This is a genomic window from Reyranella sp., from assembly GCF_004297405.1.
Classification (GTDB): Bacteria; Pseudomonadota; Alphaproteobacteria; order Reyranellales; family Reyranellaceae; genus Reyranella.
On the sequence record NZ_SCVC01000035.1, the window covers coordinates 1 to 93,249 of the forward strand.

Annotated in this window: 74 protein-coding genes; 51 read left to right on the forward strand and 23 right to left on the reverse strand. The window is 63.6% G+C overall.

Features of this window, described 5'->3' with window-relative positions; all coding sequences use genetic code 11:
* The first annotated feature begins 141 nt into the window (after window positions 1-141).
* Window positions 142-1,776 (forward strand): ABC transporter ATP-binding protein, encoded by a 1,635-nt coding sequence (locus tag EPO50_RS22750; protein WP_296347784.1) that lies wholly within the window; start codon window positions 142-144, stop codon window positions 1,774-1,776.
* On the opposite strand, the gene EPO50_RS22755 is transcribed toward EPO50_RS22750, so the two are convergent.
* Together EPO50_RS22755 and EPO50_RS22760 are read right to left on the reverse strand one after the other, a co-directional pair.
* Window positions 1,773-2,435: an MIP/aquaporin family protein gene (locus tag EPO50_RS22755; protein ID WP_296347786.1), complete on the reverse strand. Its 663-nt coding sequence runs from the start codon at window positions 2,433-2,435 to the stop codon at window positions 1,773-1,775. The genes EPO50_RS22750 and EPO50_RS22755 overlap by 4 nt on opposite strands.
* Window positions 2,435-2,953 carry an arsenate reductase ArsC gene (locus tag EPO50_RS22760; RefSeq protein ID WP_296347788.1) on the reverse strand — a complete coding sequence of 173 codons (519 nt, stop codon included), beginning with the start codon at window positions 2,951-2,953 and terminating at the stop codon, window positions 2,435-2,437. The genes EPO50_RS22755 and EPO50_RS22760 overlap by 1 nt, the downstream gene beginning before the upstream one ends.
* A 96-nt stretch (window positions 2,954-3,049) precedes the next feature.
* Here EPO50_RS22760 and EPO50_RS22765 point away from each other — a divergent pair, with 96 nt between their 5' ends.
* From EPO50_RS22765 to EPO50_RS22775, 3 genes are read left to right on the forward strand one after another with little or no spacing between them, the layout of a single operon-like run.
* Window positions 3,050-3,376 carry a helix-turn-helix transcriptional regulator gene (locus tag EPO50_RS22765; RefSeq protein WP_296347790.1) on the forward strand — a complete coding sequence of 109 codons (327 nt, stop codon included), beginning with the start codon at window positions 3,050-3,052 and terminating at the stop codon, window positions 3,374-3,376.
* Window positions 3,377-3,396: 20 nt separating this feature from the next.
* Window positions 3,397-4,728 carry an NAD(P)-binding domain-containing protein gene (locus tag EPO50_RS22770; protein ID WP_296347792.1) on the forward strand — a complete coding sequence of 444 codons (1,332 nt, stop codon included), beginning with the start codon at window positions 3,397-3,399 and terminating at the stop codon, window positions 4,726-4,728.
* 4 nt (window positions 4,729-4,732) lie between these two features.
* Window positions 4,733-5,962, forward strand: coding sequence for an MFS transporter (locus EPO50_RS22775; RefSeq protein ID WP_296347795.1), 1,230 nt, complete (start codon window positions 4,733-4,735; stop codon window positions 5,960-5,962).
* Here the strand turns inward: EPO50_RS22775 and EPO50_RS22780 are convergent.
* Window positions 5,954-7,543 carry an NAD(P)/FAD-dependent oxidoreductase gene (locus EPO50_RS22780; protein ID WP_296347797.1) on the reverse strand — a complete coding sequence of 530 codons (1,590 nt, stop codon included), beginning with the start codon at window positions 7,541-7,543 and terminating at the stop codon, window positions 5,954-5,956. The two genes, EPO50_RS22775 and EPO50_RS22780, sit on opposite strands and share 9 nt — an antisense overlap.
* A 114-nt stretch (window positions 7,544-7,657) precedes the next feature.
* Between EPO50_RS22780 and EPO50_RS22785 the strand changes: the two genes are divergently transcribed.
* The 7 genes from EPO50_RS22785 (at window position 7,658) to EPO50_RS22815 (ending at window position 19,087) form a co-directional block, all read left to right on the forward strand.
* Entirely contained in the window at window positions 7,658-8,971 is a 1,314-nt protein-coding gene (locus EPO50_RS22785; protein WP_296347799.1) for an FAD-binding oxidoreductase, read from the forward strand.
* Entirely contained in the window at window positions 8,968-11,283 is a 2,316-nt protein-coding gene (locus EPO50_RS22790; protein WP_296347801.1) for a xanthine dehydrogenase family protein molybdopterin-binding subunit, read from the forward strand. Before EPO50_RS22785 ends, EPO50_RS22790 begins: the two co-directional genes overlap by 4 nt.
* The gene (locus EPO50_RS22795; protein ID WP_296347802.1) at window positions 11,280-11,873 is read left to right on the forward strand and encodes a DUF938 domain-containing protein; all 594 of its coding nucleotides are present in this window, start codon (window positions 11,280-11,282) and stop codon (window positions 11,871-11,873) included. Before EPO50_RS22790 ends, EPO50_RS22795 begins: the two co-directional genes overlap by 4 nt.
* 73 nt (window positions 11,874-11,946) lie before the next feature.
* Window positions 11,947-13,152 carry an efflux RND transporter periplasmic adaptor subunit gene (locus tag EPO50_RS22800; protein ID WP_296347803.1) on the forward strand — a complete coding sequence of 402 codons (1,206 nt, stop codon included), beginning with the start codon at window positions 11,947-11,949 and terminating at the stop codon, window positions 13,150-13,152.
* 19 nt (window positions 13,153-13,171) lie between these two features.
* On the forward strand, window positions 13,172-16,351 hold the full coding sequence (locus EPO50_RS22805) for an efflux RND transporter permease subunit (RefSeq protein ID WP_296347805.1): 3,180 nt from the start codon (window positions 13,172-13,174) through the stop codon (window positions 16,349-16,351).
* A 157-nt stretch (window positions 16,352-16,508) separates the two neighbouring features.
* Window positions 16,509-17,516: an SGNH/GDSL hydrolase family protein gene (locus EPO50_RS22810; protein WP_296347807.1), complete on the forward strand. Its 1,008-nt coding sequence runs from the start codon at window positions 16,509-16,511 to the stop codon at window positions 17,514-17,516.
* A 38-nt stretch (window positions 17,517-17,554) separates the two neighbouring features.
* Window positions 17,555-19,087 (forward strand): hypothetical protein, encoded by a 1,533-nt coding sequence (locus EPO50_RS22815; RefSeq protein ID WP_296347809.1) that lies wholly within the window; start codon window positions 17,555-17,557, stop codon window positions 19,085-19,087.
* Between the two features lie 10 nt (window positions 19,088-19,097).
* On the opposite strand, the gene EPO50_RS22820 is transcribed toward EPO50_RS22815, so the two are convergent.
* The 3 genes from EPO50_RS22820 to EPO50_RS22830 form a co-directional block, all read right to left on the reverse strand.
* A complete protein-coding gene (locus tag EPO50_RS22820; RefSeq protein ID WP_296347811.1) occupies window positions 19,098-19,367 on the reverse strand; it encodes a hypothetical protein in 270 nt (89 codons plus the stop codon).
* A gap of 26 nt (window positions 19,368-19,393) precedes the next feature.
* Window positions 19,394-19,948: a hypothetical protein gene (locus EPO50_RS22825; protein ID WP_296347812.1), complete on the reverse strand. Its 555-nt coding sequence runs from the start codon at window positions 19,946-19,948 to the stop codon at window positions 19,394-19,396.
* A 116-nt stretch (window positions 19,949-20,064) separates the two neighbouring features.
* Window positions 20,065-22,422, reverse strand: a complete 2,358-nt coding sequence (locus EPO50_RS22830; protein ID WP_296347814.1) for a serine/threonine-protein kinase — start codon at window positions 22,420-22,422, stop codon at window positions 20,065-20,067.
* 269 nt (window positions 22,423-22,691) lie between these two features.
* On the opposite strand from EPO50_RS22830, the gene tssH reads away from it, so the two are divergent.
* Both tssH and EPO50_RS22840 read left to right on the forward strand, forming a co-directional pair.
* Window positions 22,692-25,337, forward strand: a complete 2,646-nt coding sequence (tssH, locus tag EPO50_RS22835; RefSeq protein WP_296347816.1) for a type VI secretion system ATPase TssH — start codon at window positions 22,692-22,694, stop codon at window positions 25,335-25,337.
* Between the two features lie 70 nt (window positions 25,338-25,407).
* Complete coding sequence (locus EPO50_RS22840; RefSeq protein WP_296347818.1) at window positions 25,408-25,884, forward strand: type VI secretion system tube protein Hcp; 477 nt, start codon at window positions 25,408-25,410, stop codon at window positions 25,882-25,884.
* Between the two features lie 60 nt (window positions 25,885-25,944).
* Here EPO50_RS22840 and tssA read toward each other — a convergent pair whose 3' ends face one another.
* Window positions 25,945-27,045, reverse strand: a complete 1,101-nt coding sequence (tssA, locus tag EPO50_RS22845) for a type VI secretion system protein TssA (RefSeq protein ID WP_296347820.1) — start codon at window positions 27,043-27,045, stop codon at window positions 25,945-25,947.
* Window positions 27,046-27,305: 260 nt separating this feature from the next.
* Here tssA and tssB point away from each other — a divergent pair, with 260 nt between their 5' ends.
* The 11 genes from tssB (at window position 27,306) to EPO50_RS22900 (ending at window position 39,697) form a co-directional block, all read left to right on the forward strand.
* Window positions 27,306-27,815: a type VI secretion system contractile sheath small subunit gene (gene tssB, locus EPO50_RS22850; RefSeq protein WP_296347822.1), complete on the forward strand. Its 510-nt coding sequence runs from the start codon at window positions 27,306-27,308 to the stop codon at window positions 27,813-27,815.
* Window positions 27,816-27,818: 3 nt separating this feature from the next.
* Window positions 27,819-29,306, forward strand: a complete 1,488-nt coding sequence (gene tssC, locus EPO50_RS22855; RefSeq protein ID WP_296347824.1) for a type VI secretion system contractile sheath large subunit — start codon at window positions 27,819-27,821, stop codon at window positions 29,304-29,306.
* 57 nt (window positions 29,307-29,363) lie between these two features.
* The gene (gene tssC, locus EPO50_RS22860) at window positions 29,364-30,935 is read left to right on the forward strand and encodes a type VI secretion system contractile sheath large subunit (protein ID WP_296347826.1); all 1,572 of its coding nucleotides are present in this window, start codon (window positions 29,364-29,366) and stop codon (window positions 30,933-30,935) included.
* A gap of 36 nt (window positions 30,936-30,971) precedes the next feature.
* Window positions 30,972-31,814: a type VI secretion system accessory protein TagJ gene (locus EPO50_RS22865; protein ID WP_296347828.1), complete on the forward strand. Its 843-nt coding sequence runs from the start codon at window positions 30,972-30,974 to the stop codon at window positions 31,812-31,814.
* A complete protein-coding gene (gene tssE / locus EPO50_RS22870) occupies window positions 31,811-32,338 on the forward strand; it encodes a type VI secretion system baseplate subunit TssE (RefSeq protein WP_296347830.1) in 528 nt (175 codons plus the stop codon). Before EPO50_RS22865 ends, tssE begins: the two co-directional genes overlap by 4 nt.
* A 3-nt stretch (window positions 32,339-32,341) precedes the next feature.
* A complete protein-coding gene (gene tssF / locus EPO50_RS22875; protein ID WP_296347831.1) occupies window positions 32,342-34,177 on the forward strand; it encodes a type VI secretion system baseplate subunit TssF in 1,836 nt (611 codons plus the stop codon).
* Entirely contained in the window at window positions 34,174-35,256 is a 1,083-nt protein-coding gene (tssG, locus tag EPO50_RS22880) for a type VI secretion system baseplate subunit TssG (RefSeq protein WP_296347833.1), read from the forward strand. Before tssF ends, tssG begins: the two co-directional genes overlap by 4 nt.
* Window positions 35,253-36,761, forward strand: a complete 1,509-nt coding sequence (locus EPO50_RS22885; protein WP_296347835.1) for a class I SAM-dependent methyltransferase — start codon at window positions 35,253-35,255, stop codon at window positions 36,759-36,761. The genes tssG and EPO50_RS22885 overlap by 4 nt, the downstream gene beginning before the upstream one ends.
* A gap of 198 nt (window positions 36,762-36,959) precedes the next feature.
* Window positions 36,960-38,795, forward strand: a complete 1,836-nt coding sequence (locus tag EPO50_RS22890; RefSeq protein WP_296347837.1) for a type VI secretion system Vgr family protein — start codon at window positions 36,960-36,962, stop codon at window positions 38,793-38,795.
* A gap of 12 nt (window positions 38,796-38,807) precedes the next feature.
* The gene (locus EPO50_RS22895; RefSeq protein ID WP_296347839.1) at window positions 38,808-39,407 is read left to right on the forward strand and encodes a hypothetical protein; all 600 of its coding nucleotides are present in this window, start codon (window positions 38,808-38,810) and stop codon (window positions 39,405-39,407) included.
* On the forward strand, window positions 39,407-39,697 hold the full coding sequence (locus EPO50_RS22900) for a PAAR domain-containing protein (protein ID WP_296347841.1): 291 nt from the start codon (window positions 39,407-39,409) through the stop codon (window positions 39,695-39,697). The genes EPO50_RS22895 and EPO50_RS22900 overlap by 1 nt, the downstream gene beginning before the upstream one ends.
* Window positions 39,698-39,728: 31 nt before the next feature.
* Here the strand turns inward: EPO50_RS22900 and EPO50_RS22905 are convergent, their stop codons facing one another.
* Genes EPO50_RS22905 through tagH form a run of 7 tightly spaced genes read right to left on the reverse strand, consistent with a single transcriptional unit; the run spans window position 39,729 to window position 49,181 of the window.
* Window positions 39,729-40,553: a protein phosphatase 2C domain-containing protein gene (locus EPO50_RS22905; RefSeq protein WP_296347843.1), complete on the reverse strand. Its 825-nt coding sequence runs from the start codon at window positions 40,551-40,553 to the stop codon at window positions 39,729-39,731.
* Window positions 40,553-41,149: a type VI secretion system-associated protein TagF gene (tagF, locus tag EPO50_RS22910; protein ID WP_296347845.1), complete on the reverse strand. Its 597-nt coding sequence runs from the start codon at window positions 41,147-41,149 to the stop codon at window positions 40,553-40,555. The genes EPO50_RS22905 and tagF overlap by 1 nt, the downstream gene beginning before the upstream one ends.
* Window positions 41,150-41,156: 7 nt before the next feature.
* Window positions 41,157-44,708, reverse strand: a complete 3,552-nt coding sequence (gene tssM / locus EPO50_RS22915; protein WP_296347848.1) for a type VI secretion system membrane subunit TssM — start codon at window positions 44,706-44,708, stop codon at window positions 41,157-41,159.
* A gap of 2 nt (window positions 44,709-44,710) precedes the next feature.
* On the reverse strand, window positions 44,711-46,096 hold the full coding sequence (gene tssL / locus EPO50_RS22920) for a type VI secretion system protein TssL, long form (RefSeq protein ID WP_296347850.1): 1,386 nt from the start codon (window positions 46,094-46,096) through the stop codon (window positions 44,711-44,713).
* 21 nt (window positions 46,097-46,117) lie between these two features.
* Window positions 46,118-47,446: a type VI secretion system baseplate subunit TssK gene (gene tssK, locus EPO50_RS22925; protein WP_296347852.1), complete on the reverse strand. Its 1,329-nt coding sequence runs from the start codon at window positions 47,444-47,446 to the stop codon at window positions 46,118-46,120.
* Complete coding sequence (gene tssJ, locus EPO50_RS22930; RefSeq protein ID WP_296347853.1) at window positions 47,443-47,892, reverse strand: type VI secretion system lipoprotein TssJ; 450 nt, start codon at window positions 47,890-47,892, stop codon at window positions 47,443-47,445. The genes tssK and tssJ overlap by 4 nt, the downstream gene beginning before the upstream one ends.
* Window positions 47,892-49,181 carry a type VI secretion system-associated FHA domain protein TagH gene (tagH, locus tag EPO50_RS22935; protein ID WP_296347855.1) on the reverse strand — a complete coding sequence of 430 codons (1,290 nt, stop codon included), beginning with the start codon at window positions 49,179-49,181 and terminating at the stop codon, window positions 47,892-47,894. Before tagH ends, tssJ begins: the two co-directional genes overlap by 1 nt.
* 390 nt (window positions 49,182-49,571) lie before the next feature.
* Here tagH and EPO50_RS22940 point away from each other — a divergent pair, with 390 nt between their 5' ends.
* Together EPO50_RS22940 and EPO50_RS22945 are read left to right on the forward strand one after the other, a co-directional pair.
* Window positions 49,572-50,213: a glycoside hydrolase family 73 protein gene (locus EPO50_RS22940; RefSeq protein WP_296347857.1), complete on the forward strand. Its 642-nt coding sequence runs from the start codon at window positions 49,572-49,574 to the stop codon at window positions 50,211-50,213.
* A 158-nt stretch (window positions 50,214-50,371) separates the two neighbouring features.
* The gene (locus EPO50_RS22945; protein ID WP_296347859.1) at window positions 50,372-51,334 is read left to right on the forward strand and encodes an OmpA family protein; all 963 of its coding nucleotides are present in this window, start codon (window positions 50,372-50,374) and stop codon (window positions 51,332-51,334) included.
* A gap of 56 nt (window positions 51,335-51,390) precedes the next feature.
* Here EPO50_RS22945 and EPO50_RS22950 read toward each other — a convergent pair whose 3' ends face one another.
* Window positions 51,391-52,185: a hypothetical protein gene (locus EPO50_RS22950; protein WP_296347861.1), complete on the reverse strand. Its 795-nt coding sequence runs from the start codon at window positions 52,183-52,185 to the stop codon at window positions 51,391-51,393.
* 295 nt (window positions 52,186-52,480) lie between these two features.
* On the opposite strand from EPO50_RS22950, the gene EPO50_RS22955 reads away from it, so the two are divergent.
* From EPO50_RS22955 to EPO50_RS22985, 7 genes are all read left to right on the forward strand, one after another.
* Window positions 52,481-53,716, forward strand: a complete 1,236-nt coding sequence (locus EPO50_RS22955) for a nitrate/nitrite transporter (protein ID WP_296347863.1) — start codon at window positions 52,481-52,483, stop codon at window positions 53,714-53,716.
* 42 nt (window positions 53,717-53,758) lie between these two features.
* Complete coding sequence (locus EPO50_RS22960) at window positions 53,759-57,514, forward strand: nitrate reductase subunit alpha (protein ID WP_296347864.1); 3,756 nt, start codon at window positions 53,759-53,761, stop codon at window positions 57,512-57,514.
* Window positions 57,514-59,046: a nitrate reductase subunit beta gene (gene narH, locus EPO50_RS22965; RefSeq protein ID WP_296347866.1), complete on the forward strand. Its 1,533-nt coding sequence runs from the start codon at window positions 57,514-57,516 to the stop codon at window positions 59,044-59,046. The genes EPO50_RS22960 and narH overlap by 1 nt, the downstream gene beginning before the upstream one ends.
* 10 nt (window positions 59,047-59,056) lie before the next feature.
* Window positions 59,057-59,680 (forward strand): nitrate reductase molybdenum cofactor assembly chaperone, encoded by a 624-nt coding sequence (gene narJ, locus EPO50_RS22970; RefSeq protein WP_296347869.1) that lies wholly within the window; start codon window positions 59,057-59,059, stop codon window positions 59,678-59,680.
* 12 nt (window positions 59,681-59,692) lie between these two features.
* Window positions 59,693-60,409, forward strand: coding sequence for a respiratory nitrate reductase subunit gamma (gene narI, locus EPO50_RS22975; protein WP_296347871.1), 717 nt, complete (start codon window positions 59,693-59,695; stop codon window positions 60,407-60,409).
* A complete protein-coding gene (locus tag EPO50_RS22980) occupies window positions 60,406-61,122 on the forward strand; it encodes a peptidylprolyl isomerase (protein WP_296347873.1) in 717 nt (238 codons plus the stop codon). The genes narI and EPO50_RS22980 overlap by 4 nt, the downstream gene beginning before the upstream one ends.
* A gap of 454 nt (window positions 61,123-61,576) precedes the next feature.
* Window positions 61,577-61,897, forward strand: a complete 321-nt coding sequence (locus tag EPO50_RS22985; protein WP_296347874.1) for a hypothetical protein — start codon at window positions 61,577-61,579, stop codon at window positions 61,895-61,897.
* Between the two features lie 594 nt (window positions 61,898-62,491).
* On the opposite strand, the gene EPO50_RS22990 is transcribed toward EPO50_RS22985, so the two are convergent.
* The 4 genes from EPO50_RS22990 to EPO50_RS23005 all read right to left on the reverse strand — a co-directional run bounded on the left by EPO50_RS22990 (window position 62,492) and on the right by EPO50_RS23005 (window position 68,331).
* Window positions 62,492-64,024, reverse strand: coding sequence for an alpha/beta fold hydrolase (locus EPO50_RS22990; RefSeq protein ID WP_296347876.1), 1,533 nt, complete (start codon window positions 64,022-64,024; stop codon window positions 62,492-62,494).
* A 35-nt stretch (window positions 64,025-64,059) separates the two neighbouring features.
* Entirely contained in the window at window positions 64,060-65,208 is a 1,149-nt protein-coding gene (locus tag EPO50_RS22995; RefSeq protein ID WP_296347878.1) for a serine hydrolase, read from the reverse strand.
* A gap of 291 nt (window positions 65,209-65,499) precedes the next feature.
* Window positions 65,500-66,390 carry a CPBP family intramembrane glutamic endopeptidase gene (locus EPO50_RS23000; protein WP_296347880.1) on the reverse strand — a complete coding sequence of 297 codons (891 nt, stop codon included), beginning with the start codon at window positions 66,388-66,390 and terminating at the stop codon, window positions 65,500-65,502.
* A 177-nt stretch (window positions 66,391-66,567) separates the two neighbouring features.
* A complete protein-coding gene (locus tag EPO50_RS23005; RefSeq protein WP_296347881.1) occupies window positions 66,568-68,331 on the reverse strand; it encodes a ShlB/FhaC/HecB family hemolysin secretion/activation protein in 1,764 nt (587 codons plus the stop codon).
* A 248-nt stretch (window positions 68,332-68,579) separates the two neighbouring features.
* Between EPO50_RS23005 and EPO50_RS23010 the strand changes: the two genes are divergently transcribed.
* The 3 genes from EPO50_RS23010 (at window position 68,580) to EPO50_RS31565 (ending at window position 71,961) form a co-directional block, all read left to right on the forward strand.
* Entirely contained in the window at window positions 68,580-69,530 is a 951-nt protein-coding gene (locus EPO50_RS23010) for an AraC family transcriptional regulator (RefSeq protein WP_296347883.1), read from the forward strand.
* A gap of 688 nt (window positions 69,531-70,218) precedes the next feature.
* Complete coding sequence (locus EPO50_RS23015; protein WP_296347885.1) at window positions 70,219-71,040, forward strand: DUF6531 domain-containing protein; 822 nt, start codon at window positions 70,219-70,221, stop codon at window positions 71,038-71,040.
* A gap of 489 nt (window positions 71,041-71,529) precedes the next feature.
* Window positions 71,530-71,961: a sulfite exporter TauE/SafE family protein gene (locus EPO50_RS31565; protein ID WP_367268059.1), complete on the forward strand. Its 432-nt coding sequence runs from the start codon at window positions 71,530-71,532 to the stop codon at window positions 71,959-71,961.
* A gap of 10 nt (window positions 71,962-71,971) precedes the next feature.
* Here EPO50_RS31565 and senA read toward each other — a convergent pair whose 3' ends face one another.
* On the reverse strand, window positions 71,972-73,294 hold the full coding sequence (gene senA, locus EPO50_RS23020; RefSeq protein WP_296347887.1) for a selenoneine synthase SenA: 1,323 nt from the start codon (window positions 73,292-73,294) through the stop codon (window positions 71,972-71,974).
* On the opposite strand from senA, the gene senB reads away from it, so the two are divergent.
* A complete protein-coding gene (gene senB, locus EPO50_RS23025) occupies window positions 73,293-74,252 on the forward strand; it encodes a selenoneine biosynthesis selenosugar synthase SenB (protein WP_296347888.1) in 960 nt (319 codons plus the stop codon). The two genes, senA and senB, sit on opposite strands and share 2 nt — an antisense overlap.
* Window positions 74,249-74,866: a trans-aconitate 2-methyltransferase gene (locus EPO50_RS23030; protein ID WP_296347890.1), complete on the forward strand. Its 618-nt coding sequence runs from the start codon at window positions 74,249-74,251 to the stop codon at window positions 74,864-74,866. Before senB ends, EPO50_RS23030 begins: the two co-directional genes overlap by 4 nt.
* A gap of 390 nt (window positions 74,867-75,256) precedes the next feature.
* Here the strand turns inward: EPO50_RS23030 and arsB are convergent, their stop codons facing one another.
* The gene (gene arsB / locus EPO50_RS23035) at window positions 75,257-76,303 is read right to left on the reverse strand and encodes an ACR3 family arsenite efflux transporter (RefSeq protein ID WP_296347892.1); all 1,047 of its coding nucleotides are present in this window, start codon (window positions 76,301-76,303) and stop codon (window positions 75,257-75,259) included.
* Window positions 76,304-76,403: 100 nt separating this feature from the next.
* Here arsB and EPO50_RS23040 point away from each other — a divergent pair, with 100 nt between their 5' ends.
* The 9 genes from EPO50_RS23040 to EPO50_RS23080 all read left to right on the forward strand — a co-directional run bounded on the left by EPO50_RS23040 (window position 76,404) and on the right by EPO50_RS23080 (window position 85,423).
* Window positions 76,404-77,252 carry a metalloregulator ArsR/SmtB family transcription factor gene (locus tag EPO50_RS23040; protein ID WP_296347894.1) on the forward strand — a complete coding sequence of 283 codons (849 nt, stop codon included), beginning with the start codon at window positions 76,404-76,406 and terminating at the stop codon, window positions 77,250-77,252.
* An 11-nt stretch (window positions 77,253-77,263) separates the two neighbouring features.
* Window positions 77,264-78,307: an ArsJ-associated glyceraldehyde-3-phosphate dehydrogenase gene (locus EPO50_RS23045; RefSeq protein WP_296347896.1), complete on the forward strand. Its 1,044-nt coding sequence runs from the start codon at window positions 77,264-77,266 to the stop codon at window positions 78,305-78,307.
* A complete protein-coding gene (arsJ, locus tag EPO50_RS23050) occupies window positions 78,307-79,560 on the forward strand; it encodes an organoarsenical effux MFS transporter ArsJ (protein WP_296347915.1) in 1,254 nt (417 codons plus the stop codon). The genes EPO50_RS23045 and arsJ overlap by 1 nt, the downstream gene beginning before the upstream one ends.
* A gap of 42 nt (window positions 79,561-79,602) precedes the next feature.
* A complete protein-coding gene (locus tag EPO50_RS23055; protein ID WP_296347897.1) occupies window positions 79,603-79,923 on the forward strand; it encodes a helix-turn-helix transcriptional regulator in 321 nt (106 codons plus the stop codon).
* A gap of 51 nt (window positions 79,924-79,974) precedes the next feature.
* On the forward strand, window positions 79,975-81,327 hold the full coding sequence (locus tag EPO50_RS23060; protein ID WP_296347899.1) for an NAD(P)-binding domain-containing protein: 1,353 nt from the start codon (window positions 79,975-79,977) through the stop codon (window positions 81,325-81,327).
* A 5-nt stretch (window positions 81,328-81,332) separates the two neighbouring features.
* Window positions 81,333-82,409, forward strand: coding sequence for a TauD/TfdA family dioxygenase (locus EPO50_RS23065; protein ID WP_296347902.1), 1,077 nt, complete (start codon window positions 81,333-81,335; stop codon window positions 82,407-82,409).
* Window positions 82,409-83,584: an MFS transporter gene (locus tag EPO50_RS23070; protein WP_296347904.1), complete on the forward strand. Its 1,176-nt coding sequence runs from the start codon at window positions 82,409-82,411 to the stop codon at window positions 83,582-83,584. Before EPO50_RS23065 ends, EPO50_RS23070 begins: the two co-directional genes overlap by 1 nt.
* The gene (locus tag EPO50_RS23075; protein WP_296347906.1) at window positions 83,574-84,836 is read left to right on the forward strand and encodes an MFS transporter; all 1,263 of its coding nucleotides are present in this window, start codon (window positions 83,574-83,576) and stop codon (window positions 84,834-84,836) included. Before EPO50_RS23070 ends, EPO50_RS23075 begins: the two co-directional genes overlap by 11 nt.
* A gap of 362 nt (window positions 84,837-85,198) precedes the next feature.
* The gene (locus EPO50_RS23080; RefSeq protein WP_296347907.1) at window positions 85,199-85,423 is read left to right on the forward strand and encodes a hypothetical protein; all 225 of its coding nucleotides are present in this window, start codon (window positions 85,199-85,201) and stop codon (window positions 85,421-85,423) included.
* Here EPO50_RS23080 and EPO50_RS23085 read toward each other — a convergent pair.
* Window positions 85,410-86,246 (reverse strand): alpha/beta hydrolase, encoded by an 837-nt coding sequence (locus tag EPO50_RS23085; RefSeq protein WP_296347909.1) that lies wholly within the window; start codon window positions 86,244-86,246, stop codon window positions 85,410-85,412. The two genes, EPO50_RS23080 and EPO50_RS23085, sit on opposite strands and share 14 nt — an antisense overlap.
* A 934-nt stretch (window positions 86,247-87,180) precedes the next feature.
* Between EPO50_RS23085 and EPO50_RS23090 the strand changes: the two genes are divergently transcribed.
* The 4 genes from EPO50_RS23090 (at window position 87,181) to EPO50_RS23105 (ending at window position 92,045) form a co-directional block, all read left to right on the forward strand.
* Window positions 87,181-87,576: a PTS fructose transporter subunit IIA gene (locus tag EPO50_RS23090; protein WP_296347910.1), complete on the forward strand. Its 396-nt coding sequence runs from the start codon at window positions 87,181-87,183 to the stop codon at window positions 87,574-87,576.
* 47 nt (window positions 87,577-87,623) lie between these two features.
* The gene (locus EPO50_RS23095; RefSeq protein WP_296347912.1) at window positions 87,624-89,045 is read left to right on the forward strand and encodes a sodium:proton antiporter; all 1,422 of its coding nucleotides are present in this window, start codon (window positions 87,624-87,626) and stop codon (window positions 89,043-89,045) included.
* 206 nt (window positions 89,046-89,251) lie between these two features.
* Complete coding sequence (gene nhaA, locus EPO50_RS23100) at window positions 89,252-90,610, forward strand: Na+/H+ antiporter NhaA (RefSeq protein ID WP_296347916.1); 1,359 nt, start codon at window positions 89,252-89,254, stop codon at window positions 90,608-90,610.
* Between the two features lie 214 nt (window positions 90,611-90,824).
* Window positions 90,825-92,045 (forward strand): cytochrome P450, encoded by a 1,221-nt coding sequence (locus EPO50_RS23105; RefSeq protein WP_296347913.1) that lies wholly within the window; start codon window positions 90,825-90,827, stop codon window positions 92,043-92,045.
* Between the two features lie 231 nt (window positions 92,046-92,276).
* On the opposite strand, the gene EPO50_RS23110 is transcribed toward EPO50_RS23105, so the two are convergent.
* Window positions 92,277-92,711 (reverse strand): thermonuclease family protein, encoded by a 435-nt coding sequence (locus EPO50_RS23110; RefSeq protein ID WP_296347914.1) that lies wholly within the window; start codon window positions 92,709-92,711, stop codon window positions 92,277-92,279.
* Window positions 92,712-93,249: the final 538 nt, after the last annotated feature.

Sequence of the window (93,249 nt, forward strand, 5' to 3'; positions counted from 1 at the left end):
CGAGGGCCGCACGCTGTTCCGCGTGTTCCCGCACAACATCCTCTATCCCGGCATCTTCCTTGCCTTGACGGTGCTGGCCATCAACATCATGGGCGACGGTCTGCGCGACACGCTCGATCCGAAGATGAGCAAGAAAGTCTGATGTCGACAGCAGCGAAGAAGCCAGTCCTCGAAGTCCGCAACCTCAGCGTCGCCCTGCCGGCCGGTGGCGACCGCGTCCACGCCGTCGAGAAGGTGAACTTCACCGTCAATCCGGGCGAGATCGTCTGCCTCGTCGGCGAATCGGGCTCGGGCAAGTCGGTGATCGCCTTTACGGTGATGGGCCTGCTCGCCAAGGCGCTGAAACCCACTTCGGGCGAAATCCTGCTCGAAGGCGAGAACATCCTGACCGCCGACGAGACCCGGCTGCGCGAGCTGCGTTGCACGCGCATGTCGATGATCTTCCAGGAGCCGATGACGGCGCTCAACCCCGTCATGGCCTGCGGCGAACAGATCGACGAGGTGCTGCGCACGCACACCGAACTCGACGCCGCCCAGCGCAAGGCCAAGATCATCGCCATCCTGGCCCGCGTGAAGCTGCCGGAACCGGAGCGCATCTACGCCTCCTACCCGCACCAGCTCTCGGGCGGCCAGCGTCAGCGCATCATGATCGCCATGGCGCTGGTGCTCGATCCCGTCCTGCTGATCGCCGACGAGCCCACCACGGCACTCGACGTCACGACGCAGGCCGAGATCCTGAAGCTGATCGCCGAGTTGCAGGCAGGCCAGGGCACAGGCGTGCTGTTCATCACCCATGATTTCGGCGTCGTCGCCGAGATCGCCCATCGCGTCGCCGTGCTGCGCTGGGGCGAGCTCGTCGAAATGGGGCCGACCGAACAGATCCTGTCACGGCCCGTTCAGCCCTATACCAAGATGCTGATTTCCTCGGTGCCCTCGATCCGTCCGGTGCATCGCGGCGTACGCAAGGACAGCACCACGGTGCTGCGCACCGAGAAGCTCGGCAAGACCTACTCGGGCTCCGGCTTCTTCCAGAAGGCGCGCGTCGTTAAGGCGGCGGTCGATGTCGATCTCGACATTCGTCGCGGCGAAACGCTCGGCATCGTGGGCGAGTCGGGCTCGGGCAAATCGACCGTGGCACGTTGTATCGCTCGCCTGATCGATCCGACCGAAGGCAAGGTCTTCCTGGGCAACACCGAGATCGCCACCATCTCGGCTGGCAAGCTGCGTCCGCACCGCAGGCGCGTGCAAATCGTGTTCCAGGATCCCTATCGGTCGCTCAACCCGCGCATCACCGTGGGCGATTCGATCATCGAAGGCCCGATGAACTTCGGGCTGAGCCGCAGTGAGGCGATGGCGCGCGCGCGCAAGCTGATGGAGACCGTCCGTCTCGATCCCAATGCGCTCGACCGCTTCCCGCACCAGTTCTCGGGCGGTCAGCGCCAGCGCATCTGTATCGCGCGGGCGCTTGCCATGGAGCCGGAGCTGCTGATCGCCGACGAGGCGGTGTCGGCGCTCGACGTCTCGGTGCAGAAGCAGGTCCTGGAACTGCTCGACGAGATCCGCAAACGGCTGAACCTTGCCGTGCTGTTCATCACCCACGACCTGCGCGTCGCAGCCCAGATCTGCGACTATGTCGCCGTGATGAGCCAGGGTCGCGTCGTCGAGTACGGCGCCGCCGAGCAGGTCTTCGAGCAGCCCAAGCACGACTACACCAAATCCCTGTTCGCGGCCGCGCCCGGCCGCAACTGGGAATTCGGCAAGTTCGCCGCGGCTTAACTCCGGTCGAGCAGCGGCGCGATCGCGAAAGCCAGCATCGCGCCTACGATCTGGGCTGCGATGAAGGCCGGCGCATCGGTCGGTGCAATCCCCGCAAAGGTATCGGTGAGCGCACGGGCCACCGTGACGGCGGGATTGGCGAATGACGTCGACGCAGTGAACCAGTAAGCGCCGACGATGTAGACAGCGACCGCCGCCGGCAGAGCCTCGAGGCGCCGCCGCACGCCGATCAGGATCAGCAGCACCAGGCCGAAAGTCGCCGTCACCTCGGCAGTCCATTGGCCGATACCGGATCTGACCTTGGTCGAGGCCTGCAGGATCGGCAGATCGAACATCAAGTGGGCAAGCCATACGCCCAGGATCGCGCCCACGACCTGCACGGCGACGTACGGCAGGATAGCCGAGCGCGGACTATGGCCACGCAGGACAAGCGCCAACGTCACCGCCGGATTGAAGTGTGCTCCTGAAACGGGACCGAACATCACGATCAGGGCGAACAGGACGCCGCCCGTCGCGATCGCATTGGCCAGGAGAGCCAGGCCCACGTTCCCGCCGCAGAGCCTTTCGGCCATGATGCCCGAACCCACCACGCCCGCCAGCAAGAGTGCCGAGCCCAGCATCTCGGCAATCAGTGCTGGCCTCAAAGAGGCCGTGAGCATCAGGCAGCAGCAGCGGAAGGCGTCTGCTGGCCGATCGCGCGCAGGCGGTTCTGCAAGGTCATCCGGTCGAGACTGGCGAGCGGCAGGCTGAGGAAGAGCCGGATGCGGTTCTCCAGAACGGCATAGGCTTGTCGGAACGCCGCGCGTCGCTCGACCTCACTTCCCTCGACGGCGGCCGGATCGGGGATGCCCCAATGCGCCGTCATGGGCTGCCCTGGCCAGACAGGACAAGCCTCGCCGGCCGCGCTGTCGCATACGGTGAAAATGAAATCCATCTGCGGCGCGCCGGCGACCGCGTAGAGGTCCCAGCTCTTGGAGAAGAGCCCCTCGATGGGCAGACGCAATCCTGCAAGCAGGTCGAGCGTGTAGGGATGCACTTGCCCCTTGGGTTGGCTGCCGGCGCTGAAGCCTCTGAACCGGCCTTCGCCGAGGTGGTTGACGATGGCCTCGCCGAGCACGCTGCGCGCCGAGTTGCCGGTGCAAAGAAAGAGGACGTTGTAGGTTCGGTCGTTGCTCATCGTGGAGGCTCTTCCTGGTCGAAGCCGGTCTATACAGTATTTCTATATTTCTGGAAATATAGTTGACTCATGTGACCGAAGTATTACGTTGGGCCTATGAAGCTCGACGATGCTGCGGCCCGCCTCGAAGCGCTGGGCAATCCGACACGCCTCAAGATCTACCGGACGCTCGTGCGCGCGGGCCAGGAAGGCCTGCCTGTCGGCCGCCTCCAGGTGAAGCTCGACGCTGCGGCCTCGACCCTTTCGCATCACATCAAGACGCTGGTGATCGTCGGCCTGGTCACGCAAACGCGCGACGGCACGACCCTCGTTTGCCGCGCCAACTACGGCCTCATGCGCGAGCTGTTGGATTACATGGTCGAGGAATGCTGCGCCGACAGCGAGGGAAGCTGCGCGCCTGTCGCCGTGCCGCGAGTCGCGTGAAGCATCGGAGGGAAGAGACGATGTCGTCCACCAAGACTGTTGCCGTCCTAGGCGCTGGCCCTGTCGGTCTCGCCGCCGCTGCGCATTTGCTGGAACGCGGCCTGGAACCGATCGTGCTCGAAGCAGGGCCGACCGTCGGTTACGCCGTGCGTCAATGGAGCCACGTCCAGACCTTCTCGCCGTGGGAGTTCAATATCGACAAAGCGGCGGAACGGCTGCTCGCGGCGAGCGGCTGGAACCGGCCGCAGCCTGACCACTATCCGACCGGTACGGAGTTGCTGGAGCAGTATCTCGAACCGCTGGCGGCTCGTACGCCACTCAAGGATCGGATTCGCACGAACAGCAAAGTGACGGGCATCGGCCGTGTCGGCTTCGACAAGGTCAAAACGAAAGGCCGCGAAAGCGCGCCCTTCGAGATTCGCTACCAGAATGGCAAGGGGCCCAGAATGCTCCGCGCTGACGCGGTGATCGATGCGACCGGCACCTGGTTTTCGCCCAATCCGGCGGGAGCCAACGGCCTGCCGGCGGTCGGCGAACCAGAACTGCAGGACCGTATCGCCTATGGCATGCCCGACGTGCTGGGCCGTCACCGAAAGCGTTACGCCGACCGCACTGTCGCCGTGCTGGGCGGTGGCTATTCTGCCATCGGCACCCTGGTCGACCTCGCCCGTCTCAAGGACGAAGCCCCGGCCACGGAGATCATCTGGCTGCTGCGTGCCGACACACCCGAGAAGTCCTTCGGCGGCGGCGCCAGCGACCAGCTCGCCGCCCGCGGTGCCTTAGGCAGTGCCTTCGCCGCTCTCGTGGCCAGTGGCACGATCCGAAGCGAGACGGGCTTCCGTGTCGCCCATCTCAGCCATGACGGCGATCAACTGCGTATCGCCAGCGGGTCAGCCTGTTGCGCCCGCGCCGTCACGGCGAACGAACTCATCGTCGCGACCGGATTCCGGCCGAATCTCGATTTCCTGCGCGAACTCAGGATCTCGCTGGATCCGGCGCTGGAGTGCCCGCCGATCCTGGCGCCGCTGATCGATCCGAACCTGCATAGCTGCGGCACGGTACGCCCCCATGGCGCACGCGAACTCGGCCAGCCCGAACCCGGCTTCTACTTTGCCGGCATGAAGTCCTACGGCCGGGCGCCCACCTTTCTCATGCTGACGGGCTACGAGCAGGTCCGTTCGATCGCCGCCGAGATCGCGGGCGACCACGAAGCCGCGGCCAAGGTCGAGCTGGTGCTGCCTGAAACAGGCGTCTGCAGTGGGCCTCCCGCGTCTGTCGCGCCAGCCGCGTCGGGCTGCTGTGCGCCCAAGACCGCCAAGTCGGAAACGAAGACTTCGAGCTGCTGCGGCTGATCTGATGAACGCATTGTCGGGCGGCCGTCTGGTCGCCGTGGTTTGTGGCGCGCAGATCTTCGTACAGATCGGCGCCGGATTCTGGCCCGCACTGCTGCCGCAGATGATGCAACGCTGGTCGTTGTCCAACAGCGAAGCCGGCTGGATCACCGCGATCTTCTTCGGCGCCTACATGGTCTCGGTGCCGGTACTGGTCACCCTGACCGACAAGATCGACGCCAAGCGCGTCTATCTGTTCGGCGTCGGCTGCACGGTGGCCGGGCATCTGTTGTTCGGCCTGTTCGCCGACGGTTTCTGGTCGGCACTGGCGACACGCGCGCTGGCGGGCCTCGGCTGGGCCGGCACCTACATGACCGGCCTCAAACTTTTGGCCGACCAGGTGAACGCCAAGATGATGTCGCGTGCCGTGACGGGCCATGCCGCCAGCATCGGCATCTCCGGCGCGATCTCTTACCTCCTGGGCGATGTGTTGGCGGCGCAGTTCGGCTGGCGTGCCGCCTTCACGTTCTCCGCAGCGACTGCCGCTATCGCCTGGTTGACCATCGCGCTCGCCGTACCACGCCGGCCACCGCCGCCGCGCGTGGCGAGCCATGGCGCCTTGTTCGATTTCCGGCCGGTGATCCGCAACCGCTCGGCCTTCGCCTATTCCCTCGTCTACTGCGTGCATACGCTGGAGATGAGTGCGCTACGCGGCTGGGGGGTCGCCTTCCTCGCCTTCGTGGCGGCGCATGTCGGCCTGTCGGGTGAAGCGCTCTCGCCCGCCCTCGTCGTCACCTTGTTGGCGCTTCTCGGCACCTTCACCAGTGTGGTCGGCAACGAGGCTTCGATCCGCTTCGGCCGACGGCGACTGGTCGCCGCGGCGCTCATCCTGTCGGTCGTGGCAGCTGCAGCGGTGGGCTTTCTGGGGCCGATGCACTACTGGCTGGCCGTCGTTCTGCTGATCGTCTACGGCATGATCGTCTGGCTCGACTCGTCATCACTGACAGCAGGTGCCGCCGGCAACGCCGAACCCGCGCGACGCGGCGCCACGCTCGCCGTCCATTCGACGCTGGGCTACGCTGGCGGCTTCGTCGGGCCGTTGATCGTCGGCTGGACACTCGATCTCTCGGGCGGCATGTCGCCCCTGGCTTGGGGCATTGCCTTCCTGGTTATCGCCGCCCTGATACTGCTGGGACTAGGCTTCTTCCTCGCCCTGCGGCCACGCGAGCTGGAGGGCGAAGGGGGCTCACGCTAGCGCAAATCCTTCGTAGCCGTTCTTCACCACCGTCTCGCAGGCCTGAATGTAGGCCGGCAGACCACCGATGTATGGCATGAAGACTCGCGGCTTGCCGGGAATGTTGGCGCCGACATACCAGGAGCTACAGGTCGAACGCAGCGTGATGTTCGACACCTCGCCGACATGGCCGACCCAGGCTTCCTGCGCCTGCGGCTCGGGCTCGATCACGATCTTGCCCTTGGCGCGTACCGCCTCGAGGCAGTCGGCGATGAAATCGACATGCTGCTCGATGGACGGAAGCATGTTGGTCAGCACCGAGGGGCTGCCCGGTCCGGTGATCATGAAGAGGTTGGGGAAGCCAACGACCGTGAGCCCGAGATAGGTCTTCGGCCCTTCGTTCCACTTCTCCTTCAGGGTGACGCCACCACGGCCGCGGAAGTCGACCTTGAGCAGCGCGCCGGTCATGGCGTCGAAGCCCGTCGCCAGGACGAGGCAGTCGAACGCATAGTCCTGCCCCTTGGCGCGCAGTCCCGTGGCGGTGATGCGCTCCACCGGCTCGTCATTGATATCGACCAGGGTGACGTTGGGCCGGTTGAAGGTCGCCCAGTAGCCGGTGTCGACGCACAGCCGCTTGCAGCCGATAATGTTCTTCGGCACCAGCGCCTCGGCCGTCTTCGGATCCTTGACGACTTCGTGAACCTTGGCGCGCACGAAGTCCGCCGCCAGCTTGTTGGAATCGTCGTTCAGCAGCAGGTCGGAGAAGGACGCCATGAAGCCCAGCCCGCCATAGTCCCAGCGTGCCTGAAATTCGCGGTTGCGCTCGGCCTCGGGCGTCTCGACGGCAGAGCCGGGATTGATCGTGAAGTCGATACCGGCGGGCTTGGTCTTGGCGCGCTTGCGCATCTCCGGATAGCTCGCCTTGATCTCGCTCACATAGGTCGGATCAAGTGGTTTGTTGTGCGCCGGCACCGTGTAGTTGGCGGTACGCTGGAACACGGTGAGATGCTTGGCCTGTTCGGCCATGATCGGGATCGACTGGATTGCCGAGGAGCCCGTGCCGATCACCCCCACCGTCTTGCCGGTGAAGTCGACACCTTCGTGCGGCCAGTTGCCGGTGTGATAGGTCGGCCCCTTGAAGTCCTCGAGGCCCGGGATCTTGGGGGTGTTGGGCGAAGAGAGACAGCCCATGGCCGTGATGACGAAACGTGCCGCGACCTTGTCGCCCTTGTCCGTCTCGACGCGCCACAGGTTCGCCGCTTCGTCGAAAGCGGCCTTGGTGATGCGCGTCTCGAACTTCATGTCGCGACGCAGATCGAAGCGGTCGGCAACGTGATTGGCGTAGCGCAGGATCTCGGGCTGCGTGGCGTAACGCTCCGACCATTCCCACTCCTGCTCCAGCTCCGGCGAGAACTGGTAGGAGTACTGGACGCTTTCGACATCGCAGCGCGCACCGGGATAGCGGTTCCAGTACCAGGTGCCGCCGACGCCCTTGCCAGCCTCGAAGACGCGTGCCGCAAAGCCCTTCTGGCGCAGCCGATGCAACATATACATGCCGCCGAAACCCGCGCCGATGATCACCGCATCGAAATCGACCGACATACGTCCTCCGGAAACAAGGAAACCGATGACAACTTTAGTGCGACAGGGGACGTGACCGCGCAAGCCTTCCCGTGCGACGACTTCCACCGAGGAATTGAAGGGAGAAACTGGCCGATGGCCGAAAGCGCATATCCGGCAAGCTGGTATGCCGCCACGCGAGACGCGGCGCCCGATCGCGTGCCTCTCGCGGATCGGTGCGAGGCCGACGTCGCGATCGTGGGTGGTGGTTTCGCGGGGTTGCATACGGCGCGATTGCTCGCCCTTCAGGGCAAGCGCGTTGTGCTGGTCGAGCGCCGCCGCATCGGCTGGGGCGCTTCGGGACGCAACGGTGGCTTCGTCGGACCAGGCTATGCGGCCCGCTCGGGCGTTCTGATCGACAAGCTCGGGATCGACCATACACGGCGGCTGTATGCCCAGTCGCGGCGCGGCGTCGAAATTGTGCGCGAGGCAATCCAGGTCTTCGACCGACCTGACATTCTCATGGGCTCCCGCAAGCTCAGTGTCGCCCGCACCGATCAGGGACCCGATTTCGCCGACCGCACACGCCGCCTTGCCGATCAGCTCGGCGCGAGCTTCGAGCCCTGGAGCGTGGCCGAGGCGCGGGCAAAGCTCGATACCGCGCGCTACTACCAGGCGATCCACGACCCTACATCATTCCACATTCACCCGTTGAACTTCGCGCTGGCGCTCGCGGCAGACGTCGAACGACTTGGCAGCGTCCTCCACGAGGGCACGGAAGCGACCAGCCTCGAACGTAAAGGCGATCACTGGACGCTGAGCACAGCACACGGTTCGGTGACGGCGCGTCACGTCGTGCTGGCCGGCAATGCCGATCTCGGCCGCGTTCAGCCGAGCATCGCCCGCGCCGTGCTGCCGGTGGCCACCTATGTCGCGGTGACGGAGAAGATCGGGCCGAAGCTCGGCGAGGCGATCCGCTGGGCGGGCGCCATCTCCGACACGCGCCGCGCCGGCGACTACTACAGGGTCGTCGATGGCGACCGGCTGCTGTGGGGCGGACGCATCACCACCGACACACGCGAGCCGCCACGGCTGCGCGAAATGATGCGCGGCGACATTCTTTCGGTCTATCCGCAGCTCGGTGACATCCGCATCGCCTATGCCTGGCCGGGCACCATGGGCTATGCACCACACAAGATGCCTCAAGTTGGCCAGATCGAGCCCGGCCTCTGGATCTGTTCCGCCTTTGGCGGCCATGGGCTGGCCCAGACGGCAGCCGGGGCAGATGCGGTGACGGCCGGTATTTTGGGAGATGCCTCCAAGTGGCGGCTATTCTCCCCCTTCGGCACGAGCTGGGCCGGCGGTCCAGTGGGCCGGGCGGCCACGCAGCTTGCCTACTGGCACCTGCAGGCGAGCGACTGGTGGGACGAAAAGCGCCAGGCCCAGAACGCGGAGACACTGCGGACATGACCGCCCATCCTTCGACGATCGACACGATCGGCCAGTCGCCTCGACGCCGCGAAGATCGGCGCTTTGTCACCGGCCAGGGCGCTTATCTCGACGATCTTCGCTTCGAGGGTCTCGTGCACGCGGTGGTGCTGCGCTCACCGCACGCCCATGCCCGCATCCACTCCATCAATGTCGAAGCGGCGCGGCGCGCACCCGGTGTGCTGGCAGTGCTGACAGCGGCCGACGCGGCCGCTGACAGGCTGAAGCCATTCCGACCTTACGCCGAGACCAATACGCAAACCGGCGAGCGCTTCGCCTTCGCGCCCCAGCCGCTGCTTGCCCACGACAAGGTCAGGTTCGCCGGCGAACCGGTCGCCCTGGTTGTCGCCGAGAACAAGGCGCAGGCGCTCGACGCTGCCGAGCTGATCGACGTCGACTACGAGGCACTGCCCGCGATCACGACGGCTGAAGCGGCCCGGGCTTCCGGCGCGCCGCAGCTCGCCGCGGAGATTCCCGCCAACACCTGTCTCGACTGGCAAACCGGCGACATCGCTGGCGCAGATGCTGCCTTCGCACGTGCCGCCCATGTCGTCTCGCTCGCCCTCGGCAATCACCGTGTCGTGACGAATCCTATGGAGCCGCGCGGTGCTGTGGGATCGTTCGATGTCGAGACCGGACGCTACACGCTCCACGTTTCCAGTCAGAACATCCATATCAACCGCACCTTCGTGGCGCGATCGCTCGGCCTCGAAGCGAAGGATGTGCGCTTCGTGGCGCGCGATGTCGGCGGCGGCTTCGGCGCCAAGAACTTCGCCTACGTCGAACATGCGCTGATCCTGTGGGCCGCCCGGCGCACCGGCCGCGCGGTCAAGTGGATCGCAAGCCGCAGCGACGTGTTCCTGTCCGATCACGCGGCACGCGATATGCAGGCCGACGCCTCGTTTGCGCTCGATGCGGAGGGCCGCTTCCTGGCGCTCAGGATCGCCAGCGTCGCCAATCTCGGCGCCTACATGATCGGCGTCGGCGGTGGCGTGCTCACGAACCAGTACGTTCACCTGCAGGGGTCGGTGTATCGCATTCCGTCGATCGCGCTGCATGTCGTGGCGGTCGTGACCAATACCGCACCGATCGGCGTGACGCGCGGGCCAGGCTTCGCCGAAGCCATCAACGTCGTGGAGCGGCTGATCGACGAAGCGGCGCGGCAGACCGGCATCGACCGCGCCGAGCTCCGCCGCCGCAACATGGTGCCACCCCAGGCGATGCCCATGACCAACGCCTTCGGCTTCCAGGTCGATAGCGGCCATTTTGCCGAATCGCTCGACGCCGCCCTGTCTCGCGCCGACCGAGCGGGATTCATCGAGAGGCGGACAGAGAGCGCGGCGCGCGGCCGCCTGCGCGGTTTGGGCTTCGCCTATCACATCAAGGGAACGGGCGGGCCGCCGGACGAGAATGTCGATGTCCGGTTCGAAGCCGACGGCACGGTGTCGCTGATCACCGGCACGCAGCATATCGGCCAGGGACACGAAACCACGTTCCCGCAAATGCTGGCGACGCGGCTCGGCGTGGCAAACGAACGTGTCCGCCTGATCCAGGGCGATACCGACCTAATCCCGGCAGGTGGCGGTCACGGCAGTTCGCGCGCCACCTACATGGGCGGCACGGCGATCTGGCGCGCCTGCGATGAGATCATCGCCAAGGGGACGGTGCTTGCCGCGGAAGCACTGGAGGCGGCCGAAGCCGATATCCGCTTCGAGGGAGACCGCTTCGTCGTCTCCGGCACCGACCGTGCCATCGGCCTGTTCGAGGTGGCGGCGCTAGGGCGTGAGAAGGGCAAACCGCTCGACACCTTCCATGCCTGGACGCGCGAGCACATGACCTTTCCCAACGGCGCGCATGTCGTGGAAGTCGAGATCGACCGCGACACCGGCCGCGTCGAGCTGGTGCGCTACACCGCCGTCGACGACTATGGCGTGCTGGTCAATCCCATGGTGGCGACCGGCCAGGCGCATGGCGCCATGGCACAGGGCGTTGGTCAGGCTCTGCTGGAGCAGGCGGTTTACGATCCCAAGTCGGGTCAGATGGTGACGGGATCGTTCATGGACTATGCCCTGCCCCGCGCCGACGACCTGCCGTCCTTCGACCTCGGCTTCAACGGCACACCTTGCACGACCAATCCGTTGGGCGTGAAAGGGTGCGGCGAAGCAGGCGCCATCGCGGCCTTTCCGGCCATCGCCAACGCCATCCTCGATGCGCTCGCGCCGCTCGGCGTGCGTAACTTCGAGGGACCAGCAAGCCCTGCCCGGATCTGGCAGGCAATCGAGGCTGCCAAATGAGACGAGAAGCCCCTTCTGCCCAGCGCAACCGCCAGCCCATTCTCGACGTGCTGAAGCATCATCTCCCTGCCGCAGGTCTGGTGCTGGAGATTGCGAGCGGTACGGGCGAGCATGTCGTGCACTTCGCGGCCACGGCCCCCTACCTCACCTTCCAGCCTAGCGACCCCGACGACGGTGCCCGCGCCAGCATTGACGGCTGGGTAGAGACGCTCCGGCTCCCCAATGTCCGGCCGGCCGTAGCCCTCGACGTCACGTCATCCATCTGGCCGGTCGATCACGCTTCCGCGATCTTGTGCAGCAACATGATCCATATCGCGCCCTGGGAGGCGACAGTCGGACTGATGGCCGGTGCCGGGCGCATCCTGCCAACGGGTGGGTTGCTCTTTCTCTACGGACCGTATCGGCGCGGCGGCCGACACACCGCGCCCAGCAACGAGGCTTTCGACCTCGATCTGCGCCGCCGCAACCCGGCCTGGGGGGTGCGCGACCTGGAGGCTGTCGCCGACCTTGCCGCTGCCCAGGGCTTTGACCCGCCGGTTACTACGGAAATGCCGGCGAACAATCTGACGCTGGCGTTTAAACGCGCTTGAACCGCCTCACGGTGGCATTCCTGCAAGGGATGCGCTAACGATTTTCGACACCGCGGGGAGCATCGTCGGGCCTATGTCGAATCGCAGTGGCGTCGCTAAACAAATTGCAGTCAATCGGATTTTCCGGAGCGTCGCCGCCGTTCCGGTGCTGGCCTTCGCGCTGGCCGGCTGCAAGCCCGAGAACAAGTTCCAGCCGCCGCCGCCGGCCGAGATCAGTGTCGGCATCCCCGTGAAGCAGGAGGTGGCGCCCTTCGAGGTCCTGACCGGCAACACGGTGGCCTTTGCCACCGTCGACCTCGTCGCCCGCGTCGAGGGCTTCCTGACCTCACAGAACTATATCGACGGCTCCGAAGCCAAGAAGGACCAGCAGCTCTTCGGCATCGAGCAGACGATGTACAAGGCCAAGGTCAAGGAGGCCGAGGCCCAGCTCGACGGCGCCAAGGCCACACTGGCCCAGGCCGAGGCCGAGTTTACCCGCCAGGAGATTCTGCTCCGCCAGAACGTCTCCGCCCAGAACACCTACGACACTGCCAAGGCCAAACGCGACAACGCGCGGGCCAATGTCGAGAACGCCGAAGGCAACCTCACGATCGCCCAGACGAACCTCGGCTACACGACGGTTCAGGCACCGTTCGACGGTATCGTCAGCAAGCACTTGATCTCGGTCGGCGAACTGGTCGGTGCGTCGACCGCTACCAAGCTCGCCACGATCGTCCAGCTCGATCCGATGTACGTCACGTTCAACATGAGCGAGCAGGACGTGCTGCAGATCCGCCATAACCTCAAGGAACGTCGCCTCGACATCGAGGAGCTGAGCAAGGTCCCGGTCGAGATCGGCCTGATGAACGAGGAAGGCTTCCCCCACAAAGGCTTCCTGAACTACGTGTCGCCGGAACTCGATGCGACGACCGGCACGATCCTAGTCCGCGCCCTGTTCAACAATCCGACACGCGCCCTCATTCCCGGCTTCTTCGTGCGCGTGAAGGTACCGAAGGGCCTAGGCGCCACGGCCTCGCTGCTGGTGCCCAACCGGGTCATCGCCGAGGACCAGGCCGGCAAGTATCTCCTGACGGTCAGCAAGGACAATGTCGTCACCCAGACCCGGATCACCACCGGGCAGCTTCTCCCCAACGGCCTACGCGTCATCTCGACGGGCCTAAAGCCCGACGATCAGGTCGTCCTCAACCTGAACGGCGCCGCGATCCCTGGCGCCAAGGTCGTTCCCAAGCTGACGACTATCCCCGTTACGACCGACGGCGCTCCCGCCGCCCCGAAGTGACCGGCCGGGAAACGCAACCATGATCTCCGCGTTCTTCATCAACCGGCCGGTTCTGGCCAACGTCCTCGCCATCATCATCGTGCTGATCGGCGGCGTGGCGCTGGCGACCCTGCCGGTCGCGCAATATCCCAACGTCGTGCCGCCCACGGTCCAGGTCACCACGACCTATCCGGGCGCGAGCGCTGCGGTCGTCGTCAACGACGTGGCCCTGCCGGTCGAGCTGCAGGTCAACGGCGTCGAGAAGATGATCTACATGCAGTCCTACAGCACGGACGCAGGCACCTACACGCTCACCGTGACGTTCGAGATCGGCACCGATCTCGATTTCGCGCAGGTGCTGGTGCAGAACAAGGTCAGTGCCGCGCTTGCCTCGCTGCCCATGCCGGTGCAGGCACAGGGCCTCGTCGTCGAGAAGAAGTCGACCTCGATCCTCCAGATCGTGTCGCTGAGGTCGCCCGACGAGCGCTACGACAGCCTCTATCTCAGCAACTACGCGACCATCAACCTGGTCAACGAGCTGTCGCGCCTGCCGGGCGTCGGCAACGTCAACGTGCTGGGCGTCGGCCAGTATTCGATGCGCGTCTGGCTCGATCCGCAGAAGCTCTATACCTTTGGTCTCACCCCCTCGGACGTGAGCCGCGTCATCCAGCAGCAGAGCCAGGACGTGACGGCGGGCCAGGTCGGCCAGCCGCCGGCGCCCAAGGGGCTCGATTTCCAGTACACGATCGACGTCGTCGGGCGCCTGAGTACACCGGAAGAGTTCGGTAACATCATCGTCAAGGCCGACCAGGGCAATGGCGGCCGGATCGTGCGGGTTCGCGACGTCGGCCGGGTCGAGCTGGGCGCGCAAACCTATTCCCAGACCTCGCACATCAACGGCAAGCCCAATTCCGGCATCGCGATCTACCAGCTACCCGATGCCAATGCCCTCGACGTCGCCAAGCGCGTCAAGGCCAAGATGGTCGAACTGTCCAAGGCCTTCCCGGAGGGCCTGGCCTACGAGGTGCCGTTCGACACCACGCGCTTCGTGAATGCATCGATCAACGAGGTCTTCATGACCTTGATCGAGGCTGGCATCCTGGTCCTGATCGTGATCGTGATCTTCCTGCAGGACTGGCGCGCAATGCTGGTGCCAGCGACCACGATTCCCGTGACGATCATTGGCGCCTTCGCGGCCATGGCGGCGCTCGGATTCACCATCAACACGACAACCATGTTCGGCATCGTGCTGGCGATCGGTATCGTGGTCGACGATGCGATCGTGATCGTCGAAGGTGTCGCCCATCACATCGAACGAGGTATGTCGCCCCACGACGCGGCGATCAAGGCGATGGACGAGCTGTTCGGGCCGGTCATCGGCATCACCCTGGTGCTGATGTCGGTATTCCTGCCGGCGGCCTTCCTGCCCGGCCTGACCGGCCAGATGTTCGCCCAGTTCGCCCTGGTCATCGCCGCCACGGCCCTGATCAGCGCCATCAACGCCGCCACCCTGAAGCCCACCCAGTGCGCCATGTGGCTGCGGCCGGCGACACCGCCGGAGAAGCGCAACATCTTCTTCCGCGGCTTCAACAAGGTCTACAACAAGCTCGAGGATGGATATGCCGGCATCGTCGGCTTCATGGTCCATCGCGCCGGCATCATGGTCGTGATCGCCCTGATCGCGGCCGGCATCGGTGCCTGGGGCGTCGCCCGCCTGCCGACCGCGTTCATTCCCAACGAGGATCAAGGCTACCTGATGATCGGCGTGCAGTTGCCGGACGGCGCCTCGCTCGAACGCACCAATGCCACGCTGCGCCAGGCCGCCGAGATCGCAATGGCCGCGCCGGGCGTCGAGAACGTCGTGGCGCTGGGCGGTATGTCGGTGCTCGACAGCAACTCGCCGCTGGCCAATGCCGCCGTGTCTTACGTCATCCTGAAGGACTGGGACGCGCGCCTGAAGGTGCCGGGCCAGGACCTCCGCTCAATCGTGTTCGGCCTGATGGACAAGTTGAAGGTCCTGCAGGATGGCCGCGCCTTCGTCATCGTGCCGCCCGCCATCCAGGGCATCGGCAATGCCGGCGGCTTCCAGATGCAGGTCGAGCAGAAGGACGGCAGCTTCGACTACACCAAGCTGCAGGCCGTGACGGATACGATGATCGAGAACGCCAGAACGCAATCGGCGCTGACCAACCTCGTCACCTCTTTCCGCGCTGGCGCCCCGCACGTGCGGATCGAGGTCGATCGCGTCAAGGCCGAGTCGCTCAGGGTTCCGGTCGGCGACGTCTTCACGACCCTGTCGAGCTACATGGGTTCGTCCTACGTCAACCGATTCAACAAGTTCGGCCTCAGCCTGCAAGTCTACATCCAAGCCGACTCGCAGTACCGCACGCGGCCCGAGGACATCCTGAGGCTGCAGGTGAAGAACCTCGACGGCCAGATGGTGCCGATCGGTGCCATCGCCGAGCTGAAGCCGGCGCTCGGCCCGCCGCTGATCAGCCTCTACAATCTCTATCCGTCGGCCGCGATCGTGGGCTCGCCTGCGGCGGGCTTCAGCTCGGGCGAGGGCATCGAGCTCATGGACCAGATCGCCAAGGCGATCCTGCCGCCCGGCACTGGTTACGAATGGACCGGCATGGCCTATCAGGAGAACATCGTCGGCAACCAGCTGATGTACGTGTTCGCGCTCGCCATCCTGCTGGTCTATCTTTGCCTCGCTGGCCAGTACGAAAGCTGGATCGCGCCGCTCGGCGTCATCCTGGCCGTGCCGCTGGCGCTGAGTGGTCCGGCCATCGCGCTCACCGCCGTCGGCCTCGCCAACAACATCTACACCCAGATCGGCCTGATGCTGCTGATCGCGCTTGGTGCCAAGAACGCCATCCTGATCGTGGAGGTGGCACGTGAGCGCCGTCTGGTCGACGGGAAGAGCATTGTCGAGTCCGCCATCGAGGCGGCCCGCACCCGCTTCCGCCCGATCCTGATGACCTCGTTCGCCTTCATCCTGGGCGTCGTGCCGCTGGTGACAGCGACGGGCGCAGGGGCGAACTCGCGCATCTCGCTCGGCCTTTGCGTGTTCAGCGGCATGATCGCCTCGACCTGCCTGGCCGTGCTGTTCGTGCCGTCGTTCTTCACGGTGTTGCAGCGCTACGAGGAATGGAGCAAGGGCCGCAAGGGCGCCAAGAAGAGCAAGCCGGCCGAGCCGGTGGCAGGCACCGCCGACTGACCATCATTGCTGCATAAAAACCAACCAGCGGGCCAGATCGCGCCCGTTGGCAGGCGAATAGCCGCGGCGCTTCGCCTTGCCATGACAGGGAGGCTTGGCCTATTTCCGAAGCCGCCAAAAGCCTGGGAATCCTGAAGCTGTTCGTCGAGTGAGAGGAATGAAGGGAAAGTTTTTTGCCAACGTCCTGCTGGCCATCGGCGTCACGCTGGCCTGCTTCCTTGCCGTAGAAGGCTTCACGCGACTCTATCTCGACGACGGGCTGCTCTACGAACTCGAGATGTGGAAGTACGCACGCGAGGTGAAGGAGCGCGACTATCGGCCCGGCATCGGCCACCGTCACCGCGCCAATGCACATGCACAGCTTATGAACGTGGATGTGCGGACCGACGAGAACGGCTTCCGCACGCCGCCGATCCCCTTGCAGGCGCCGCCGGGCGTCGCCCGCATCGCCTTCGTGGGCGATTCGGTGACCATGGGCTGGGGTGTCGCCGAGCAGGAAACCTTCGCTCGCCAGGTCCTCGACACGCTCAAGAATCAGGGCCGCAAGGTCGACGGTTTCAACTTGGGTGTCGGCAACTGGAACACCGCGCAGGAGCTGGCTGCCTACAAGGCGATGGGCGCCAAGTTCAAACCCGACATCATCGCGCTCGTTTACTTCATCAACGATGGCGAGCCGATGCCGACCTACACCGACACGAGCTGGCTTTCGCTGCATTCGGCCGCCTGGGTCGTATTGAACTACCGGATCGACTCGCTCCTCCGCTCGTTCGGCGAGGCCCCCGACTGGAAGCAGTATTATCGCGGCCTCTACAATGCCGATGCCGACGGCTGGCGGCGGACGCGCGAGGCGCTCGCTGGCTTTGCCCAGGTGGCGAAAGAAAGTGGCGCGAAGCTCCTGGTCTTCCACGTGCCGGAGTTGCGCGAGCTCAAGCCCTATCCTTTTCAGGACGTGACGGACAAGGTGCGCGCCGAGGTGGAGCGCACCGGCGCCCCCTTCATCGATCTGCTGCCGGTCATCGAGAACCTCGAGCCATCGAGCCTCTGGGTGACGGTTCCCGACCCCCATCCCAACGGCAAGGCCGAGATCGCGCTCGCCAAGGGCATGATGCCATCGATCGTCGAAACCCTCGACGGTCTGTGCAAGGCTGAGCAGAAGGGCTGCTAAGAAAGAGCTGGCAAAACGAGGGCTACAGGAGCTTCGCTGTGGCTCTACGCAACGCCTTACTGGTTCTCGGTTCGATTCTCGTCACGACCATCATGGCCGAAGCAGCCGTGCGCGTGATCGACGGCTATCGCTTCCTCGCCTTCCCGCTCGACGGTACGGCTGAACCAACTGACGTACCCGCCGAGTGGCTCGACAAGGTATCGCTTGCGCCGGGGGTCGATCGGGCCTGGTTCGCCGACGATCCGCCACCGCTGCCCAATCGCAAGCCGGTACCCGAGGAATGGCTTCGGCTCTTCCGACAGGTCGAGAGCAATCCCCCGAGCGATGGTTCCTTTCGTGCCATCGACGCCTTTCGCGCCTGGAACGCGAAATATGCCGGCGATCCCTGCCAGAACCGTGTCCTGCGCCACGCGCCAGGGCAGCTCTATCTCTATGACCCTGTCGACGGCGGCGCTCTGCCGCCCTACCGCTTTCCGCCCAACGCGACTCTGCCCAACTTGCTGGTGACCAACCAACTTGGCTGGCGGGGCGCGCCGATTGAAGTTCCACGCCAGCCGCGGACAGTACGCATCGTCTTCGTCGGCTCCTCGGTGGCGATGGATGCGCCGCATCTGCCCTTCGGCTTCACCGAGCGCGCAGGCTATTGGCTCAATCTGTGGGCCGCGTCGAGGAAACTGGATCTACGGTTCGAGGTCCTGAACGCCGGTCGAGAAAGCATCGGCTCCAGTGAAATCGCCGCCGTCGTGGCAACGGAAGTGCTGCCGCTCAAGCCCGATCTGGTCGTCTATCACGAAGGCGGCAACCAATTCCGCCTGGGTTCGATCGTCGAGAAGATGCCGGCTGGAGAAACGGCTCGCCCTCCGCAGCCGCAGGCTTCCATACCGGACTGGCTACAGACGGCCGCGCGTTACTCCGCACTCGCGGCGCGCTTCAGCACCGCCCTCAGGATCGCAGGCATCGAAGCAGCAAACGCTGCGGCGTCAGGGACGAATACCGCAAACAGCGGCGCCGAATGGCCGAAACCCGACTATCGCATCGCCTGGCCAGCCGGCCTCGACGAAGCCGACCCCGACCTCGCCTATCCCAACCTGCCCGTCAGTCTGTCGATCATCCAGCATGACCTCGATCGCATCCGCAGCGATCTCAGCGGGATCGGTGCGCAACTCACCCTGACCTCGTTCATCTGGATGGTGAAAGACGGACTCGTGCTCGATCCGGTCCGCCACCGCTACATCATCGACCAGCTCAACATCAGTAACTATCCGTTCCGCTATCGCGACATCGCGCGTCTGGCGGCGTTTCAAAACCGCCTCCTGACCAAGTACGCCAGGACCCACGGCCTTCCCTTCATCGACTTCGCACGCGACATGCCGCTGGAGCCGGATCTGTTCATCGACGCGGTTCACACCAACAAGGCAGGCAGCCGCCTCAAGGGCTGGGTGGCGTTCAACCAGCTCGTACCCATCATCGAAAAGCATCTCGCCGCCGGCGACTGGCCCACGGCTCCGCCCAATCCGCCACCCGCTCTGCCGACCTTCACGCCGCGTCAGATCAACGTCAGCTGCCGTTGACGGCCGCTCCCTATGGCTTGAACTCCTTGGGCAGAGAAAAACCACTCTGCGTCAGCTTCTTTTCCAGCACGGGAATGGCGGCTGCCGTATTGCCTTTCTGGCAATCCTCGAGCGCCACACTGGCTTCGACATCGAAACGCCGCCCCGGTGCGTTCTGGACGTAGCGGCGATAAAGCGCCGAGAGTTCGGCGCAGTAAGCTCTGTCGTTGTCCGGGGCAGCAGACGACGGGACCGGGAGTATCGGACCGAGTGTCGCAAGGAGCAGTAGTCTTCGTTTCATGACGCCCCCTCTCGGTCAGACGTCGCTCAATCCCTCACCTTGACCGCATCGGCGATGAACTGTGCTTCGTTGTTCGAAAGCGGCGCCGCCGATTCGCGGCAGAAGGCGGCACCGAGAATCCAGTTCACCTGCCCATTGGTGATCGGACCGTTGCGCACGAAGGCAATGCATTGCCGTTGCGGCTTCTGATAGGTCACGTAGCGATCGCCGGTGGCGTTCTGGCTCAACGCCCAACCGCTGGCCCCTGCCGTGACGTTCTTGAGTGCATCTGCTGTTCGTATCCAATCGGCAGCCCCCGAAGCGGAGACGGGACTCATCCCGCCCACGCCATGAGCATTTACGATCCTGTAGAAACCGATGGAGAACTCGCTCTTGGAATCCGTGTAGGCATGCCGCCAGCCCTGGACGGTGCCGATTCGAAAGGTGCGCGTGTTCGAGGTCCAGCATTGAGAGAAGGGCACGCCATAGACGGGCGCGGTTTCACACGCGATCTCGTTGGAGAACACCCATGAATCTTGCGCCGAGGCGATCTTCGACAGACCAGCACTGGCGACCAGCGCCACTACGCCGGCCAGAAGCATGGCAAAGATCGAGAAAGAGGAAGGATTGTCGGCACGCGACGATGTCCGTCGCGCCTCACCAGACCCAGGTTCTTGCCGGCAACAAGGTTCCATTTGCCTCACCTGTTACAAAGAACTCAACGCACGGACCTCAAGCCGTAAGGACACGAAGTCTCGTTCGGGAAGTCGATCCGGCGGCCCGAGGCGTCCTGACATGAAACGCCATAGGTATTGCTCGATCTCGTAGACGTCGACGGGGTCGTGACTGGCGCCGGGTTCGTTGCGGCCCGAGCCTTGGCGGCCGCCTCGGCCTTCTTCTGGTCGTCATCGAACTTGGCGACGGCAGGTGCTGCCTCACGGAGCAATGTCTGCTGCTGCGCAGCCGTGAGGTAGCCCGTGGCCGATTGGTTGTGCGCGCGTTGCCAGTTCAGGATCATCTCGCGCGACCGCGGACCGAAGATGCCGTCGGTGCCGAGCGTGTCGAAGCCCAACGCCGTCAACGCCACCTGAAGCCGCTGGCGGTCGGCCGATGTAAACTTCAAGGCCGTCTCTGTTGTCTCCGCGAGCTTCTGGGTCGCCGCCTCAGCGTCGGCCTTTTGCTTGGCCTCGGCCGCCTTCTGCTGCGCTTCCGCCGCGGCCTTCTGGCGGGCTTCTGCTTCCGCTTTCTGGCGAGCTTCGGTTTCCGCCTTCAGCCGGGCCTCGGCTTCGGCTTTCTGCTGAGCTTCGGCTGCTGCTTTCTGGCGAGCTTCCGCCTCCGCTTTCTGTTTGGCTTCGGCCGCCGCCTTCTGGCGCGCTTCGGCTTCTGCCTTCTGCTGCGCCTCCGCAGCCGCTTTCTGGCGAGCGTCCTCTTCGGCCTTCTGACGGACTTCCGCCTCCGCTCTCTGCCTGGCTTCGGCCGCTGCCTTCTGACGAGCTTCCGCTTCTGCCTTCTGCTGCGCCTCCGCGGCCGCTTTCAGACGAACTGCCTCTTCAGCTTTCTGCCGGGCTTCCGCTTCGGCTTTCTGCCTGGCTTCAGCCGCAGCCTTCTGGCGAGCCTCGGCGTCCGCTTTCTGCTGCGCTTCGGCGGCTGCCTTCTGACGGGCCTCCGCCTCGGCTTTCTGCTGAGCGTCGAAGGCCGCCTTCTGCTGAGCCTCGGCTTCAGCCTTCTGCTGGGCTTCTGCCGCCACCTTCTGGCGAGCTTCGGCCTCCGCTTTCTGCTGCGCTTCTGCTGCAATCTTCTGCCGAGCCTCGGCTTCGGCCTTCTGTTGGGCTTCGGCAGCCGCCTTCTGGCGGGCTTCTGCTTCCAATCGGGCTTTGGCCGCCTGCTCTTCAGCAGTCAGCACCTGAGACGTCCCAGGCGGCGACGAATCTGGCTCGAATATCAGATACCCACCCACGCCCAGAACGAGGACAACCGCGATGGCCGCGGCCAAACCCACCCGCTTCTTGCCGGCGAAGCCTGCTTTAAGTGCGGAGACCGAGGCGAGGGCGCGCCGATCGATTTCCGGACGTTTCGGCGGCGGCGCACTAGCGGGCGGTGGAGGTGCAGTGGTCGCCTTCGTAGCCGCTGCCCGCTTTGGTCTCGTGTAGACGGTCGAATCGCTTTCAGCCTCGTCGTCGGCCGGAAAGAGCAGGGCACGCCAGGCCGCAATCGACTGCGGGCGATCCTTGGCACGGACCGCCAGTCCCACATCGATGCCCTCCAAGGTCGCGACGGCGTAGCCATCGGGCTTCAGCGAAGCCAGCGGCTCATAGGTGTCGTTCAGCGCCCGTTCCAGGGAACTGGGAGGCGCCTTGCCGGTGATCGCATGGTAGAGCGTCGCCGACACGCCATAGATATCCGTCCAAGGCCCCTGCTTGTCCGAGGTGAGCTGCTCGGCGGCCGCATAACGCGGCGTGAAGATCGCCGTCAGGGCGGCGGTACGATCAGCCATGGATGCGCGCGATGCGCCGAAATCGATTAGGGTCGGATTGTTCTGGGCGTCTAGAATGATGTTGGCTGGCTTGACGTCGCGATGAAGGAAGCCGGTCTTGTGAACCGCTTCCAGACCCTCGAGCAGCCGACCGAGCACGCGCTCCGCGACGGCAGGATCCAGCTTGCCGTCCTGCTTCAGGCGCTGCTCCAGCGTATCGCCGCGCGCCAGGCCCATGATCATGTAGGCAGTGCCGTTGGCTTCCAGGAAGTCATGGACGCGAACGACCGCCGGCGCACCATCCAGGGTCGCGAGGATGCGGGCTTCTTCGAGGAAGCGTTCGCGCCCCCAGATGAAGTCCTCGGCAAGCTGCGTCGACCGCGGGACGACCATCGTCCCATCTTCGCGAAGGGCCAGCGATGTCGGCAGGTACTCCTTGACCGCGACCTCTCGGCCGAGCGTCGTGTCCTTTGCGTAGTAGGTGATTCCGAAACCGCCGTGCCCGAGAACGGAAATCAGCTCATAGTTGCGCAGCCGCGTTCCCGCGGGCAGCGTGCCCCGTAGCTCTTCTTGCTTGGCGCCAGCCTTGGTCTCGGCCGCCATCCACCGTCCTTGCCATCGAGGTTGGGCTGGCGGCAATTCTAGCCCAAGCGCTGGCTCGACAAAGCGCAAAAAAATGCGAGCGCTTCCGTGAAATAGCCATGATGGCGCAACTGACCTGTCGCGCACGCTGCGATTGCGGCGCGGGCGATTGATCCGTTCCGGCCCAATATCCCCTTGTCCAAGGGACTGGTGGTGCGGGATATTTCAGCCGTGGTCGGTGCACTGCCCGCTCGCCGGGAAGTGACGTCCCATGAGGAAGCAGGAATCACGTGCGCGCGATTGAGCTGAAACCTCTTATCGGACGTCTCAACGATGTCTGCCGTCGAGCTCTCGAAGCCGCAGCCGGCGCGACAGCTCTACGAAGCCATTACAATGTCGAGATCGAGCACATGCTGATCGGCTTGCTCGATCGCACCGATACCGACATCGCGGCCATCCTGCGGCGATGGGAAATTGATCCCGCGAGAGTGCTGACCGACATCAACCGATCGCTCGACCGAATGAAGACCGGCAATGCACGCGCGCCCTCGTTGTCACCCGACATCGTGGAGATGGTGAAGTACGCCTGGCTGCTCGCTTCGGTGGAACACGGCGCAAGCCGGGTTCGCTCCGGCCATCTCCTATGGGCGCTCCTGGCTGACGAGACATTGGCGCTGCGGGCGCGAGAGGTATCGGCGCGCTTTGCCGCGATTCCCGCTGATGTCCTGAAGCGTGAACTCCTCACGATCTGCAAGGACACGGCAGAAGCCGCGCAAGCCACAAAGCAGGCCGATGGTTCCGAAGCGGCCGCGACCGGTGCCGGCGAAGTGCGGCCAGGTGGGTCAGCGGCCCTCGATCAGTTCACCATCGATCTCACCGCTCAGGCGAAAGCCGGCAAGATCGATCCGATTCTCGGCCGCGATCTCGAAATCCGGCAGATGGTCGATATCCTCACCCGGCGGCGGCAGAACAACCCGATCCTTACCGGCGAAGCAGGTGTCGGCAAAACTGCCGTCGTCGAAGGTCTCGCGTTGAGGATCGCCTCCGGCGATGTTCCTCCAGCGTTGCGCGACGTTACTCTGCGCACATTGGATCTCGGTCTGTTGCAGGCCGGCGCAGGCGTGAAAGGGGAGTTCGAAAACCGCTTGAAGTCGGTGATCGAAGAAACCAAGGCCAGCCCTAAGCCAATCATCCTGTTCATCGACGAGGCGCACACCTTGATCGGGGCCGGTGGCGCGGCGGGTCAGAACGATGCGGCCAATCTACTGAAGCCCGCCCTGGCGCGCGGCGAACTGCGGACGGTCGCGGCGACGACTTGGGCGGAATACAAGAAGTACTTCGAGAAGGATGCCGCCCTCACGCGGCGCTTCCAGCCTGTGAAGATAGAAGAGCCCAGCGAGAAGATGGCGACGGCGATGATCCGCGGTCTCGTTGCCACACTCGAACTTCACCACAAGGTCAGAATCGTCGATGAAGCGGTAAGCGAAGCGGTTCGCTTGTCTGCCCGCTACATTCCGGCCCGTCAGTTGCCCGACAAAGCTGTCAGCCTGATCGATACGGCCTGCGCTCGCGTCGCGATGAGCCAGAACGCCATACCGGCGCCGATCGACGATCGCCGCCGGCGCACCGACCTGATCGACACCGAACTCCGGATCGTCGAGCGGGAGATGGCATCGGGCCTCGACCATGCCGTCCGACGCGATGAACTGAATGCCGAGCGCCTTCGGATCAGCGACGAGCTGGCCGACCTCGAAAAGCGCTGGGAGGCCGAGCGCGAGATTGTCGCCGAGATCGACACAGTGCGCGGCCGGATCGAAGCCCCCACGCCCGACGCCGACGGCGAGGCCGATCGCGCCAAGCTAGCTGAGCTCTCGACGAAATTGCGCGCTTTGCAGGGCGAGCAGCCCCTGATCTTCCCGATCGTCGACGGCCAGGCGGTCGCCGAGATCGTCGAAAGCTGGACCGGCATTCCGGCCGGCCGCATGCAATCCGATGAAATCCGCACCGTTCTCAATCTGCGCGAGTCCATGGAGCGTCGGGTCGTCGGACAGAGCCATGCCATGGCTGCCGTTGCCCAGGCCATTCACACCAGTCGCGCTGGGCTCACCGATCCGCGCCGGCCGATCGGCGTCTTCCTGTTCGTCGGCACGTCGGGCGTTGGCAAGACCGAGACGGCGCTCAGCCTGGCGCAGCTCCTCTATGGAGGAGAACAGAACGTAACCACCATCAACATGGCCGAGTTCAAGGAGGAGCACAAAGTCAGCCTGCTGATGGGTAGTCCACCGGGCTATGTCGGCTACGGCGAAGGTGGCGTGCTGACCGAAGCGGTGCGGCGGCGGCCCTACAGCGTCGTCCTTCTCGACGAAATGGAGAAGGCGCATTCGGGCGTACAGGACGTGTTCTACTCGGTGTTCGACAAAGGCAACATGAAGGACGGCGAAGGCCGCGACATTGATTTCAAGAACACTGTCATCATCATGACCAGCAATGCTGGTACGGACCTGATCACAAAGTTATTCGCCGATCCTGAGACGGCGCCAGACGCCGCCGGCCTTGCAGAAGCTCTGCGACCGGAGCTGGCAAAAGTTTTCAAACCAGCTTTCCTCGGCCGACTGACACTCGTGCCGTATTTCCCGCTGTCGGATTCGGTAATCCGCCAGATCGTGGTCATGCAGCTCGAAAAGATTCGCGCCCGCGTGCGCGACACCTATCGCGCGACCCTCGACTGGGCGCCCGAACTGGTGGAGATGATAGCGGCGCGCTGCACCGAGAGCAGTTCCGGCGCAAGAAACGTGGAGAACATTCTCACTCGAACTCTACTGCCCGACCTGTCCGCCGAAATACTGGCGCGGCTTGCCGATGGCGAGACCATTCAAAACGTCCACGTTGGTCTCAAGCCCGACGGGTTGTTCTTCTTTGCCATTAACAAACCTTAAAGGGGTTGCTATTGTTTTTGCAGTTGAGTGCTTGTGGACGCCTTGATGCTTTTGGAAGTGGAGGCTGACCGTGGCAATCTACATGAAATTCGGCTCGATCAACGGCAATGTGACGACCCAGAACTTCAAGAATTGGATCGAGCTTCATTCGTTCCAGCTCGGGGCGAGCCGCGCTGTCACCAGCGGCAGCGGCGGCAGGTCGCGAGAAGGTTCGAATCCCTCCATCAGCGAGGTCGTCGTCACCAAGGACTTCGATGTTGCGTCCTCGAAGCTCTTTCAGGATGCCGTAGCTGGGCACTTCGACACGAAGGTCGAAGTCAAGATGACCACCACGACCAAGTTGGGACTCGAGACCTTTCTGGCCGTTGAGTTCGAGAAGTGCGGCGTTGCCAGTTATTCGATGAGTTCAGGTGGCGACAAGCCGATGGAAAGTCTGTCGCTGAACTTCCTGAAGATGCTGATTACACCGTCGCCGCTCGGCCATGACGGGCAAGTCAAGAAGGGCGATGTCGTCAGCTATGATCTCGAGAAGATGAAAGCGAGCTGAAGAAAGTCGGCAATCGCCACAGGTCGACAGTTTCGAGGCGGCGTCGCAACAGCCGTCGCCTCATTGAGCGGCATCGGGCCGCTTCATACCCACGCTGATCAATAGTGCGCTTCGAGCGGCCTCGTCGTGGATCAGCTCCGAGACGAGTTCCGGCCAGAGCATGCGTCCACGCCGCGCCGCTTCATCCAACGTATAGCCGAGCGGTGAATTCGGCTCGTTCTGCTTGAACCAGGCGGCAATCTCTTCGAGCTGGCGTAGCGCCTGTTCGCGCCCGGCAATCGGACCTTTCACTGCCGTACCTGCGACAACACCAGGGGATTGATCACCTGCAGATGCTTGCTCCTGGTCGGCCGCTGGCTCGGAAGCGGGAACGAAGCGGCCGCAAACCTCGAGCATCAGCTGCAAGGCATCGCGCACCCTGTTGCCCGATGGGCTTGCATCGCCCGCCTTTTCATCGAGCTGCCGCCCCATCTTCTCCCAGGCATCCGCAGTCTGGATAATGACATCGCGCTGAGCCTGCCAATGGGCGCGGCCGGCGGCACGGCCTTCATTCTCGAAATCATCGAACGTCACGACACCCGCAGCGATCCGTTGCCCGCGCCGCTCGGCATCGGTGATCGCGGACAGGTCCAGGGTCGCCTGATATTGCCAAAGGCCGAATGGTGCGCCGTCTGGCCGACTGAACAGCGAAGTCTTGCGCAACGGCTGCATTAGCGTGCCATCGGCACCCTGACCGGAAAGCCCGGCGATGGCCGCGACTCGCGTCTCCACCCCGTGCTCGTCCGGCATCGGATAGAGGCCATCCCAATGCTGCTCCACCAGGCCGGCGATGATCGACGCACCCGCGGTCAGGCCAGCCAGTCCGGCGATCCGCACCAGCGCTTCCGTCAGCCAGGTTGCAACCTCGAGATCCTTCGAACTCGTCTTCAAGGCATCGATCGCCAGCGTGGCCACCGGGCGCCACAGCGCCGCCACCCCCTCGTCGTTTCCTTCGCCGTCGGCCCGTCGCTCGGCATCCCGGGCCTCGGCACGGGCATCACGCAGACGGAAGTATAGGGAGGTCGGCGAATAGTCCTCCCGGAGATCGACGCCGGTTGCCTGGTCACCGGCAATCGGCGCCAGAATTGCTTCGATATCGGTCGCTTCGAGTTCCGAGATCATTGCGAGGCCACCCGCTCCTGGACGCGCCGATGATACAGGCAGCGCCGCGTCGTTGAAGGGTCAAACGCAGTGGTGGCTCGTTTTTGTTCGAGGCGGCCGTGAAGGAAGTGTTCGAGCGTTGCCACTTGCCGCAACGGCTCGATCGGCGCCGCCTGCGGTCGAGCCGCTAAAGCCTTGTTCTACCGCACAAAATGTGCAGGCACAGCGCATGGACGGGGCGCATCGTCCAGAGTATTCTCCGATGCAGGAGGGTCTATGCGATGAGCTCCAGTATCCACGACAAGCTAAATCGTGTGCGCAAGCCCAGGGTCCACATCACCTACGAAGTCGAAACCGAGGGTGCTCAAATCCTGCGAGAGCTTCCCTTCGTGGTCGGCGTCATGGGCGACTTCTCGGGTGATCCAACGACACCCCTGCGCCCCCTCACCGATCGCAAGTTCACTCAGATCGACCGGGACAATTTCAACGACGTCATGGCCAACATGGCGCCCGGCCTGAAGCTGAAGGTCGACAACAAGCTTGCCGACGATGGCACACAGATGGGCGTCGACCTCAAGTTCAGCTCGATGGACGACTTCGAGCCCGCCCGCGTCGCCAATCAGGTGCCGGCCCTCGCCGCTCTTCTCCAGACGCGCGAGAAGCTGCGCGACCTCATGAGCAAAGTCGACCGTTCTCAGGAACTCGAAACGCTGCTCGAACAAGTGTTGCGTTCCGAGGAAGAACTCAAGTCCCTGTCGGGTGAACTGGGTATCAAAAAGGCGGAGGGCTAGCATATGGCTGAAAGCGCACGCCAGGGCGGCGCCGCCGCCACAACCGAGGCAGCACCTGGTCTACTCGACCAGATCATCACCAACACCAAGCAGACCCAACCGGATCGCGCCCAGGACCTGGTCAAGACGCTTGTCGAGCAGGCGCTGGCCGGCACGGTCACGTTCGACCGCAACCTCACTCGCACCTTCGACAAAGCCATCGCGGCGATCGACGCCAAACTGTCGGCGCAGCTCAACACCATCATGCATGACCCGAAGTTCCTCAAACTGGAAGGGACCTGGCGGGGGCTGCATTATCTCGTTCAAAACTCGGAAACCGGCACATCGCTCAAGCTGCGTGTGCTGAACATGCCCAAGCGAGAACTGAATCGCGACCTCACCAGGGCGATCGAGTTCGATCAGAGCGAGCTGTTCAAGAAGATCTACGAGAACGAGTTCGGGACGCCAGGTGGTGAGCCTTACGGGGCGCTGATCGGCGACTACGAATGGTCCAATCATCCCGACGATATCGAGACGTTGCGGTTGATGTCCAACGTGGCGGCGGGAGCGTTTGCACCGTTCATTTCAGCGGCGTCCGCCAACATGTTCGGCTTCGATTCGTGGACGGAGCTGTCCAAGCCACGCGATCTCGCGAAGATCTTCGATACCGTGGAGTACGCAAAGTGGCGCAGCTTCCGCGACAGCGAAGATTCGCGCTTCGTGAACCTAGTGATGCCGCGCGTCATTGCGCGACTGCCTTACGGCAAGGCCACCAAGCCGATCGACGAGTTCGCCTATGAAGAGGCGCCATTGGCAGCCGACGGCAAATCGCGCGTGATGGATCACGACTCCTATTGCTGGTCCAATGCCGCCTATGTCATGGGCGCGAAACTGACCGATGCCTTCGCACGCTATGGCTTCTGCACCGCCATCCGCGGCGCCGAGGGCGGCGGCAAGGTCGAGAACCTGCCGACCCACGTGTTCACGTCGGACGATGGCGATGCCGATACGAAGTGTCCGACGGAAATCGGCATCACCGACCGGCGCGAATTCGAACTGTCGAACCAGGGGTTCCTGCCACTCAGCCATTACAAGAACACCGATTACGCCGTGTTCTTTGGTGGCCAGACGACACAGAAACCCAAGAAGTACGACCGTCCGGAAGCCACGGCCAATGCCGCGATTTCCGCGCGACTTCCCTACATCATGGCGACCAGCCGTTTCGCCCACTACCTGAAGGTGATGGCGCGCGACAAGATCGGCAGCTTCATGGAAGCCAGCAATGTGGAGACGTGGCTCAATCGCTGGATTCAGAACTACGTGAACCCGAACGAAGACGCTGGGCAGGAGATGAAGGCCCGCTTCCCGCTGCGCGAGGCGAAGGTCGAAGTGAAGGAAATTCCGGGCAAGCCGGGTTCCTACAATGCCGTCGCCTATCTGCGGCCTTGGCTGCAGATGGAAGAGCTGACCACGAGCCTGCGCATGGTGGCGAGCATACCTAAGCTGGCCTGACCGCGCGGGCAGTTCCGCCGGCGCCAACCAGCCTGACAGGGTGGGATCGGCGATATCATGGGCAGTGATGCGACGATATCGGCAGCCACGACGACCCCCGTGGCGCCTGCCGCGCAAGAGGCTGTGCGGCAAACCCAGGCATTGCGGACCGCCGTTCTGGCTGGGCAGTACTTCGGCGATCGTCATGCCATCTCTGCCGCTGAACTCAGCACATTCCTGCACGGCGGGCTCGATGCTCCCAGCGCGCTGCGGGCTTGGTTCGGCGAGGCCCTGACTGGCCTTCTCGCGGCTGGTACGCTTCGAGCAGCGCTCGACAGGGACATCGCCGAGATCGATGCAGCACTCAGCCAGCAGCTCGACGCCGTACTGCATTCTCCGCGGCTCCAACAACTCGAGGGCCGCTGGCGCGGTCTGGCCTGGCTGGTCGCCGGCATCGAGCCGGGGCGCCGCGTCAAGGTGCGCTTGCTCCCCGTCAAATGGGCAGAGGTTTGCCGCGACCTCGAGCGAGCCTTGGAATTCGACCAAAGCCTGATGTTTCGGCGGATCTACGAAGACGAGTTCGGCATGCCGGGCGGCGAGCCTTATGGTCTGATGGTCATCGACCATGCCGTTCGCCATCGCGTGGGTCCCGGGGCGCCGACGGACGACGTCGGGGCGCTGACGAGGCTTTCCGCGGTCGCCGCAGCGGCTTTCATGCCCGTCGTCCTGTCGCTCGATCCGAACGTGCTCGAAGTCGACAAATTCGCCGATCTCGAAGGCGTGCGGGATATCACCGCCCCTTTGCGTGGGACCGAACATGTGCGCTGGCGCAGCCTGGCGGGGCGCGCCGACATGCGCTTCGTCGCGATCACCTTCCCGCGACTGCTGGCACGCCATCCGTGGACGGACGATCCCAGCCGCGTCGATGGTTTCCGGTACAGCGAATACGCCCCCGACGCGGCATCGCGTGTTTGGATGAGCGCAGGCTACGCTTTTGCCGCCTGCGCGGTGCGCGCCTTCGCCGACAACAACTGGCCGGCCGACGTCCGCGGCGTGGATATCGATAGAATTGGTGGCGGGCTCGTGACCGATCTCCCGTCCGAGCCCTTTGCCAGCGGTCCACCGCATGCCTGGCCGCGTCGGGGTGTCGAATACCAACTCAGCAGCCGGCAAGAACAGGCCCTAGTCGAGGTCGGCATGATGCCGGTCGGCGTGCTGCCGTTCGGCCCCGATATGGTGTTTGGCGCCTCGCGCAGCATGCAAGCGCCAGCGAGCTATTCCGGCGCGACCGCCGCAGCGGCCGAGGCTAACGCCCGTCTGTCCGCCCAGATCAATTCCATGCTGTGCGCCGCCCGCTTCGCCCATCTGCTCAAGGTCATGGGCCGCGACATGGTGGGTTCTTTCCGAACCGCTGACGAAATCGAACGCCAGCTCAATCGTTGGCTACAGGAATATGTCAATACCAACATCAACAGCACGACCGAGTCGCGGGCGCGTTTCCCCCTGGTCGAAGGCAATGTCGAAGTACGCGACCTGCCGGGCAAGCCGGGCGTCTTCGGCTGCACCATCCACCTGCGTCCGCATTATCAGCTCGACGACGTCACGACCGCGTTCCACCTTGTCACCGAACTTGCCGCGCCGCGTAATTGAGGCGTTCCGCGTCGGATCAGCCCGTCAGGAGGATCGATGTCAAATTCTTCCTCGAAAACCTCGGATCGTGGCGAAGCGGGTCGCCTGTTTCGTGAGGGCAATCTCGGCGATGCCGTGACCGCGGCGACGGCCGCGGTTCGCCAAGCGCCGACCGACATTGGCGCGCGGGTTCTCCTGGCCGAGTTCCTGTGCTTCGCCGGCAACATCGAACGCGCGGACGTGGTGCTCGACGCCTGCGCCGACCTCGATCCGACGGCGGCCCTGGTGGTGGCCGAGTTCCGCCAGCTCCTGCGCGGCGAGACGGCACGGCGGCAACTATTCAAGGAAGGGCGCGTGCCGGAGTTTCTCGGCGAACCCACCGAGGCCCAGCGCCTGGCGCTGGCGGCCGTGGTGGCGTTGCGCAATGAAGCGTTCGAGGAAGCCGGCAAGCTCGCCGCGCAGGCCGAGGAAGTGCGCGCCCATCCCGCGGGCAGTCTTCGCGGCACGCCGTTCGACGATATGCGCGACGCCGATGATTTGTTGGCATCCTGCTTCGAAGTCATCACCACGACCGGCAAGTACTTCTGGATCTCGCCCACTCGGGTCGAATTACTGGAGCTGCACCCGATGAAGAGGCCGCGCGATCTCATCTGGCGCCGCGCCACCATGCAGGTCGCCAGCGGCCCCGATGGCGACGTCTACCTGCCCACGCTCTATCCGCCCGGACCGGGTGAGGCCGCAGCCCTTTCCGATGCCTTGAAGCTCGGCCGGGCCACCGATTGGCAGCAGGCTGGTGAGAATGGACCGATGCGTGGCGTCGGCGCCGTGACCCTGCTGGTAGGTGAAGAGGCCGTGACCTGGCTGGAAATGGATGGCCTCAAGTTCCAGGTCGCCGCATGAGCGATGCCCGAGGACGCACCGTCCCCGAAGCCAAGGGTCCGGCACGGGCGCGACGGGCCCAGCTCCCCCTGCTCGACCGGCTGATCGATGCCGAACCGGCAGAACAAACTGATCGCGCACTTTCGACGTCGGCCGTGATGGACGTGCTTCGTGCCAGCGTCTGCAACGACATTGAGGAATTGCTGAACACCCGCCGGCGGTGGCGTTCCTGGAATCCGGACCTCTCACACCTGAAGCACTCGCTGGTTGCCTTTGGGCTGCCGGACTTCGCCTCCGGCGCCTTCAACGATCCACGCCGGCGTGAGGATCTTCGCCTGCTCGTTGAGGAGTGCATCCGCACCTTCGAACCACGCATCACGAACCTCAAGGTCTCACTCGTCGAAGCGACCGACAGGACGAGCGGCACCTTGCGGCTGCGGATCGACGCGATGCTCCGCGCCGAGCCGGCGCCCGAGCCCATCATCTTCGACACGGTCGTCGATCTCGTCGCCAAGACCGTGACCGTTTCCGAAGAGGAGTCCTGACGGGTGTCCGACGCGCTGCTCGCTTACTTCAATCGGGAGCTCGAAGCTCTGCGCGGATTGGCTGGCGAATTCGCGGAACGCCATCCCAAGATCGCCGGCCGCCTGCGCCTGACCAAGGATACCGTCGACGATCCCCATGTCGGCCGCCTGCTCGAGGGCGTGGCTTTCCTCGGTGCCCGCGTCCAGCACAGGTTGGACGACGAATTCCCGGAGCTGACCGACGGCCTGCTCTCGGTGCTCTATCCGCACTATCTCGCACCCATGCCGTCGGTGGCGATCACGCGGTTCGCAGCCGATCCGGGGATACAGGGACCCGCCCATCTGCCGGCTGGCCTCGCCATCGAAAGCGAACCGGTCGGCAGCGAGCCCTGTCAATTCCGCACTGCCTATCCCTTGACGCTATGGCCGATCGAAATCGAAGCGGTCCGTCTCTCCGGCATGCCCCTTCCCGCGCCACCCAATCCGGCCGCGGAGCGCGCCGTGTCGTGCCTGCGGATTACCCTGCGTTGCGCCGACCCGACGATGACTTTCACGCGGCTCGGCCTCGACAAGCTGCGCTTCTTTCTCGGCGGCGAACAGGGATCGTTGCTGCTCGAGCTCCTGCTGGCGCATACCGTATCGATCGCTCTCGCCGACGATCATACGGACGCCCAACCGGTGATCGTGCCGCCCGATGCCCTGCAAGCGGTCGGCTTCGCGCCGGAAGAAGCACTGTTTCCGTGGCCTGCCCGGTCCTTCTCCGGCTTCCGTTTACTCAGCGAATACTTTGCGGCGCGCGAGAAATTCCTGTTCATCGACATCAGCCGGCTCGATGCCAAGACCATGGTATCGGCTGGCAATCGCATGGACATCTTCATCTATCTCGACCGTGCGATGCCCGACCTCGAACGATCGGTGCAGGCGAACAGCCTGACCCTGGGCTGTACCCCCATCGTCAATCTGTTCGAGCAGAAGTGCGATCCTATCCAGCTCGATCACACGAGCATCGAATATCGGATCGAGCCTGACGTCCGCCGTCCAGCGAGCCTGGAAATCTGGTCCATCGAACGCGTGCGCGAGAGCCTGCCGGGCGGTGAGTTCCGCGACTGGCAGCCCTTCCATCGATTGACGCGCCGTCACACCGGCGATGTCGCCGAGCCAGGCCGTTTCTTCGGTACTGCGCGTCGCGAGACCACAGGTGGCATTCGGGGCACCGACGTTTTTCTGTTGCCGCACGATGCCGGCTTTGACCCCCAGAGCGACGCGAGCGGCGTGCTGTCGATCGATGCACTTTGCTGCAATCGAGACCTGCCAGCATCGCTGCCGTTCGGCGGCGGACGCCCGGCGCTGCGGCTGGTGGAAGGCGCCGCCGTCGTCACCGGCCTGTCCTGCCTCACCGCCCCCACGCCGACACTGCGCCTGCCTCTGCAGGAGCGTGGCTTCTGGCGGCTGATCTCCCATCTTTCCCTCGGGCATCTCAGTGTCGTCGGAGGCGAGACGGCCGCCGCCGCTTTGCGTGAAGTGCTGCGTCTCTACGACTGCCGCGACTCCACCGAGTCGCGGGCAGTGATCCGGGCGCTGCTCGATGTTACGTCGCGACCGGGAACTGCGCGCATCCCGGGCCTCAGCGGCCCCGGCAGGCGCTCGGGTGGATTCTGCCGCGGCCTGGACGTGACCCTGACGTTCGATGGACAGGTCTGGACGACAAGCGGCCTCTACATTCTCGCCTCCGTGTTGGACCGCTTCCTGGCATTGCACGCGACCGTGAACTCGTTCGTGCGGACCGAGGCGCGTTTGCGCGGCCGCCCCGAGGCCGTTGCCAAATGGCCAGCGCGCGCCGGCAGCCAGGTGCTGCTGTGACCGACCTGTCGCAGGGGCGACATCGTCGCAGCCCTTTGGCACGCCTGCAGGCAGAGCCCCGGCGCTTCACCTTCGACGCGGCCGTTCGGCTCCTGACATTTCATCGCGGTCGACCGAATCCAGCCGAGGCCGCAAGGTTCACCAGCGTCGCCGGATCGGCTTACTCCGGCGCGGAAGTGACCGAGGTGCAGTCCGATACTAAGGAGTCCGCGCCGCGTGTCACGGTCGGTCTCATTGGCCTCACCGGACCGGTCGGTGTTCTGCCGCGGCAATACTCCGATGCCGTGGTGGCCGACCAGCGGACACGCTCCTTCTCGCTCACCGATTTCCTCGACGTCGTCTCGCACCGCATGATCGCGGCATTCGCCGCCGCCGGTGCGAAGTATCGCCCCCATCGTGCTGCCGATTCCGGCGCACTGACATCGCCGCAAAAACCTGCCGATCCCGTCGCCGATGTCCTGCTGGCGTTGACGGGCTATGCCACACCACATCTCGCCGACCGCCTGCTGGCGGGGCCGGCCGCGTTACGCCACTACGCGGGCTTCTTTTCGGCCCATCCGCGGTCGACGGATCGCCTCGAGGCCCTGGCATCCGACTGGTTGGGACGGCCGGTCAAGGTCAACCAGTTTGCCGGCGCCTGGATGGCGCTTCCCGTGGACCAGCGCAGCCGCCTCGCGACGGGTGTTTCCCTCGGTGCATTCAGCCAGTTGGGTATCGATGCAGCGGCCGGCGTGCGTGCCTGGGATCAACAGGCGCGGATCGTCCTGAAGATCGGTCCGCTCGACCTGCCCTATTTCGAGCGGCTGCTGCCGAACAGCCCGTTGCTGCGCGAACTGGTGTCGCTGGTGCGCGCCTTCGTAGGTTTCGAGGTCGGGTTCGCGATCAATCCCGTGCTCGCCCGGAATGCTGTTCCGCCCCTTGCACTGTCGAGTCCGGACGCAGCGGGCACGGCCAGTGCAGCCGGCGCCGGACCACTCCTGGGTTGGAATACCTGGCTACCAACATCTGCGGTTCTCCCTCGACGGACGGATGCTGGCGACGCTGTGTTCGAGGGCGAAGTTGTCGAAGGACGCTCATGATCCAACCGTGGAGCAACGGCTACGTCGCCGATGTCGCGTACATCGAGGGCTTCTACGTCCAGCAATCGCCGATGCGCCTGGCCTTGGCCTGCCACATCGGGGGCGTGGCCGTCGACCTCCCTGAGCCGGACGACCAAGCCTGCTATCTCGAACTGGGATGTGGCATGGGCATCGGCGCGCTGCTGACTGCCGCCGCCAATCCAGGATGGCAGGTGATCGCCGTCGACTACAACCCCGCGCATATCGCCGTCGGCGCCAGCCTTGCCCGTACCGCCCGGCTCGAAAACATCCGCTTCGTGGAGGCCGACCTCACTCAGTTCGCGGAGAGCGCCGAGGCAAGGTCGATGCCAGCGGCCGACTTCGTCAGCATGCATGGTCTGTGGTCCTGGGTGGGCGGCGATGTGCGGGCCGGAATTGTCCGGCTGCTTGCCGCCAAGACGCGTCCCGGCGCCATCGTGCATGTGAGCTACAACGCCTTGCCAGCCTGGCAGGGCGCCATCGGTATGCAACGTATCATCTACGAAGCCGGCATCCGGGCTCCCGGCCGCAGCGATCTACAGGCCCAGGCAGGATTGGCGCTCGCCCGCGACATCAAGGCAGCCGGCGGCAAGTACCTGGTCGAAAGCCCGCTCGCGAGCGATCTCATCGACACGACGGGCACCATGGCGACGGAGTATCTGTCGCATGAGTTCATGAGCGCCCATTGGAAGCCAGCCTTCCACGCCGATGTCGCCGCGGCGATGGCCGAGGCCAAACTCGACTGGGTCGCATCGGCCAACCCGCTGGAGAACTTCAACGAACTGATGCTGACGGAGGAGCAACGCGCCCTCCTGGATCGCTACAAGGATCCGATCGTGCGCGAGTTGATCAAGGATACTTGCCAGCCCCGGCAGCTGCGTCACGACGTTTTCGTACGCGGCGCCCGGCGACTGCGCGACGACGAGCGGGACGCCGCGATCGCCCGTCTGACGCTGATGCCGACGATTGGCGAGAGCGAGCTGCAAACGAAACTGCAGGTGCCGGCGGGCACGGCCGACATGTCGGGTCCTTTGAAGACCATGATGGTCGCGGCGATGCGCGGTCCGGCGACAATTGCCGACCTGCTGGCGCTGGAACCCGGGCGCAGCAGTCCAACGGAGCTGATCGGCGTGCTGGTGGGCTCCAACCAATGCCAGGTCGCCATGAGGCCCGACGGACTGCAGCCCGACTCTGCCGATCGACTGAATCGCGTTCTTGCATCGCGTGTGGAGTCGATCGCCGAGGCCCGGCCGTACAGCGGTCTCGCCTCATCGAGGCTCGGCGGCGGCCTTTCGGCGCCTCCACTCTTGCAGTTCATCGCGGGGCGGATGCTCTGTGGCGAACGCGAGGATCGGGCCGAAGCCTGGATAGAGCGGCTCGCCTCCGACATCCTGCCGGAGAAGCACGATAAGGTTCGGGAGGTGGTGAACACCGCCATCGAGCAGCGCGTTCCCGTCCTGCGCCAGCTTCGGATCGTGCCGGAATAGCGAGAAGCGTCGCCGAAATGAAACAAATTCAACGGGATATGCCCCAAAGCCCGAATCAACTGCATCGAAGGTGGCCCGATTGGTGCGCGCCGCTGCCGTTATTCCCTTTCCAGTTGAGCTGGGTTACCGTGACGGCTTGCGGGGGAACCGACCGTGATGTGGCTTCTAGGCACCCTACCGACTGGAATGCCGTAGCAAATGCCCGACGACACGAAACCGCTGCTGTCGCTCACGAGCACGGCCGAGTCGCCGCTCCAGCCCATCCGGATGGTGGCGCACGAGATCATCTGCGATCTTTTTCATTTCGAGATCGAGGCGATCGCGGAAGACAAAATCGATGCGCGCGGGATGCTCAACAAGCCGGCCTGCCTGGCCGTCAACCATGGCGATGAAGCGACACGCTACTTCCACGGCATCGTCAGCAGGTTCGGCGTCATCGAACAAAAGGGCCATACCGATACGCTCTATCACATGGTCCTCGTGCCGCAGCTTGCACACGCCGACATCCGAAGCGACTGCCGCCTGTTCTTCAACAAGACCGCCGAAGACATCATCAAGACGATCCTCGACGAAACCGGTGTGACGAAGACGGCGTTCCGCCTCTACTCTCAGCCGCCACAACGCAAGGTAACCACGCAGTACAACGAAACAGCGCTGGATTTCGTGACCCGGCTCATGGAGGAGGAAGGCTGGTACTACTTCTTCGAACATGCGTCCGACGGGCACACGCTCGTGATCACGAACGACAACAACGGGTTCACCACGATTCCCGAGGCCGTCGTCCGGCTCGGCATGGGCGACATGGCAGACACGCTCACCGAACACCGGAAGATCGAGGAGTTTGCCGAGGGCAAGATAGCCCTGCGCGACTACGACGATGAGTCGCCCAGCAAGAACCTCAAGGTCGAGCAGAGCACGATCCTCAAGCACGGCGGGACCGCCCATCGTCCCGTGTTCCATTGGCCAGCCCTGACCTACGACACCTCGCAGGCCAAGGAGCGTGCCAAACGGCGGATGGAAGCGGCCGAGGCAGCCGTTTCCCTGATCGGCGCGAATGGTGCAATGGCCAATCTCTTCGCCGGCGGAAAGTACAAGTTCCGTGACAAGGATGGCACCGAGACCGTGCAGGTCGTCCGGGAAATCACGCACACCGCCGAAGACACGTCCGCCCAGGCCAACAATGGGACGGCGAGCTATTCGAACAATTTCTCGGCCTTCCCGAACACCGTGCCCTGGCGGGAGCCGATGGAGACGCCGCGCCCCCGGATGGAGGGATTGCACACCGCCATCGTCGTCGGCCCCGCCGGCGAGGAGATCTACACGGACGACTACGGTCGCATAAAGATCCGCTTTCCCTGGGACTGGCGTTCAGACGCGACGGCCGACAGCGGCAACTGGGCCCGCGTCGTGCAACCCTGGGCCGGTGACCAATGGGGCGCGCAATTCATCCCGCGCGTGGGCACGGAAGTCGCGGTCGCCTTTATGGATTCCGACCCGGACCGGCCGATCGTCGTCGGCGGTCTCTACAACGGCAACGACAAGCCGATCTTTCCCGTCGGCGAGAAGACGAAGCTCGGCTTTCGGTCACGCTCGACGACCGGCGGCGGCTCGGACGAATTCAACGAGATTTCGGTCGACGACAAGAAGGGCAACGAAGTGGTCTTTCTGCATGCGCAGAAGGACATGACGGTCGAAGTCGAACACGACCACAAGCTCACGGTCGAGAATGACCGCAAGGTCGTGATCACCGGCAACGAGGACGTCACGCTCAAGCGAGGCAATCAGACCACCAAGCTGGACCAGGGCAATGTCTCGGTCACGACCACCCTCGGCAAGATCACCCTGGAAGCCCTCGACTCCATTACGCTGAAGGTCGGATCGAGCTCCATCAAGCTGGATCAGATGGGCGTCACCGTGAAGGGCATGATGGTGAAAGTGGAAGGAACGGTGATGACGGAGGTGAAAGGCACAATGACAACCGTCACAGGCACCGCGATGCTGACGCTCAAGGGCGGCATCCTCATGATCAACTGACAGATATCCGTAATGCCTACCCAGCCTCCTTCCCGTAACAAGATCAGCGGCGAGCTTTCGCGCTTGCTGCCGCATCTGCAGCTCGACGCCAAGGCGATCGCGGCACTCGAAGGGTGTGAGGAAGCAGCCGACGCCTTGCGCCGGCTCGAAGGGGCGGGTCTTTTGGCCGAGGCGGCGCGGCTTGTCGCCCACGCTTTGCCGGCCCGCGAAGCCGTCTGGTGGGCCTGTGCCTGCTCGCGCCACACTGCTTCGTCCAGCACCGATCCCGAGACCGAAGCTGCGGCCCGCGACGCCGCCGAAGAGTGGGTGCGCCGGCAATCCGACGAGCAACGCCGTGCGGCAATGAAGGAAGCCGAGAAATCCGGCTTTGGAAGCCCCGAGGCCTGGGCCGCCGTCGCCGCTTTCTGGAGTGGTGATTCGATGGCGCCGTTAGATGTGCCCAAGGTGCCGCCGCAGCCGCACTTCACGGGGCTCGCCGTCGCCGGCGCGGTTGCCATGTCGGCTGTCCGCGGCTCGGCGGTGCGACGCGAAGAACGACTCCGTGCCTTCCTCGTCTCTGCCAAAGATATCGCTGCCGGTGGTGCCGGTCGCATCGATGCGGAGAAAACCTGATGGGCATGCCCGCAGCGCGCCTGACCGACATGCACGTCTGCCCGATGGTTACCGTGCTAGTCCCGCATGTCGGCGGACCCATTGTCGGACCCGGCTGTCCCACGGTGCTGATCGGCGGCATGCCCGCGGCATGTGTTGGCGACATAGTGACCTGCGTCGGACCGCCCGATGCCATCGTCATGGGATCCTTCACGGTGATGCTGGGCGGGCGGCCGGCGGCTCAATTGGGCAGCTTGACCGCGCACGGCGGCACGGTCGTCATGGGCTATCCGATGGTCCTTATCGGTTGACTGATCGGAAGCTGACCGATCAAGACCTTCCTTACTTGCCCTTCGGCATCGTCGAGAGCGACGCATCCACCGTCGTGACATCCATCGCCGCTGCTGATTGATCGGCGCCGAACTCGATGGTGATCGCCGTGACGTTGTCGGACACCTTGGCCGTCAAAGCGGCGGCCACCAGGCGTTCTGCCCCGGAGTCGCTGTCGCCGGAAAGCAGCTCCAGTAACTGCTCCTCCGATAGGGTCTTGCACAGGCCGTCACTGCAGAGAAGAAGCCGATCTCCCGCCTGAAGCTGGCCAGTGCGCTTCTCGAGTTCGAGTGGGTCGCTGTCGGCGCCGACAGCGCGGGTGATGATGTTGGCGTGCGGATGGCCGATCGCCTCCCCTTCGGTGATCGTCCCGCTTTCGACCAGCGCCTGAACCAGGCTGTGGTCGCGTGTGATCCTGGTGAGCGAATGGCCGCGCATCAGATAGGCACGGGAATCGCCGGCCCACAGGCAAGCGAAATGATCGTCACGCGCCAAGAGAACGACGATGGTCGTCGCCATCAATACTTCGGCACCACGCTGCGATGCGGCCTCACGCAAGTGGGCATGCGCCTGCTCGAGGCGGGCGCGCACCTCGACCAGCATCTCGGCGGCAGAGAGACCTGGACCAATGGTCTGCAGGCTGCGGACGACTTCGGCCGACGCGACCTCTCCCGATTCGTGGCCACCCGCACCGTCCGCCACCGCCCAGAGCCCGAGATCGGGCCGGTTGACGTAGCCATCCTCATTGAGCCGGTTTGCCGCCCCGGCATGGGTAACGGCCGAGGAGGAGAAGCTCCCGAAGCGGGCGATGTCCTGATCGATCCCAGAGTCGGCCATCACGAAGCCCCCCAACCGTCATCCATGAGCGCAGCGAAACGAGCCCCTACCGGAAGCGTGGCGCCGGTCTCGAAACGTGCCGCAACGCGGGGGCCGCCTTCGGTCCACCAGGAGGCGTACCCTGGCACGACCTCGACAGCCGGCATCGGCGCCTCTCCTGGCACCAGCGCCGCCTGAACACGCTGCCGCAGCTCCGCCGGCTCAAGATCGACCTCGAGCGCATCCCGTCCGGCCTCTTCCGCGGCCGCCAGAAACGCCGTCATCGCGCCGATGTGCGGCGCCCAATCGCTGTGGGCCGCTGCCGCAATCGTCAGCGGATAGTAGCGGCCGACCTTGTCGACACTAGGCAACCAGAGACCCAGGATGCCCTCGCCGCCGAGCAAGCCGGGCGGCAGGACGAAACGCCAAACCGGCGCCTCCAGCCAGGCCGCCAGCCATTCCTCGCGAGGCCGGCGCTGCGTGGCCATCAGACCGCGCTGCCACCACGCATCCCAGGCATCCGTGAAGTCACGCGACAGACCTTCACGCACGAAATCACCACGCGACGGCAGCTTGCCGAAGAGGCCTGCACTCGCTTGGGGAGGCAGTGCCGCCATGGCGCACCTAGTCCCGGACCGACGGACAGCGGAAGTCCTGCAGGACGCCTGGCGCAAAGGGGTTGAGCACCGAAGCCGCCCGGATTTCGAACGTCGCCGCCCGATTGCCGAGGGTGAAGGTCAGCGTATAGCGCTCCGGCGAATCGGCCTGACGCAACGTACCGCGGCCGAACAGCCGGAACATCGCCCACGGCCCGGTCTCGGCCAGCACGCCTGTGCCGCCGGGCGGCGGCGGATCGAAGACGAGCCGCACGTTCTGGATGCGGTTCGGTCCTGGCCAGGTGATTTGCGTCGATCGCGAAGGTCCATGCGCGTAAGTGACCGATGTGCCGTCGAACTCCAAGCTGACCCGGGAGGCGCCAGGATCAAGCTGCAGTGGCGTCATGTCGAAGCGCACGGCGATGGTCGTGCTCCCCGGCGCAAAGAAGAGGTCGCGAATGACGGCCGCCCGCTGGAATTGGGCAATGTCCGCCGCCGAAACCGGGGCGGCCACGCCATCGGCCGACTGCGCCTTCCAGACCTTGCCCGTGGTATCGACATAAGGCCTCAACTGCGTATTGAAAAAGCCGTCGATCAGCCCGCCCGGTGCGAACAGCTTGGCGAAGTCGTCGAGCGGCGTCTCGAGCGAGCTGCCGGGCACGAACGGAAAGCGCCCATTTACGGCCAACGGGCAAAGCGCCGCCGGCCCGCCCGCGCCGTTGTAGGCGGCAATCACCTGCTGACGGGCTCCGCCGCCACGCAAGGCCGTGCTCGAGTCCGCCATCGCCTGAAGCCAGCGCGCCAGCGGCGGTGGCTGACGCTGAGCCTCCGCCCGGAGCGCCAGCGACGGATCGCCCAGGGTGGCGCCAGCAGGCGCCGTGCTGCCGACGGGGGCGGCGGCGAGCTTGGCCAGTTGCTGTTGCAGGTCGTTGAGGAGCTTCAGCACCTGGTCGATCGGTGCGCCGCCCGTCGCCGCAACGAGTTCACGCAATTGCCGGTAACGCTCATCGATCTCGTGGCCTGGCGGCAGAGGCGGCGCCCCACCACCGGACTGGCCGGTCAGGAGCGACGACAGCGTCGACGACTTGCTGGTCACTGCAGCCGTCGTCGCCGACTGAACTTTCCCGGCGGCGTCCGTCGCCGCAGCGGCAACCGCACTGGCAGGTTTCGGTGGCTCCGAAAGGGTGAGCTGCCGGGCGACGGCGGTGAGCAGTTCCTTCAGCGGAGATTGTGGCGAGGCCAGGATGTAAAGATCCTGTGCTGCTTGCGGGAGGCTGCGTAGCGGCACGATCTCCAGATCCTGCAGCAGCGCATCCCATGCCTTGGCATAGTCGGCCAGGTAGAGCGCCACGACAGCGTTGGCGAGTTCCCTTTGCTGAGGCTCGTCCAGCGCAACTGGCGCTCCCCGCCCCATCACCCAGTTCTCCGATGCCACTTCGCGCGTTGCTGTCGCCAGCGCCGGCAGCAGCACCTTGTGGAAGCCGTCGACCGTGAAGAAGCCGGGGACGCCATCGCTCAGCTTGCGTCCGGAGGCGCGCATGAAGACACGCGTGCCCGCAGTTCCCAGCGCATCACTTGGCTTCCACGACGGCAAGGCCTGGGCTGCGGCCGAGGGCCGGATGCGCGAATAGACGCGTGCGGCCAGCGGCACGCGGCTGAAAGCCGTGCGCGCCTGAGCGACCAGCGCATCGTCGAGCGGCACGGTTGGCAATGGCCGCGCCAGCAGCGCATCGAGATGGCTGGTGAGACCAGTCAGTACCGCCGCGTTGTAGGCGCCGGCGTAGGCCGATTGCCAGTCGTAGGTCATCCATTCCTTGACCAGAGCGCGGTCGAGCGGGCCCTGTCCGCCCAGCATCAGGTAGACGCGGGTCGCCTCGTAGAGGAAGTCGGGATGGGTGAAGTTGCCGCGCATCTGGGCTTCCAGACGCCAGATCAAACGCGGCAGCAGTGCATAGCCCAGGGCATGGCGATAAACCGTTTCCGCACCGGCGCGCAGCTTGGCGGCCTGCGACAGGTCGAAGTTCGCCAAGATGCCACCGCCGCTCCCTGCTGCCTTTTCGAGATTGCGGGCGGCGTCCAGCAACGGCAGCAGCCGAGGCAGATCGGAATCATTGACCGGGCTGAATGTCGTTTCCTTGGCGATGCTCTCGTAGGAGGCCAACGCCTGGGCCATCACGGCGATCTGCCTCTCGCCGGCCGAACGATTGGCGATCAGCCAGCCGGTGGCGCCCAGGGTTGCCAAGGCAATCAACGCGTAGGACGCGACCCGCACGGCAAGCCGCCGCGTGCGGGCGGCCGGCGGCTCGCTGACGAGCATCGCCTCGCCCAGGATGACCTTGGAGACGAGACGACCGAGGAAGTAGCCGCGCCCGTGCTCGGGCTTCAGGCTGGCGGCGCGACGCTGATCGAGGCCGAAGGCGCGTGACATGAGCCCGGTCAGCCGATCGATAGGCGTGCCTTCCTGGGTGCCCGAGGTGAAGTAGACCCCGCGCAGGAACGGCGCCGGGTCGAGACGCGACCCACCGAACGCCTCGACGAGAAAGGCTTGCAGAGGCTGGGCGAGACTCGCGACCTGCGCCGGGAAGCCCGCGATAAGCGCACGGCGATCCGGACTCTGTTCGGCTTGCAGGCGATCGAACAGCCGCTCGTTGAGACGCTCCACGAGAAGCTGCAGCTCTTCAGAGAACTGCCCGACCGGCCCCTGATCGGTCTTGGTCAGCGGCAGGGTGGCGCCCCACACCTGACTGCGCTCCTCGCGATCGAGATCGTCGAAGAACTCGGTGAAGCCCGCGATCAGATCGGCCTTGGTGAAGAGCGCATAGACCGGAATGCGAATGTGCAGACGACTCTCGAGTTCCTTGATCCTGAGGCGAATCGCCCGGGCATGGGCAATGCGTTCGTCGGCAGGTGCATTGGCGATCTCGCCGAGGGCTATACCGACGATCACGCCGTTCAACGGCTGACGCGGCCGCGTCCGGCGCAGCATATCCAGGAACGCATCCCAGCCCGCACGATCGACGGCGGCATTCGAGTCCTGGGTGGTGTAGCGGCCGGCGGTGTCGATCAGCACGGCATTGTCGGTGAACCACCAGTCGCAGAGCCTTGTTCCGCCGATACCCGCCATCGGCCCCTGGCCCATCTCGGCCGCCAACGGGAACTTCAGACCGCTGTTCAGCAATGCCGTCGTCTTGCCGGCTCCAGGCGGCCCGATGATGACGTACCAAGGCTGCTCGTAGAGATAGCCGCGCGTACCTCGTGCCTTTTTGAGCAAAGTGAGCGCCGTCGACATCCGCTCTCGGAGGGCCGTCGCCTCCTCGCTGGTGCCATCGTCCACGGCAGCGGCGGTTTGTTCGGCGACGCCACTTTCGAGCTTTCGCTCGCGGCGGCGACGATAAAAGTCGATTAGCAGATTCGACAGGCCCCAGACGAGGACCAGGACGGCCACGACGATCAATCGCGGCAGCCAGCCCTGCAGCAGGTCGAACATGGGACCGAAGAACCAGATCAACAGCGCAAGGATTGCGACGCCGACGAAGCTCAGGACCCATCGAGAGCAGATGATTCTCAGGAACGCTTGCATGGCTAGGTGCCTTGCCGATTGAGCACGATTTCAATGCGCCGGTTGCGTTCACGCCCTTCCGCAGTGGCGTTCGAGGCAATCGGGTCGGCATCGGCGCGGCCTTCAGCCGCCAGGCGCGATTTGTCGCCAACGGTGGTGGCAATGATCGCACTGGCCGCCTGGGCACGCGCCGCGGAAAGCTGGAAGTTCGATGGGAAGGCAATGGTCCGGATGGGCTGATCGTCGGTGTAGCCGATGACCTGCACGGAACCCGGCTCCTCCTTGAGGGCAAGGCCGATGCGGTCCAACAGCGGCTTGAAGCTGGGCTGCACAGCGGCGGCTCCCGAGGCAAACATGCCGCGCCCGGTAATCCGGATGAGGGGTTGGCCGACCGTGCCGGTCACCTCGACGAGGCCCTGCTCGATCTCCGGCTGGAGGAACTTGCGAAGACGATCGAGCACCGTCGGCTCAGGTGGCGGCAAGGGCGTGGGTGTAGGCTGCACCTCGACGATGGGCGTTCGCGTGATGGTCGGCATCTGGGTCGGCGGTGCATCGCGCAGGCGCGCATAGATGCCGTCGGACGCAGCGTTGAGGTCGATCGAGAACCAGGTGAACAAGGCCGCGACGATGCCCAGGCCCAGGCAGGCAGCCACCCAGACCGGCAGCCGGACACGCGCCGGCCTGTAAGGTGCGTCTATGCCCTTGGTATGGGGCGCAAGATCCGGATCGGCGGCTTTCTGCTGCCGCGCGATGACCGCATAGGTTTCTTCGCGAATACGGTTGATGTCGCCGACGCCCCGTCGGGAGAGGCGATATTGGCCGACAAATCCCAGCGACATGCACAGGTACATCAACTTGATGACCGGCAGGAACTTGCCGGGATTGTCGCACATCTGCTTCAGCACATCGAAGAAGCGCTCACCGCTTCGGACTTCCTGATGGAACGTCGAAACCAGAGAGCGTTCGTGCCAGCTTCCACTGTTGCCCCAGGGCGTGTTCAGCACGACGTCGTCCAGGCTGGCGCACAACGCATAGTGCGCCGGACGAAGCTGCTCGAGCGGCACGCCATTGTCCCGTGATTCCTGCTCGAAGCGCCTGATCTGGTGCACGGTCCGCTCTCGCAGATCACCGGACTCCGGTGGATTTGCCGTATTGCGCAACCGGGCCATGAGCTGGAGCAGCGGCGCCGCCGCCGCCGCCAGCGCATCGCTGCCGACGAAGAGGTTGTCCGTTCCTTCGGCCAGCACGGGTACCGCAGCAGCAGGTCGCGCCGCGGCCGGGCGCTGCGGCGGCTCGCCCGCTCCCGGACCTGCGGCAGGTTGAGCAGGCTGGGCCCGGCGCTTGCCGGGGCTAGGACGAATGACCGTCCTATTGTCGTCATCTGGTTCGGCGAAGGGATTGTCACTCATATTCGCCTCACATCACCGCTGTCAGCCGCGGATCGCCCAGAGCTCGGTATTCAGGTTCGGGAAATCGCCGGAGACATGCACGGCAAACCCGCCGGAAGACTGCAGTTCCTTCCAATGTGCCGAATTGCGGTCGAGCTCGAAATAGGTGGCGCCCGCGTAGAACGGCAATTGCCGCGGCGCCACCGGCAGGGGCCGCACAGCAATGCCCGGCAGGGCGACATTGACCAGTTCGCGAATATGTTCGACGGCGCCGATCTTAACCTGAGCCGGAAACAGACGCCGCACCGATTCGGTCGGCATATCCGCCTGGACAACCAGGACGAAGCTCGAGGATCGCAGAATGCTGCGGTCGGTGATCGTGCCAACCTGGATGCCGTAGGCCCGCTTCTGCAGGGGAATCTGGATCGCGGTCTGGTCTATCTCGGTGGAGAGCGAACGGCGAAGATCGGCAATCACCAGCGCGAAGCTGCGCTGCAAGTCGGCGTGCCGATACGTCGGATACTCCGAAGGGCGGCGCGTGGCTTCGGTAAAGGTCGCCAGGTCACCCGCCATCTGCACCAGCGCAGCATAGAGATCGACCGGATGAACGTTGCCGTCACCCGCCCAATGCGCCATCAGCTTCTGAGCGCGATTGATGGATTGCAGCAACAGGAAATCGGAAACATCTGCCACACCGCGCGTGCCCGGCGCCGTAAGGCGCGCGGCCAACGCCTCGCCACGCTGATTGAGCATTCCCGATAGCTCGGAAATCCAGCCGGAGAGCGGTGGCGCCGCGGCGCAAGTCAAGGCGGGCGGAATCCACTGGTCGTCCAGAATGACGCGACGATCGGCGCCAACCTCGACCACGCGGGCAAGGCCGATGCCGTGATAGCCGGCGCGATTGTCGGTCTCGAGCATATAGCGCAGCCGCAACCTGCCGACCTGGACTTCCGCCGGCTGCGGCGAACCCGAATGCGTGTCGTAGGCCTCGAAGGGCTTTTGCTCATAGCGGCCTTCGGTCGAACCGTCGCCCGTGACTTCGACGGCTCCGGCCTGACGTATCGGCAATGCCAGGTAGACGACGGCATTGCGCGTCGTCTCGGGAAGATCGAGCGGTGCTGGCTGATCGGCATCGCCCGGTAGCGCGAAAGGCGTGCCGTCCTCGAACACGCCGCTACCGCTCGCCAGGGCGAACTGGCCTGTGGTCAACAGGTTGCGGTTGATCGCACCTTCGGTCAGGCCCCAGGCATGCGATCGCAGCGACGTCGTCCGATCGCGCAATTGGTTCTCGAACCAGCGGTCCTGCTGCTGGAAATGCTGCGCCCGAAGGAACATGCCCTCCAGCCATACGACACGGTTCGACCAGGTCATGCTGACTCCAGTTCGGACCTGTTGCTGCCGAGGTTGAGCACAAGTCGAGTGAGGCCGCTCGCTGCAATCGGGGCGATCGACCGCCATCGTGACCGATCGATGTCCTGAAACAAGACGGCCGCACCAATGAATCGTACATCGCTCTTCGGTGCCATGAGGACCTTGCGCACCTCGCCCGGCTTGACGACGATCTCCTCGACCCGCGAGCCTTCGTCACCGAGTGTCGCGCTTTCCTTGTCCATCAAGGCATAGGCATCGGCGTTGAGGAACCGTGACCTTGCGTTCAGGGCATAAACGCGCACGGCGACAGACAGCGGCACACCGGCCGAGTTGCGATTGAGATCGGGGCTGGCCCTGATCGTGAGATCGACCGCCGAGGGAGCGGGCGGACCGCAATTGGCGACCAAGAGGAAAGCCGGCGTCGCGAGCAGCAATCGGCGATTCATCAGGTCGGTCCTTTCTCGGAGCCAAGCTTGTCGATCGCCTCTTCGTAAGCGCGGGCGAAAGCCTTTCCGAACACACTGTCGAAATCGTCCGAGAGGGCCTGGGTTACGGTTCTGTGGTGTTGCACGAAGGCCTCCCATGCCGCGGCCTTCTTTTGGGCAGGATGGATATGCAATGCACTCGCCGCCACCTTGCGCTCGACCGAGCCGGGGTCGAACTGGGCGAGCAAGACTCGCACGGCCGTCTGCATCGCAGAGATCGTCGCCAATTCGTGTATGCGAAGATCGGCAAAGGCTTCGGCAATGGCGTCTTCCGGCGCCATGCTGCCGCGCCGCCCTTCGCCCAGAAGAGTGGCCAGCGCATCATCGTCGTCGAGTGAGAACTTGAGCGGGTTGTTGCCCGTCGGGCGGATCATCGTTTGCTCGATGCGGAACTCGTCCTTGATGCTGGCGCGCGCGATCAGGGTTTGCCGCAGCCCGGTCACGGTGGCGCGCAGGGCCGCGCCGATGCGCTCCAGCGTCTTCTCCGGGTTCGTCAGGCTCCCCTCGATGAGCCCCACGCCGCGCAAGAAAGCCGCCGCGAGACGCGCATCGTCGGCCGTCCGGGCGGCCGGCGGTTCGGGCTTGAGTGGAGCAGGTGCGGCCTGTTCCTTCGGCACCCGCTCCTTGGGCGTGGGTGCGGCAGGACTCGACGATGCAGGGCGCGGGCGTCTGGCCGCTGGCGCCTCGACATCCCAATCGTCGGGAATGATCGAGACCGGCGGCATGCGGAAGGCGCTGTCCAGGGCCGGCGCGTGATCCGGCTGCGTCGGCAGGCCGGGAAATGGCTCCGCACTGTCGTGCATGGGATCGAAATCTGGCGGCAGAAGCGGCGAGTTGGGCGTGTCCAGGAATGAGTCGGAGTCGACCGGACGGGCATCGTCGAAAGAATGGTCGGCGCGCTGCATCACGGGCCCGCGGGCGATTTCTTCTTCTTCCTCGTCGATCGTGATTTCAATTTCATACAGGCCGAACTTGATCCGGTCGCCATTGCGTACCTTCTGAACGGCGCCGCGGCCTATGGGATCGTTGGCCTGATTGAGGAACGTGCCATTGGTGCTGAGATCGTGGATCGCCCATTCGCCGCCGCCGTAGACCAGCATGCAGTGCTTCTTCGACAGGTGCCGGTCGGGGTCGGCGATGACCCATTCGTTGTCCTGCCCCCTGCCAATGGAGAACTCTCCGCCGCGGACCTCGCGTCGCTGAGGCGCCACACTGTCGGGGCAACGGATCATGGCAAGCTTCAGGGTCACGTGAGCGCGCACTCCTGACGGACGTCGGAAAATATTAGTCGTGGAACCTGCAATCCGGCAATCGTATTTGGCCCAAATGCTTACTGGACGGTGCTCAATCGGCTTTGGCCAGGTGCCTCCTAAAGTTGTATTCTCTTACTGAGAAACTACCCGTCGAAAGCAAGTAGCGCCGCATTGAGAGTTGACGGCCCAGGCAGGCGCCGCCAATCTCGCAGGAGAGTCACTCGACGTTCGAAAGAATTTGTCGCCATGTGCCTTGTCCCGTCGCAGACCATCTTGAGCACGGACGAGGTGGGAAGCGTCGCTCCGCCCATCTTCACGTCCGTGGGATTGGACGCCGTAAACGGTCCTGGTGACGTTTTCGTTATCCAATCCCTGCTCAACAAGAGATTGCCCAAGCCGCACACCGAGGTTCCCGTCACCGGGAACATGGACCCGGGCACCATCCTCGCGATCAAAGCCTTCCAGGCGGTCATGATGAACATGAACCCGCCGACCGGCCACGTGGCGCCCGGCAGTCCGACCTACTACGCACTGGCTGCCCGCCCCCTCGTGACGAAGGAGAAGCCGCCGCCGACCCGGTTTGGCCATGTCGGTATCGTTCCCCCGGATGTGATCGACGCGGCCAAGGCGTCCCAGCGTCGATTCGGGATCCCGGCCTCGATTACCCTGGCTCAATGGATCGTCGAGAGCGCCTGGGGCTCGGCCATGCCGCCGGACAGCAACAACCCTTTCGGCATCAAGGCGCTGGACAATCAGCCCGCCGTCGAAAGCGAGACGCGGGAGGTGATCGACGGAAAGGTCGTGACGATCGTCGCCAAGTTCCGGCGTTTCGCCAGCCTGTCGGAAGCTTTTGAACTGCACGGAAAATTGCTGTCGACCGGCTCGCCCTATCGGACGGCGATGCAGGTCGTCGCGAACCCTGAGGCATTTGCAGACGCACTGACGGGAGTCTACGCGACGGATCCGCAATACGGCACCACACTCAAGTGGGTGATGGAGAATTACAAATTGAGGCAGCACGACAGTTGAGCCGCATAGCAGCACGACTGTTGCAAAAAGTTGACCACGATATGTGGCTTTTGGGCCACACTAGATGTTCGGCCGCGACAGAACGCGGGAGACAGGCAGCCAAACTATCGCGGTACGTGTAAAGTGTTTTCAGACAGCGTCGCAGGGGAGCTCCGCCGATGAAGAAGGCAGTATGCGTCGTGGCAGCAGCTATTTTGCTGCCCTCAGCTGGTCACGCTCAGGAAATCAACCCGTTGCCCGGTCTCTATGTTGGCGCCGGCGGTGGTCTTGCCTGGTTCCTCAATACGAGTTCGAGTGCCGGCGGCTCGATTTCCAGTTCGACTGGCTGGGCTGTCGGCGGCTTGGTGGGCTACGACTTTGTCGGCCCGCGTATCGAACTCGAAGTTGCCTACGGTCAGGTCCCCATAACGGCGAGCCTGCCGATCGCCAATTTCAACGGTACGGCCGGCCAGCTCCAGATCATGGGCAAGGTGCTCTACGACTTCTTCCCGGCTTCGGCTTTCACGCCCTATGTCGGCGCCGGCGCCGGCATCGGTTTCGTGGACAGCAACACGGCCTTGGGCAGCACTGTGTTCGCCTATCAAGGCATCCTTGGCCTCGGCTGGAACATCGACAGCCAGTGGCGCATCGCGCTCGAGGGCCGGTACGTCGGTACCACGAACCCCAACGTGACTGTCAACGGCGTGAACGTCACGTACAACAACAACAACTTTGCGGCGATCATGGGCGTGCAGTACAAGTTCGCGCCACCAGCCGCCGCGGCGCCGCCGCCGGCGCCCGCCCCCGTCGCACCGCCTTCCTTCATGGTGTTCTTCGATTGGGACAGCTCGAGCCTGTCGCAAGCATCCTTGAATGTCATCAAGCAGGCGTCCGATGCCTACAGGAGCAAGGGCAACGCGCGCATCACAGCAACGGGTCACACCGATACGTCGGGCTCGGAGCAGTACAACATGGCACTATCACTCCGCCGCGCCAACGCCGTGAAGGACGCTCTGGTGCGCAATGGCGTGCCGGCAACGGCGATCGCCGTTATCGGCCGTGGCGAGCAGGGCCTGCTGGTGCAGACCGGCCCGAACGTCCGCGAACCGCAGAACCGCCGCGTCGAGATCGTCGTCCAGTAAAGCAGGCGACAGGATTACGGAAAGGCGGCCCGCACGGGCCGCTTTTTCTTTGTCCGCTAGATAATCTTGATCACATACATGGTGCCGATGTTCGACTTGGCCGTGGCACGGATGTGGGTCTGGATGTCCTTGATGAGCTGAGGCTCGAACATGTTGAGCTTTGCCTTGTCCGAATACGGTGGCGTATTTGGATCGACGATGAAAATGCAGCCGTTCGTGGCCTCCTGCTTGTGCAAGTCCACCCTGACCCGACCTTTGTCATACCAGCCGAGACTGTCGTCGATCATCAGACCGAAATACTGGATATCGAAGTTCTTGTTGCGATAGAGCGTCACCGGCCGACCATCCCAGGCATCGTAGACTCTGTTGGCCGTGTGCTCCGTCCACATATGCGGGTTCTTGCGGCTTGGATCGGTGATGGATATAGGGCGCTGGAGCAAAGCAGAGCCGATCAGCTTGCCGGTATGATCGAACACCGCAAGCAAGTCGTTGTTGTCGAAGACCATGGTCACGCCGCCCGAGCTGCTGGTCGTCGTGCCGCCAGCGATCATCAACCGGCTGGCGTCCTTTCCGAAGTAGTAAGGGTCGAGGAATCCCTCGCCACCGCCCTTGATCATGAAGAACTGCAGCCCCTTCGCGCTGCCCAGGACGGCGCGCTTGCCACCCGAAGCCTTGGAGATCAGCTCCTTGAGATAGGCGTCGTTTTTCATAGCGATCTTGGCGAGGTTGCCGAGGTCTCCATCCACGATCGCTTCGTCGATCCGGAACTTCGGCCCTGCTTCAGCAGCGGTGGAGTAGATATGGCTCGCCATAAGGGCGCCCTTCGCGAGAACCGGATTGGGTCCAGGCATCCTGGCTATCCTTCGATTGACGCGTTGGCGTGATGCTGAGTTGAAGCGACAGAGCGATTGCGGACAGTACCAGAAATGGCGAACCGGAGCGGCTAAAAGAAAGAGCCGGGCGGTTGATAATCGCAACAGAAGCCCAACGAAGTCCCAGCATATTGTCAAACAGAAGCATTCTCCGCATAGTGTGACCTGAAGGCTCCAACGGTTGCGGCGACCCTACGAGAACGCTGGCGCATTTTAGTCTTTCAGGCGGCGGTATTCTTCGAGTCGCGGACCGGGACATTGTCTGAGAGGGCGCATGTCGAACGGACGCAGCATCACCGTCTTGCTGGTGAGCACCTGGGCCTTCATGATCTGCTTCGCGGTCTGGATGATGTTCGGCGTCATCGGCATCCCGATACGGCAGGAACTGAAACTCAACGCCACCGAATTCGGCTTGCTGACCGCAACGCCCGTGTTGACCGGTTCGCTGTTCCGCTTGCCGCTCGGCATCTGGACCGACCGCATCGGCGGCCGCATCCTGATGACACTCCTGCTCCTGGTTTGCGCCTTCCCGCTGTTCCTGGCGTCGTATGCCACCGCGCTCTGGCAGTTCCTGCTGCTCGGCTTGGCACTCGGTCTCGTCGGCGCTTCGTTCGCCGTCGGCACTCCGTATGTGGCGCGGTTCTTTCCAGCCAATCGACGCGGCTTTGCCATGGGTTTCTTCGGAGCCGGCACGGCGGGGGCTGCGCTCAACATGTTCGTCGCGCCTGCGATCATGAACGCCTATGGCTGGCAGGCGGTGCCGCGTGTCTACGCGGCGGGGCTTGCAGCCACCGCCGTCCTCTTCTGGCTTCTCTCCGCGCCCGATCCAGGTGCGGGCAAGGGCGGTGCATCGTTTCGCGCCCAGCTAGCGGTGATGAAGGACAGGCGTGTCTGGAAATACTGCCAGTACTATTCGATCGTGTTCGGCGGTTTCACGGCGCTGTCGATCTGGATGCCACAATATTTCGTCAGCGAGTATGGCTTCGCTGTTGCGCAGGCTGCACTGCTCGCCGCTTGCTTCTCGCTGCCCGGCGGCCTGTTGCGCGCCGTCGGCGGTCTATTGTCGGATCGGTTCGGCGCTCACAACATCACCTGGTGGGTGTTGTGGACGGGCTGGATCGCACTGTTCCTTTTGTCTTATCCCCATACAGACTTTTCGATCCGCACCATCGACGGTTCGCGCGACTTCACCATCGCACTATCGCCGTGGATGTTCACCCCGCTGCTCTTTGTCGTGGGCGTAGCTTTCGCCTTCGGTATGGCCTCGACCTTCAAATACATAGGCGACGATTTCCCGGAGAACATGGGTGCGGTCAGCGGCCTCGTCGGCATGGTCGGCGGTCTCGGGGGCTTCCTGTTGCCAATCATGTTCGGTGGCCTGCGCGACTGGCTGGGCTTCAATTCGAGCTGCTTCATGCTGCTCTATGGCATCGTCTCGGTATCGTTGTTCCTGAACTATCTGACTGAAGTACGCCGTGTTCCGGTGATGGGGCAGCCGTCCAGGACATAGTCAGTTGCCATCGCCTGGCTGGCCGCCAAAGGAGAAAGCCGAATGAGCCATTTCCTGGAGCGCCTCACCTACCTTTCGAGGAAGCGTGAACCTTTCTCCGAAGGGCTCGGCGAAACGCGTGACGAGGCCCGCACCTGGGAAGAAGGGTATCGGCAGCGCTGGCAGCACGACAAGATCGTGCGCTCCACCCATGGCGTGAACTGCACCGGCTCCTGCAGCTGGAAGATCTATGTCAAAAGCGGTGTCGTCACTTGGGAAACGCAACAGACTGACTATCCGCGCACGCGCCCGGGCATGCCCAATCACGAGCCACGCGGCTGTTCGCGCGGCGCCTCCTACAGCTGGTATCTCTATAGCGCGAGCCGCATCAAGTATCCCATGGTGCGCGGGCGTTTGATCAAGGCCTGGCGCGAGGCGCGCAAGGCGCACGAGCCGGTCGAGGCCTGGGCCGCGATCATCGGCAATTCGGAGACGGCGAGGGGTTACAAGTCGATGCGCGGCCATGGCGGCTTTGTGCGCTCGACCTGGGATGAGGTCAGCGAGATCATCGCCGCGGCCAATGTGCATACGGTGAAGACGTTCGGGCCCGACCGCGTCATCGGCTTCTCGCCGATCCCGGCGATGTCGATGGTCTCCTACGCAGCCGGCGCGCGCTATCTCAGTCTGATCGGCGGCACGCTGCTCTCGTTCTACGATTGGTACTGCGATCTGCCGCCGTCCAGCCCGCAAACCTGGGGCGAGCAGACCGACGTGCCGGAATCCGCCGACTGGTACAATTCCGGTTACATTATCGCCTGGGGTTCGAACGTGCCGCAGACGCGGACACCCGACGCGCATTTCTTCGTCGAGGCCCGCTACAACGGAACCAAAGTGATCGCGGTGACGCCGGATTACGCCGAGGTCGCCAAGTTCGCCGATCTTTGGTTGCATCCCAAGCAGGGCACCGACGCGGCGCTGGCCATGGCGATGGGGCACGTCATCCTGCGCGAATTCTTTCTCGATCGTCAGGAGCCGTATTTTCAGGAATACACGCGCCGCTACACCGACCTGCCGATGCTGGTCACGCTGCGCAAGGACGGCGAGCGCTTCGTACCGGATCGATACCTGCGCCAGAGCGACCTGCCGCATGCGCCGAAATCGGATCGTGCTGCCTGGAAGACGGTGGCGACGACCGAGGACGGCGGCGATCTCGTTATCCCGAAAGGGTCGATCGGCTATCGCTGGCCGAAGGATGGCGAGCCGACAGGCCGCTGGAACCTCGAGCCGAAGGACGGCGAGACCGGCGAGGACGTGCAACTGGCGCTGAGCCTGTTCGAGCGCAAGGATGAAATCGTCTCCGTGGCGTTTCCGTATTTCGGCGGCAAGGCGACTGAGCACTTCACCGCGAACGAACAAGGCGGCGACGTCCTGGAGCGCAACGTGCCCGCGCGCCGCCTCAAGCTTGCCAACGGCGAAACCTACGTCGCTACCGTGTTCGATCTGCTCTGCGCCAACTACGGATTGGACAGGGGACTGGGTGGCGATTGCGCCAAGGGCTTCGATGACAACGCGCCCTATACGCCGGCATGGCAGGAGAAGATCACTGGCGTTACGGCGGAGCAGGCGATCGTCGTTGCGCGCGGCTTTGCCGGCAATGCCGCCAAGACCAAGGGCCGCTCGATGGTCATCATCGGGGCCGGCATGAACCACTGGTACCACCAGGACATGGGCTATCGCTCGATCATCAACATGCTGATGATGTGCGGAACCGTAGGCGTCTCAGGCGGTGGTTGGGCGCATTATGTCGGCCAGGAGAAACTGCGCCCGCAGACGGGTTGGACGATGCTCGCCTTCGCGCTCGACTGGGCGCGTCCGCCACGGCAGATGAATGGCACCTCCTTCTTTTACGCCCACAGCGACCAGTGGCGCTACGAACGGCTCGATGTCGCCGAGATGCTATCGCCGCTCGCCGATCCTGCGCCCTATCGCGGCAGCATGATCGACATGAACGTCAAGGCCGAGCGCATGGGCTGGCTGCCCTCGGCGCCGCAACTCGGCGTCAATCCGCTGACAGTGGCAGCGCAAGCGCGCAACGTTGGCGCCGAGGTGAAGGACCATGTGGTGGCGGGCCTCAAATCCGGCGCGCTGTCGATGGCCTGTGAGGATCCCGACAATCCGGCCAACTTCCCGCGCAACCTGTTCATCTGGCGCTCCAACCTGTTCGGGTCGTCGGGCAAAGGGCATGAATATTTCCTGCGTCATTTCCTCGGTACACGCCATGGCCTGCAGGGCAAGGACCTCGGCGAAATGGGCGGGGCGAAGCCGCAAGAGGTCGCCTGGCACGAGCCAGCGCCGGAGGGCAAGCTCGACCTCGTCGTCACACTCGACTTCCGCATGTCGACGAGTTGCCTCTACTCCGACATCGTGCTGCCGACCGCCACCTGGTACGAGAAGAACGACCTCAACACCTCCGACATGCATCCCTTCATCCATCCGCTGTCGACGGCGGTGGACCCGGTGTGGGAGGCACGCAGCGACTGGGAAACCTACAAGACCATTGCCAGGAAGTTCTCCGAACTGGCGGTCGGTCACTTGGGCGTCGAACATGACGTCGTCCTGACCCCAATCCAGCACGACACACCTGGCGAACTTGCTCAGCCTTTCGACGTGAAGGACTGGAAGAAGGGCGAGTGCGAACTCATTCCCGGCGTAACGGCGCCGCAAATCGCGGTGGTCGAACGGGACTATCCCAACACCTACCGGCGTTTCACTGCACTCGGCCCGCTTGCCGACAAGCTCGGCAATGGTGGCAAGGGAATTTCCTGGCAGACCGGCGACGAGGTTACCGGTCTCGGCGAGCTGAACTATCGCATCAACGACGGCGGACCAACTAACGGGCGGCCGCGCATCGACAGCGACATCGATGCTGCCGAGACCATCCTCTGCCTGGCACCCGAAACCAATGGCGAGGTGGCGTTGAAGGCATGGGCGGCGCTCGGCAAGGTGACGGGGCGCGACCATAGCCATCTGGCGCTGAAGCGCGAGGATGAGAAGATCCGCTTCCACGACATCCAGGCACAACCGCGCAAGATCATCTCCTCGCCGACCTGGTCGGGCATCGAGAGCGAGCATGTCAGCTACACGGCCGGCTACACCAATGTGAACGAGCTGATCCCGTGGCGCACGCTCACCGGCCGCCAGCAATTCTATCAGGATCATCGCTGGCTGAGGGATTTCGGTGAAGGCTTTGCCGTCTACCGACCGCCCATCGATACCCGCTCGGCCGCCGAGATGATCGGCGCGCGTTCCAACGGTGAGAGGGAGATCGTGCTCAACTTCATCACGCCGCACCAGAAGTGGGGCATCCACTCGACTTACACCGACAATCTTCTGATGCTGACCTTGTCGCGCGGCGGGCCGATCGTGTGGATCTCGGAAAACGACGCCAGGAAGGTTGGCATCGTCGACAATGACTGGATCGAGCTGTTTAACCTCAACGGCGCGATTGCCGCGCGCGCGGTGGTGAGCCAGCGCGTCAAGGACGGCATGTGCATGATGTATCATGCACAAGAGAAGATCGTGAACGTACCGGGCTCCGAGATCACCGGCCTGCGCGGCGGCATCCACAACTCGGTGACGCGCGCGGTGCTGAAGCCGACGCACATGGTCGGCGGCTACGCCCAGCTCTCCTACGGCTTCAACTACTACGGCACCGTCGGTTCGAACCGCGACGAATTCGTCGTCGTGCGCAAGCTCCGCAAGGTCGACTGGCTCGACCACAGCAATTCCACCGAAACCGCGCACAGGAAGGTCCGCTGATGAAGATCCGTGCCCAAATCGCGATGGTGATGAACCTCGACAAATGCATCGGCTGTCATACCTGCTCGGTGACCTGCAAGCAGGTTTGGACGTCCCGCCAGGGCATGGAATATGCCTGGTTCAACAATGTCGAGACCAAGCCGGGCATCGGCTATCCCAAGGATTGGGAGAACCAAGAACGCTGGCAGGGCGGCTGGAAGCGCAAGAAGAACGGCAAGATCGTGCCCAAGCAGGGCGGCCGACTATCGATCCTGGCCAAGATCTTCGCCAATCCGCATCTGCCCGAGATCGACGACTATTACGAGCCCTTCACCTTTGACTACGAGCATCTCCAGCACGCGAAGGAGTCGCCGACGACCCCGGTGGCGCGGCCGTTGTCGCTGCTCACTGGCAAGCCGATGGAGAAGATCGAGTGGGGCCCGAACTGGGAGGAGATCCTCGGCGGCGAATTCGATAAGCGCTCGCAGGATTACAATTTCGAGGCCGTGCAGAAGGACATCTATGGCCAGTTCGAAAACACCTTCATGATGTATCTGCCGAGGCTATGTGAGCATTGCCTCAACCCGGCCTGCGTCGCATCCTGCCCGTCCGGCTCGATCTACAAGCGCGAGGAGGACGGCATCGTCCTCATCGATCAGGACAAATGCCGCGGCTGGCGCATGTGCGTTTCCGGCTGCCCTTACAAGAAGATTTATTACAACTGGAGCTCGGGTAAGGCGGAGAAGTGCATCTTCTGCTATCCGCGCATCGAGGCCGGCCAACCAACCGTCTGCTCCGAAACTTGCGTCGGCCGCATCCGCTATCTCGGCGTGCTGCTCTACGATGCGGACGGCATCGAGAAGGCGGCGTCGGTGGAGGATGAAAAGGACCTCTACGAGGAGCAACTGAAGCTGTTCCTCGATCCAAACGATCCGGCGGTGCAGGCACAGGCGCGCGCCGATGGCGTGCCGGATGCTTGGCTGGAAGCGGCGAGGCACTCGCCCGCCTACAAGATGGCGGTGGACTGGAAGATCGCCTTCCCACTGCACCCTGAATACCGCACCCTGCCGATGGTCTGGTATGTGCCTCCACTGTCGCCGATCCAGTCGCATACCAATGCCGGCGCGATCGATACCGTGGGCGAACTGCCGGACGTACGTTCGCTGCGCATCCCGGTGCGCTACCTCGCCAACCTGCTGACCGCCGGCGCCGAGGAGCCGGTCGTGACGGCATTGGAGCGGCTGTTCGCCATGCGCATCCACTATCGCCAGCGCCAGCTCGGCGAGGGCGATGGCATGGCAGTGCTCGAACAGGCGGGTCTCAGCCTGGCCCAGGTCGAAGACATGCACCGCTACCTTTCCATCGCCAACTATGAGGACCGCTTCGTCATCCCGACCAGCCACCGTGAGGACGCGGAAGACGCCTATGGCCTGAAAGGGGCCTGCGGTTTCTCCTTCGGCGATGGCTGCGATCATGGTCCGTCACCCTCCAGCCTGTTCGGCGGCAAGATGGGTCAACGCAAGATCACGCCGATGCGCCCGCTGGACAATTGAGGAGGCCTGCATGACCGTCCTTTTCAAGGCGTTCAGCGCGCTGCTTTCCTATCCGACCGAGGAGATGCGCGAAGCTCTGCCGGAGATCGCCGAAGTGGTGCGGACTTCGCGATTGGTTGCTCCACGCGAGCGCGACGCGCTGCTCGCCCTGATCGACGAAATCGGGCGTGGCGATCAGCTTGCAGCAGAGGAGCGTTACGTCGACCTGTTCGACCGAGGCAGAGCGCTGTCGCTGCATCTGTTCGAGCATCTGCACGGTGAGAGCCGCGATCGCGGATCGGCGATGGTCGAACTGAAACAGCTCTATGGCGCCGCCAGCTACGAACTGACAGCAAGCGAGTTGCCGGACTATCTGCCGGTGGTGCTCGAGTATCTCAGCCTGCGCAGCCTTGCCGAGGCGCGCGAGATGCTGGCCGATTGCGCGCATATCCTGCGTTCGATCGCCCGCTCGCTGATCGGCCGCGAAAGCCGCTACACCGCAGTGCTGCAGGCGTTGCTCGTCATCGCGGGCGAAAGCCCGGTCGATGCATCCAGAGTAAAGGCCATGAAGGAGCGCCACGAGGCGCTCGACCGCGACTGGTTCGAGCGGCCGGCCTTCGACGAGCCTGCGCCTTCCAGCCGCCCCGTACCTTAGGGAGGAACGCCCGTGTCCAACCCCTATGTCAACACGCTGCTCTTCGGCATCTATCCCTATCTCTGTCTCGCCGTGCTCCTGCTCGGCAGCCTGATCCGCTTCGACCGCGACCCCTATACCTGGAAAAGCGATTCCTCGCAGATGCTGCGCGCAGGATGGCTGCGCATCGGCTCCAACCTGTTCCACTATGGCATTCTGGTCGTCATCTTCGGTCATTTTGTCGGCTTCCTAGCCCCGCATTGGATGGTCGATTGGGCATTGTCGCCGATCGCCCACCAGTTGCTTGCCATGGTGGTGGGCGGCATTGCCGGCGCCATCGCCATCATCGGTCTCACGATGCTGATCTGGCGGCGCCTGTCGGATCCGCGCATTCGCCTCAACAGCCGCAAATGGGACATTGCCGTGGTGCTGATGCTGTGGTGCCAGCTGGCGCTTGGCCTGCTCACCGTGCCGCTGTCGGCCTCACATATGGATGGCGTGCTGTTCGAGACGCTGACCAGCTATGTGAAGGGCATCGTCACGCTGGATGTCAGCGTTGCGGCGCTGATGATCGACGTGCCCCTGACCTACAAGCTGCACATACTGCTCGGCTTCAGCCTGTTCCTGGTCTCTCCTTTCACGCGCATGATCCATATCTGGAGCGGGGCTGGGACACTTGCCTATCTCGTCCGCCCTTATCAGATCGTGCGCACCCGCAAGAAGATCATCAAGGAGTCGGCGCGGTCATGATCGTCTCGGTCAATGGCTTGGCGGTGGTATCGGCGGATGCTTCCACCGAACTGGCAGCAGCGCGTGAGTTGCTACGGCAACGGGCGGTGGCGGTCGAATTGCTTTCCCCGAATGAGGTCGACGACGAGGCGATCACGGAAGCGATCGAGAAACTGCTCGCCGACGAGGTGAAGGTGCCGGCGCCGACGGAGGCTGAATGTCGTCGCTATTACGAGACGCATGGGAAAGCTTTCGCCAGCGGGGAGTTGGTGCATGCAAGGCATATCCTTTTCCAGGTGACCCCGGCCGTCCACATCCCTGAAATCCGCGCCCGCGCCGAACAGGCACTGAATCAACTCCTGGCCGAACCGGACAGGTTCGCCGCGTTGGCCGCCGAGCTTTCCAATTGTCCGTCCGGCCAGCAGGACGGCAATCTCGGCCAGATCGGCCGTGGCGACACGGTCCCGGAATTTGAAGCAGCCCTGTTCCGACTCGGTGCTGCCGGCGTGCTGCCCGAACTGGTCAAGACCCGCTACGGCTTCCACATCGTGGCCGTCGACAGGACCATTCCCGGAGACCGGCTGCCCTTCGAAGCAGTGCACGACGAAATCGCGGAAACACTAAAGGCGAGTGTCGAGGAAAACGCTCTCAGGCAATATATCTCGATCCTGGCCGGCCAGGCCGAGATCATCGGCGCCAAACTCGACGCCGCGAGTTCGCCTTTGGTGCAATAGCTTCTCGAAACGTATCCTGCGGGCAGTGCTTTTCCAACGGCTCCGCCGGTTAACATCCTGTCAACAATGAGGTGCGAACTTGCCCTTCAAGTTCGTCTGCAGAAGCTCTCTCTTCTGAATAGAGACGGCTTGCCGCTAACCCTCAAAGGTGAGGAAAAGAACTATCCCGAACGCCCTAGATTGGGATGAGGGAACTTTGGCGCGGTACCTCGGTACGCGTCCGACACGCCATGCCGAGGCTTTGCCACGCTGCCGTTCCCTGGAGTCGCCAAGGCCAAGCAGACCGCCGCGAGTTCCTCACTTCTGGCGCCCTACCAATGGGGCTTCCAAGGGGCCGGCTGCGCCTGAGGGATAGACCGGAACCGATCCGATCCCCAGACCGTTTTCCGTCTTTAAGAAGACAGAATGCTCGAGCAATGGGGACGTTCAAACATCTTGGTTTGGAGAAATAGAGATGTTGAAGCTCTTTCTGAAACCGATGCTCGTTGTCGGCATAGGCATCGCCGGGACGGCATGCCAAGGCGACAACTACGCCGCGCCGCGCGGCTACTATCAGCCGGCACCGGCGGGCTACAACAACCCGTACTACAACAGCGGCTATGTCAATCAGCAGAGGAACTACGGCTGGTACAACCAGGGGGACGGCCGTCGCTATGCCACGGTGACCGTGACGAACCGCGGCCAGAACGGATATCGTGACGACGTCGTTCAGCAGCAGGTGATGTGCGGGAGCCAGTACTACGATGGCTACCGTAACCGCACCGCGCGGTGCTGATCGCGCCCAAGCGCCCGCTCATATGAATCGCGCCCGCCGTCGGAGGTGAAGAGTCACGAGCGGACAGCTCTACAAGTGCGCGGGCTACGGCGCCTAGGCACCAGACTCACCGGATCCGATCTCCGGCGAGCAGCCTCGCGCGGGCCGGCGAGGTCCTGGCGAAGGCCGGCATCGGCATTTTCTTGGGCAACTCTGGCAGTGTGAATCGGTTCGTTATTGATGGAATAGATATCGGTGTGCTCCGCGCCGAAATCCAGTCCAAATACAAGTGGCAGTTGTAAGCGCTACCGCCACACTCAGCGCGACGTAGACCATGGGGGTATGACTACCCAACCGCATGAGCCAGCCTGCAAAAAAATGGCGTGCCCGGAGTAGTCAAAAGAGAGAACTGGAGTGCTGCTCTCCGAAGGCAGAGGTCGTGAGTTCGAATCCCGCCAAGTCTTGGAGACTGGGAGACACTCTGCGCCGAGTAGCAGAACACCGGATACTCGGTGAACGGCGGGTTTGCCGACTGCATCCGTTCACCGTCCCGGAGCAGACGAGCTTGGCTCTCCTCTCCTGTCTCCAGGGGCGATCCCGGATTGCTTTGCGGCCTCACCGGTTCGGCGGGTCGCCGAAGGCGGGGACCTTCAGGTCGGCCACGCAGCTCACGTCGGGCTTCTGCCTGGGCTCGGCGATGAATGCCGCCATCACCTTCCGGGCGCATTCCGACTTGGGCAGGACATAGTGGCCGCTCCCGGGGAGGACGATCAGGGTGCTGCCGGGAATGGGCTTGGCAGCCTCGGCGGCGGCGTGCGCCGAGGTGAGCGCGTCGAAGCTGCCGGCAATCACCAAGGTCGGGATGGCATTGCGCGTCACCTCGCGCTGCGAAGCCGGCGCCCTAGCGACCTTCCAAGCCTTGCAGATGTCCTTCATGAACGGAAACTGAGGCGACTGCGACAGGACCGAGTCAGGGTAGCCGGGGAAAGCCTTCCTGCCGGCCGCCAGGACGCTGTCGGCCGGCTCATAGGGCGCCCATTCGCTGCAGACCACGCCGTTGAGCAGCCCGAAGCTCAGCGGCTCGGTCGTGTGGGTGAAGCCGATGGCCGCGATCGAGGCCGCCACGTCGTCCATCCTGCCGCCTGCGGCATCGTAGAGCAGCGTCGGCAGCCGGCTGCCGAACAGCTCACTGACGCCACCCGCCCAATAGGCGATCGCGGCGCCGTCGACCACGACGTCGACCGGCTCGGCGCCGGCTTCTGGCTTGTCGCCAGGAACCAGAACCGGCGCGACGCGCTTGCGGTACGGCGTCGCCTCGTACTTCCGCACCAGAGCGGCCAGCGTTCCCATCGGATCGGGATAGCGCACATGGCAGGCCGGGTCGGCGGCGCACGACGCGAAGATAGCGTCGAGGCCTTCGCGCTGCATCGTCCAGAACACGGCGATCGTCGCCATGAAGTTTGGCAGCACTGAATCGAGAGTGACGCTGCGCACACCTTCTGGATGCTGGCGCATGTAGGTGAGCGCGAGGTCGGTGCCGTAGGACACGCCGAGCACGTTCCATTCAGCGATGCCCAGCGCCTGACGCAGCTCGGCGAAATCGGTCGCGCTTTCGGTGGTGTTGTAGCCGCCGAGATCGACACCCTGCGCCACGAGGCGCTTGCGGCAGGCCTCGTTCGCGTCAACGTAGAGCTGGCGGGCTTCGGGGCCGTTGCGCATCACGCCCACCATGGGAGCGTTAGTACCGTCCACCTCGGGGCAAATCAGAGACGGCCTGGCATAGAGCGAGCCGCGCTGGCCGAGCATGATCACGTCGCGGGTCGCGTTGATGTTGGCCGCGACCATGACGTCGGCCGACGGCAGCACCGGACCGCCCGGTCCACCTTCCATGTAGACGATCGGATCGGCGCCCTGCCTGGCGCGCGCCGCCAGGATGACCACCGGCAGGCGGATCGGCAGGCTGTCCGCCTTGGTGCGATTCTCCGGCACGGTCAGCCAGCCGCAGCGTGCCTGCGCGAGCGCCGCGACCGAGTCGTTGGTCTTGGGGCATTCGCCCGGCTCGAAAGTCGCGGCGCCGGCGGGCAGGGCGAACAGGGCAGCGGTCGTCGCGACCGAGGCGAGGAGACTCCGGTACGGGCTGCCCTTCATGAAAGACCCTCGATCTTCAGGTACCGTTCCGGTGCCTATTTCGGCAACGTGGTCGCCCGCATCGGCTCGAAGGCGGCCATTGCTGGCCCCAACGCCAGCGCGTTGTAGATTTCGCGGGCGACATCCCATGGCTTCCACCGACCGTGCGGCACGGTGTTGCCGAGCAGGGTGATGGCATGGCCGCTTGCCGGCACCAGCATGTTGACGTTGCCGTAGCCGGCCAGCCCACCTGCATGCCAGATCGCTCCGTTTGGCTCGATGAAGAGCCCGGCCGCGTAGATGGAGCGCGCCGCGCTTCCGAGCTCCGGCACGGTGAACATCTCCTTCAGCGTCGAGCGGGGCAGCAAGGCCGCATTCAGGATGGCGCGGTTCCAGCGCTGCATGTCGCCCACCGTGGAGGCGAGATTGCCTGAGGCGTACAAGCGGTCGCCGGGCGTGAGTGGCGCAGGCTTCCAACCGCTGCCCTGTGCCGCATAGCCTTCGGCGAAGTCCGTCTCGTGGCGGTTGCCGAGCATATAGGAGGACGACATCCCCAGTGGGCGGAAGATGCGCTCCTCGATGAAGCGATCGAATGGCATGCCCGATACCCGAGCAACGACGACCCCGGCCAGGTCGTAGCCGCAGTTGCTGTAGGCATAGTGTGCGCCGGGCTCGAAATCGAGCTTCATGTCGTTGAGATTGGCGACGAGCGTCTTGTCGTCCACGCGGTTCTGGACCGGCGCCTCGCAGCTCGCGTCGACCGGGATGCCGCTCGTCATCGTCAGCGTCTGGCGCAAGGTCATCCGGCTCGCATACTTGTAGTCAGGCAGGTAGGCGGAAAGCGGTGCGTCGAGCGAGAGCTTGCCGTCGTCACGCAACAGCAGGACGCAGGCGGCCGTGAACTGCTTGCTCACCGAGGCCAGCGGGCAATGCGTGGATGGCCGCATCGGGCTGTCCGGCGCGACCGCGCGCCGGCCAACCGCGCCCTCGGCGAGCGTCTCGCTGCGGTCACCGATCGACCAGGCGATGCCGGGAACAATGCCATTGTCGACCTCGCGCTGTAGGATGCGCTCGACGAAGGCACGCTGGCTGGCGTCGAACGGCTTGGCGCGGGCTTCCGAAGCGAGAGCGAGCAGCGACAGGGTCGAAAATCCGAACGCCAGGTGCCGGCGCGAAAGAGCTCTGTACGAATTCGGCCACTTCATTCGATGGTTCCTCGTCGAGAGATTCAAGAGCGTAGCGCCACCGTCAAAGGTAGCGTGTCGTCTGCTCGACCCCGAGTGCGGCTAGATCGGGATCGTGGGTAAGCGGCTGGGCAACCAGCGCGGACGCGACCAGGCGCTCGCCGATGGCGATACAGGGGCCGAAGCCGATCGAGGTGAGCGACGCAACCGAGGCGAAGGCGTAGCCGGAGCCTGACAGGTCTCATGCCGCTCCGTAGTCGCCGTAGACCAGCAGGCTGAAGCCCGGCAGCCACCGGCGCATCGTGCGGCCCCTCACGAGCGCAGTCCCAGGCGGCCGCGCGTGAAGACGATCAGCAGCAGCGCGAATCCGCCGAAGCCGATGACGAGCGCGAGATAGCCGTTCAGGATGCCGATGCTGGTCATACGGGTCGCGTCTGGAAAGTGAGCCCAGAGGATCGCATTGGGAAATGCGTCCATCGACGCATGCAGCAGGATCGCCATCAGCACGCTGCCGCCGGTATTGTTGAACACCCACGTGTAGATGACGGTCACGGCCGTGATCCAGACGATGTAGGCGGCAATGTTGGGGACGCTGGGCACCGTCCATTGCCCGCTGAACCAGATCGGCATGTGCCAGCAGGCCCAGAGCACGCCCAGGATCAGGCTCGCCTTCACCGGTCCGTGGAGCGCCTGCAGATGGGGCAGCGCATAGCCACGCCAGCCCATTTCCTCGCCCAACGGGCCGCCGGCGATCAGTGCCGGCCAGATGAAGAACACCACGTAGGACAGCAGCTCCGGCACGACGTCCATCGGCGTGGCGGAGGCCCAGATCCCCGGCAGGACGATCGTGCCGATGGTCTGGAGCAGCGGCAGGCCGATGAAGATGAACAGGTACCAGAAGATCCCGACGCGCCACTGCACGATCCTGCGCAGCAGCCGATCGACGCCCTCCCTCCCCTCGGTAAGGGCGGTGACGATGAACGCGGCCGAGGCCGGCCCCAGGGAGGTGGCGATGCCGGTCGCCATGGCGAAGCTCATCGGCGCCGTGAACGGCAGAACCCCGCGGCCCTCCCGCGAAAGCACGAACAGCCCCTCCACGAACCAGGTCACGGCGCAGGCGATCACGAAATACGCGACCAGCGGATGCTGACGGATCAGGCCGCGATCAGCCGCCGGTCCGGCAGCTGCCTTGTCGACTGACATGATGACTCCCCCTGCACTGGCTCCGAACTCCGCCCGATGTCCTGGCGGCGGCGGCGACACTACTGCCCCGGATCGCTGCACTTCCGTGCCGTTCAAAGCCCCTTCGGGATTTTCTTCGGCCATGACCTGAACCGCGGGTACGATGTGACCTCACCACTTGGCTCTCCGAAAGAACGATCAGAAACGCAATCCGATCGTGAACCTGTACCGGGTCTGCTGCTCGATCCCGATCGCGGCCAGTTCCGCATCGTACCAAAGCGGCTGTGCAACAAGTCCCGTTGCGATCAGCCTTTCCCCGATACCGACCCGCACGCCGAACCCCAACGATGCGAGCGAGGCATATGGATATGCGACCCCCGGCGGATTCCAAACGGCGCCATAGTCGCCATAGGCGAAGAGGCTGAAATCCTGGAGCCAGGAGAGACCCGTCGGAATGGTATGAGCCAGCTCTCCGGATACCAGCACGGCGCTGTTGCCTGCAATCGCGCCGGGATCGAACGCCTGCCCGAACCCCAGGCCGCCATAGGTGGCAATGACGGCCGCCGGCAGGGTCGTAAGGGCAAGCTGCCCGTTGAACAACACCTTGGCGGACAGAGTGTCCGTCAGGTTTGCCGTCAAGACGCCATTCAAGGTCAGCGCAGCGAAATTGTAGGTGTCGTTCGGGAGATTGGAGCCGAAGGCATCTACCCCTTTCAGATAGCCCGGATTCAGGATGAACTTCACGCCGAACAACTCGTCGTCGTACTTGGCGCCGATCGCCACCCACCGTGCTCGGTCACGCGTCACCGCCTGCTGCAGGATATCGACACTCGAATCGTTTCCGAACACGCCGGCGTTCAGGATTACGTTGCGTTCCTGCGAACGCAAGAGCGCGTAGTTCAAGCTGGCACCGAAATTCAGCACTTTCGAGTTGAGCTGAACCAATCGCGACAATCCGCCAGGCGCCGACCATGACTGGCCGACGAAGTAGTTGAAGCTGAATCCGGTCGTGCCCATGGGAAACAGTTGCGCCCAGTTCACGAAGGCGAGTTGATCCGGCGCCGCCGGATTGGTGACGACCAGGATGTCCGTCGATTCGAACATGCCGAAGATGTCGTTCACACGCGCATTTGCTTGCGCCTGTAAAGGTCCGGCATCCTTAGGGCCATAGTTGTCCAGGCCCAACGTCAAGTTGCCGGGTTTGAAGGTGATGGTGAGCTCGATGCGTATCGCGCCCGGCTCATTGTCGATCCTGACGACCTCGCCGTAGATCGAGATGCCCGCCTGATCCTCTGCAAGCAACAGATAGCGATAGACCAGCGACGCCCGCATCGGTCGCATCTCGGTGATGCGATCAAAAAAAGGGTCGAGACGTCCCCGCAGTCGCTTCGCATCGCCCTTGATCAGCAGTTCCTTGATATAGAATTCGTAGACGACGATCGTGATCCGCCCGGTAGCGAAGTCCTGCCGCGGCACGATGGCAGCGGCTCGATAGTCGTTCTGCCGATAGATATCTTCGATGCCTTCCAGGACGGCCTTGATATCGAGAAGCGTAATCTGCTTGCCGATCAGGCCCCGCCAGAGGGGCGTAAAAAATGACGGGTTGAGCGTTATCGCGCCTTCAACGTCGACCGAAGCCAGACGGAAACTCGTTTCCCCCAACTGCTCGGCAGGAATGCCGGCAATTGGCGCACCCATGGTGCCACCTAGTGACTTCGGCCGGGTAAGCGGCGGCGCGTACTGCCGCATGATGGCATTCTGGTCGATGGTGACCTGAAACGGAACCCCGCCCGGGGTCTGCGCGGCGGACATCAGCGGTAGAAGCGCGAACAGAAATGAAACGATGAAGGCTAAAGATCGAAGAAACGTTTCTGCATTTGCACGCCGCCCGCCACTACGATCTGGCGTCGCACCCCCCGTATCCAATACAATCGCATCCTCGCGGCTGCCAGACTGGTCCACTCACTTCCCCAACTAGCTCCATGCAAGAACAGCTACCGCGCCGTGCGCGAAAAATCCGGTGCTGCGTTATATGCGCGCCGGTCAAATGACTTTGCGCACCGGCACGGCGCCGTCGGGTTCGCTACCGACGGACGTGTGGCGAACGTCCGAATGCGTACCGCATGGCATGCGGCCACAATTTGCACCCACTGCAAATTCATTGCATATGAGCAGAAGCTGCGTGGCATCGAAGCGGACCGAGAGCCTACATGTCGAACGTAGAGTGGCTGTTACGTGAAGAGACGGGCGAACGGGTCATACGCCTCGGCGAACTCATCCGCGTGGACAATGAGAAGTGGCGCGGTACCGTCGAACGGATGCTGATCGGCCCTGGCCTGCGACTCTTCCTCACCGACACCGAGGCACACCAGGACTTCACCGTGGAACCACGCGGCGAACGCCCCGGCCAGTGGGTGTCCAGCCACGTGACGATCGCCGGGCGCGCCGAGATCGATTTTCTCGACGGTCAGCGCATCCATGCGACACCCGATCAGGCAGTGCTGTTTCGGGCCCCCACCGGTCGCGCCGCCTATAGCGCCGAGGCCGGCTCCAAGTTCCATTCGGTGGGCTTCAGTCTCGACATCGAGCGCATCGTGCGCCTGTTCGAAGGCGAGGTGCCGGAGCTATTGCGGGCCCTGCTCGCGCCCGACGTCGCTACCTGCCGCGTCGCGCCGGTGCGCGGCAACCGCGCTATGCGCACTGTCGCGCGTAGCCTTTTCGGCACTGAACTGAATGGACCGTTGCGCACGCTGATGATGGAGGGGGTGGTGATTCAGCTCCTGGCGCTACAGGCCGCTGCCGCCCAGCAGCAACGTCGTGGGCGGAAGCAGCGGGAGCTGTCGGCGCGCGAGCGCGAAGCAGTGCACGAGGCCAGACGCCGGCTCCTTGCCGACATGCACCAGCCGCCAACCCTGGGTGAGTTGGCGCTCGGCGCAGACCTCAGCGAGAAACGGCTCAACATGGGCTTTCGCCAGCTATTCGGGGCAACGGTGTTCGAGGTCCTGCGCAACGAGCGGCTGGCGCATGCGCGCAATGTGCTGCTGGCCGAGCAGGCCTCTCTGAAGGATGTGGCCTTCCGCGTCGGCTACAACCATGTGTCGAACTTCATCACCGCCTTCACGGCGCGTTACGGCGCACCGCCACGGCAACACCTGGGCTAGGCCTATATTCTGTACTCATTTCGCTGCCAGCCTGCTCGACGACGACAACGGCATGCGCAGGCGATTGGCTGATCACGTCGCGCACAGTCTAGGTCTGAGAGTAGACAAGCTCGGCAAATTGTCCCTGGAGATGCGCAAGCGCTTGGCCGATGGGCCACCAAAACGGCGCTCCAAAGTCGTGCGCAGAAGTTCCTTTTTTTAGCACAGGGATGGCGTCCCCGAGAGGATTGAAATTGGGTAGATTTTCTACCCCGTGCCTCTCGGCCAACCAGTGATTTCGCTCACTTCTCAAAGTCCCAGGCCGGTTGGTAACAGTGGAGTCGGGTTTGGCGAGGCTATCCGATAGCAAAGGTGCTGGTTGTCCCAGCTTAGGTCATCGGCATCTCTTCGCGTACGGGTACTTCCTCAATGAGCGAATCCTTCGCTCGTTCTACCCGAACGCCAAAAAGCAGTGATCGCGAGCGCTTAAGCGACCTTTGCCTTGCCAAGCATGCGCTCGGAGGCATTTTGGGCGGCCGAGTACTCTCGAGCAATCTCGTCAATAAGCTCTGGAGTAGAGATCACGCTCTTCACCGCGGAAACCGTGTGGCCTGCGCTCCAAAGGTCTGTCCATCGCTTCGGCCCCCTCATGGCACCCGCGTACGAACTGAACACTTCGCGAGCCCGTTCTGAGCTGTCGACGGCCCGCATGTTCGACTACGCGAACCAAGGCGGTATCGGCTTCATTCAGGCGACGCCGACGAACTGGGCAAGTGTCCGTCCGCACCTGACGGGTTGGAGTACCGCCGAACTGGATTCCATGGGCGCCTATCTCGCAGCCAACCCCAACGGTAACGTCTTGGTCCCTCAGAACGGCACCAGCACCGTCGGCTCCTGGCAGGGAAGTGGCTACTTCACCGCGACCATCGATCCTCTCTATTACGCCACGAGGTACCTCATCTCGGGAGGTTACAAAGGCGGGTATGGAGTCTGGACGATCGACATCGATTATGGATCCATATCCGAGTTCTCTTATCCGGCAACGAACGCCTTCCAAACTCCGCCGCCAACGGGCATCGACCCGACAAACCTCCTCACGGGCAGCTTCCTGTACAACAAGGAGGACCTCAAGATCGGATCGGCCGAGTTTCCGTTCGGTCTGAGCCTGCAGCGTAACTATGATTCGGACAACGTCCGGATCAATGGGCCAATGGGTTATGGCTGGCGCCACAATCTCATGCTCTCCGCTCGCATCGACAGTGACAGTTACGCCGGATTTGGTCAGTACAATCCGGTCGCGGCAGTGCCGACGATCGTCGTCTTCTACGTCATGAAGGACATCAACACCCCATGCACCGTTAACCTTGTCAACATGGCGACCGCGGCGTTGTCGGCGAGCTGGTTGATGGACGCGTTGGTAAATAACGCAGTAACCGTCACCACAAATGAAGGCACCAAGAAGTTCGTAAAGATCCCTACCTTGACGGGCGGCGCTAACTACGCCCCCCGCCAGGTGACGGTTCCACTCTAGTTGTCGGGCTTGGCAGCGCCGTCACGCTGACCAGCAAGACAGGGACCGTCAGTGCGTTCGATGGCGATGGATTCATCACGTCCTGGACCGATAGAAACAGCAACACAGTGGCCTTTGCCTATTCCGGAACGGGTGCCTCTAAGCTCCTGAGCTCCGTCAATAATGGCATGGGCCGGACTCTGACTTTTGGGTACTCCGGATCGAACTTGACCAGCGTCTCTGACGGGGTGCGCTCGGTTCAGTATGGCTACGATGGCTTCAAGAATCTGGTGCAAGTCACCGATGTCAGCGGCAAGGCGACAAAATTTGAATATCCTTCGGGAACAAGCAATCTGCTGCGCCGAATCTATGCACCCGCATTTCCTTTAACGGCCACAGTAACCAATACCTACGACTCGGCTGGCGGGACGAACAGCGATACTAGACACATTGCGTCATCTCACTGCACAAGGCGGCTAGCCAGACTTTCTTGTCTCCTCCAGCGGCACGGTGACCGGCGCGCTGCTCGTTGCCGCTGCAGTCCTCATGGTGGTTCGTCCTAAGGGAGTAGCTGCCTTGCATTCTCCGTCTTCGATAGTGTTGGCAGGGTTAGGTGTGGCAGCGGGCCTGCTGTCTGGCATCACGGGTATTGGCGGCAGGATATTCCTGGCGCCGGCTCTTATCGTACTCGGATGGGCAACCGTCGGGCGCGTTGCCGGACTATCGGCGCCCTTCATACTGGGCAATTCGATCACTGGATTGGCCGGGGTCCTTTTCGCGGGCCAGCACCCCGCGCCCGATTTTCCTCTCTTTGTCAGCGTGGCGCTCGTTGGCGCGGTGATGGGGACGCTACTCGCCCAGCGCTCTTTGACGGAACGCGCCATCCGACTCGCCCTTGCGGCCGTCGTTTCCTTCGCAGGCTTCCGTCTGATGACCAGGTGATTGCGCAGTTTCAGCGCGGGCAGGACCGGAAGCCCGCCAGGACATCGTTGCGGTCGGGCGTGAAGAAGTTGCGATAAGCCGGGCGGGCGATGCGCGGGCTGGTCGCCCAGCAGCCGCCGCGAAGCACCTTGCGGCTGCCGAACCAGGGCCGCGAGTAATCCTGATACGGATCGGCTTCGAAGCCCTCAAAGGGGAGGAAGTCCGAATCGGTCCATTCCCAGACGTTCCCGATCATCTGCCGGCAGCCGAAGGCGCTGTCGCCATCCGGACAGCACGCCACATCCACCGGACCGTCAAAGACGAAATCGAGATTGGCAATGGCAGGCGAGGGAGGCGCATCGCCCCACGGCCAGCGACGACGCTGTTCGGCCAGCCGGGAACCGTCCTGATTGGGAAGGCCGATCGCTGCGGCTTCCCATTCGGCTTCGCTCGGCAGGCGACGGCCCGCCCAACGACACCAAGCATCGGCCTCGAACCACGACACGAAGCAGACCGGTGCGTGCGGCGACAATTCCTCGGTGCCGTTGTAACGCCTGACGCTCCAGACGCCGTCCCGTTTGCCCTGCCAGTAGATTGGCCGCTCGGCATTGCGACGTTGGCGCCAGTCCCAGCCGGCATCGCTCCAGAACTCGCGAACCGCGTAGCCGTCCTCTTCGACGAAGGCGGCGAAATCGGCATTCGTGACAGGAGCCCGTGCGATGCGGAAAGGGGCAAGCACCGTTTCGTGCGCCCACTTCTCATTATCGAAGACGAAGCCATCATTTGCCGTGGAGCCGAGGCGCCAGCGTCCTCCCGGTACCGCGACATCGCCGGGCAGTGGCCCGTCATGCGTCCCACGGGAGCCGCCCAATCCAGAGGGCGGCGCGAACCCCAACGTCTGGTGCGTATAGGTCAGCGCCTCGACATGCATGTCCTCGTGACGAATCGCGAGATCGTAGAAGTAGCGCGTCTCGTCATCGAGCGTGTGTTGGAGCTGGTCCTCCTGATGCGCCAACACGTCGGCGAGATAGGAGAAGGTGCCGGCGCGGTCCGGCAGGTCGAGGTGCCAGCGTGTGGCATGGGCGACGGCGCTCGAATCCCAAAGACGGTCGCTGCGCTCGATCAGTGGCGCGCGCGCGTGAGCATGGCGGAGCGTCCAGTATTCATGAAACCACGCGACGTGGCCGATTTCCCAGAGCACGGGATTGACGATGTCGAGCCGCGGCCCCATCAATTCCGCCGATGACATTTCTTCCGTCAAGCGCAGGGTGCGATGACGGACCTCGCGCAGTTGCGCAACGACTTCGGCAGCGGAAACACCGCTGGTCGGGCGATGTGCATGGCGTTGGTCCATGAGGATCGTTCTTATCACACCCGAAGGACCTACCAAACGCACCGGCAATCGTGTTGCCGCCATGCGCTGGGCGCGCATCCTGCGCGGGCTGGGGCACCGGGTCCGTCTGGCGTCCGACTATGACGGACAACCTGCCGACCTCATGGTCGCCGTGCATGCCTGGCGCAGCTCGGTCTCGATCGAACGCTTCAAAGCGAAATACCCCACCCTTCCCGTCATCCTGCAGCTGAGCGGCACGGACATCTACGATTACCTGCATAGAGATCCGGAACCGACGCTACGCTCGATGAATCTGGCGGAGCGGTTGGTGGCGTTAAACGACTATGCGCCGCGCGTCGTCCCCAAGCACCTCCGCAAGCGCCTTCGCATCATCCATCAATCCGCCAAGCCACCATCGCGCCCCCGAAAGCCGAGCCCGCGGGCTGTGATCGTCTCGGTGATCGGCCACTTGCGCGACGTGAAGGATCCGCTGAGGGCGGCAGAGGCGGCCCGCCTTCTACCGCCTGCAAGCCGCGTCCGGATCGAGCAAGTCGGCCGCGCCTATTCGCGCCAATGGGCGGCGCGCGCGCGGGCGGAAATGAAATCCAACAGGCGCTACCGCTGGCACGACGACGTGCCAGCAGCCGCCGTCCGCAGCCTCCTCGCGCGCAGCCACGCGATGGTGATTTCTTCCATGAGCGAGGGGGGCGCCAACGTGATCTCGGAAGCCGCTGTTGCCCGCGTACCCGTACTGGCGTCGCACATTGACGGCAATGTCGGGCTGCTCGGCGCCGACTATCCCGGTTACTTCCCCGTCGGCGATACGCGGGAGCTTGCGCGATTGCTCGAACGACTGGAACGGGAGCCCGCCTTTGTCGCTCGCCTGGGCAAGGCCCTGGCTCGTCGTGCGCCACTATTTCGACCCGCGCGCGAGATTGCTGCGTGGCGACGCCTGCTTAAGGAAATAGGACACCCATGACGGCTCGTCACGAACACTGGGAAGAGGTCTACACGACCAAGGCGTCGACGGACGTGAGTTGGTACCAGCCGAATGCGTCGCGCTCCCTGGCGCTCATCCGTTCGGCCGCTCCTGATCACACAGTGCCAATCATCGATGTCGGGGGCGGGGCGTCCACGCTGGTCGACGGTTTGCTGGCATCGGCTTATGTCGATCTCACCGTCCTCGATATCGCCGAAACGGCATTGGATCAGGCCAAGGTGCGGCTGGGTGAGGTGCATGCGGGCAATGTCGCCTGGATTGCTGCAGACCTCTTGGCCTGGACTCCGCCGCGCCGATGGGCCGTGTGGCACGATCGCGCCGTCTTCCACTTTCTCGTAGAGGCGTCCCAACAGGAGGTTTATCTAGCGACGCTCATGGCAGCGACGGCGCCGTGGGCGATTGCGATCTTCGCGACGTTTGCGCCGGACGGCCCCGACAAATGCAGCGGCCTGCCGGTGCAGCGATATAGCTCGCAATCTCTGGCCGATCGGCTCTGGCCGTCTTTCCGGCTAATATCCAGTGCATCCGAGCACCACACCACTCCGTGGGGAGCTGATCAGAGTTTCGCCTGGACCGTCTTGCAACGGCGTTAGGAGGTCTGCGGGCCGACAAATTGCGAGAGGCTAGTCGGGGGCCTGCCAGACTGCCTGTATGTGCGCGAGATTCACGCCTCAGGCATACTGGCGCAGGGTCGTCGACCTCTCAGCCGCGGACCGGCAGAAGTGGCAGTTGCGGGGGATGGCGAGGAAGGCGGCGATGCCGAGACCTACACCTAAACAGGGCGAATCGTTTGATGCGGATGAGGATGCGCATCAGGCGACGAATAGCCGGCATTGATCCGGCGCATTCCGCGGCGGGCCTTCCTCTTCGCCCGTTACCAGCAGGGTGCGGTACAGCCAAGGTATGGAGTTGCCCCAACCGCAAGCTCCTCTGAGGAGAGCAGCGGGAATTGCCATCCAAAGACTCGCGCTTGCCTACCCTCCCTATACACGGCGGCGGGCGACGGCTGAGCCGCTTTCGTACCAGCGCTTACTCGCGTTCACGATCTTCACGACCGAGAGCATCACCGGCACCTCGATCAGAACGCCGACTACAGTCGCCAGCGCCGCGCCTGACGAGAATCCGAAGATGCTGATGGCCGCGGCGACCGCGAGCTCGAAGAAGTTACTGGCGCCGATCAGCGCCGAGGGCGCAGCGACGCAATGCTCCTCGCCTGTCGCGCGGTTCAGCAGATAGGCCAGGCCCGAGTTGAAATAGACTTGGATCAGGATCGGCACCGCCAACAGGGCAATGATCATCGGCTGGGCGATGATCTGCTCGCCCTGGAATCCGAACAGCAGAACCAGCGTGGCCAGCAGCGCGATCAGCGACGCCGGCTGGATACGCGCCAGCAACCGATCGAGGCTCTCCTGGCCCTGGCTTGCAAGCGCCCTGCGGCGAAGGATCTGCGCCAGCACCACCGGCACGACGATGTAGAGGCCCACTGACAGAAGCAGCGTCTCCCACGGCACGGTGATGGCCGAGAGGCCGAGCAGCAGCCCGACGATCGGCGCAAAAGCGAAGACCATGATCGAGTCGTTCAGTGCCACCTGGGTCAGCGTGAAGTCGGGTTCGCCGTCCGAAAGATTGCTCCACACGAACACCATGGCCGTGCACGGCGCCGCCGCGAGCAGGATCAGGCCCGCGATATAACTGTCGATCTGTTCGGCTGGCAGCCAGGGCTTGAACAGATAGCCGATGAACAGCCAGCCGAGCGCTGCCATCGAGAACGGCTTCACCGCCCAGTTGATGAACAGCGTCACGCCGATGCCGCGCCAATGCCGGCGCACATGGCCGATGGCGCCGAAATCCACCTTCATCAGCATGGGAATGACCATCAGCCAGATCAGGATCGCGACCGGCAGGTTGACGTGGGCCAGCTCGGCGGAGCCGACGGCATGGAAGGCCGCCGGAAACAGGTGGCCCAAAACCACGCCCACGAAGATGCACAGCCCGACCCAGAGGGTCAGGTAACGCTCAAAAAGGGACATTCCGGCTGTCTCCCGCTCAATCCTAAAAAAATCCCGCCTATCGACACCTAGGCGTCGACTGCGTAATACATATGTCATTCTTTTGGACTATTCGAGAAATATGGAATCATCGGTCGCAGCCGCCGGATTTAGTGCTCTTTCCCAGGAAACCCGCCTCAATCTGATGCGGCTCCTGGCGACCAGGGGCGCCTCCGGCATGGCGGCCGGCGAACTCGCCAGCAAGCTAGGGCAGCCGCCCTCGACGCTGTCGTTCCATCTGGCCGCCCTCGAACAGTCCGGCCTCGTCCAATCCACCCGGCAAGGCAGACACATTATCTATGCGGTCCGCTTCGCCGGCTTGCGCGCGCTCTTCAGCTTCCTGACGGAGACGTGCTGTGGCGGACGACCCGACCTGTGCGGCGACCTGGCGCGACTCCTCCCTGAGGATCAACCCGAGGTTCACATGACTCCCGCTTTCAATGTCCTGTTTCTCTGCACGCACAATTCCGCCCGTTCGCTGATGGCCGAGGCCATTCTGCAGCAGGTCGGCAAGGGCAAGTTCAACGCCTACTCGGCAGGCTCCGAGCCGGCCGATAAGCCGATGCCGGAGGTGATCGACAAGCTGCAGGCACTCGGGCACGACGTCGAGCAGCTGCGCTGCAAGTCGTGGGACGAGTTCACGGGCCCCAACGCACCGCGCATGGATTTCGTCATCACACTCTGCGACGTGCTGCAGGGGCAGCAATGCCCGGATTTCGGCGAGAGGCCGGTGACCGGTGCCTGGCCCCTGCCCGATCCCGCCAAGTTCACCGGTTCGGCGGTCGAGCGGGCCACGATGATCAACGAGCTCTACGGCATGATCCGCCGGCGGCTCGAGATCTTCGTCAACCTGCCCTACGCGTCGCTCGACCGGATGGCGCTGAAGAAGCGCCTCGACGAGATCGGCGACTCGGCACGGGCCCCGGCCTGACGGAGCGTGCGATGAGAGTTGGCATCAACGGCATGGGCCGCATGGGGCGGCTCGCCCTGCGTGCGGCGTTCGGCGGCGTGCATCGGCCTGGCGACGATCCGCGGCGCGGCAATCGCCTCGACATCGTCCACGTGAACGAAATCAAGGGCGGTGCGGCAGCCACGGCCCATCTTCTCGAATTCGACAGCATGCATGGCCGCTGGCACACCGCCATCGAAGTCGACGACGAGCGCGGCATCGCGGTCGGTGGCAAATATATCGGCTTCAGCGCGGCCGCCACTCCCGGTGAATTCGACTGGGGCGAGGCAGGCTGCGATATTGTGCTGGAGTGCACTGGCAAGTTCCTGAAGCCCGAGCTGCTCCAGGCCTATTTCCAGCGCGGCGTTAAGAAGGTGATCGTCGCCGCGCCGGTCAAGGACGAGCGCGCCCTGAACGTCGTGGTTGGCGTTAACGACCAGCTCTACGATCCATCCCGTCATGATCTGCTGACGGCGGCCTCGTGCACGACGAATTGTCTCGCGCCCGTGGTGAAGGTCGTGCACGAGCAGCTCGGCATCCGGCACGGCCAGATCACCACAATCCACGCCCCGACCAACACCAATGTGGTGGTCGACGCGCCGCACAAGGATCTGCGGCGCGCCCGCTCGGCCATGCTGTCGCTGCAACCCACGACGACCGGTAGTGCGACCGCGATAACGGTCATCTATCCCGAGCTGAAGGGCAAGCTGAACGGCCATGCTGTGCGGGCGCCGGTGCTCAACGCCAGCCTCACCGACTGCGTGTTCGAGCTGAAGCGTCCGACAACTGAAGACGAGGTCAACGGGCTCTTCGCCGAGGCCGCCAAGGGACCGCTGGCCGGCATCCTAGGCTACGAGAAGCGCCCGCTGGTGTCGGCCGACTACTGCAACGACACGCGCAGCTCGATCATCGATGCCCAGAGCACGATGGTGACGGACGGTACCCTGCTCAAGGTTTACGCCTGGTACGACAACGAGATGGGATATGTCTGCCGCATGGTCGACCTCGCCAACACGGTGATCGAAGCGGGCGTGTGATGGGCCCCTCGACGCGCGACTACCTGGTCGTCACGGCCTCCTACTGGGGCTTCACCCTGGTCGACGGCGCGTTGCGCATGCTGGTGCTGCTGCACTTTTTCAAGCTTGGCTATTCGCCGTTCGTGCTGGCGTTTCTGTTCCTGCTCTACGAGTTCGCCGGCATCGTGGCGAACCTCGCCGGCGGCTGGTTGGCGACCCGCTTCGGCATCCCGCGCATGCTGGTCGCGGGTCAGACATTGCAGATCGCGGGACTGCTGATGCTGTCGGCCCTCGATCCTTCGTGGACCGCCACTGCCTCCGTCGCATGGGTCGTTGCTGCGCAGGGCATCGCGGGTCTCGCCAAGGACTTCACCAAGACCGCCTCGAAGTCGGCCATCAAGGCGACGGCGGGCGAAGGCAGCGGCCGCCTCTTCAAATGGGTGGCGTGGTTCACCGGTTCCAAGAATGCCATGAAGGGCCTCGGCTTCTTTGCCGGCGGCCTCCTGCTCGATTTCGTGGGCTTCCGGGCGGCGCTCTGGCTGATGGCTGCGCTGCTGGGCGTCATCCTGCTGGCCGGGCTTACGCTGCTGCCGCGCGAGCTAGGCAAGGCGAAACCCTCGAAGACGATGCGCGAGCTGTTCGCCAAGTCGGCCGGCGTGAATCTGCTCGCAGCGGCGCGCGTCTTCATGTTCGGGGCGCGAGACGTCTGGTTCGTGGTCGGCCTGCCCGTATTCCTCTATGCAGCGGGCTGGCGGTTCGTCGAGGTCGGTGCCTTTCTTGCCGCCTGGACGATCGCCTATGGCGGCCTGCAGGCCATCGCGCCGGCTCTCGTGCCGCGCAGCGTCGACGGACTGAGCCGCGAAGTACCGGGCGCACGGGTCTGGGCCGGCATCCTGCTCGCCGTCCCGCTGGCGATCGCCATCGTCATGCACAGCCAGTTCGGCATGCGCGTCGATCTCGTGGTGGTGGTAGGGCTTGCGATCTTCGCCCTTCCCTTCGCCGTGAATTCCTCGCTGCATTCCTATTTGATCCTGGCTTACGCCGGCTCGGAGAAGGCTGCAGAGGATGTCGGCTTCTACTACGCCGCGAACGCCTGCGGCCGTCTCGGCGGCACGCTTCTGTCGGGGCTCCTCTATCAGTGGGGCGGGATGACGGCCTGTCTCGCCGGATCGGCAGTGATGCTACTGGCCTGCTGGATCATCACCTTCCTGCTGCCCGGCAGCGTCGGCAAGCCGGGCAACAAAGGTCGCCTGAATCTATTTCTAAAATTCTAGAAACACAGTTGACTCCCCCGGCGGCAGGACTACATTTACAGCATGAAGCTCGACGATGCCGCCAGCCGCCTCGAGGCGCTCGGAAACCCGACCCGCCTCAAGATCTACCGCACCCTGGTGCGCGCGGGCGCCGAAGGAATGTCCGTCGGTCGCCTTCAGGCCAAACTCGACGCCGCGGCCTCGACGCTCTCGCATCACATCAAGTCGCTGGTGATCGTGGGCCTCGTCACGCAAACCCGCGAGGGCACCACCCTCGTCTGCCACGCCAACTATCCCGTCATGCGCGACCTGCTGGGCTTCATGGTCGAGGAATGCTGTGCCGAAGGCACCTGCCCGCCCGTCGCTGTACCCAAAGTGGCATGACATTTTTTTTACCTTTTACTTCGATGATTCTAGGAGCATAGGAGAGAAGAGATGCCCGACTCGATCACCAAGACCAAGACTGTCGCAATCCTGGGTGCAGGCCCGGTGGGCCTCGCCGCGGCCGCGCATGTTCTCGAACGCGGCATGGAGCCGGTGGTGCTCGAAGCCGGGCCGACGGCAGGCCATGCCGTGCGCCAGTGGAGTCACGTCCAGCTCTTCTCGCCCTGGGAATACAACATCGACAAGGCCGCCGAGCGCCTTTTGTCGGCCACGGGCTGGAACAAGCCACAACTCGACCAGTACCCAACGGGCGCCGAGCTGTTCGAGCGTTACCTGGAGCCTCTGGCGACACGCACGACCTTGAAGGACCGCATCAAGACCCGGAGCATGGTGACGGGTATCGGCAAGGTCGGCTTCGACAAGGTCAAGACCAAGGGCCGCGAAGAGGCGCCCTTCGAAATCCGCTACCAGAACGGCAAAGGCCCCGAGGTCCTGCAGGCTGACGCAGTGATCGACGCCACCGGCACCTGGTTCGCGCCAAACCCGGCCGGCGCCAACGGCCTTGCGGCCATCGGCGAGCGCGAGGTCCAGGATCGCATTGCCTACGGCATGCCCGACGTGCTGGGCCGCGACCGCGTGCGCTATGCCGGCCGCAGTGTCGCTGTTCTCGGCGCGGGCCACTCCGCCATCGGGACGTTGATCGACCTCGCGAAGCTCAAGGATGAGGCGCCAACCACGGAGATCATCTGGCTGGTGCGCGGCGAGAATCCAGAAAAGGCGTTCGGCGGCGGCGCCAACGACAAGCTCGCGGCGCGCGGAGCGCTCGGCAGCGCCTTTGCCTCTCTCGTGGCGACCGGCAAGATTCGCACCGAGACCGGTTTCAAGGTGAGCCATCTGAATCGCGATGGCGATCATCTCAGGATCGGCGGCGGCTCGGCCTGCTGCGGCCGCTACGTCACAGTGAACGAACTGGTCGTCTCGACAGGCTTCCGCCCCGACCTCGACTTCCTGCGCGAGCTGCGCCTCTCGCTGGACCCGGCCCTGGAATGCCCGCCGATCCTGGCGCCGCTGATCGATCCCAACGAGCACAGCTGCGGCACGGTTCGCCCGCACGGTGCCCGCGAACTGGCGCAGCCCGAGGCGGGCTTCTACTTCGCCGGCATGAAGGCTTATGGCCGCGCGCCGACCTTCCTGATGATGACGGGCTACGAGCAGGTCCGTTCGATCGCCGCCGAGCTTGCCGGCGATCACGAAGCCGCTGCGAGGGTCGAGCTGGAGCTGCCCGAGACCGGTGTGTGCAGCGGCCCTGCCCCCACCGCTTCTGTCGAAACGGCGGCCTCCTCCTGCTGCGCACCCAAGGTTGAAGCGACGGCCGCGCCAAAGGGCGGCGCCTGCTGCGGATGAACGCCGTGGCACCTGCAATGCCGAAGGGGCCGCTCGGCGGCTCCTTCGCCTGGCGCTCCGACGCTTTCCAAAACTACGACTCCTGGGCGCTGCAGGTGGCGCCCGAGGACATTGCCGAGATCGAGTCGGCCGCGACCGCGACCAAGGCAGCCGGTCTCGACATCCGCCAGATCACGCGCGACCACTTCCCGCTTCCTGGCTTCACCTCCCGACTCGCACAACTGCGCCAACGCATCTTAAGCGAGCTGGGCTTCGGCTATGTCCGCGGCCTCCCCGTGGAACGCTGGGACGCCGAGTTCCGCATGCGTGTCTACTGGGGCATCTCGCGTCATATCGGCGATCCCGTGCCGCAGAACCGCAACGGCCATCTGATCGGCCATGTGATCGACATCGGCACCTCGGTGAACGATGCCAACAAGCGCATCACCCAGACCAACGCCGAACTCTCTTTCCATGTCGATTCCTGCGACGTGGTCGCCCTGCTCTGCCTCGCCACCTCGAAGTCGGGCGGCGAGAGCGCGATCGTGAGTGGCGTGGCGGTGCATGACGAGATGATGCGCACGCGTCCCGATCTTTGCGCGGCCCTCTACGGTCCGATCCCGATGGATCGCCGCGGCGAAGTCCCGGCCGGCGGCAAGGGCTGGTATGAAATGCCGCTCTTCAACTGGTGCTGCAACTCCTTCACCGGTTTTGCGCCGGTGCGGCTCTACGTCGAGTCGGTGCACCGGTTTCCCGATGCGCCGCCGCTGACGCCGCTTCTTTCCGAGGCGCTCGACCTCTTCTACGAACTCTGTGCCGATCCGCGCTTCTGCCTGATGATCCCGTTCAAGCCCGGCGACATCCAGTACATCCACAATCACGTCGTGTTCCACGCCCGCACCGCCTACATCGACCATCCGGCGCCCGCGCCCAAGCGGCACTTGATGCGGCTGTGGCTGTCGGCTGCCGACGGCCGCGAACTGCCCGACACGCTTCTCGCCAAATGGCCCGTTGTCGAACGCGGCAAGCTGCGCGGCGGCGCCGTCATCGCCCCGGATCGCGAGTGGGTGGTGCCCCTCGAACCAGAGACGCCGGCCTATTGATGGACCGCAGCCGTTTGCCGACGATCCTCGTACTCGGGACAGCTCAGACGCTTGCCTGGGGTTCGACCTACTATCTGCCCGCCGTCCTCGCCGACGAGATCGCGCGCGACATTGGCATCTCGACCAACCTGTTCTTCGGCGCCTTCTCGGCCTCGCTGATCATCTCGGCCCTGATCGGACCGAAGGTTGGGCGCGCAATCGACCGTGCCGGCGGTAATGGCGTGCTGTCCGCGGCAAACATCCTTTTCGCCGCGGCGCTGGTCCTGATGTCGCTGGCGCATTCCTTCGCCCTGTTTGCCGTGGCCTGGATACTGATGGGCATCGGTATGGGTCTCGGTCTGTACGATGCTGCCTTCGCGGCACTGGGCCGGCTGTATGGCATGGCGGCACGCGGCCCCATCACCGGCATCACCCTGCTCGCAGGTTTCGCCAGCACCATCGGCTGGCCGTTGACGGCCTGGGGTGCGGCGGAAATCGGCTGGAGAGACACCTGCCTCGCCTGGGCCGTCGCGCACATCGTCATCGGCCTGCCGCTCAACTACTTCCTGCTGCCGCGCCCCAAAGACCTTGCCGTCACGGCCAAAGCGGCCGACCAGCCGGTTCCAATCGACCGGCCGATGATCCTGCTCGCCTTCGCCTTCTCAGCGGCGTGGATCGTGACCGCCGGCATGGCCGCGCATTTTCCCCGCATCATGGAAGCTGCTGGCGCTACCTCAACCCAGGCCATCGCGGCCGGCGCCCTGATTGGGCCGGCTCAGGTCGCGGCGCGGCTTCTCGAAGCCGGGTTCCTGAGCCGGTTCCATCCTCTGGTGTCGGCCCGCCTTGCGATGACGACGCACCCGGTCGGCGCCGCGGTCATCCTCACCGCCGGCGGTGGCGTTGCCGCAAGCGCCTTCGCCGTCCTTCACGGCATGGGCAACGGCATCATCACCATCGCCCGCGGCACGGTCCCGCTGGCGCTGTACGGTCCGAAAAACTACGGCTACCGGCTTGGACTGCTTGGCGCCCCTTCGCGCTTCCTGTCCGCCGGTGCACCTCTGGGGTTCTCGCTGTTGATTGACCATCTCGGAGCCAACGTGCTCCTCGTCTCGTCAGGGCTTTGCCTGGCATCCTTCGCAGCACTCTGCCTGCTGCGACGCACAGCACCGGCACCGGTCCCCTCACATGCCGATTGACCACACCACTTCGTCGGTCTCCGGTGGCAGGCTCGTCGCGGTCGTCTGCGCTGCGCAGATCTTCGTACAGCTTGGCGCCGGCTTCTGGCCCGCTCTCCTGCCGCAGATGATGCAGCTCTGGCAGCTCTCCAACAGCGAGGCCGGCTGGATCACTGCGATCTTCTTCGGCGCCTACATGGTCTCGGTGCCCGTGCTGGTGACCCTGACCGACAAGATCGACGCCAAGCGCGTCTACCTGTTCGGCGTGGGCTGCACCGTGGCAGGCCATCTCCTGTTCGGCCTCTACGCCGATGGCTTCTGGTCGGCCTTCGCGACGCGCGCGCTTGCAGGCATCGGCTGGGCCGGCACCTACATGACCGGGCTGAAGCTGCTGGCCGACCAGGTCGACACCAAGATGATGTCGCGCGCCGTCACCGGGCATGCGGCCAGCATCGGCATTTCGGGGGCGATCTCCTACCTGCTGGGCGATGTCCTGTCCGAGCATTTTGGATGGCGCACCGCATTCACGATCTCAGCCGCGACCGCTGCAACCGCTTGGCTGATGGTCGCTTTCGTCGTCCCGTGGCGTCCGGCGCCGCCGCCGCGCGCGAAGAGCCAGGGCGGCCTGTTCGACTTCCGCCCCGTGGTGCGCAACACCTCGGCGTTCGCCTACTCTGTCGTGTACTGCGTGCACACGCTGGAAATGAGCGCGCTGCGCGGCTGGGGCGTGGCCTTCCTCGCCTTTGTCGCGAGCTACACCGGTCTCAAGGACGAGACGCTTTCGCCGGCGCTGGTCGTGACCCTGCTGGCACTGCTCGGCACCCTGACCAGCATCATGGGCAACGAGGCGTCGATCCGCTTCGGCCGGCGACGGCTGGTGGCAGCGGCGATGATCCTGTCGATCCTCTTCGCGGCCGTCGTGGGCTTCATCGGGCCGATCAACTACTGGTTCGCCGTCGTCCTGCTGATCGCCTACGGCATGGTCGTGTGGCTCGACTCGTCTTCCGTGACGGCAGGCGCCGCCGGCAATGCCGAACCGTCACGACGCGGCGCCACCCTCGCGGTCCATTCGACCCTCGGCTATGCCGGCGGCTTCGTTGGCCCCCTAGTGGTCGGCTGGACGCTCGATCTCGCCGGCGGCATGTCGCCGATCGCCTGGGGGATCGCCTTCCTCGTCGTTGCCGTGCTCATGCTGCTGGCGCTAGGCGCTTTCCTGCTCATGAGGCCTGCCGATCTCGCGGGTGACCGGCTGCCGAAGGTCATCGGCTCTTAGGCGTTTACAATCGATTATGAACAATCCCGAAGGGCGTGGGGTAGTGACTTTCGCTGACCGATCGGCTCGGGGCGTCTTTCCGGCTAGTATCCAGTGCATCCGAGCACCACACCACTCCATGGGGGGCCCAGAGTTTCGCCTGGACCGTTTGCAACGGCGTTATGAGGTTTGCGGGCCGACAGATTGCGTGAGGCTAGTGGGCCCGCCCGGGGTCGGCCCGACTGCCTGTATGTTTGCGAGATTTTGCAAGACAGGCATCCTAGCGTGAGGTCGTCGACTTCTCTCAGCCGCTGATCGGCGAACGTGGCAGTGGCAGGGGCCGGCATTCCTTTGTTCAACTTGCCAACGAACGCAACAAGAGCGTGAAACCAGAAGACTACGCGAGCGCACGGCAAAGCTACTCCTACATGCCGGCGCGATTCGGTGCGCTCCTCTTAAAGCCCGACGTTCCGGCGGATTGGGTTCCCGGCTACGACATGGCGGCCCTGCTGGATCGCCAGCGCTCTGCCTTTCTCAAGGAGGGGCCGCCGAGCCGAAGAGGTGCGCCGGACTCCCGTCCGGCGCACGCCGAACTCATCCGCGAATGAACTTCAGCAGGTCTGCGTTGACGACATCGGCGTTGACCGTAAGCATTCCGTGCGAAAAGCCGGGATAGATGATCAACGTGCTGTTCTGCATGAGCTTGTCCTGCATGATCGCCGCGCATTGATAGGGGACAACCTGGTCGTCATCGCCCTGCATCACCAAGGTCGGCACCGTGATCGCCTTAAGATCGTCGGTCTGGTCGGTTTCGGAGAACGCCTTGATGCCTTCATAATGGGCTTTGGCGCTCCCCATCATGCCTTGGCGCCACCAATTCTCGATCACACCCTGTGAAGGCTCCACGCCCGAGCGGTTGTAACCGTAGAACGGGCCCGCGGGTACATCGAGGAAGAACTGCGCCCGGTTAGCCGCGAGCGCGGCTCGAAACCCGTCGAACACCTCGATCGGCGTGCCATTCGGGTTACTATCGGTCTTGACCATCAGCGGCGGCACGGCGCTGACCAACACGGCCTTGGCGACGCGACCCTGAGGCTGGCCATATTGCGCGACATAGCGTGCGACCTGCCCTCCGCCGGTCGAATGGCCGATATGGATGGCATTCCGGAGGTCGAGATGTTCGGCGACCGCAGAAGCGTCGGCGGCATAGTGATCCATGTCGTGCCCGTCGCTCACCTGTGACGAGCGGCCGTGCCCGCGCCGGTCGTGCGCGACGACGCGAAAGCCCTCCTTCAGGAAGAACAGCATCTGGTTGTCCCAGTCGTCGGCACTGAGCGGCCAGCCATGATGGAAGTGGATCGGCTGCGCATCTTTCGGCCCCCAATCGTTGTAAAAGATCTCGGTTCCGTCTTTGGTTCTAACGAAGCTCATGACGACTTCTCCTTGGGTTGAGCGGTGCGATCCGACGACTCACCTTATATGGCAGGCAGGGCCTGCAATGGCCGCGGCAGGTACAAGACCATCTGTGCGTCCTTAACGACGTCGAACACCGCACCATGATCCCTACGCTCAGCCCGTCCAGCAACTGGCTGGGCGCCGAAGACCAGGTCGGGGCATGAGGCGCCCGCAGGGCTTGGGCTGGACGGCAGCGCGGCGCTATGCGCCGATCGCCGTCAAGACCGCCGCCCCGGCTGCAGGCTCGCAGCGAAGCGAGAGCTGGGGACACCTCACCAGGGCGCAGCGCACCCCTGGCCGCTCGGGTGCTGGCGTAGGTTTTGCAAATCGAGGTATCCAGCTTCTCAGGACACAGAAGACAAGGCCCGCAACACACCCGCCCTTCAACATCGCCCAAGCCCAACCGCAATCACCCGTCCTCGATCGTGCGGTGAAGGCCACAACGAACCGGCTCCGGATCGCTGGTCGGTGCGCGGGCTGCCAGCGACGGAATGGGGTAAGTCAGGATCGTGTTGTTCGGACCGCCATGTCCAGCAAGGTCAATCGCTTGATGTGATGCCGAAACAGAGTTGCGACGCCGAACAGAGCGGCATGAACCCGTCGGTCTCTCAGTGTCCGACCTACCTTTGCGCAAGACGCTCAAAGCACTATCGCCCCCAACGTACTCCCGAGGCGACCCACGGGCAGCAGGCATCGCCGCGAGGATAAAGCAAGGCCACGGACGCTACTAAAGTCACGAGAACAACACTATGCCCATAGTTTCCTCACGCGAGATTTCTTGCTTAGCGATTGGGCGGCGCCTGAACGCACGGCCTGGTCCCTGTCCACTGCGGAATGCAGTCGACGCGAAGACCTCTGCGAATTATTGAAGTGGGAATTGTCACGCTCGAGAACGTGACGGAGGCTTCGAATGTTTGGTCTGGTACTGGTGGGCCACGGCGCTCTTGCCCGCTCTATGCTCGATGCTCTGGAGCAAGTCTCCGGACATCAGTCTCAACTGGGCGCGATCTGCATCGGTGCGGACGACGACATGGAGCTGCGTCGTACGGAGATACTGCAGATGATTGCCGACTGCGATACCGGCGACGGTGTCATCGTGCTGACTGACATGTTTGGAGGCACGCCATCCAACCTCGCGATCTCGACCATGGACGAGGGGAGAATCGAGGTCGTCGCGGGAATGAACCTGCCGATGATGGTCAAATTCGCCGAACTGCGTGACAGGCCGATCGCGGAAGCGATCCCGCTAGCGCAGGAAGCGGGTCGCAAGCACATGACGATCGCCTCACGCATCCTCGCTCGCTAAACGCGATATAGAGACCGACTAGCAGCAATGCATCGAATGGAAAGTTGATGAAGCTATTGCATCGTTTGGGCGTACTGATCACGGCTCTGATATTTACCAACTTGCCTGCGTTTGCTGCGAGCCCCGACGCACCAGCCATTGACGGCCGCCATCTCGACTTGCGATGGATCTTGCCTTTCGCGGGCATCCTTCTGTCGATTGCCATCATGCCACTTGCGGCGCCACATTTCTGGCACCGACATTTCGGCAAAGTCTCGGCAGCCTGGGCATTGATGGTCATTGTGCCCTTCGCGATCCTCCATGGAGTGCCCACGGCAGCGTACGAGATCATCCATCTCCTGTTGCTCGACTACATTCCGTTCATCGTGTTGCTACTTGCTTTGTTCACGGTCACTGGCGGAATACACATCCGCGGCAACTTGCACGGCTCTCCATCTATGAACACGGCTTTGCTTGCGATCGGGACGGTCCTTGCCGGTTGGATGGGCACGACTGGCGCTTCCATGCTGCTGATCCGACCAATGTTGCGAGCCAACGATGACCGCCGACACAAAATCCATGTCTTTGTCTTCTTCATCTTTCTTGTTTCGAACATTGGCGGCGCGTTGACGCCCCTCGGCGATCCCCCACTGTTTCTCGGGTTTCTAAAGGGCGTGAGTTTCTTTTGGCCGACGACGAACCTGTTCAGTGAAATGCTGGTCTGTGCGATTGCGCTGCTGGCTGTCTTCTATGCCCTCGACAGCTACTGGTACCGCAAGGAAGGTCACCTCAAGCGCGATCCAACCCCCGAGTCGCCCGTGCGCATTGAGGGCGGCGTTAACATCATCCTGTTAATGGTTGTCGTCGGCGTGGTGCTGGCCAGTGGTACCTGGCGACCGGATGTGCAGTTCGCTGTCTTTCACGTATCCTTGGAGTTGCAGAATATACTGCGTGACCTTTCACTTGTGGTGATCTGCGTCCTGTCGTTAAAGCTCACCTCGCGTAAGATCCGCAGCGACAATGACTTCAGCTGGGGCCCAATGCTGGAGGTCGCCAAGCTCTTCGCTGGGATCTTCATCACGATCGCCCCGGCTATCGCTATTCTGAAAGCTGGAAGCGATGGCGCTTTGGCACCCTTGGTTGCGCTGGTCACCGACTCTGGTGGTCAGCCGAATGATATCTGGTATTTCTGGTTGACCGGCATTCTGTCGAGTTTTCTCGACAATGCACCGACCTATCTGGTGTTCTTCAATTTGGCTGGCGGCGATCCCCAAGTATTGATGGGAGCGCTCGCAAGCACACTGGCTGCTATCTCGTGCGGAGCGGTCTTCATGGGTGCTAACACCTACATTGGCAACGCTCCCAACTTCATGGTGAAGGCCGTCGTCGAGGACGCTGGAATCCGAATGCCGAGCTTCTTCGGGTACATGGCATGGTCGGGCGCAATTCTGATCCCGCTGTTCGTCGCTCTCACCTTCTTATTCTTCTGAAGATCAAGGGAACGTAGCTTCCTATCTCGGCCCCGGCCGCCATCTGCTACTACCTGTTGGCGGGGGGGGCATTCTCGTGGACCGGGAAGACCGAAGGGAGTTGTTTCGCCCGCGTAGGCGTGTGTAACTATAGACGGGTGTCCAGCGCATGCGGCGGTGGGCAGGTGATGCGTTGGTCGGGCCGCCACGCCCAGTGGGCGTGCTCGATGCTTCGACCAACTCTTCGTCAACGAGTTCCGCAAACCCAGTTGCTGGCCCAGCAGGCCTTTGCCACTCTTGAGCGTTTCCTCCACATCGAAGCAGTAAGTGGCATCGCGCTGCTACTCGCGGCGGTCGTCGCCTTAGTCTGGGCGAATTCCCCGTATGCTCACAGCTATCACACGCTCTGGAATGTGTCGCTTTCGATCGGGATTGGAAGCCTTGCCTTCTCCCAATCCCTTCACTTCCTGATCAACGACGGACTGATGACCATATTTTTCCTTGTGGTCGGGATGGAGATTCGACGTGAGATCCGCGAAGGCGCCCTAAGCGAACGCAGCCAAGCTTCTCTCCCCATTGCGGCGGCCGTCGGAGGCGTCATCGCTCCCGCCGCGATCTTTTTGGCGCTGAACCCAGAGCCATTGCGAAGCCAGGGATGGGCCGTGCCCACAGCCACGGATATCGCATTCGCGATCGGCGTTCTCGCTCTACTCGGTCGCTCGATCCCGCGGAACGTTAGGGTCCTCCTGCTTGCCTTGGCCATCATCGACGACGTCATTGCCGTGTTGATCATTGCATTCTTCTATTCAGGAGGGCTTGACATCGGAGGTTTAGCGATCGCGGCCTTCGGAGTTCTGATGGTGCTGGCGCTTCAGCGGATCGGCGTCGGTTCGGCTTACCCCTATGTTCTTCCCGGAGCAGTAATCTGGATTGGTATGCTGATGTCAGGCGCACATCCGACCCTCGCGGGGGTTGTGCTCGGGCTGATGACACCAATGCAATCTATCCCAATGCTCGAGCGGCCGGTGGAAATAGTCTCGCGCGTCGCCAACGAACTGACGACACGCCACGCTGAGCCAATGCGCAACGCCGAAGCGATTGCTCAGCCGCTGCGACAGCTCCGCATGGCCAACCGAGAGATGCTTCCGCCAGCGGTGCGCGTGCAGGCTGCGCTGCATCCATGGGTCGCCTACGGGATCATGCCTATCTTTGCGCTCGCGAATGCAGGCGTCACGGTCGGGGACATCGATCTCGCCGCGGGCCAAGCAACCTTTGTCATGCTCGGCGTCGCGCTTGCCCTGGTCGTGGGCAAGCCCCTCGGCATTGTCGGAACTGCCTGGCTGATGGTGCGAATAGGCTGGTGCCGTCTGCCCCCGGGTGTGTCCTGGGGCGGCGTCTGTCTGATTGGGCTGTTGGCTGGCATCGGATTCACCATGTCCATCTTCATCGCCATGCTTGCCTTCGCAGATAAGGAACTTCTGGTGGCGGCGAAGCTTGGTGTGTTGATTGGCTCCCTGCTGTCAGCGTTGCTCGGATTGGGTTGGGGCGTCAGATACGTTCGAGGCATTCGAGCGCAACATAGCTGAGCACTTCCGGCAGTGAATTGAAGGACGCCGCGCAGCTTTCGCGGGCGGAAGTGTGGAGAAGTTGGTAGTTGCGGCAACAATGACCGCCATTGTCATGTTGCTTTGCTCGCGAACTCCCGGCGGCGCCAGCACGTGATGAAGCCGCAGGAATGCGTCGCAAGGGTAACCGCAAAGCGCCGAACACCAACGATTTTGCTGTTTTGGAGGCACGGCCATGGGCGAGACGCGCGATTATGACATAGTTTCACCAGGCTTTCACGCGGACCCCTTTCCTACTCTGGATCGCATGCGAGCCGAAGGTTCCGTGGTCCATCTGAGGCTGCCGATTGTCGGTCGCACATGGCTTGCTGTCACACATGATGCCTGCACGACGTTACTGAAGGATCATCATATCTTCGCTCGCGATCCCGCTAACGCAGGAAGCAGGACACAGGCCCGAATATTGAAGTGCCTGCCAAGAACGCTCAGCCTACTGGCGCAGAATATGCTGGGCTATGATGACCCCGAGCATCGCCGCCTACGCGGCCTCGTCGACCAGGCGTTCCAGCGCCGTACGATCGAGGCGATGAGACCAATGATCGTGGACGTCGCTGATCGTCTTCTCAACCGACTGCAGGGAAGGACTGAGGCTGACCTCATGGCCGAATTCTGCCGGGATCTGCCCCTCTCGGTCATTTGCGCGATGCTCGGCCTGCCTGAACGGGATCATGATCGATTTAAGAGATGGCTGGACGGGTTGAAGGACACTGCCAATATCGGCGCGGTGATCCGCGCAGTTCCGGGTTTGATCCGCGTCGTCCGCTACCTGCGGCGCGTTTCGCGGCCGGCTGGCGGAGCGCTACCAGAGGGATTGATCGCAGCGCTGCGCGATGTTGCAACGGACGGCCAAACGCTCAGGGAAGACGAACTGGTCTCGATGATCTTTCTCCTTTTCGGCGCTGGACAGGAAACGACCACCCACCTGATCGCTGGTGGGCTTTTCACACTGCTGTCGCACGAGGATCAACGGCGTCGACTGCAGGATGATCCGAACTTAATGGCTAGCTGCGTTGAAGAATGCTTGCGCCATGTATCGCCGGTACAGATGACCAAGCCTCGCTTCGCGACCCAAGACGTGTTCTGGCAGGGAAGGCAATTTCGACGGGGTGACATGCTCGCGGGGTTTCTCGCGGCGGCGAATGCCGACCCAGCGAAGTTCGTTGATCCCCACCAGTTCAACATCGCCCGAAACCCGAACCCGCACCTTTCCTTCGGGACAGGGGCGCACTTCTGCCTAGGCTTCCAGCTCGCTCGGGCGGAGATCTCCATTGCCTTTGAACGCATTCTTTCGCGCTTCCCAAGAATAGCGCTTGCAGGGGAGCAGCGGGCGATCGCCTGGCGCAGACGTCTCGGCATACGCGCGCTGGTGCGGCTACCCGTACTGCTCAATGCTTGAGGCAAGATTGTACATCGAGGAGATGTTCTAGGGCCATCTGCGCTATCGCACATCTGCCTACATTGCATTCATACTACGTTCGACGTGCAACCATTCTGTCTGGACCGCGACTAACAGGCCATTTGTCGGCTCGCCCTCCAGCTCAACTGAAAACGCCGTGGTTCGAGGTGTTTCGAAGGCCCCTGAGTATGATCGTTCCGGAAAAGGGGCGAGATAGTCAGTCAGTGTGATTCATCTGCGCTTCCATGCCCATGGCGCGAGGCATTTGTGCCGATGCACTCCTCGATTTGCACTTGCCGCCGCTGCTTCCTGGGTTATGTACCGAGCCGAGTAGGGTACGAAGGCGTAGGCCATGCCACCAGTCACCATCGCGGCGCCAACATCGACGCCGTCCGCCCTGCAGATCGCGCTCGTTCCATTGCTTTGCTGCAGACCGATGGCCATGCAGGTGACCGACCTGCCGTCGATCAGCTGACCTAGATACTCTTTGGCCTCATCCGCCGCCGGCCAACCGTCAGGACAGATTTGTCCTCCGACCGGCGCGTCTATGCCGTACAGCCGATACGCCTTGCCGTGTAAGTCAATGGAACCACCGTCGACGGCAGTTTGGGCCGCGACGGGCAACGCGAGAAGTATCGCGGCTAGGACGATGGCGAGTCGCCTCATGTTCGTAGTTCCTGATCTCGTTTCTTCGGCGGCCAGCGTGCTCGTGCTCGGTGGCAACACGCAAGGCGAAACACTAATGGTAATACTGAGCACTATCGATCACTCGCCATTTCCCCGCCCGATGATCCTGGCAATGGTATCTTGTCGTTTGTACCTGGGCCGCAACCAATGGCGCGTGACTTCGTATTTGTCGTGATTGCATGAGGGCCAGAATGCAGGAACGCGGTACATGCACACCAAGCACGCGCTGTCCGCGCTGCGGGCATCTGGTCGACAATCGCGATCTTGAGGAGGTATTTGACCATCTCGATCCTCATCGAGTGTTCCCGTGGCGCGTCATTGTACGGCGCGTGTGGCGGTTCATTGTCCGCCCGCCTTTGCGGTATGATTGAATGCCACTTGAACAGGACTACCGGCTAATGAAACGCCGGTTGATCATTACACAGTCGAACTCGACCAACCGCAGCGCCGCGTCGCGGCTCACGGCGTACATGCCGGTGATGTCGAAGCCCAATCCATCGAGGTGGCGTAACGTGTC

Excerpts from the sequence above, each read along its gene's own strand:
- EPO50_RS22750 (WP_296347784.1), top strand. The coding sequence starts at position 142 with ATGTCGACAGCAGCGAAGAAGCCAGTCCTCGAAGTCCGCAACCTCAGC.
- EPO50_RS22755 (WP_296347786.1), bottom strand. The coding sequence starts at position 2,435 with ATGCTCACGGCCTCTTTGAGGCCAGCACTGATTGCCGAGATGCTGGGC.
- EPO50_RS22760 (WP_296347788.1), bottom strand. The coding sequence starts at position 2,953 with ATGAGCAACGACCGAACCTACAACGTCCTCTTTCTTTGCACCGGCAAC.
- EPO50_RS22765 (WP_296347790.1), top strand. The coding sequence starts at position 3,050 with ATGAAGCTCGACGATGCTGCGGCCCGCCTCGAAGCGCTGGGCAATCCG.
- EPO50_RS22770 (WP_296347792.1), top strand. The coding sequence starts at position 3,397 with ATGTCGTCCACCAAGACTGTTGCCGTCCTAGGCGCTGGCCCTGTCGGT.
- EPO50_RS22775 (WP_296347795.1), top strand. The coding sequence starts at position 4,733 with ATGAACGCATTGTCGGGCGGCCGTCTGGTCGCCGTGGTTTGTGGCGCG.
- EPO50_RS22780 (WP_296347797.1), bottom strand. The coding sequence starts at position 7,543 with ATGTCGGTCGATTTCGATGCGGTGATCATCGGCGCGGGTTTCGGCGGC.
- EPO50_RS22785 (WP_296347799.1), top strand. The coding sequence starts at position 7,658 with ATGGCCGAAAGCGCATATCCGGCAAGCTGGTATGCCGCCACGCGAGAC.
- EPO50_RS22790 (WP_296347801.1), top strand. The coding sequence starts at position 8,968 with ATGACCGCCCATCCTTCGACGATCGACACGATCGGCCAGTCGCCTCGA.
- EPO50_RS22795 (WP_296347802.1), top strand. The coding sequence starts at position 11,280 with ATGAGACGAGAAGCCCCTTCTGCCCAGCGCAACCGCCAGCCCATTCTC.
- EPO50_RS22800 (WP_296347803.1), top strand. The coding sequence starts at position 11,947 with ATGTCGAATCGCAGTGGCGTCGCTAAACAAATTGCAGTCAATCGGATT.
- EPO50_RS22805 (WP_296347805.1), top strand. The coding sequence starts at position 13,172 with ATGATCTCCGCGTTCTTCATCAACCGGCCGGTTCTGGCCAACGTCCTC.
- EPO50_RS22810 (WP_296347807.1), top strand. The coding sequence starts at position 16,509 with ATGAAGGGAAAGTTTTTTGCCAACGTCCTGCTGGCCATCGGCGTCACG.
- EPO50_RS22820 (WP_296347811.1), bottom strand. The coding sequence starts at position 19,367 with ATGAAACGAAGACTACTGCTCCTTGCGACACTCGGTCCGATACTCCCG.
- EPO50_RS22825 (WP_296347812.1), bottom strand. The coding sequence starts at position 19,948 with ATGCTTCTGGCCGGCGTAGTGGCGCTGGTCGCCAGTGCTGGTCTGTCG.
- EPO50_RS22830 (WP_296347814.1), bottom strand. The coding sequence starts at position 22,422 with ATGGCGGCCGAGACCAAGGCTGGCGCCAAGCAAGAAGAGCTACGGGGC.
- tssA (WP_296347820.1), bottom strand. The coding sequence starts at position 27,045 with ATGATCTCGGAACTCGAAGCGACCGATATCGAAGCAATTCTGGCGCCG.
- tssB (WP_296347822.1), top strand. The coding sequence starts at position 27,306 with ATGAGCTCCAGTATCCACGACAAGCTAAATCGTGTGCGCAAGCCCAGG.
- tssC (WP_296347824.1), top strand. The coding sequence starts at position 27,819 with ATGGCTGAAAGCGCACGCCAGGGCGGCGCCGCCGCCACAACCGAGGCA.
- tssC (WP_296347826.1), top strand. The coding sequence starts at position 29,364 with ATGGGCAGTGATGCGACGATATCGGCAGCCACGACGACCCCCGTGGCG.
- EPO50_RS22865 (WP_296347828.1), top strand. The coding sequence starts at position 30,972 with ATGTCAAATTCTTCCTCGAAAACCTCGGATCGTGGCGAAGCGGGTCGC.
- tssE (WP_296347830.1), top strand. The coding sequence starts at position 31,811 with ATGAGCGATGCCCGAGGACGCACCGTCCCCGAAGCCAAGGGTCCGGCA.
- EPO50_RS22885 (WP_296347835.1), top strand. The coding sequence starts at position 35,253 with ATGATCCAACCGTGGAGCAACGGCTACGTCGCCGATGTCGCGTACATC.
- EPO50_RS22890 (WP_296347837.1), top strand. The coding sequence starts at position 36,960 with ATGCCCGACGACACGAAACCGCTGCTGTCGCTCACGAGCACGGCCGAG.
- EPO50_RS22895 (WP_296347839.1), top strand. The coding sequence starts at position 38,808 with ATGCCTACCCAGCCTCCTTCCCGTAACAAGATCAGCGGCGAGCTTTCG.
- EPO50_RS22900 (WP_296347841.1), top strand. The coding sequence starts at position 39,407 with ATGGGCATGCCCGCAGCGCGCCTGACCGACATGCACGTCTGCCCGATG.
- EPO50_RS22905 (WP_296347843.1), bottom strand. The coding sequence starts at position 40,553 with ATGGCCGACTCTGGGATCGATCAGGACATCGCCCGCTTCGGGAGCTTC.
- tagF (WP_296347845.1), bottom strand. The coding sequence starts at position 41,149 with ATGGCGGCACTGCCTCCCCAAGCGAGTGCAGGCCTCTTCGGCAAGCTG.
- tssM (WP_296347848.1), bottom strand. The coding sequence starts at position 44,708 with ATGCAAGCGTTCCTGAGAATCATCTGCTCTCGATGGGTCCTGAGCTTC.
- tssL (WP_296347850.1), bottom strand. The coding sequence starts at position 46,096 with ATGAGTGACAATCCCTTCGCCGAACCAGATGACGACAATAGGACGGTC.
- tssK (WP_296347852.1), bottom strand. The coding sequence starts at position 47,446 with ATGACCTGGTCGAACCGTGTCGTATGGCTGGAGGGCATGTTCCTTCGG.
- tssJ (WP_296347853.1), bottom strand. The coding sequence starts at position 47,892 with ATGAATCGCCGATTGCTGCTCGCGACGCCGGCTTTCCTCTTGGTCGCC.
- EPO50_RS22945 (WP_296347859.1), top strand. The coding sequence starts at position 50,372 with ATGAAGAAGGCAGTATGCGTCGTGGCAGCAGCTATTTTGCTGCCCTCA.
- EPO50_RS22950 (WP_296347861.1), bottom strand. The coding sequence starts at position 52,185 with ATGCCTGGACCCAATCCGGTTCTCGCGAAGGGCGCCCTTATGGCGAGC.
- EPO50_RS22955 (WP_296347863.1), top strand. The coding sequence starts at position 52,481 with ATGTCGAACGGACGCAGCATCACCGTCTTGCTGGTGAGCACCTGGGCC.
- EPO50_RS22960 (WP_296347864.1), top strand. The coding sequence starts at position 53,759 with ATGAGCCATTTCCTGGAGCGCCTCACCTACCTTTCGAGGAAGCGTGAA.
- narH (WP_296347866.1), top strand. The coding sequence starts at position 57,514 with ATGAAGATCCGTGCCCAAATCGCGATGGTGATGAACCTCGACAAATGC.
- narJ (WP_296347869.1), top strand. The coding sequence starts at position 59,057 with ATGACCGTCCTTTTCAAGGCGTTCAGCGCGCTGCTTTCCTATCCGACC.
- EPO50_RS22980 (WP_296347873.1), top strand. The coding sequence starts at position 60,406 with ATGATCGTCTCGGTCAATGGCTTGGCGGTGGTATCGGCGGATGCTTCC.
- EPO50_RS22985 (WP_296347874.1), top strand. The coding sequence starts at position 61,577 with ATGTTGAAGCTCTTTCTGAAACCGATGCTCGTTGTCGGCATAGGCATC.
- EPO50_RS22990 (WP_296347876.1), bottom strand. The coding sequence starts at position 64,024 with ATGAAGGGCAGCCCGTACCGGAGTCTCCTCGCCTCGGTCGCGACGACC.
- EPO50_RS22995 (WP_296347878.1), bottom strand. The coding sequence starts at position 65,208 with ATGAAGTGGCCGAATTCGTACAGAGCTCTTTCGCGCCGGCACCTGGCG.
- EPO50_RS23000 (WP_296347880.1), bottom strand. The coding sequence starts at position 66,390 with ATGTCAGTCGACAAGGCAGCTGCCGGACCGGCGGCTGATCGCGGCCTG.
- EPO50_RS23010 (WP_296347883.1), top strand. The coding sequence starts at position 68,580 with ATGTCGAACGTAGAGTGGCTGTTACGTGAAGAGACGGGCGAACGGGTC.
- EPO50_RS23015 (WP_296347885.1), top strand. The coding sequence starts at position 70,219 with ATGTTCGACTACGCGAACCAAGGCGGTATCGGCTTCATTCAGGCGACG.
- senB (WP_296347888.1), top strand. The coding sequence starts at position 73,293 with ATGAGGATCGTTCTTATCACACCCGAAGGACCTACCAAACGCACCGGC.
- senA (WP_296347887.1), bottom strand. The coding sequence starts at position 73,294 with ATGGACCAACGCCATGCACATCGCCCGACCAGCGGTGTTTCCGCTGCC.
- EPO50_RS23030 (WP_296347890.1), top strand. The coding sequence starts at position 74,249 with ATGACGGCTCGTCACGAACACTGGGAAGAGGTCTACACGACCAAGGCG.
- arsB (WP_296347892.1), bottom strand. The coding sequence starts at position 76,303 with ATGTCCCTTTTTGAGCGTTACCTGACCCTCTGGGTCGGGCTGTGCATC.
- EPO50_RS23040 (WP_296347894.1), top strand. The coding sequence starts at position 76,404 with ATGGAATCATCGGTCGCAGCCGCCGGATTTAGTGCTCTTTCCCAGGAA.
- EPO50_RS23045 (WP_296347896.1), top strand. The coding sequence starts at position 77,264 with ATGAGAGTTGGCATCAACGGCATGGGCCGCATGGGGCGGCTCGCCCTG.
- arsJ (WP_296347915.1), top strand. The coding sequence starts at position 78,307 with ATGGGCCCCTCGACGCGCGACTACCTGGTCGTCACGGCCTCCTACTGG.
- EPO50_RS23055 (WP_296347897.1), top strand. The coding sequence starts at position 79,603 with ATGAAGCTCGACGATGCCGCCAGCCGCCTCGAGGCGCTCGGAAACCCG.
- EPO50_RS23060 (WP_296347899.1), top strand. The coding sequence starts at position 79,975 with ATGCCCGACTCGATCACCAAGACCAAGACTGTCGCAATCCTGGGTGCA.
- EPO50_RS23070 (WP_296347904.1), top strand. The coding sequence starts at position 82,409 with ATGGACCGCAGCCGTTTGCCGACGATCCTCGTACTCGGGACAGCTCAG.
- EPO50_RS23075 (WP_296347906.1), top strand. The coding sequence starts at position 83,574 with ATGCCGATTGACCACACCACTTCGTCGGTCTCCGGTGGCAGGCTCGTC.
- EPO50_RS23085 (WP_296347909.1), bottom strand. The coding sequence starts at position 86,246 with ATGAGCTTCGTTAGAACCAAAGACGGAACCGAGATCTTTTACAACGAT.
- EPO50_RS23090 (WP_296347910.1), top strand. The coding sequence starts at position 87,181 with ATGTTTGGTCTGGTACTGGTGGGCCACGGCGCTCTTGCCCGCTCTATG.
- EPO50_RS23095 (WP_296347912.1), top strand. The coding sequence starts at position 87,624 with ATGAAGCTATTGCATCGTTTGGGCGTACTGATCACGGCTCTGATATTT.
- nhaA (WP_296347916.1), top strand. The coding sequence starts at position 89,252 with ATGCTTCGACCAACTCTTCGTCAACGAGTTCCGCAAACCCAGTTGCTG.
- EPO50_RS23105 (WP_296347913.1), top strand. The coding sequence starts at position 90,825 with ATGGGCGAGACGCGCGATTATGACATAGTTTCACCAGGCTTTCACGCG.
- EPO50_RS23110 (WP_296347914.1), bottom strand. The coding sequence starts at position 92,711 with ATGAGGCGACTCGCCATCGTCCTAGCCGCGATACTTCTCGCGTTGCCC.